Raw genomic sequence first — 114,516 nt, 5'->3', positions numbered from 1 at the left:
TCAGGTCAGACAGCCATTGGTCGATGCTTTCCGACAAGTCGTCGTCAAGCAGCAGATCGCAGGGATCGCTGGGCCGGTCATCGGTCAGGGTATCTAGCAATGTTTTGTCGGTGTCCGGTCCGAGAGACACGTCCACGGAGGTCACTCGCTCATTCAGCCCCAGCATCCGCTTGACCTCCGCAACCGGCTTCTCGAGCAGGTTGGCGATTTCCTCCGGGCTGGGTTCGTGGTCGAGCTTCTGGGTAAGCTCGCGCGCGGCACGCAAGTAAACGTTCAGCTCCTTGACCACGTGGATCGGCAGCCGAATGGTGCGGGTCTGGTTCATGATCGCCCGCTCGATGGTCTGCCGGATCCACCAGGTGGCGTAGGTAGAAAATCGGAAGCCACGCTCGGGGTCGAACTTCTCGACAGCCCGTATCAGCCCCAGGTTGCCCTCTTCGACCAGGTCCAGCAAAGACAGCCCACGGTTGACGTAGCGCCGGGCGATTTTCACCACCAGCCGCAGATTGCTTTCGATCATGCGCTTACGCCCTGCCGGGTCACCCTTCTGAGCCAGACGCGCGAAATGCACCTCTTGCTCGGGAGTCAGCAGGGGAGAAAATCCGATTTCGTTGAGATACAGCTGTGTGGCGTCGAGCGCACGGGTGTAGTCGATGAACTTGTGTTGCTTGAGGGTCGCGGTCTTGGATCGGGTGCCCGTTGAACCGGCGCGGGAGATATCGCTGATTGGATCGGCGTCCGCGGACGGTTCCATGAGTAGAACGGCATCGTCTACGTCAAACTCCGGCACTTCTTTTTTGAGAGCCATTATTGTTTTCCTGTTCTGAGTTCGACAACAGGCTCGGGCGGCACGCACTCCCTGGTAACGCTCAAGCCCCTCCTAGTGCCGGAACAGGTAGTAGCAAATCAGCGCTTTGGCAGGTATTGCAACGGATCTACCGGTTTGCCTTGACGGCGAATCTCAAAATGCAGCTTCACCCGGTCGGTTCCAGTCGATCCCATCTCGGCAATGGTCTGCCCAGCTTTGACTTGTTGACCCTCCTGAACCAGCAGCCTGCGGTTGTGGCCGTAGGCACTTACATAGGTATCGCTGTGCTTGATGATCACAAGTTCGCCGTAACCCCGTAAACCACTGCCGGCGTACACAACAGCCCCATCAGAAGCAGCTAAAACAGGCTGTCCTAATTCCCCAGCGATATCAATGCCTTTATTCAAACTGCCGTTTGAGGAAAAACGACCGATTACAGCGCCGTTCGTAGGCCAAGCCCAACCGCTTGCAGAGCGCGCTACAGGCTTGACCGGCGTAGTCGCAGCGGGAGGCTTGGCCGCCGGTACGCTGGGCCTCGTCAGCGGTGGCGGAATGGGCACAGGCGTAGTCACCACGGATGGCGATGTGCTTGCTGGCGGGACGGGAACAGGAGTCGGACGAGCGGCTACCGTCCGGGATTGAGTATGCCGAGTGAAGCGAATCGTCTGTCCCGGATGGATGACGTGCGGCGGGGGAATATTGTTGACTTGAGCCAGCTCGCGCCAATCCCAACCGAAGCGAAAGGCGATCGACCAAAGGGAGTCACCCCGCTGGACAATATAGTGGCCACTAGTGACACGGTCGCGGCTATTGCGATCGACGACATGCACGCCTCCCGACGGAGGACTGGCGCAGCCAGCAAGTAATGCACCCGCAAGCAGCGCGACAAGCGCACAACGGAAAGGCGGAATGCTCATCCACCGCATGCTGGCTGTGGCCTTCACGGCGCGCTCCTTTTGATCAACAAGGCCGTTCAGACCGTTTGCACCGATGGCTGGCGCCGCCCGGCAAACCATTCGAGTCCAAGGACGAGAACGATACCAGCTACTGCCAGTACTATTGCCAGCGCAAGTTGCGGGTCCTGTCCGGTCAGCTCGCCATAGGCGCCAGGTAGCAGGTTCTGCTCCAGCATCGGGATACGCTCGCCATGGGAGTCAATGCGCCAGGTCAGCGTCTCCTTCCATGGCCAAACCTTGTTCAGCGAACCCAGCATCAGGCCCGTAAGGAAGGCCAGCGTGAGGTCGCGCCAACGGACGAGCATCCAGCTCAGCACACGGGCGAAACTGAGAATGCCCACCAGACAACCTGCCGCAAAAATCGCCATGACAGCTAGATCTAGATCCTTCACCGCGCCGAGTACGACCGGATACAGTCCCAGCAGCACAAGAATGAAGCTACCGGAGATGCCCGGCAGGATCATCGCGCAGATCGCAATGGCGCCGGCGAAAAACAAACTCAAACCACTGCTGCTCCACTGTACCGGAGCGGCCACGGTTATCACGTAGGCGAAGATGATGCCAAGTATCAGTCCGACGATGCGCGACAGATCCCAGCGCTGGATTTCCTTGCCGACAAGATGCACCGAAACCAGTATCAGACCGAAGAAGAACGACCACACCGGGATCGGATGAGCCTCCAGCAAATAGGTGATCAACTTCGCGAGGCTGAACACACTGGTAAGAATGCCGCCGAATAGAACCAGAAGGAAATTCGCATTTGCCGTCGCCCATGCTTCCCGAATGCGGCCACGAAACAACAGCATCGCAGCGCCGGGTATAGCGCCAATCGATCGCAGCAATTCGTCATAGATGCCGGTAATAAAAGCGATGGTACCGCCAGAAACTCCCGGCACCACATCCGCCGCGCCCATCGCGATACCCTTGGCGTACAACAACAACGTGTTTTTCATGCTTCCTTCCGCTGAGATCAAACTACAGGTCCATTGAGCAGCGGCACGAAGCGTACGGTATCCAGCAGATGGCGGGAAAAACCGTCTTCCTCTCGAATGATCAACATCAGTTGCTGAACTTCGCCGACCCCGACCGGAATCACCAGCCGCCCGCCGGGAGCCAGTTGATCGAGCAAGGCTTGTGGCACGTCGGCTGCCGCCGCGGTAACGATGATGCCGTTATAAGGCGCCAATGCAGGCCAACCTTCCCAACCATCACCCCAGCGAAAGACCACATTACGCAACTTGAGTTCGACCAGACGCTCTTTTGCACGATCCTGCAGCGCCTGGATGCGCTCGACCGAGAACACCCGCTCGACCAGTTGTGCCAGCACAGCGGTCTGATAACCGGAACCGGTACCGATTTCCAAGACCTTATCCAGCGGGCCGTCCGCAAGCAGCAGCTCGCTCATGCGCGCGACCATGAACGGCTGCGAGATGGTCTGGTTGTGACCGATTGGCAGCGCGGTGTCTTCGTAAGCGCGATGCGACAGCGCCTCGTCGACGAACAGATGACGCGGCGTGCGTCGAATGACCTCGAGCACGCGAGGATCGGACAGGCCCTCCTCATACAACCGCTGAATCAGGCGATCGCGGGTGCGCTGCGAAGTCATGCCGGTGCCGTGGCGCAGCAGATCATCTTGTCCACGGTGATTCACAGTACGTCCTCCAGCCAGTTATCGAGCCCCTTGAACGCCTCATGGAACGTCCGATCGAGCTGCAAAGGAGTAATCGACACATAGCCCTGCATCACTGCATGAAAATCGGTCCCTGGCCCACCATCTTCAACGTCGCCGGCAACCGAGATCCAGTAGCCGTCCTTGCCGCGCGGGTTGGCCTGCTTAACCGGCGGTTTGGCCCGGCTACGGTGACCAAGGCGGGTCAACTGAATGCCGCGGATATGATCCAGCGGCAGATTGGGTACGTTAATGCTGAGCACAGTACGTGGCGGCAGGTCGAGCTGATCGTGTTTCTCGACCAGCTTGCGAGCGATGTAGGCAGCCGTGGGCAGATTGTCCGAAGCGCGCGAGATCAGCGAAAACGCAAATGCCGGTTTGCCAGTGAAGCGGCCTTCGATTGCTGCAGCGACGGTGCCTGAGTACAGGACGTCGTCCCCCAGATTGGCGCCCAGATTAATACCGGAAACCACCATGTCAGGTGCTTCGTCTAACAGCCCGTTCATGCCCAGGTGAACGCAATCGGTAGGTGTGCCGTTCACACCGATGAAACCGTTCGGCATGGTCGTAGGATGAAGCGGGCGATCCAGCGTCAGCGCGCTGCTGGCGCCGCTCATGTCCTGGATGGGGGCGACTACGCGGCACTCGGCATAATCGGCCAGCGCGTCATAAAGCGCGGCGAGCCCAGGTGCATACACCCCGTCGTCGTTGGCGATCAGAATACGCATCAGATGTCCGTCTGCCCTGCCAGGCTGACCAGCTCGCGCACCACAGCTGTGGCGAAGCATCCGGTCGGCAGGACGAATTCAAGTTGCAGAATGTCAGGCTCGGGATAATGCCACGACAAGCCGCCAATGGGGAGGCGAAGAATGCGCCGTTCATGCTTCATTCCAGCTTCTGCGAGCCACTTGGCGATTGCCGGTTCTGCCCCCGCGACATTCGATTCCAGCGCAGGTATCCCGCCGCCTGCGGGCGACTCACCGACGCCCCACAAGGGGCCGGTGGGGTGCAGATCTAGAATGGTCAGACGCGGGTCGCTGCATTCGGCCTCGCCTGCTGGGAAAAAGCTTCGGCTGTCGGTAAAGGCCAGTAGATCGCCCACCTGCGCCTTATCCCAGGTCCCGCTTGCGACACGCTCGGCCAAGGCCCGATTGAACAAATAGCTGCGCCCCGCCGAGAGCAGCCGCGAGCGCAGGTTACGCTGCACGGGAAGCTCCTGTCGCTCGGCATATTCGCGTGCGCCATGAACGTTGCTGCCTTCGAAGCCGAAGCGTTGCAGGCCGAAATAATTGGGCACGCCGTGCGTCTTGATTCGCTCTAGGCGCGCGTCCAGTTCAGCGTGTTCGGCCTGCAGTTGGGTCAGGCGCAGGGTGAAGCCGTTTGCCGAGTGGGCGCCGCGCTGCAGTTTGCGCTGGTGACGACAGGTCTTGAGAATCTTCAGCGTTTCGTCTTCAGCTCTATCCAAATTGGGATCGGCCTTGCCCGGCAGATGCAAGCTGAACCACTGGCGGGTCAGCGCTTGGCGATCCTTCAGACCGGCGTAGCTGATATTGCGCACCGGGACTCCGGCGGCGCGGGAGATGCGGCGCGCCGCTTCCTCGGTATTGAGGTTGCGCTTCTCGACCCAGAGCCAGAGGTGCTCGCCTTCACCGGACAACGGAATGTCCAGCACTTCATCGACTTGAAAGTCCTCGGCCACGGCCTTGAGCACCGCGCGGCCACATGGCCCGCCGTGCGCCTGCGACCCGAGCAACTGATCTTCGGTCATGCGCGGACCAGCAGAGCGACGGCGTGCACGGCGATACCCTCTTCCCGCCCGACGAAACCCAGCTTCTCGGTAGTGGTGGCCTTGACGTTGACCTGATCCAACTCGACCTGCAGGTCCTCGGCGATCAGGCCGCGCATGGCCTCGATATGCGGCGCCATCTTCGGTGCCTGGGCAATGATGGTGGCGTCGACATTACCGACCTCCCAGCCCTTGCTCTTTACCTGTTCCAGGACATGGCGCAGCAGTACACGGCTGTCGGCGCCCTTGAATTGCGGGTCGGTATCCGGGAAATGCTTGCCGATATCGCCCAGCGCGGCGGCACCGAGCAGCGCATCGCTGAGCGCATGCAGCAGCACGTCACCATCGGAATGCGCCAGCAGACCGAACCTGTGAGGAATCCGTACACCACCGAGGGTGATGAAGTCGCCCTCGCCGAAGCGGTGCACGTCATAGCCGTGGCCAATACGCATAGTCAGAACACCCTTGAAAGATCAGCGGCGGATTCTACAGGAGACGTCATGGCTTGGCTCATCGGCTCCGGCGCCGCATCAACGAGCACGATAGTCACCATCAACCGAAACGATCTCATATCGTGATTCGACGATATATAGTTCGCTCCATCGCGATATACCGAACCAGACGAACACATGCCCGACAATTTCGACGACATCATCAAGGCCCTCGCCCACCCGCTGCGCCGGGACATCCTGCAGTGGCTGAAGGAGCCGCAACGGTACTTTTCCGAGCAGCATCACTCCCTGGAGAACGGCGTCTGCGCCGGACAGATCGACCAGCGGGCCGGTCTTTCGCAATCGACGGTATCGGCCCACTTGGCCACCCTGCAGCGAGCCGGGTTGATTACCAGCCGCAAAGTCGGCCAGTGGCATTTCTTTCAACGCAATGAGCCGGTCATCCAGGACTTTCTGGCCCGCATCGGCCAGGAACTCTGAATCCCTATATAAGGAGCAACACCACCATGCCCACACTTTTCGATCCGATCCGCATTGGCGAGCTGGAACTGGCCAACCGCGTCATCATGGCGCCCCTGACCCGCTGCCGCGCCGAGCCCGGCCGCGTACCGGGCGAGCTGATGGTCGAATACTACGCCCAGCGCGCCGATGCTGGCCTGATCATCAGCGAAGCCACCTCGGTAACGCCCATGGGCGTCGGTTACCCGGACACGCCCGGCATCTGGTCCGCCGAGCAGGTGCAGGGCTGGAAGAAGATCACCGATGCCGTGCATGCCAAGGGTGGCAAGATCGTGCTGCAGCTCTGGCATGTCGGCCGCATCTCCGACCCGCTCTACCTCGACGGCCAGCTGCCGGTCGCCCCTAGCGCCATCAAGCCGGCCGGGCATGTGAGCCTGGTACGGCCGATGAAGGATTACGAGACCCCGCGCGCGCTGGAAACCGAAGAAATAGCAGGCATCGTCGAGGCCTACCGCAAAGGCGCCGAGAATGCCAAGGAGGCGGGCTTCGACGGCGTGGAAATCCACGGCGCCAATGGCTATCTGCTCGACCAGTTCCTGCAGGACAGCACCAACCAGCGTACCGACCAGTACGGCGGCTCGCTGGAAAACCGCGCACGCCTGATGTTGGAAGTCACCGATGCCGCGATCAGCGTTTGGGGTGCCGGCCGCGTCGGCATGCACTTGGCACCGCGCGCAGACTCCCACGATATGGGCGACTCCAACCGCGCCGAGACCTTTGGCTACGTGGCTCGCGAGCTTGGCAAGCGCGGCATCGCATTCATCTGCACGCGTGAAAAAGCCGGCGAAGACAGCCTCGGCCCGCAGTTGAAGCAGATCTTCGGCGGCAACTACATCGCCAATGAGCGTTTCACTGGCGAACAGGCCAACGCCTGGCTGGGCGACGGGAAAGCCGACGCGGTGGCCTTCGGCATTCCTTATATCGCCAACCCGGACCTGGTCAAGCGCCTGCGCCAGGATGCGCCGCTCAACGAGCCCAAGCCTGAGCTGTTCTACGCCCAGGGCGCAGAGGGCTACACCGATTATCCATCGCTCTAGCTCCCAGCGGTGGAAAGGCCCGGCCGGTTATTCCGGTCGGGCCTTTTTTCGTGTTGATCGTTCCCACTCCCGCGGGGGAACGCCCTCCTGTCAGGATCTCAACGCCTCGGCATGATGTCGCAGATGATCATCAATGAAGCTGGCGATGAAGTAGTAGCTGTGGTCGTAGCCCGGCTGTATCCGTAGCGTCAGCGGATGTCCTGCCGCTTTGGCCGCAGCCTCCAGCGCCTCGGGCTTGAGCTGGCTTTCCATGAAGTCGTCGCGGTCGCCCTGATCCACCAGCAGCGGTAGCTTCTCGCCGGCTTCGGCCAACAGCGCGCAGGCATCCCATTCGCACCAGCGCGAGCGGCCCTCGCCCAAATAGCGGGAAAACGCCTTCTCGCCCCAGGGGCAACTGGCGGGATTGGTGATGGGCGCGAAGGCCGAAACCGATTGATAACGTCCCGGATTCTTCAGCGCACAGACCAGCGCACCGTGGCCGCCCATGGAGTGCCCACTGATGCCGCGCCTGTCGGACACCGGAAAATTCGCCTCAATCAGCGCCGGCAGCTCGCCGACCACGTAGTCGTACATGCGGTAGTGCTGCGCCCAGGGCTGCTGGGTGGCGTTCAGATAGAAGCCTGCGCCCAGGCCGAAATCCCAGGCACCGTCCGGGTCGTCCGGCACGTCCGGCCCACGCGGGCTGGTATCGGGTGCGACGATGATCAGCCCCAGCTCGGCAGCCAATTGCTGCGCACCGGCCTTCTGCATGAAGTTCTCGTCGGTGCAGGTCAGGCCCGACAGCCAGTACAGCACCGGCAGCTTCTCGCCCTGTTCCGCCTGCGGCGGCAGGTACACGGCGAACACCATGTCGCAGTTCAGGCTGCTGGAGCGGTGACGGTAGCGTTTGTGCCAGCCGCCGAAGCTTTTCTGGCAGGAAATGTTTTCAAGGGTCATGGCTATGCCTCGCGTAGGGTGGAAAACCGCGAAGCGTTTTCCACCAGTCGAGGTGAATAAACCGTCTGACGACGGCGTTATCCACCCCTACGATCAGAAATGAATGACGGTGCGGATGCTCTTGCCTTCATGCATTAGGTCGAACGCCTGGTTGATCTCATCCAGCCCCATGTTGTGGGTGATGAAGGTATCCAGCGGGATTTCGCCGCTCTGGGACTTTTCGACGTAGCTGGGCAGTTCGGTGCGGCCCTTGACGCCACCGAAGGCGCTGCCGCGCCAGACGCGACCAGTGACCAGCTGGAACGGACGGGTGCTGATCTCCTGCCCCGCACCGGCGACGCCGATGATGATCGACTCGCCCCAGCCCTTGTGCGCGCATTCCAGCGCGGCGCGCATCAGCTGCACGTTGCCGACGCACTCGAAACTGTAGTCCACACCGCCGTCAGTCATCTCGACGATGACTTCCTGAATCGGCCTGTCGTGATCCTTCGGATTGACGAAGTCGGTCGCGCCCAGCTCTTCGGCGATGGGGAACTTGGAGGGGTTGATGTCGATGGCGATGATACGGCTGGCGCCAGCCATCTTCGCGCCGATGATTGCCGCCAGGCCGATGCCACCGAGACCGAAGATGGCCACCGTCGCGCCCGCCTCCACCTTGGCGGTGTTAAGCACCGCACCGATGCCGGTAGTGACGCCGCAGCCCAGCAGGCAGACCTTGTCCAGCGGCGCTTCCTTGGGAATCTTCGCGACCGAGACTTCAGGCAGCACCGTGTACTCGGAAAAGGTCGAGGTGCCCATGTAGTGGTAGATCGGCTGGCCCTGGTAGCTGAAACGGGTGGTGCCGTCCGGCATCAGGCCCTTGCCCTGGGTGGCGCGTACCGAGCTGCAGAGGTTGGTCTTGCCGGAGGTGCAGAACTTGCACTGGCGGCACTCGGCGGTATACAGCGGGATCACGTGGTCACCCACCGCCACCGAAGTCACGCCCTCGCCCACGGCCTCGACGATGCCACCACCTTCGTGGCCGAGAATGCAGGGAAACACACCTTCGGAATCCTCACCGGACAGGGTGTAAGCGTCGGTATGGCAAACGCCGGTGGCAACGATGCGCACCAGTACCTCGCCAGCCTTGGGCGGCTCGACATCTACTTCGACGATCTGCAGAGGCTGGTTGGGGGCGAAGGCGACGGCGGCGCGAGATTTGATGGTCATGAAGGACTCCTCTTGGTGAATGAAGCAAAGTGTAGTTTCATCCTTACGCTGGGTTAATGAGCTAAACGCGAAAACATTGTTGCCGCACAGGGATAATCAAGTTCTTCAAACAGGAGCCCGACATGAACCGCTGGGAAGGTCTCGACGAGTTCGCCGCCGTAGCCGAATGTGGCAGCTTCATGCGCGCCGCCGAGCAGTTGCGAGTGTCTTCTTCGCATGTCAGCCGCCAGGTGGCGCGCCTGGAAGAGCGCTTGCAGGCCCGCCTGCTCTACCGCACCACGCGTCGCGTCTCGCTGACCGAAGCCGGCCACACCTTCCTGGCGCGCTGCCAGCGCTTGATCGAAGAACGCGACGAAGCCTTCCATGCCATTAGCGATCTGCACACGGCGCCCACCGGTCTGTTGCGCATGACCGCAGCCGTGGCATACGGCGAGCGCTTCATCGTGCCGCTGGTGAACGACTTCATGGCGCAGCATCCACAGTTGCGGGTGGAGATAGAACTGTCCAACCGCACTTTGGACATGGTGCAGGAGGGCTTCGATCTGGCCATCCGCCTGGGCCGCCTCGGCGAGTCGCGGCTGGTGGCGACCCGCATCGCGCCACGCGCCATGTACCTGTGCGCCGCACCGGCCTACCTCGAACGCTACGGACGCCCGCACACGCTTTCCGAGCTGGCGCGACACAACTGCCTGGTGGGCACGGGCGATACCTGGATGCTGCAGGTCGACGGCCGCGAACAGCCGTTCAAGCCCAGCGGCAACTGGCGCTGCAACAGCGGTCAGGCGGTGCTGGACGCCGCTCTGCGCGGCTTCGGCCTGTGCCAGTTGCCGGACTATTACGTGCAGGAGCCGCTGCGCCGAGGTGAGCTGGTGTCGCTGCTGGAAGCCAATCAGCCACCCAATACCGCCGTCTGGGCCGTCTACCCGCAGCGCCGCTATCCGCTACCGAAGGTGCGCCTGCTGATCCAGGCATTGAAGGAAGGCCTGGCCAATCGCCCGGAATACCGCAGCGGACGCAACTGAGGTGCTACGGCGCCGCGCGTCTGACTGCCCATTTCGGGAGGAACCCGCCTCCGTAGGCTACGTCGATATTGTGTAGCCGGTGCCCTTTGCGTTTTGCCTGGAGCTGCCCGGCGATTCAATCAGGAGGACATCATGCAGATTCTGGTGAACAGCAATCACAGCGTCAGCGTAACCAGCAACCTCGAGGAACACGTGAAGGCAACCGTGGAGAGCGAACTGGAGCGTTTCGATGATCAGCTGACCCGAGTCGAAGTTCATCTCAACGATGAGAACAGCGGTAAAAGCGGACCTCAGGACAAGCGTTGCCAGATGGAAGCCCGAGTGAAAGGCCATGAGCCGATTTCGGCCACCCACAAGGCGGACTCCATGACGCTCGCAATCGACGGAGCCGCGGAAAAGCTCAACCATGCCCTGGCGCATGCCCTGGACAAACTCAACCATCACTGACCCGTCACTTGCCGAACCAGGCCGTCAATGCCCGAGGGACCGAACCACCCGACTACGAAAGAGGCCATGCATGAACAGATTGCTCGATCGTGAAACCATGTCCCAGCTGCTGGCGAAGCGCGAGGCACCCTGCCTGTCGCTATACCAGCCCACCCACCGTAGCTTTCCCGAGCGCCAGCAAGACCCGATCCGCTTCAAGCATCTAGTGCGACAGCTGGAAGACTCCCTCAAACAGCAAGGCCGAGGCGATCAGGCCAAATCGCTGCTCGAGCCGTTTTATGCGCTGATCGATGATGTCGATTTCTGGAATTCCAACCGCGACGGACTGGCTGTGTTCGGCGCCAAGGACTATTTCGAGGTGTTCCGTCTCCAGCGCAACGTACCGGAGCTGGCGGTCGCCAACGATCGTATGCACCTTAAGCCGCTGCTGCGCATCGCCCAATCCGCCGACCGCTACCAGATCCTCGCGATAACACTGGATTCGGTGCGCCTGTTCGAAGGCAACCGTGACGGTGTCGATGAAGTTCCGCTTGCCGAGGGTGTACCAAAAACCGTGGAAGAGGCGCTTGGGCGCGAACTAACCGAGAAGGGCCAGACCGGATTCGCTCAAGGCTATGGCCGCGCCAGCGAACGCGGAGATGCGATGCAGGTCGAGAGCGGCGGAGCCGGTCGGCAGGACGAGATCGATCGGGATCGCGAGCGCTTCTTCCGTGAGGTGGATCGCGCCATCCTCGAACACCATAGCCGCAAGACCCGGCTACCGTTGATTCTTGCCGCACTCCCCGAGCATCAGTCGCATTTCCGCAAGCACAGTCACAACGATCTACTGCTACCTGAGGGCATCGAGAGCGATGTTTCGCTGCTCAGCCAGAAAGAGCTGCGGGAAAAAAGCTGGATGGTCATGCAGCCGCGTTACATCAAACGCCTCGAAGGCTTTATCAACCAGTACGGCGAATCGCATGGTCAGGGCCTGGCCACCGATCAGCTCGAACAGATCGGCCAGGCGACCCTGGAAGGACGGGTGGCGACGTTGCTGGTCGAAGCTGATCGGCAGATACCAGGGATGGCGGACAAGCAGGAAGGCAAAGCGATGGCGGTCGACGATGAGTCCGCCACCACGCCCGATCTGCTCGACGAGTTGACGATCTGGACGCTGGAGCAAGGCGGCGAAGTGATCTCGGTACCCACCGAGCGTATGCCAACCGCGAGCGGCGCGGCGGCGATATACCGCTACTAGTAAGCCATCTGCCACGAAGTTGCGAAAGAATCGCGTTTCAGGATGCACAGCGCTGCGCAATCACGATTGCCAGCGCTGTTGCAGCCATTGCAGATCTTCCGGACGCGTAATCTTCAAATTATCCGAGCGCCCTTCTACCAGTCGCGGACTGAATCCCGCCCATTCCAGCGCGGACGCTTCATCAGTAACGGCTGCGCCAGCTTCGAGCACATTGGCAAGCGCATCGCGTAACGCCCCGAGGCGAAACATTTGCGGTGTGAAAGCCTGCCATATCACGCTGCGATCGATGGTTTCCACGACCCGTCCGTCGGTACCCGCTCGTTTCAATGTGTCCCGGGCCGGTACGGCGAGTAGCCCACCGACTGGATCGTCGCCCAGTTCGACCAGCAGTTTGTCGAGATCCTGACGCGAGAGATTGGGCCGAGCGGCATCATGCACCAGCACCCAATCGCCGTCTCGTGCGCCCTGCTCGGACAGACGGTGCAACCCAGCCAGTACCGAGTCGGCGCGCTCGGCGCCGCCGTCAGCGCGTTGAATGCGAGGGTCCTTGGCGCAGTCCAGATTCGCCCAGTACGGATCATCGGCGGCCAGGCTGACGACCAACCCAAGCAAACCGGGATGGTCGAGAAAACAGCTGAGTGTATGTTCGATGACGCTCTTGCCGGCCAAGGGCAGGTATTGCTTAGGCCGATCGGCGCGCATGCGGCTGCCGACACCGGCGGCCGGTATCACGGTCCAGAACTCCGGGAACATGGCCGTCTTTACTCCGTGAGCTGGAATAGCGTCTCGCCTTCCTTGACCATCCCAAGCTCCTGTCGAGCACGCTCTTCGACAGTTTCCATACCTTGCTTGAGCTCCATCACCTCAGCCTCGAGGATGCGATTGCGCTCGAGCAGGCGCTGGTTCTCGCCCTGCTGTTCAGCGATCTGCTTGTTCAGTCCACTGACCTGAGCGAGGCTCCCCTCGCCCACCCACAGACGGTACTGAAGACCGCCCAACAACAGGATCAAAACGACGAACAACCAGTAGGGGCTACGCATGGACGGCATGGAACGGCTTCGGTTGGTTTCAGATGACGAGATATAGGCAGCGGTCAGCGACATGGCCTGGCTTTCCTTTGCTGGCGGGCGCATCGCCTCATTTCGGCGACGACCTTATCAGTGCTAAACGTTATCCACAAAAAAGGGCGACTAACGCCGCCCCTTTCTAGCATGCGAAGTATTAGCCGCGAAACTCGGCACGCCCCTTATAGGCCGCTTTTCCGCCGAGCTGCTCTTCGATACGCAGCAGCTGGTTGTACTTGGACACGCGGTCCGAGCGGCACAGCGAGCCAGTCTTGATCTGACCTGCGGCAGTACCAACAGCCAGGTCAGCGATGGTGTGGTCTTCGGTTTCGCCGGAACGGTGCGAGATCACCGCGGTGTAGCCGGCGGCCTTGGCCATCTGGATGGCTTCGAGAGTCTCGGTCAGCGAGCCGATCTGGTTGAACTTGATCAGGATCGAGTTACCGATGCCTTTCTCGATACCTTCTTTGAGGATCTTGGTGTTGGTCACGAACAGATCATCGCCGACCAGCTGAACCTTGCTGCCGATCTTGTCGGTCAGGACCTTCCAGCCGTCCCAGTCGGACTCATCCATGCCGTCTTCGATGGAGATGATCGGATAGCGCTCGGACAGACCAGCCAGGTAGTCGGCGAAACCTGCGGCGTCGAATGCCTTGCCTTCGCCAGCCAGGTCGTACTTGCCGTCCTTGTAGAACTCACTCGATGCGCAGTCTAGCGCCAGGGTCACGTCGGTACCCAGCTTGTAGCCGGCTTTCTCGACGGCTTCGGCGATAGCTGCCAGGGCATCTTCGTTGGACGCCAGGTTCGGCGCGAAGCCACCTTCGTCACCTACGGAAGTGCTCAGGCCGCGGGCTTTCAGCACGGCCTTGAGGTTATGGAAGATTTCAGTACCCATGCGCAGGGCATCGGCAAATGTCTTGGCGCCGACCGGCTGCACCATGAATTCCTGGATGTCGACGTTGTTGTCGGCATGCTCGCCGCCGTTGATGATGTTCATCATCGGCACCGGCATGGAGTACTGGCCCGGCGTGCCGTTGAGGTTGGCGATGTGCGCGTAGAGCGGCAGGTCCTGATCCTGGGCAGCAGCCTTGGCGGCAGCCAGGGACACGGCGAGGATGGCGTTGGCGCCCAGCTTGGCCTTGTTGTCGGTGCCGTCCAGCTCGATCATCGCGCGATCCAGGGCTTTCTGGTCGACAGGGTCCTTGCCCAGCAGCCGATCGCGAATCGGACCATTGATGTTGCCGATAGCCTTCAGCACGCCTTTGCCCATATAACGGCTGTTGTCGCCATCACGCAGTTCCAGCGCTTCGCGCGAACCAGTGGACGCACCGGACGGCGCACAGGCGCTACCGATGATGCCGTTATCGAGGATAACGTCCGCTTCCACGGTGGGATTGCCGCGGGAGTCGAGAACTTCACGCCCTTTGATGTCGACGATCTTTGCCATTTTTATTAACACTCCGTAGATAGCTTCAAGGCTTCAAGCAGTTTCGATTGGCGAAAAATTCTTGATCAGATCATCCAACTGTTTGAGTTGGGTGAGGAAAGGTTCGAGCTTATCGAGGCGCAAGGCGCACGGGCCATCGCACTTGGCATTGTCTGGATCGGGATGCGCTTCGAGGAACAATCCGGCAAGTCCCTGGCTGAGTCCAGCCTTGGCCAGATCGGCAACCTGGGCGCGACGACCGCCGGCAGAATCGGCACGGCCGCCAGGCATCTGCAACGCATGAGTGACATCGAAAATCACCGGATACCGCATCCGCTTCATGATGTCGAAGCCGAGCATGTCGACGACCAGATTGTTGTAGCCGAAGGACGAGCCACGCTCGCAGAGAATCAATTGATCGTTACCGGCTTCCTCGCATTTGGCGAGGATGTGCTTCATTTCCTGTGGTGCGAGAAACTGAGCCTTCTTGATGTTGATCACCGCACCGGTCTTGGCCATGGCGACGACCAGATCGGTCTGCCGCGACAGGAAAGCCGGCAGCTGGATGATGTCGCAGACCTCAGCCACCGGCTGCGCCTGATGGGGTTCGTGTACATCGGTGATCACCGGCACGCCGAAGGTCTTCTTTACCTCTTCGAAGATGCGCATGCCTTCTTCCAGGCCTGGACCACGGAAGGAGTTGATCGAGGAGCGATTGGCCTTGTCGAAGCTTGCCTTGAAGATGTACGGAATACCGAGCTTCTCGGTCACCTTCACATAGGCTTCGCAAATCTGCAGCGCCAGGTCGCGGGACTCCAGCACGTTCATGCCGCCGAACAGCACGAACGGCTTGTCGTTGGCGATCTCGATGTTGCCGACGCGGATGGTCTTCTGACTCATGCCTTGCCCGCCTTGTAATCCAGCGCTGCCTGGACGAATCCGCTGAACAGCGGATGACCGTCACGGGGCGTGGAGGTGAATTCGGGGTGGAACTGGCAGGCCACGAACCAGGGATGGTCTGGCGCCTCGACAACCTCCACCAGCGCACCGTCGCCGGAGCGACCGGTGATCTTCAGGCCAGCCTCCTGCAACTGCGGCAGCAGGTTGTTGTTCACTTCGTAGCGATGGCGGTGACGCTCGACGATGCGCTCCGCGCCATAGCAGGCAAAAACGTTCGAGCCGGCTTCGAGACCGCACTCCTGGGCGCCCAGGCGCATGGTGCCGCCCAGGTCGGAAGCATCGGTGCGAGTTTCCACGGCGCCGGTGGCATCAGCCCACTCAGTGATCAAGCCCACCACCGGGTGGGTGCTGTCCTTGTCGAATTCCGTAGAGTTGGCGTCGGTCCAGCCGAGTACGTCACGGGCGAACTCGATTACCGCCACCTGCATGCCGAGACAGATGCCCAGATAGGGAATCTTGTTCTCGCGAGCGTATTTGACGGTGGCGATCTTGCCTTCCACGCCGCGCAGACCGAAGCCGCCCGGCACCAGAATCGCGTCCATGCCTTCCAGCAGGCCGGTGCCCTGGTTCTCGATGTCCTCGGAGTCGATATAACGCAGATTCACTTTGGTACGGCTCTGGATGCCAGCGTGGCTCATTGCCTCGATCAGAGATTTGTAGGCGTCCAGAAGTTCCATGTACTTGCCGACCATGGCGATGGTCACTTCTTTTTCCGGGTTCAGCTTGGCATCGACCACGCGGTCCCACTCGGAGAGGTCGGCGCCGCCGCACTCTAGGCCGAAGCGCTCGACGACAAAATCATCCAGCCCCTGCGCATGCAGCATGCCGGGAATCTTGTAGATGGTGTCGGCGTCCGGCAGGCTGATCACCGCACGCTCTTCGACGTTGGTGAACAGGGCGATCTTGCGCCGCGAGGACAGGTCGATCGGCACTTCCGAACGGCACACCAGTACATCCGGCTGCAGGCCAATGGAACGCAGCTCCTTCACCGAATGCTGAGTCGGTTTGGTCTTGGTTTCGCCAGCGGTGGCGATATAGGGCACCAGTGTCAGGTGCATCAGCATGGCGCGCTTGGCGCCGACTTCCACACGCAGCTGACGGATCGCCTCGAGGAACGGCTGCGACTCGATGTCGCCCACGGTACCGCCCACTTCCACCAGAGCCACGTCGGCATCGCCGGCGCCCTTGATGACGCGACGCTTGATCTCGTCGGTGATGTGCGGAATGACCTGGATGGTCGCGCCAAGGTAATCACCACGGCGCTCGCGGCGCAGCACGTCCTCATAGACGCGGCCGGTGGTGAAGTTGTTGTTCTGGGTCATACGCGTGCGAATGAAACGCTCGTAATGGCCCAGGTCGAGGTCGGTCTCGGCGCCGTCATGGGTGACGAACACCTCACCGTGCTGGAACGGGCTCATGGTGCCCGGATCGACGTTGATGTAAGGGTCCAGCTTGAGCATCGTGACCTTCAGGCCCCGCGCCTCCAGGATGGCCGCCAAGGATGCCGAGGCGATGCCTTTCCCCAATGAAGAAACAACACCACCCGTGACGAAGATGTAGCGCGTCATGAAAAACCCTAGAAGTCTGCGTTAAGCGGCTGGCGCCGCCGGGGGAAAGCGAAGGTGCCATTGCGCATCGAGCGGCAATAGCTCAACTGCCACGGATTCGAAGAAACCGCAGAAGCTGTATTGAGACGGGAGCGTAGTCTACTGGAAAGACCCCATCAGCTCAAACGCGCATCACACTGGTGGCGTCCAGACGAGTGACACCTGGGCGGTATCGAATTGCGGCAGATTGGCAACGGCAACCAGCTCGCCATCGAGATAGAGCAGCGGCAGGCGTGAGCGGACGAATCCCGGCACCTGGACTTCGTTGAGCAGGCGCTTCAGATCGCGTCTGCCACGTCCGGACAGTGCCATGCTCTCGCCGCCCTGCCGATAACGAATCTCGAACGCGCCCTGCATCGCTCCTTCGAGGCTCACCGCGCCGTTAGCGGGCAATGCCAGCGTGGTGACCCTTCGCTTCCACGGAAACGCACCTTCGACCGCTTCGAGCCAGGGCCCGGAAAGCCACCACAGCCGGTTTCCGGCACGATGAAGCTCGCCGCCCTCCAAACGCCAGCGGGGCGTAGCATCCACAGCGGCATCGCGCAGCGCCTCCCAGCCGGCCCAGTGGTCGGTATCCGGCAACAGCGTGAACTCAGCCAGCCAGTGGCGTAGCGCATTGCGCTGTCTAGCCGAACTCAGTGAGCGCAGTACCGATAAGTCCAGGCTCGGCAGGGGCAGCCATGACCAGCTTTCCGGCGCGCGAGCCGCCAGTAGATCCATCTCGGCGAGCTCATCGAGCAGCGCCTGCGCTTCGGCCAGATGCCCCGCGGTTCGAGCCATACTGGACGGCGCGCGCGGCCAGCGCTGTTTCAGCACCGGCATCACCTGGTGGCGAAGGTAGTTGCGCGAATGCACAAGGCTTGCGTTGGAGGGATCTTCGATCCACTCCAACTGTTGCGTGCGAGCGTAGGATTCCAAATCGGCCCGATCGATCGCGAGTAACGGCCGCACCAGCTTGCCCTGCCCTAGCTCGCGACTCACTCGCATCGCGCCAAGACCGCGCACGCCGGCGCCCCGCAGCATACGAAACAGCAGTGTTTCGGCTTGGTCATCCTGGTGCTGAGCCATGAGCAGCACCTCATCCTCGCCAAGTCTGTCGGCGAAAGCTTTGTAGCGAGCCACTCGGGCGGCGCGCTCGATACTCGCGCCTGCCGCTACCTGCACCGGCACGACTTCAAGCGGAACACCCAAGCCATCGCAGATCTTCGCGCACTGTGCAGGCCAGCCATCGGCCACCGCCTGCAAGCCATGATGAACATGAATGGCACTGAGCGGCGGCAACCGGTGCTGCCGCCGCAGATAGACCAATGCAGTGAGCAGCACGGTCGAATCCAGCCCTCCAGAAAAGGCAACACGCCATGCCGGCGCATTGAGCCACGGTTTCAGAAAGCAAAGAAGATGAGATTCAAGTGCCATGCGCATACGCTCGGAAAGGCGAAACGCCAAGGATGGGCTGAAAACGCGCGAAGCAGCGCCGCCTGACCTGCAAAAAGAAACGGCGGGCCTATGCCCGCCGTTTTTGTCATGCCGTCACGCTCAAGCGATACCGTAGCTCATCAGACGGTCATAGCGACGGGCCAGCAGCGCGTCGGTATCGAGGCCCTTGAGCATTTCAAGCTGCGAAGTCAGCTCGTCACGCAACGATGCGGCCGTAACCGCAGGATTCCGATGCGCGCCACCCAATGGCTCAGGGATGACCTTGTCGACGATGCCCAGATCTTTCAAACGCTCGGCGGTAACGCCCATGGCCTCGGCTGCTTCCGGCGCCTTTTCGGCGGTACGCCAGAGAATCGAGGCACAGCCTTCCGGAGAGATGACCGCATAGGTGGAATACTGAAGCATGTTCAACTGATCGCAGACACCAATGGCCAACGCGCCACCGGAACCGCCTTCACCAATGACAGTCGCGATGATCGGCGTCTTCAAGCGGGACATCACGCGAAGGTTCCAAGCGATCGCCTCGCTCTGATTGCGCTCTTCTGCATCGATGCCCGGATAAGCACCCGGCGTATCGATGAAGGTAAGGATCGGCATCTTGAAACGCTCGGCCATTTCCATCAAACGGCAGGCCTTGCGGTAGCCTTCAGGACGCGGCATGCCGAAGTTGCGGCGCACTTTCTCGCGGACTTCGCGGCCCTTCTGATGCCCGATGATCATCACCGGCTCACCGTTCAGGCGAGCCGTACCGCCAACAATCGCGGCGTCATCGGAGAAATGCCGGTCACCGTGCAGTTCTTCGAACTCGGTGAACAGATGTTTGACGTAATCGAGGGTATAGGGGCGCTGCGGGTGACGAGCCAGACGAGCGATCTGCCAGCTGGTGAGATTGCCGAAAATGCTCTCAGTGAGCGACTCGCTCTTGTCCTGCAGTCTGGCAATCTCATCGCCAATATTCAGCGAGTTGTCGTTACCAACCAGGCGCAATTCTTCGATCTTGGCTTGCAGGTCGGCGATCGGCTGTTCGAAATCGAGAAAATTCGGGTTCATAGTCATCCGTCATGCGTCGACGGCCAGGCGGCCGGGAAGCTGTTCCGTTTTTTGCGCCCTACCTTACGGGACGGACGCATTCAGGTCGAACAAAAAATGTTCGCAATTTTGACCGATTCAGTATCGGATCGTATCGGCGGTCATCCGGACCGGCTACCAGCATTGGCACGCCGATCCGTTACGTCCCGCTATCGGTATTGCAAAAAGACGTTGTCGCGCCCGAACTGGTCACGCAATGCCTGAATCAAGTTGTCTGCCGGGTCGATCCGCCAGCTCTCGCCGAACTGCAACAACGCTCGCGCGTCGCTTCCGGTGTACTCCAATGTGATCGGGCAGGCGCCGCGGTGACGTCCGCAGACATCGGCCAGCCAGCGCACCCGGTCGCCTTTCAGCGCATCGCCAGCGACCTTGACACGCAAGCTCTCAGCCAGCCCGGTACGAGCCTCTTCAAGACTCATGACTCGCTTGGCGCGCAGACGCAAACCGCCGGAGAAGTCGTCGTTACTGACCTCGCCCTCGACTACTACCAGGGCGTCAGTCTGCAGCAGCGCCTGAGCGCTGTTGAAAGCTTCGGCGAACAGCGAGGCCTCGATCCGCCCCGAACGATCATCGAGGGTGATGAAGCCCATCTTGTCGCCCTTCTTGTTCTTCATTACCCGCAGGTTGACGATCAAGCCGGCAATAGTCTGCTCACCACGTGCAGGGCGCAGATCGACGATCCGCTGCCGGGCGAAGCGGCGAACTTCGCCCTCGTATTCATCGATCGGATGGCCGGTCAAATACAACCCAAGCGTATCTTTCTCGCCCTTCAGACGTTCCTTTAATGACAGTTCGCGCGCGTTGCGATGGTTGGCATAAACATCTGCCTCAGGCTCGGCAAACAGACCGCCGAACAGGTCCATGTGGCCACTCTCCGCGCTACGCGCCGTCTGCTCGGCGGCCTGAACAGCTTCCTCCATGGCCGACAAGAGCACCGCACGGTTGCGGTCGATATTGGCTTGATATGCCTTGGGCTCATCTGAGAAATAAGGACCGAGGCGATCCAGCGCGCCACCTCGGATCAGCGCTTCCAGGGTGCGCTTGTTGATTCGCTTAAGGTCGACGCGACTGCAGAAATCGAACAGATCCTTGAACGGACCGCCCTCGTTACGGCATTCGCAAATCGCTTCTACCGGACCTTCGCCGACACCCTTGATCGCACCAAGACCGTAGATGATCCGTCCATCATCGCTGACCGTGAACTTGAACTCAGAGTTGTTCACGTCCGGCGCATCGATGCGCAGCTTCATGCTGCGACATTCCTCGATCAGCGTGACCACCTTATCGGTGTTGTGCATATCCGCCGACAGAACCGCGGCCATGAACGGCGAAGGATGATGCGCCTTGAGCCAGGCGGTTTGGTATGAAACCAGACCGTAAGCAGCCGAGTGCGACTTGTTGAAGCCGTAGCCCGCAAACTTCTCCACCAGATCGAAAATGTTGCCTGCCAGATCGGCGTCAATGCCGTTATTGGCACACCCCTCGATGAAGCCGCCGCGCTGCTTGGCCATCTCCTCGGGTTTCTTCTTACCCATAGCACGGCGCAGCATGTCAGCCTGGCCGAGCGTGTAGCCGCCCATCACCTGAGCGATCTGCATCACCTGTTCCTGGTACAGGATGATGCCGTAGGTGGGCGCCAGCACCGGCTTGAGGCCTTCGTACTGGTAATCCGAGTGCGGGTAAGAAATCTCCGCACGACCGTGCTTACGGTTGATGAAGTCATCGACCATGCCCGACTGCAGCGGCCCCGGACGGAACAGCGCCACCAGAGCGATCAGATCTTCCAGGCAGTCCGGCTTGAGCTTCTTGATCAGCTCCTTCATGCCGCGTGATTCGAGCTGGAACACCGCGGTGGTCTCGGCCTTCTGCAGCAGCGAGAAGGTGGGTTTGTCGTCCAGCGGGATGAAGTCGATGTTCAGCGGCTCCAGACCCTTCTTGGCCTGCTCGCGATTGATCGTCTCCATGGCCCATTTGATGATGGTCAGGGTACGCAAGCCGAGGAAGTCGAACTTGACCAGCCCGGCCTGCTCCACGTCGTCCTTGTCGAACTGGGTGACCAGACTGCCGCCCTCGTCATCGCAGGCGATAGGCGCGAAATCCGTGAGTTTGGTCGGCGCGATAACCACACCGCCCGCGTGCTTGCCGGTACCGCGGGTAATGCCTTCGAGCTTGAGCGCCATGTCCCAGATTTCCCGAGCGTCTTCATCGACGGCAAGGAAATCACGGAGCGGCTCTTCCATCTCGTAGGCTTTTTCCAGCGTCATGCCGACTTCGAAGGGAATCATCTTCGACAGTCGGTCGGCCAGGCCATAGGACTTGCCCTGGACTCGCGCAACGTCTCGCACCACAGCCTTCGCGGCCATGGTGCCAAAGGTGATGATCTGGCTGACCGCGTTGCGGCCGTACTTTTCCGCCACGTAATCAATGACCCGATCGCGGCCGTCCATGCAGAAGTCGACGTCGAAGTCGGGCATGGAAATCCGCTCAGGGTTGAGGAAGCGTTCGAACAGCAGATCGTAGGCCAGTGGGTCGAGGTCGGTAATTTTCTGCACGTAGGCAACCAGCGAACCCGCGCCCGAGCCACGTCCGGGACCCACCGGCACGCCGTTGTTCTTGGCCCACTGGATGAAGTCCATAACGATCAGGAAGTAACCCGGAAAGCCCATCTGGATGATGATGTCGAGTTCGAAATTCAGCCGGTCTACATAGACCTGCTTCTTCGTCTCGTAGTCAGGCGTGTCCTTGGGCAGCAGCACTTCAAGACGTTCTTCGAGCCCTTCGAACGAGACCTTGCGGAAATACTCATCCATGGTCATGCCATCCGGCACGGGGAAGTCCGGCAGGAAATAGGTGCCCAGCTGTACTTCGATGTTGCAGCGCCTGGCGATCTCGACCGTGTTTTCCAACGCCTCGGGCAGATCACTGAACAGTTCCCACATTTCCTCGGGCGTTTTCAGGTACTGCTGATCGGAGTAATTTCGCGGCCGCCGTGAGTCATCCAGGATGCGGCTCTCGCCGATACAGACACGGGTTTCGTGGGCTTCGAAATCTTCCTGTTTGAGAAAACGCACGTCGTTGGTAGCCACCAGCGGAACGTCACAACGCTGAGCCAGAGCGACCGCCGCGTGCAGATGCTCCTCATCATTGACGCGACTGGTGCGCTGCACCTCGAGATAAAAGCGCTGGGGGAAAACCGCTTGCCACTCGGCCAGCAATGTCTCGGCTGCCGCCTCTTCACCGGCGAGCAGGGCATGGCCAATTTCCCCTTCCTTTGCGCCGGAGAGCGCGATCAATCCTTCGGCTGCGGCCTTTACCCAATCACGCTCGATGATGATCTGATCGTTGCGCTGCCCCTCGGTCCAGCCGCGAGATACCAACTCGGTGAGGTTCCGATAACCTTTGCCGTTCATCGCCAGCAACGTCAGCCGACTGAGTGGGCCGTCTTCGTCGCGACCGGCAAGCCAGATATCGGCACCACAGATCGGCTTGATCCCGGCTCCTTGAGCAGCTTTGTAGAACTTGACCAGCGAGCACATGTTGCTCTGGTCGGTGACGGCCACCGCCGGCATGCCCGCGCCAGCAACCGACTTGACCAGCGGTTTGACCCGCACCAAACCATCGACCAGAGAATATTCGGTGTGCAGGCGAAGATGGACGAAGGAGACGGGCATGAAAGAACCTTGAACTGGTGAAACGACAGGCCGCAAATTGTACCGGAAAGCCTGAACGATGTAGGCGACGGGTGATCACCAGTCGCGTAACGCGCCGGCTCAGACCGGTAAGGCAACCATGACGCTGGAAGACTCTGCGAGGGCGGCCTGCTCCAGCAGATTGCGTACCGGTGCAAACGAGCGCCGATGGATGACGGTAGGACCGAGCCGTTGCAGTGCTTCCAGATGATGCGGCGTCGGGTACCCCTTGTGAGCCGACAGGCCGTAGCCCGGATAGCATAGATCCAGCGCACACATCTCCCGGTCACGGCTGACTTTCGCCAGGATCGAAGCGGCTGCGATGGCAGGCACCTGGGCGTCGCCCTGAATCACCGGGGCGCTGGGCACCGCCAGCTGCGGACATCGATTGCCGTCGATGAGGGCCAATCGCGGCGTGACACTCAGCCCCTCGACCGCTCGCTGCATCGCCAGCATGGTAGCGTGCAGGATGTTCAGCTGGTCGATCTCGTGTACCTCGGCGCGGGCGATGCACCAGGCGAGCGCCTTCGCGCATATCTCGTCGAAAAGCGCTTCACGCCTTGCTTCGGTGAGTTTCTTCGAATCATTGAGCCCTTCGATCGGCCGCGCGGGATCGAGAATCACCGCAGCCGTCACGACAGGTCCGCACAGGGGGCCGCGGCCGACCTCGTCGACGCCAGCGACCAGCTCTTCGACGAGGTTGAAATCGAGACCGATCTGCATCAGCTTGCCTCGACCAGTTCGAGTACCGCACTGGCGGCCTGACTCGACGCATCGCATCGCAGCGTCCGATGGATGGCGTCGAAGCCTTCGGTTTGTATATCGCCGTTATCCAGCAGGGGCGACAGCAGTTGCGCCATGGCACCCGGGGTCGCGGCGTCTTGCAGAAGCTCTGGCACCAGCAAGCGCTGAGCAAGAAGATTGGGTAATGACACGTACGGACTTTTCACCATGCGTTTGAGGATGCGAAAGGTCAACGGCGCAACGCTATAGGCCACGACCATCGGGCGCTTGAATAACAAGGCCTCGAGCGTCGCAGTACCAGAGGCGATCAGCACCGCATTGCACGCCGCCAGCGCCTCATGGGACCGCCCATCGAGCAGTGTCAGCGGCAGGTCACGCCCAGCCAGCATTTGTTCCAGCTGTGCACGACGCTCGGGACTGGCGCAGGGAACGACGAAGCGGATACCGGGGCGCATCGAACGCAGCCGGTCAGCGGCGTCGAGGAAAAGCTCGCCAAGACGACCCACTTCGCCACCTCGGCTACCCGGCATCAGCGCAACGATCATTCCTTCCTGCGGGAGGTTCAACGCAGCTCGTGCCGCGGCGCGATCGGGCTCCAGCGGGATGGTATCGGCCAAGGGATGCCCGACGAAACGCACCGCGACCTGATGCGCGTCGTAGAACTTCGCCTCGAACGGAAAAAGGGTAAGCATCAGGTCGCAGGCGTCTCGGATCTTCATCACGCGCTTCTGCCGCCACGCCCATACCGAGGGGCTGACGTAGTGCACAGTCCTGATACCGTTGCGCCGCAGCTTGAGCGCCAGGTCCAAGTTGAAATCCGGTGCGTCTATACCAATGAACACGTCGGGGCGAACTTCGAGCAGCGTTTTCAGCAAACGCTTGCGGCGTGCAAGAAGTTCGGGCAGCCGACCGAGAACCTCCACCAATCCCATCACCGCCAGACGTTCCAGCGGGAAATAGGATTTAAGCCCCTGCGCCTCCATGAGAGGACCGCCCACGCCAATGAATTCGACCTCAGGGTGCTGCGCTCTGAGCGCCTGCATCAGACCCGAACCAAGAATGTCGCCAGAGGCCTCACCGGCCACCAGCGCGACTGTCAGCGGCCTGGACATATCAGCGCGTGATGCCACGTTTCGAGGCTTGCACCGAATCACGGAACAGCGCCACTTCGGGAAACGTCTGCGCATCGGCGGTGAGCGCGGTCAACGCAGCGTCGACCGTCAGCCCTTTGCGGTAGACGACCTTGTAGGCGTTGCGCAGGGCTGTGATGGCCTCGGCGCTGAAACCGCGGCGGCGCATGCCCTCGAAATTCATGCTGCGTGCCTCGGCGGGATTACCGAATACAGTGACGAACGCCGGAACGTCCTTGCCAATGGCGGTGCCCATTCCCGAAAAGCTGTACGCGCCGATATGGCAATACTGATGAACCAGGGTGTATCCCGACAGAATCGCCCAATCACCGACGTGCACATGTCCCGCCAGCGCGGTGTTGTTCACCAGGATGCAATGGTTGGCGATCACGCTGTCATGACCGATGTGCGCGTAAGCCATGATGAGGTTATGGTCGCCGATGGTGGTTTCGCTTCGATCCTGCACGGTACCGCGGTGAATGGTCACGCCTTCGCGGATCACGTTGTGGTCACCGATCACCAGACGCGTCGGCTCGCCTTTGTATTTAAGGTCGGGCGTGTCCTCGCCAATCGAAGAAAACTGAAAAATACGATTATGGCGGCCGATGCGGGTCGGCCCCTTAATGACCACATGCGACGCGATCACCGTCCCCTCGCCTACTTCGACGTCCGGGCCGATGATCGACCATGGCCCGACCTGGACGTCATCAGCCAGCTTGGCCGAAGGATCGACGATAGCGCGAGGGTCGATCAAATTCATATCTTCTGTTCCGCGCAAATGATTTCGGCGGAGCAGACGAGCTTGCCTTCAACACTCGCGCGGCAATCAAACTTCCAGATTCCGCGCTTGGCACTGATGAAAGACGCTTCAAGGCTCAACTGATCGCCCGGCACGACCGGCTGGCGGAAGCGCAGCTTATCCGAGCCGACGAAGTAATACAGCGTACCGTCAGCCGGCTTGGTGCCCATCATCTTGAAACCAAGCAGTCCGGCCGCCTGCGCCATGGCTTCGATAATCAGCACTCCCGGCATGATGGGATGCTGTGGAAAGTGACCATTGAAGAACGGTTCGTTGACGGAGACGTTCTTGTATGCGCGAACACGCTTGGCGTCCGTATCCAGCTCCGTCACCCGATCAACCAACAAAAAGGGATAACGGTGAGGAAGGTATTCGCGAATCTCGTTGATATCCATCATATGAAGAAAATGCCCGTAAGAATTATGGGAGCCAGCACGGCCAGGGTCGTGCACCCGCGGTGAAAGCCTCTAGCAGGGACGATCAGGCGATAGGGTCAGGCATCAGAAGCCGCATCCCCGCGCGGGGTCACGGAAGCCAGGCGTTTTTCCACTTGCTGCAGGCGACGAGCCATATCGTCGAGATGACGAATCCGGGCGGCACTCTTACGCCATTCCGCAGCGGGTTGCATGGCCGTCCCAGAAGAATAACTTCCCGGCTCGGTGATTGACCGGGTGACCATGGTCATGCCGGTAATGAACACGTTGTCGCAAATCTCGATATGCCCGACGAGCCCGACGCCCCCGGCGAGCATACAGTTACGACCGATCTTGGTACTTCCGGAAATCCCGGCACAACCTGCTACGGCAGTGTTTTCGCCGATCTGTACGTTGTGCGCGATCATGATCTGGTTATCCAGCTTTACGCCATTCCCGATGATCGTGTCGGAGAGCGCACCGCGATCGATCGTGGTATTGGCACCAATCTCGACGTCGTCGCCAATGCGTACGCCGCCGAGCTGAGCGATCTTTTCCCAACTGCCCTTTTCGTTGGCGAAACCGAAACCTTCGCCACCGATCACCGCACCCGGCTGAATCACGACCCTCTCACCGATACGGACGTCGTGGCAGAGGGTGACGCGCGAAGCCAGGCGCCCTCCGGCACCCACACAACTGCGAGCACCGATGAACGAGTGAGCACCAATCACCACATCCGCACCGATCCAGGCATCCGCCTCGATTACGACCTGGGCGCCAATGCTGGCGCTGGGGTCGACCTGTGCACTTGGATCAATGATTGCGCTTGGGTGAATGCCGCTGGCAGCCTTCGGCCGTGTCTCGAACAGGTGCGAGACACGTGCATACGCCAGATAGGGATTGTCGATAAGCAGCGCGTTGCCGCTGTAATCCTCGGCGTCCTTCGGCGTAAGCAGTACGGCTCCGGCGCGAGAGTTTTCGAGAAACTTGCGGTACTGGGCGTTGGCCAGAAAGCTCAGCTGTTGCGGACCGGCGTCCTGCAGTGTCGCCAAGCCCGACACCGGTTGTGCCGCATCGCCACGCAGCGTGGCGCCCAGCTGCTCGGCGAGTTCGCCGAGCGTATAGACGACCGTATTCATTAGCGCAGCTGATTCATGCGCTCGATGACTTGGCGAGTGATGTCGTACTGCGGCTTGACATCGACCACCGCACCGCGTTCGAGCACCAAATCGTAGTCACCCTTTTTGATGACTTCTTCTACAGCTTTATCCAGCTTCGGCTTGAGCTGCTTGAGCATGTCGCGATCGGCAGCGGCCTTGGATTCGTTCAGTTCCTTGGAGAGGAACTGGAAATCACGCGCCTTCTGTTTGAATTCCAGCTCGAGGCGCTCACGCTCCGCCTGCTGCATCTTGTCCCCATCCTTGCCTAGACGGTCCTGGATGCGCTTGGCATCGCTTTCCAAACCTTTGAGCTTGTCCAGCTGCGGACCGAACTTTTTTTCTGCATCGACGGAGTAACGCTTGGCAGCGTCCGACTCGAGCAGCGCCATCTGATAGTTCATCACCGCAATCTTCATGTCGGCGAATGCAGGCGTCGCCGCTAGAGCAGCAGCCACAAGGAGCAATTGAGTCAACTTACGCACGGTATATACCACTCTTCAGGAAACACTGGAGCAACGCTCCGGATGATTAAAAGGTTTGGCCCAGCGAGAACTGGAAAACCTGGGTATCTGCATCGTCGGGCTTCACGACTGGCATCGCCAAGCTGAAACTCAAGGGCCCCATCGCGGTGATCCAGGTCAATCCTACGCCGACCGAGCTGGCCACATCGCCGAAATCGATATCGCTGCATTTGGCTGATTCCGACGGGCAATTGGTATCGTAGACGTTACCGACGTCCCAGAACACCGAAGTACGCAGCGAACGCTGATCCTTGACGAAGGGCATCGGGAATAGAACTTCCATGCCCCCTTGAATCAGCACGTTACCACCAAAGGGCAGCTCATCCTGATCGGGATCTCGGATGGTGCCTGGGTTCGAGCCATCACTCGGCGTACTACGCGGCCCAAGACTGCTGTCTTCAAAACCGCGAACCGAGTTGAAACCGCCGGCATAGTAGTGTTCATAGAACGGCAGGCGCGATGTCGAGCCGTAAGCATCGCCATACCCTAGTTGAGTATGCAAACGCATGGTGTAGCTCTCGCTCAACGGCACGAAAAGCTGACCGTTATAGTCGATCTTGTAGAAGGACAGGTCGCTGCCTGGAATGGTGGTTTCCAGCGAGAGACTCTGCGAGTGACCACGCGTCGCCAGTACACCGCGGTTCAGTGTGGATTCGGACCAGCCAACGGACGCCTTGAAGTTGAGGTAGCTGTCACCCTCCTCCTCCATGAAATCGAAAATCTCGTCGACGGTGTAGCGGCCACTGTCGATGGTGTCCTGCTGCGCGGACAGACCAAACGACAACCGCGACGTCTCGCTGATCGGATAACCGATATTGACCCCGCCGCCCAGGCTGTCGACCGAGTAGCTGGACACGTCATAGTCCAGCTCGTCGTAGTCGGTGGTCCGGTAGAAGGCGTTATAGCCAAGGCTGACACCGTCTTCGGTCCAGTAGGGATCGACGAAGCCAAAGTTGTAACGCGTCTGGTATTCGCTGCGGGTCAGGCCGATGCTGACCCGGTTACCGGTACCCAGGAAGTTGTTCTGGCTGATCGAACCACCCAGAATCAGACCAGCATTCTGAGCGAAGCCAATGCTCGCCATGATCGAACCGGAAGGCTGCTCTTCGACGCTGTAATTCACATCGATCTGGTCATCAGTGCCAGGTACCTGCGGGGTCTCGACGTTTACTTCCTTGAAGAATCCCAAGCGCTCCAGGCGGGTCTTGGATTGATCGATCAGGTAGGTCGAGGCCCAGCCGCCTTCCATCTGGCGCATTTCGCGACGCAGTACTTCGTCTTCAGTTTTGGTGTTGCCGCGGAAATTGATGCGATTGACGTAAGCCCGCTTACCTGGATCGACGACGAAAGTAATCGATACGGTGTTGTCTTCATCGTTGGCTTGCGGCACGCCGTTGACGTTGGCGAAGGTATAGCCTTCATTACCCAGTCGTCGCGTGATCAGTTCGGAGGTGGTGGTCATCACCTTACGTGAGAAAACCTGGCCTTCTTTCGCCAGCAGCAGAGACTGTAATTCCTCCTGCGGAACCTTGAGATCACCGCTCAGTTTTACGTCGCTGACCGTGTAGCGATCGCCTTCGGCGATATTTACAGTGACGTAAACGTCTTTCTTGTCAGGCGTGATGGATACCTGGGTGGAGGTGATATCCATGTTGATATAGCCGCGATCCAGATAGTAGGAACGCAGGCGCTCAAGGTCACCGGAGAGCTTTTCCCGAGCGTATTTGTCGTCGTTACGGAAGAACGACAGCCAATTGCTGGTCTTCAACTCGAACAGATCGGTAAGGTCCTCATCGGGGAAGACCGAATTACCAACGACGTTGATGTGCTTGATCGAAGCGACCGAACCTTCGTTGATGTTGATCTTCAGCGCGACGCGATTACGCGGCTGCGGGACGACCTCGGTCTCGATGGTGGCCGAGTAACGGCCCTGTGCAACGTATTGGCGCTGCAACTCGTTGCGTACGCCTTCGAGCGTCGCGCGCTGAAAGATCTCACCCTCGGCGAGGCCCGACTGCTGCAAACCGGAAAGCAAATCTTCGGTTTTGATGGCCTTGTTGCCGTCGATTTCGATACCGGAAATCGATGGTCGCTCGACTACATTGATTACCAGCACATCGCCTTCGCGACCAAGCTGGATATCCTCGAAGAAGCCGGTACGGAACAGCGCGCGGGTTGCGTCTACCAGACGACTGTCATCGGCAGCCTGACCGACGTTCAACGGCAACGCGCCAAAGACACTGCCTGCGGAGACGCGTTGCAGGCCATTGACACGTATATCGGAGATGGTGAAGGACTCGGCGTGAACTTCGGCAATCATCAGTGCGGAAATCACCGCAGGTAGCAGCAGACGTTTCATGAAGTCCTTTCTTTTCAAACCTGATAATTGAACCTGCGCTTTGCGCGGCGACATCAAGGTATATGGCAATTAAAGGCGGCCAAGGTCGTTGACCAACGCAAGCAGCATCACCCCAACAACCAGGCTGATACCGATCTGTACTCCCCAGCCCTGGACCCTGTCCGACAAGGGACGTCCACGGACCCACTCAACCAGATAAAAGAGCAAATGCCCGCCATCCAGGACCGGGATAGGCAATAGATTGAGTACCCCAAGGCTAATACTCAGGTAGGCGAGGAAGTTCAGAAAGTCGCCCACGCCCGACTGTGCAGAAGCGCCCGCCACTTTAGCAATGGTTATCGGGCCGCTCAAGTTTTTTACCGAGAGCTCCCCGAAGAGCATTTTTTTCAAAGAATCGAGCGTCAGAACGCTCATCGTCCAGGTCTGCCGGAGCCCTTCGACCACCGCCTCGAGCGGCCCGTAACTGACGTTTCGCAGCATTTCCGCCGGCCACTCACCGGCTGCGACTCCAGCACCAAGATACCCACGACGGCTACCGTCTTCACCCCGCTCAGCTAACGTTAGAGGCAGCTCCAACCGCTGCCCATCGCGTTCGATTTCGAGTTGAACGGCCTGACCGTACAGCGGCTTGACACGATCGATCACGTCCTGCCATTCGTTAAGCGCCTCACCATCGAGGCTGAGCAGCCGATCGCCGAGACGCACGCCGGCCGCCTGAGCAGGTCCTTGTGGATCGAGCTGAGCGACTACCGGGGTGATTTCCGGACGCCAGGGACGTATACCCAGCGAACCGATCGGGTCCGGTTCCTCGGCGCCTTTCAGCCAATCGTTCAACTCCAACTGCAGTCGCTGCGACTGACTGCTATCACCATCGCGCACAAGCAATTCGAGCGAGCCGCTTTCGCCCAGCCGCCTGATCAGTTGAAGATTTACCTCTGACCAGCCCGAGGTAGATTTGCCGTTGACCTCTACGATTTCATGCCCGGCCATTAGCCCAGCGCGCTCGGCGAGGCTGCCCGCTTCGACAGCACCGACTACCGGTCGAATCTGCTCGGTTCCAAGCATTGCCAGCGCCCAGAAAAACACCAGCGCAAGGAGGAAGTTCGCCAACGGCCCGGCCGAGACGATGGCGAAGCGTTGTTTCACTGACTTGCGGTTGAATGTCTGATTCAGCAATGCGGGCGGGACATCACCTTCACGTTCATCGAGCATCTTCACATAGCCGCCGAGCGGAATCGCCGCTATGACGAACTCGGTACCCTGGCGATCGTGCCAACGCACCAATGGACGACCGAAGCCTACCGAGAAACGCAGAACTTTGACGCCGCAACGACGCGCGACCCAGAAATGTCCGTACTCGTGAAAGGTTACTAGCACACCCAGCGCCACGAGGGTGCCGATGATCATGTACAGCACGCCCATATTTTCCTCTGCCTCGAAAGGCCTGGTTAGCCACCGACTCCGATGGAATCAATTCCGCGCATCGCCACTGCCGGCACGGGTTCAGCCACTAGCAATCGCGATTATGCAACCAGCGCGAAGCCAATGTGCGAGCCTGTGCATCGGCAGCAAGCACATCTGCCAAGCAGCGAGCCGGAACCGATGCTTCCTGGTCGAGTACGGCCTCGATGATACTCGCGATTTCAGTGAAGCGAATGCGACCACTGAGGAAGGCATCCACCGCCACCTCGTTCGCGGCATTGAGCATGGCCGGCGCCGTCCCGCCGTCCTGAGCGGCCTGCCGAGCAATGCGAAGGCATGGGAACCGCTGCAGGTCTGGAGCTTCGAAGTTCAGACTTCCAGTCTGCAACAGGTCCAGCGCCGAAACGCCTGAGTCGATTCGCTCCGGCCAGGCCAGCGCGTGCGCTATCGGAGTGCGCATGTCGGGGTTACCGAGCTGCGCCAGCACAGAGCCGTCAACATAGTCGACCATAGAATGAATGACGCTTTGCGGGTGAATGACCACTTCGACCTGCTCAGGACATGCGTCGAACAGCCAGCACGCCTCGATGAGCTCGAGACCCTTGTTCATCATGCTTGCCGAGTCTACGGAGATCTTACGCCCCATGGACCAGTTCGGATGCGCACATGCCTGCTCGGCGGTCACGGCTGAAAGTTGTTCTAGCGGCAGCTGGCGGAACGGTCCTCCGGACGCGGTTAGCAGTATCCGCCGCACCCCGACGCTGCTGAGCCCTTGCGCATAGTTGCCCGGCAGGCATTGGAAGATAGCGTTGTGTTCGCTGTCGATTGGCAGCAATACGGCCTCGCTGTCCCGAAGCGCCTGCATAAACAGCGCGCCGGACATTACCAGCGCCTCCTTGTTCGCCAACAGCACGCGTTTGCTGGCCTGCACGGCTGCAAGCGTGGGACGCAAGCCAGCCGCACCGACAATAGCGGCCATCACCACATCAACCTCGGGATGCGCCGCAACCTCGCTCAGCCCGCCCTCGCCGACCAGCACGCGAGTCTTTACACCGTCGCTGTCGAGCTGACGCTGCAGCTCGCGCCCTTTGTCGCTGTCAGCCACCACGGCATAACGTGGAAGATGTATGCGGCACAGCTCGCGCAGTTCAGCGACACGGCTGAATGCAGTCAATGCGAACGTCCTGTAGCGCTCCGGATGACGAGAGATGACGTCCAGCGTGCTCAAGCCGATCGAACCGGTCGCCCCCAGCACCGTTACCTGCAAGGGTCGACTCACCAAGCACCCCAGCCAGCAAGCCACAACAAAACGGTAAACACCGGTACCGCCGCGGTCAGACTGTCGATGCGATCCATCACACCACCATGTCCGGGCAGCAGTTGGCTGCTGTCTTTGATGCCGGAGCTACGTTTGAACATGCTTTCGGTCAGATCGCCCACAACGGAGATCACAACCACCAGGGCAGCGCCGAGGAGCGCCAATACCAGCGCCCGTGGCGACCAGCCCTGATACAGGCCGACACCGAGCGTGATCAGCAGGCTCGTGACCAGCCCGCCGATCAAGCCTTCCCAGCTCTTACCCGGGCTAACCTGAGGCGCCAATTTGCGACGACCAAAGGTCTTGCCTGAAAAATAGGCACCGATGTCGGCCGCCCAAACCAGCATCATCACCGCTACGATCAGCCAATTTCCTTGCGGCCATTGCTTGAGCACGACGAGGGCTTGCCAAGCCGGAAGCAAAATCAACAAACCGATCACTAGACTGCCAATGCGCCCTCCCCAGTGGCGCTGGCTGCCTGGATATCCAAGCACCAATGCCGTTGCGATCAGCCACCAGACGACGCTGATCGAGAGTAACCAAGGAGTCAGTGATGGCAACCGGTACAGCGCAACAAGCAGCAGGGCAACGACCAACGCATAGCCGATTCTCGCAAACTGACCGGAAAACCCCGCCAGACGCGCCCATTCCCAGCCACCCAATATCACCACCACACCAATAAACAGCGCGAATGCGAGGCCGTCGAGGAGAAAGAAGCCGATCAGTGCAATTGGCAGCAGGATGGCGGCGGTGATGATGCGTTGTTTCAACATTCTGCACGGACCTCTGTCTCGACCTGATCGCCGGTCTTACCGAAACGCCGTTGCCGCTTGGCGAAATCGGCCAGAGCGGCGCGCATTGCATCGTGTTTGAAATCCGGCCAGAACAGGTCGGAGAAATACAGCTCAGCGTATGCCAGCTGCCACAGCAGAAAATTGCTGATGCGTCGTTCGCCGCCGGTGCGAATGCATAGATCCGGCAGGGGCATATCGCCGGTAGCGAGATAGCTCTGGAAAAGCGCCGGAGTAACCGACTCTGGATCTAGACGACCACTCTGTGCTTCACGAGCCATCCGTTGAGCCGCCTGCAGGATGTCCCACTGACCGCCATAATTGGCTGCGACCTGAAGAACGAAACGGCCGGCACCAGCCGTTATCTCTTCGGCCTCGAGCATTGCGGTCTGCAACTCAGGATGAAAGCGCGAGCGATCACCGATGACTCGCAGGCTGATGCCGTTCTCATTGAGCTTGCGCGCCTCTCGGCGCAGCGCAGTTAGAAACAGCTCCATCAACGCACCAACCTCATCAGCCGGCCGTTGCCAGTTCTCGCTGGAGAAGGCGAATAGCGTCAGCACCTCGACACCCGCCTCAGCACAGACTTCGATGACGGCTCGCACCGCATCGACACCCGCTTTGTGCCCGGCCACGCCCGGCAAGAGACGGCGCTTGGCCCAGCGATTGTTGCCATCCATGATGACTGCGACATGACGGGGTACATTCCGCCCGGCAATCTGCCTGACCTTTTCCATGAAACGACTCTACCTGCGCTCAATCACGTTGCGAACAGTGGGAGGAACTGACGAAGGCAATTCCTGGGGCACATCCCCCTCGCGCTTAGAATCCTGGACGGATCGCGCGCTCCGACGCGAGCAATACGGACGAAGTCCTGTACCGCCCATCAAACGGCCATCAGGTCGCTTTCCTTGCTTTCAAGTGCCTTGTCGATTTCCGCAACATACTTGTCGGTCAGTTTTTGAACGTCGTCCTGAGCCCGCCGATCTTCGTCTTCGCTGATTTCCTTTTCTTTCAGCAAATCCTTGAACTGCGCGATGGCATCGCGACGGATATTACGCACCGCAACACGAGCGTTCTCGGCTTCGGCACGCGCCTGCTTGGTATAACCCTTACGAGTCTCCTCGGTGAGCGCAGGCATCGGAACGCGAATAGTGGTACCGGCAGTAGCGGGATTCAATCCCAGGTCAGAGGTCATGATGGCCTTCTCAACGGCCTGAATCATGCTCTTGTCGAAAACGGTCAGGGCCAAGGTACGGGAATCTTCGGCAACCACGTTTGCAACCTGACGCAACGGGGTATCGCTGCCGTAGTAAGACACCATCACGCTATCGAGGATGCTCGGGTGAGCACGGCCGGTACGGATCTTGGCGAATGCATGCCCCAGAGATTCCAGGGTCTTCGTCATACGCTCCTGGGCGTCTTGCTTGATCTCGTTGATCATTGGTTCTGTTCCTCGATCAGTGTTCCTTCAGCGCCGCCGAGCACGATATTGAGCAGGGCACCGGGCTTGTTCATGTTGAACACTCGCAGCGGCATATTGTGGTCGCGGCATAGGCAGATGGCAGTCAGATCCATGACGCCCAGCTTGCGGTCGAGCACGTCATCATAAGTCAGTTGCTCGAATTTCTCGGCATTCGGATCCTTGAAAGGATCAGCGGTGTAAACGCCGTCAACCTTGGTAGCCTTGAGCACGACATCAGCATGGATCTCGATAGCGCGCAGACAGGCGGCCGAATCAGTGGTGAAGAAAGGATTGCCGGTGCCGGCCGAGAAGATCACCACCTCGCCGCTTTTGAGATGGCGCATCGCCTTGCGACGATCGTAATGATCGGTCACACCGACCATGGAAATCGACGACATGACCAAGGCGGGAATGTTCGAGCGTTCCAGAGCGTCGCGCATGGCCAACGAGTTCATCACCGTTGCCAGCATTCCCATGTGATCGCCGGTTACCCGATCCATACCGGCTGCCGAAAGGGCGGCGCCACGGAACAGGTTGCCGCCGCCGATGACCAGACCCACCTCTACGCCGATGCCTACCAATTGCCCGACTTCCAAGGCCATGCGATCAAGCACCTTGGGATCAATGCCGAAGTCTTCCGAACCCATCAGGGCTTCGCCGCTTAATTTGAGCAGAATGCGTTTATAGCGAGGATTGCGTGCACTCATCTGCTGAGCCATTGGCGTTGTCTCTCCTGCGGCGTTTGTATGACTAAGCTGGCTCTACTGCCAGAAAATATCTGCGCTATGACAGCGCAATGACGGGTTGGTGCCAGCGCTGACTATAGCGCGGCAGAAAACATTTCCACCCTCCAGTCTGACGAAGAGGCCGCGCGCGTGAGCGGGCAGCCTCTTCGAGGACAGCAGAAGCGTCTTATTGCTTAGTGGCAGCTACCTGAGCCGCAACTTCAGCAGCGAAGTCGACTTCAGCACGCTCGATGCCTTCGCCCACTTCGTAACGGACGAAGGAAACGATCTCTGCACCGGCTTTCTTCGCCAGCTCGCCAACCTTGACGTCAGGATCTTTGACAAAGGCCTGCTCGACCAGACTGGCTTCAGCAAGGAACTTGCTGATGCGACCGGCAACCATCTTCTCGACGATTTCGGCGGGCTTGCCCTTGATCTTATCTTCGTTCAGCGCCAGGAAAATTTCCTTTTCCTTCGCAACGGCCTCTTCGGAAACCTGCGACGGATCCAGGAACTGAGGGTTGCTGGCCGCGACGTGCATGGCAATTTCTTTAGCCAACTCGACGTTACCACCCTTCAGGGCTACCAGAACGCCGATGCGATGGCCATGCAGATAGGAACCAACCAGATCAGCTTCAACAGTGGTCAGACGGCGAATATTGACGTTCTCGCCGCACTTGGCAACCAGCGCCTCACGATCAGTTTCCTGAGCGGCAATCAGCGGAGCTGCATCGACCATCTTCTCGGCGAAGGCCTTCTCGACGCTGTTGCTTACGAAATTCTTAAAGTCGTCCTGCAGAGCCAGGAAGTCGGTCTGCGAGTTAACTTCGATAATTACGGCACGCTTGTTGTCATCGGCGACTTTGACCGCAATGGAACCTTCAGCGGCGATGTTGCCCGCCTTCTTGGCGGCCTTGATGGCACCAGCGGCACGCATGTCGTCGATGGCTTTCTCGATGTCGCCGCCGGCAGCGGTGAGTGCCTTTTTGCAATCCATCATGCCTTGGCCAGTGCGCTCGCGCAGTTCTTTAACCAGGGCTGCAGTGATCTCTGCCATGTTCGCAAATCCTCTCGATTCGATTTTCGATCATGCCCTCTAACTCGGGCGATCAATTCGTGATTGGCAAAAAGGGGGCATAGCCCCCTTTCTGTTCAACGGGTATCAGCTATGCGACCGCGTGCTCAGCCTTGAGCGGCCTCGGGGGCGGCTTCTTCGACGAACTCGTCAGCACCACCGGCGCCATTCTGACGGCCACGCAGCACAGCATCTGCCATGGAGCCCAGATACAGTTGCACGGCACGGATGGCATCGTCATTACCAGGAATGATGTAGTCGACGCCTTCCGGGCTGCTGTTGGTATCGACGATACCGATAACCGGAATGCCCAGCTTGTTGGCTTCGGAAATGGCAATGCGCTCGTGATCGACGTCAACGACGAACATCGCGTCCGGCAGACCGCCCATGTCCTTGATACCACCCAGGCTACGATCCAGCTTTTCCAGATCACGGGTACGCATCAGGGCTTCTTTCTTGGTCAGCTTGTCGAAAGTACCGTCCTGGGATTGGGCTTCCAGCTCGCGCAGGCGCTTGATCGACGCACGGATGGTCTTGTAGTTGGTCAGCATGCCGCCCAACCAGCGATGATCGACATACGGCGAGCCACAACGAGCGGCTTCTTCGCGAACGATCTTGCCAGCTGAACGCTTGGTGCCGACGAACAGAATTTTGTTCTTGCCCGCAGCCAGCTTTTCAACGAACTGCAGCGCGTCGTTAAACATCGGCAGGGTTTTTTCGAGGTTGATGATATGGATCTTGTTGCGCGCACCGAAGATGAACTTGTTCATTTTCGGGTTCCAGTAACGGGTCTGGTGGCCGAAGTGCACACCGGCCTTCAGCATGTCGCGCATGGTGACTTGAGTCATGATACTTCCTCGGATAAGTCGGGTTAGGCCTCCACGCGTCCCGATATCCAACTCTTGCGAGCACCCAGGATACCGTGTCGACACGTGTGTGGGGTTAAGCGCAACGGGCCTCCCCGTTGAGCGGCGCGTTTTATAGCACAAAGACAGCCTGGAAGGCTAGACGGAATTCTCGAGCGCCCTGTTCGTTGAGCCCTCTAGCCTCCAGCGCTTTTATCAGCTTCTCATTCATTTGGTTTATCATTTGCGCTTTCGTTTTTCGCAGCGCTCCCCGGCGCCAATGAGGTTTGCATGACTGTCACCATCAAGACGCCCGAAGATATCGAGAAGATGCGCATTGCTGGGCGGCTCGCCGCCGAGGTGCTCGAGATGATCGGCGAGCACGTCAAGCCGGGCGTCACCACCGACGAGCTGGATCGCCTCTGTCACGACCATATCGTCAACGTGCAGCAGGCCGTACCTGCCCCGCTCAACTACAAGGGCTTCCCTAAGTCGATCTGCACTTCGATCAACCACGTGGTCTGTCATGGGATTCCCAACGACAAGCCTTTGAAGGATGGCGACATTCTCAATATCGACATCACGGTCATCAAGGATGGTTACCACGGCGACACCAGCAGGATGTTCATCGTCGGCAAAGCGCCGGAATGGGCCGAGCGCCTGTGCAAGGTGACTCAAGAGTGCCTCTATAAAGGTATCGAGATCGTCCGTCCCGGCACGCGTCTAGGCGATATTGGCGAAGTGATCCAAAAGCACGCCGAGAAAAATGGATTCTCCGTGGTCCGTGAATACTGTGGTCATGGCATCGGCAAGGTTTTTCACGAGGAACCCCAGGTGCTTCACTATGGCCGCGCGGGAACCGGTCTTGAACTTAAGGAAGGCATGACCTTCACGATCGAGCCAATGATCAATCAAGGCCGTTCGGAAACCCGCCTGCTCGGCGATGGTTGGACAGCCATCACCAAGGACCGCAAGCTGTCCGCTCAATGGGAACACACGATCGTGGTCACCGCTGACGGCTATGAAATTTTCACACTGCGCAGCGATGACACCATCGCTCGCACATCGCCATGATTGCTTACCGATTTGATGTTTGACGGAGGGCGGCGGCATGCCTCAGGTTGATCCGGAGTTATTCGACCGCAGCCAGTTCCAAGCAGAACTGGCACTCAAGGCCAGCCCCATCGCCGCCTTCAAAAAAGCCATTCGCAATGCGCGGGAAGTGCTTGATGCACGCTTCCTGGCTGGCCGTGATATCCGCCGTCTGATCGAAGACCGTGCATGGTTCGTGGATCAGATCCTCAGGGCCGCCTGGGGCCGCTTCGACTGGAGCAGCGATGCCGAAATCGCACTGGTTGCCGTTGGGGGCTATGGCCGCGGCGAGCTACACCCCTATTCCGATATCGATTTGCTGATCCTGCTCGAAGACAACAGTCACGAGAAATTTCGTGACTCCATCGAAGGCCTTCTGACCCTGCTCTGGGATATCGGACTCGAGGTCGGCCAGAGCGTGCGCTCGGTCCGGGAGTGCGCCGAAGAGGCACGTGCGGACCTGACGGTTATAACCAATCTCATGGAAAGCCGCACCATCGCCGGCCCTGAGCACCTACGGCAAAACATGCTGAAGGTCACCAGCCCGTCGGAAATGTGGCCGAGCAAGGAATTCTTTCTCGCCAAGCGTAACGAGCAGGCGGCACGCCACTCCAAATACAACAACACCGAATACAACCTGGAGCCGAACGTCAAAGGCTCACCTGGCGGGTTGCGCGATATTCAGACGATCCTGTGGATCGCACGCCGGCAGTTCGGCAGCCTGAACCTGAATGCGATCGTGGACCAGGGGTTCTTGACCGAAGGTGAATTCGCATTGCTGGTTTCCGGCCAGGAGTTCATCTGGCGTGTCCGTTACGGGCTGCACATGCTGGCTGGACGCGCGGAGGATCGCCTGCTATTCGACCATCAGCGCAGCCTCGCCGCCCTCCTCGGCTATAAGGATAGCGACGCCAAGCTGGCGATCGAACGCTTCATGCAAAAGTACTACCGCGTGGTCATGAGCATTTCCGAGCTCAGCGATCTGGTGGGGCAGCACTTTGCGGAAGTTATTCTTTGGGAAGGCGACAGCGGTGATGCCGTACCGCTCAATAGCCGCTTTCTGGTACGCGACGGTTATCTCGAAGTAACTGACGACTCGGTGTTTCAACGCAGGCCCTTCGCGATTCTCGAAATCTTCGTACTACTGGCGCAGCACCCTGAAATTCAAGGTGTTCGGGCCGAAACCATTCGTCTGTTGCGTGACCATCGTCACCTCATCGATGACGATTTCCGCAGCGACATTCGCAACACCAGCCTGTTCGTCGAGCTGTTCAAGTGCAAGGAAGGCATCCACCGCAACCTGCGTCGAATGAACCGCTACGGCATCCTGGGGCGTTATCTGCCCGAGTTCGGCCATATCGTCGGGCAGATGCAACATGACCTGTTCCATATCTATACGGTCGATGCCCACACGCTCAACGTCATCAAATACCTGCGCAAGCTCAGCAAGCCCGGCGTGGCGGAGAAGTACCCGCTGGCCAGCAAGCTGGTCGAGCGCCTGCCCAAGCCTGAACTCATCTACATCGCAGGGCTTTATCACGATATCGCTAAAGGCCGCGGCGGCGACCATTCGGAACTTGGCGCAGTGGACGCCCAGGCATTCTGTGAGCGCCACAAGCTTCCCGCCTGGGATACACGCTTGGTGGTCTGGCTGGTAGAAAACCATCTGGTCATGTCCACCACCGCTCAGCGCAAGGACCTATCAGACCCGCAGGTCATCAATGATTTCGCCCAGCTGGTCGGCGATGAGACCCACCTCGATTACCTGTACGTGTTGACGGTGGCGGACATCAACGCAACCAACCCGACCCTCTGGAATTCCTGGCGCGCCAGTCTGCTGCGCCAGCTATATACCGAAACCAAACGAGCCCTCAAACGTGGCCTGGAAAACCCACTAGGTCGCGAAGAGCAGATTCGCCAGACCCAGCGCGCCGCACTCGACAACCTGGTGCGCAACGGCACCGATCCCGACGACGCAGAACAGCTGTGGTCGCAACTGGGCGACGATTACTTCATGCGCCACAGCTCCACGGATGTCGCCTGGCATACCGAAGCCATCATCGAGCACCCAAGCGACGGCGGTCCGCTGGTTTTAATCAAGGAAACCACTCAGCGCGAGTTCGAAGGCGGCACGCAGATTTTCATTTACGCACCGGATCAACACGACTTCTTCGCGGTGACCGTAGCGGCTATGGATCAATTGAATCTGAACATTCACGACGCCCGCATCATCACTTCAAGCAGCCAGTTCACCCTGGACACCTACATCGTGCTGGATGCCGATGGCACACCTATCGGCAACGATCCGAAGCGCACCGAAGAAATCCGCCAAGGCCTGATCGATGCGCTGCGCAATCCGGACGATTACCTGACGATCATCAAGAAGCGCGTACCTCGCCAGCTGAAACATTTTGCATTTCCGCCGCAGGTCACCATCCATAACGATATGCAACGCCCGCAGACCATTATCGAAGTGATTGCGCCCGACCGCCCCGGCCTGCTGGCACGTATCGGCCAGCTGTTCCAGGACTTCGATCTGTCCGTGCAAAACGCCAAGATCGCCACGCTCGGCGAGCGCGTCGAGGACGTGTTCTTCGTCACCAACGCAGACAATCAGCCACTATCGGATCTGAAACTTTGCGTTCAGCTACAACAGGCGATGATCAAGCAGCTGTCCCAGGAAAATGAGCACCAGCCCTCCCCAAGCAGCATCGTCATCTGACGTGCCGCTTGAGTAAATGAAAGCGCAAGCACGCGGTAAAGAGCGAGGCCCTACGCAGAGGCCGGACTCAATGCATAACGCCTTTAGTCCCAAGGCTTGCCACGGGTTCGCTCGGTGCAGCTCAGCTTCTGCTGCATGGCAGCCTTCGCCAGTATGTGCGCGCTGACCGGAGCGGTGATGAAGAGAAACATGGTGATCAGCAATTCATGCAGGCTCAGGCCGTCGTTCCTGCTGCTGAAGAAAATCATCGAGGCGATGACGATGCCGCCAACGCCGAGCGTCGTAGCCTTGGTCGGCCCATGCAGGCGCGTATAGAAATCGGGTAGACGATACAGGCCTATCGCACCGATCAATGCAAAGATACTTCCGATGATCAGGCAGGCGCTGACCAGCAACTCAATCCAGAACGGCATGCGCTTTCCCTCAATCGATGATGTCGCCATGCAGCAAATGCTTGCCCACCGCGACGGTACTGACGAATCCCATCACCGCAATCAGCAGTGCGGCTTCGAAGAACAGATCGGAAGCCAGCCAGATACCGAACAGCACGATCAGCGCCAGGCCGTTTATGTACAGCGTATCCAGCGCCAGTACCCGATCGGGCATGTCCGGCCCCTTGATCAGGCGAATGACATTGAGCAAAGCCGCCACACCCAACAGGCCCATACAAAGCGGAATTACATAGGCTAGCATTCAAAAATCTCCAGCAGCGGCGCCTCGTAGCTGCTCTTCACATCAGCGACCAGCGTCTCGATATCGGGTGCGTCCAGCGCATGCAGAATCAATACTTTGTGGTCCTTACTAAGGCCGGCTGACACCGTGCCGGGCGTCAGCGAGATAATGCTCGTCAACATTGCCAGCACGAAGTCGTTTTCGATCACCATCGGCACCTCGATGAATGCGGGCCGCAAGTTCTCTCTTGGCCCAAGTACCAGCTTGGCCACATGCATATTGGCGATGACGATGTCATAGAACACTTTCAGCATGAACAGGCACAGCTTGACGGGCTTGCGTACAGGCGGCACCTCAATCAGAAAACCAGAGATCAGCAGCGGAATCGCCCAGCCAAGGAAGAGGCCCAGCAGGATATGGCCCACTCCTAGGGTGTTGTTAAGCAAAAGCCATAGCGCGGTCAGGAACAATGTAAGAGCAGGATTCGGCAACAGGCGGGACTTCTTCATGCACCAGCTCCCTGAATAATCTCCAGATAAGGCCCAAGGTCGAACAGCTGGGCGGCTGTGGCCTGGACGTAGGCCTGGATCGGTTGCGCGGCAATAACCAGCAGCACACTACCCAGCAACAGCCCGAAGGTTGCGAGCATGCGCAGCGAATCGGCTGGCACGGCCACGACTGCCGCCTCGCCCGATCTCCAGAAAACCAGACTTCCAGCGCGGCTCAGCGCTATCACCATACCCAACCCACCAATCAGCACCACCGACCAGAGCAGCGAAGCACCGCTACCGGGAGAGACCGCCTGCAGCAGCATCACCTTGCCCAAAAAACCGGAAAACGGTGGCAATCCCGCGACTGAAATCGCGCCGGCAAAAAACAGCGCACCCAGCATAAGAGGCTGCCTCAATGCTGGCGCCGAAACCAGATCCGACGCCATCTCGCCCCGCTGACGAGCAATCACATCCGCCAGCAAGAACAGACCGCCTGTCACCAATGTGCTGTGCAGCAGGTAATAAAGCGCAGCGCTCAGCCCTTGTTCAGTGCCCAGTGCAACACCTGCCAGTAGGGTGCCCACCGAAACCACCACCAGATAAGACAGGAGTATCTGCAGGTTACGGGCTGCCAGCGCGCCCAGCACGCCGGCTGCGAGCGTGAGCATTGACAATGGCCATAGCCAGTCGAGCACCATGTTATTCAGGATGCCCGCTTCGCTGCCGTAAATGAGCGTGAATACTCGGACAATTGCATAGAGACCGAGCTTGGTCATGATCGCAAACAGGGCCGCAACCGGTGCCGTCGCTGATGCATAAGCACGCGGAAGCCAAAAGTACAGTGGCAAGATTGCACCCTTGAGGCCGAACACCACCAGTAGCAGATAACCCGCCGCCGCGAGAAGCGGTGCATCGGCAGATTCAGCCGCACCGACTCGGATGGCCAGATCGGCCATGTTCAGCGTCCCGGTGAGCCCATAAAGCATGCTGACGCCAACCAGGAACAGTGCTGAGCCCAGCAGATTCAGCACGACATAGTGAATACCGGCCTGTACGCGCTTGGCGCCATTGCCGTGCAACAACAGCGCATAGGATGAAATCAGCAGAATTTCAAAGAACACGAAAAGGTTGAACAGATCACCGGTCAGAAACGCACCGTTGATCCCGGCCAGTTGGAACTGAAACAACGCATGGAAATTCGGCCCGCGCTCATCATCACCGCGCGACGCGTAAAGCACTACAAAACCGGCAAGCACCGCCGTCACCAGCAACATCAGTGCGCTCAGGCGGTCGAGCAGCAATATGATGCCGAACGGCGGCAGCCAATCTCCCAGCTGGTAAACGAACAGAGTGCCAGTGTTTGCCTGTAGCAGAAGCCATAGGGCCAGCGGCACCAGCAGCCAAGTCGCCAGCAAAGACACCAGACGTTTGAAGGGCAACGCCTGCCTGTGGGTCAGCAGCAACAAACTACCGACGAACAGCGGAAGCAAGATCGGGAGGATCAACGCATGATTCATTCGCGCGGCTCCCTGCCATCCACATGGTCGGTGCGCAACTCACCCAGGCCGCGCAGTGACAGCACCACAATGAACGCAGTCATGGCGAAGCCGATGACAATGGCGGTTAGCACCAAAGCCTGCGGAAGCGGATCACCATATTCGGCGCTTCTGCCTATTACGGCCGGCACGCCCGTGGCAAGCCTACCCATGGAGAAAATGAATAGGTTCACTGCGTAAGAAATTAGCGTCAGCCCCATCACCACAGGAAATATTCGCGCGCGAAGCAGCAGGTACACACCGCTTGCCATCATGACTCCCAGCGTTATCGCCAGTACAGCTTCCATCAGAGCACCTCCTTGCACGATTGATCCTGACTGACGTGGCCGATGTTGGACAAAATCAACAAAGTCGCGCCTACCACCGTCAGATACACGCCCAGGTCGAACAGCATGGCCGTAGCCAGCTCGAACTCACCAATCAGCGGAAGATGGAAATGACCGAAAGCCGAGGTCAAGAATGGCCGTCCGAACAACCAACTACCCAGCCCGGTCAGCCCGGCGATCAGGACACCCAGTCCCGCGATGCCGTGGTAGCTGAACGGCTGCCGCTGTTGTGCCCAGATAACACCGTGTGAAATGTATTGCAGGATTAGTGCGACCGCGGTGATCAGGCCGGCAATGAAGCCTCCACCCGGCAGGTTGTGGCCACGCAGGAAGATGAAAACAGAAATCAGCAAGGCCATCGGGAGCAGCGTACGTGACAGCGTATCCAGAACCATCGGATGACTATCGGTACTCCATAAACGTCCACGGTAATCCCGAAGCGGATGAGGCAGATGCAGCCCATAGAGCAACCCATAGATGCCCACCGCAGCGATGGCCAGTACCGCTATCTCGCCAAAGGTATCGAAGCCGCGGAAGTCGACCAGAATGACATTGACCACGTTGGTTCCACCGCCGCCGGAAACGCTGTTCTCTAGGAAGAACGATGCGATGCTGTCGTAAGGACGCGTCAAAACCGCATAAGCGAGCAAGGCGATCATGGTGCCGAAGCTGCCGGCCAGAACCAGATCACGGAAGCTGCGCAGGCTGCTCGACTCTGTGGGCGTGCGGTCAGGCATGAAGAACAGCGCCAGGATCAACAAGATAATGGTCACCACTTCGACCGAAAGCTGTGTCAGCGCCAGGTCGGGTGCCGAGTAGCGGGCAAACGCCAGCGCTACCATCAGGCCGACGACGCTCAGCACCATCAACGCCACCAGACGCCGGCGGTGGAAAAATACCGTCAGCAGCGACGCCAGGCAAAGGACCAGCATCCCAAAAACAGTGATAGCGTCCGGCGGAGTGAGCGCAACCGGACCGCTCAACGCTTTCAATGGCGTCAGGGCGTACACCACCAGCAACAGGGAACTAAATAGAACCAGCATCAGATAGCGTTGCAATGAGCCAGTTTCCAAGCGCTCGGTTAACCAGCGCGCGCTCCCGGCAAGATCGCTGATCACGCGCGTGAAGACCTGCAGCGAATCCACTCGGGGAAGCCCCTCGTACCAGCGGAACGCCCACTTGCGCAGCGAATAAATGAGCAATCCACCCGCTAGCGCGACAAAGCTCATCAGCAACGGCAGGTTGAAACCGTGCCAGATCGACAGACTGTATTCAGGAACCGGGCCATTCAGGCTTCCGGCAACCGCAGCCGCCAGCAGCGGCGCTACGGTGTAGGCCGGCAACATTCCAACCAACAGGCAGAGCAGTACCAGAATCTCCACCGGAATCTTCATGTAGCGAGCCGGTTCGTGTGGAGGATACTTGGGCAGATCGATCGGCTCGCCGTTGAAGAAGACGTCATGTACGAAGCGCAGCGAATAAGCCACCGAAAAAGCACTTGCCAGGGTCGCCAGTGCCGGAATCGTCCAATAGAAGCTGCCCAGCAGGTGCTGGTCGAGGGTTTCGGCGAAAAACATTTCCTTGCTGAGGAATCCATTGAGCAAGGGCACCCCGGCCATGGCCAGCGAGGCGATCATCGCCAGCGCCGCCGTGTGCGGCATGTATTTCAGCATGCCGTTGATGCGCCGCATGTCGCGGGTCCCGGTTTCATGGTCGATGATGCCGGCAGCCATGAACAGCGACGCCTTGAAGGTGGCGTGGTTGATGATGTGGAAGATCGCCGCCACTGCACCCAGCCGCGAATCCAGACCGAACAGCAAAGTGATCAACCCCAGGTGGCTGATGGTCGAGTAGGCAAGCAGGCCCTTGAGGTCGTGCTGGAACAGCGCCATGACCGCGCCGATCAACAGTGTTGCCAGCCCGGTCAAGCTGACCAGATAGAACCACCACTCCGAATCCGAAAGTGCCGGATACAGTCGCGCCAGCAGAAACACCCCGGCCTTGACCATGGTTGCCGAATGCAGAAAGGCCGAAACCGGCGTCGGTGCCGCCATCGCCTGCGGCAGCCAGAAGTGAAACGGAAACTGTGCGGATTTGGTGAAAACCCCAAGCAGCACCAAGATCAGCGTCAGCGGATATAGCGAATGCGCCCGAATCAGGTCGCCCGAAGCCAACACAGTGGTCAGCTCATAGCTACCGACGATATGTCCGATCAGCAGGATGCCCGCCAGCAGCGCCAACCCGCCCCCGCCAGTCACCGCCAACGCCATGCGCGCGCCCTGACGGGCTTCGGTCCGATGATTCCAGAAGCCGATCAGGAGAAACGACGAGAGGCTGGTCAGCTCCCAGAACATCAGCATCAGCAACAGGTTTTCAGCCAGCACCACGCCGAGCATCGCACCCATGAAAAGCAGGAAAAATCCATAAAAGCGCCCCATCGGCTCATGCTTGGATAGGTAATAACGCGCATAAAGGATGACCAGCAGACCAATGCCTAGAATCAGCAACGCAAACAAGAAGCCGAGTCCGTCGAGCCTCAGGCTCAGGTTCAACCCGAGTTCTGGCAGCCAGGGCATCATCTGTACGTCTATTTCGCCACCAAAGACAGCGGCACGCTTGGATAACAGAAGAACCAGAGCCGCCAACGGAGCCAACCCAGCACCGAACGCACAGGCGGATCTACCAAAACGTTCGAGCAGTAGCGGTAGACAAATCCCTAAAAATGGCAGAGCGATTATCAGCGCAAGCGCCATGAGCAAAAACCCCTTAAGCCGCGCATGCGCGCGGCAGTTATGTTCCCTGTCACGGATCTAAGCCCGAAGAGACATGGCGATGTGGGCCGATTATCCATACCGGTCGAAGCAACGTCATGGACTCAAGTATTTCGAAAAACAAAAGGCGCAGCCCAACACCGAGCCAGACGCTGCTCAGCTTGGGCGCTAAAAGCCCACGCAACGCGCATAGCTTCAGGCCGGCATGCTTATAGCAAAATCACGATGCGCGGCGACAGCGATCGTTCAGCCACAGTAGATTTGCCTACTTCAAGGCGCAATACGACTCGTGCCATTGACCGTCATGATGCGTACGCGCTGACCAACACGAAAGACTTGGTTGGGCTCAACTTCCTGCACATAGGCGCGCATGTTCCCATCGTCCTCCCGCACCGTGATTTCAACCCCCTGTGCACGGGTGATGCCCTCCTCCGCCGCGGCACCGAGCATGCCACCGGCCACCGCGCCGATTACCGCTGCAACCGCACTGCCACGGCCACCGCCGACGCCACTGCCGGCAATACCGCCCACCACGGCACCCGCACCGCTACCGATAGGCGTTTTGGTGCCCTCGAGCTTGACTGGACGTAGTGATTCGATAGTTCCGTAACGGACGGTCTGAACCGTTCGTGCTTCGTCGCGGGAATAGGAATCCCCGGTGAGGTTCGATGTACAACCGCCGATGGTCAGCGCTATGGCGGTAAACGAAGCAACAAAGATGGAGTTGCGCATGAAGTACTCTCCTCGAAACGGGTTGGCATTCCCGACCGCATCGCCTGAGTGCCTGCGACGAACAGACACTTGGCAGCGGTCTCGACCTTACTCAGCATTCCTGAACTAAGACCTTACTTTACCCGAGGCGATCCCGCCCCGCATGTAAGCTGCTGTTCAAGCTGTTTCACGAGACGATCCAATGGATTACTTCATCATCACCGTTGTCACGCTCGCCGGACTGGTTTTTCATGCCTGGCTGTTTGTGCGCTTCAGGCGCTGGGCGGACCGGGATCTGACGTTATCCCTGGCGGGAAACGATCCAAAAAAGCGAGAGTGGGCATTGCAGCGCCTCGCAGCAGCGAAGGGTGCTGGTGTGAAAAGGAAGGATTTGCAGATTTGGCTGGAGCGAGAAATGGGGCGCTACGATGCCGAATGACTCATGGTGGAGCCGGTTATACCGGCCTCCGCCATAGTCGCAGTCATGCTCCGAATGTAACAGCGGTCAGGGCGCCAGACGCTCGCGCTGCCAGTTATTGGAGACGCACCGATAGTTAAGACGATCATGCAGACGGCTGGGCCGCCCCTGCCAGAATTCCATCCGCTCCGGCAGCAAACGGTAACCTCCCCAATGAGGGGGACAATGAGGCGCCTGATCGAGAAAACGTTGCTCAGTCTCGGCGAGCAGCCGCTCGAGCTCGGCCCGATCACGAATCACCCGACTTTGCGGTGAAGCCCAGGCCCCCAAGCGGCTCCCCAGCGGCCGCACCTGGTAATAGGCGTCCGACTCGGCAGCACTGACTTTCTCGACCCGCCCCTCGATTCGCACCTGACGTTCCAGGCTAGGCCAGAAGAAGGTCATTGCAGCAAACGGACGAGCCGCCAACTGCTCGGCCTTGGCACTGTCATAGTTGGTGAAGAACGTGAAACCCCGATCATCCAGCGCCTTGAGCAAAAGCACACGGCAATGCGGACGACCTTCGGCATCGACCGTAGCCAGCGTCATGGCGTTCGGCTCGACTGGCAACTGCTCTGTCTGCACCGCGTCAGCGAACCACTGGCGAAAGAGTGCAAAAGGTTCGTCCGGCGCATTCGCTTCGCTGAGCCCTTCGCGCGTGTAGTCGCGCCGCATGTCGGCCAAGGTCTGGGTCATCTCGGAATCCTGGAAACAGTCGAAGCCAAAAGTTTATCGATTTGCTATTGGGTCCCGCTTGATTCAACACAACAAGGCCAAACAAGAACTCGCTTTAGCGGCTTGGTTATTTGGCCTTGGTCACTTCTGCAACCGCAACCTGGGTCTCTTTGGTGGGCGCCTCGCTGTATTGGGCGACCAGCGACAGCAACGTCGGCTGAGGTGCCAGCACCATTTCGACTCGACGATTCAGAGCACGGCCTTCCTCGTTCTCATTGGACGCGCGCGGCATATCCGAGCCCAGCCCTCGAATGCGCAGACGGTCGTGCTTCAAGCCGCTGAGACGAAAGATCGCCGCAACGGCACCGGCACGCTGGCGGCTGATGTCGCGATTGATTTCCAGCGATCCGGTGCTATCAGCATGACCAAGCACGATGACGGCGGTTTTTTCGTCACCTTCGACCAGCTTGGCAACGCGGCTGAGCGGGCCGAGCGTTACAGGCAGCAACATGCCAGGGCGGTCGGGGTTGAACGATGCATCGACCGGCGCAGTGACCACCAGCACACCCTCACGCCGCTCGAGTTCGAAGCGACTGTCTTTCAATGCATCGCGTAGCCGCGGCTCGTAGCCATCCAGCCAGGCATGATCGATAACAGTCTCCGGCACAACGACCGTCTCTTTTGGTTTCTCACTGTTGGAGCTACAGCCACCAATGACCATGCAGAGAATGAGGAAGGCGCTTTTCGGCAAGTTCATGAGCCAGGTTCCGTGAGGTGAGTTGGCGAATACAGGTTGCGTGTGGATCTACACGTAGCTTAAGCAAGGATTTGTCTTAAATTGTGGACGCAGGTCATTGTTATGAAAAGCTCTGGCATGGCGAACAGACGAGCGGTTCAAGCCAAACAAGCGTTCACGGCACGAGCCAGGGTCTGCGCACGTGGGTCCATCAAGACATAGGGACCTAGCGTATTGGTGACATAGCCGAACGCCAAGTCGCGTTGCGGGTCGGCGAAACCGACGCAGCCACCCGCACCCGGATGGCCAAAGGCGCCGGCCCCCGCGCCGAACGTTGCGTTCTCCACATCCGGCTGATCCAGCCAGCAACCCAGGCCGAAACGGGTGCGACTCAGCAGCGTACGGTCTTCACCGATGCAATGCTCGCGGGTCATCTCGGTCAACAACTCATAATCGAGCAGCTCACCTCGCAGCAATCCGTCATAAAAGCCGGCCAGTGCCCGAGCATTGCCGTGTCCGTTAGCGGCGGGCTGAACCATTCGGCGCCACTCCGGCTTGTTGGCACTGTTCATGATCGATGGCGGGTTAGTGAACGCGCGAGCGGTCAGCGACTGCGGATCGCCCGTCAACGCCTTGAGCATGCGCTGAGCAGCCGCATCGCCGAAATTGTTCTTCTGCCTGGTCAAGTAACCGACCCGGTCGAATTCGGCGTCGGCCAGTCCCAGATGAAAATCCAGCTCCAAAGGTCGGACAGTACGCGCGACGATCGCTTCGCCCGGCTCACGGCCGTCGGCGCGGCGGATCAGCTCGCCGAGCAGCCAGCCGTAGGTAATCGCGGCATATCCATGACCATCACCTGGCGTCCACCACGGTGCCTCCGCGGCCAAAGCCTTGATCATCGCCTCCCAGTCGTATAACGCCTCTGGGGGCAGCGACTGTCGGATAGCAGGCAGCCCGGCTTGATGGCTGAGCAGCTGCCGCAAGGTTATTGCCTGCTTGCCGTTGGCAGCGAACTCCGGCCAAACACGTGCGACAGGTTCGTCCAGCTGCAGCTTGCCTTCGCCTACCAGTTGCAGGGCGGCGACCGCAGTAAAGGTCTTGGTGCAGGAAAACAGATTGACCAGGGTGTCGCTTTGCCAGACTTGCTCACCGGCATTGTCGGCTACGCCGGCCCAGAGATCCACGACGGTTTCGCCGCCAACCTTCACACAGACCGCCGCTCCGCGCTGCTGGGTCTGCTCGAACAGATCGCTGAACGCGTCTTTGACGGCCTCGAAACGAAGATCGAAATATCCTTGAACCTGCACGTTCGCGCCCCTTGGTTATTAACTATCCGGCGCATTGTTCCAGCCGCGCCGACGCAAGAAAACAGACTCGACGTCGATTACCGAACCATCAGCCGTTTGAATAAGCCCCCATGCGGCGTACCGGATCGCCGCGAAAGGCGTTAGCTGATTTCTCTTCGAAACGGGGGCAATGCATTGAGGATGGCCTTGCCGTAGCGTTGAGTGACGACCCGACGGTCAAGCAAAGTAATCGTGCCGCGGTCCTCTTCGGTTCGCAGCAATCGGCCACAGGCCTGGACCAGGCGCAATGACGCATCGGGCACGGCAATTTCCATGAAGGGATTGCCGCCCCGCGCCTCGATCCATTCGGCAAGTGCAGCTTCTACCGGATCGTCGGGAACGGCAAACGGGATCTTGGCGATCACCACGTGCTCGCAATAGGCGCCCGGCAGATCGACGCCTTCGGCAAAGCTCGCCAGCCCGAACAGCACACTTTTCTCGCCATCATCTACACGCGCCTTATGCTTGTTCAGCGTTTCCTGCTTGGACAAATTCCCCTGGATCAGTACCCGACGGCGCCAGTCACGGTCCAACCCATCGAATACGTCCTGCATCTGCTTGCGTGACGAGAACAACACCAATGTCCCGCGCGAGGCCTCTACCTGCGACGGCAGGTCACGCACGATCGCGGCCGTATGCGCGGTCGCATCACGAGGATCGGCGTTGAGGTTGGGAACGCGCAGCACGCCGGCATCGGCATGATGAAACGGGCTCGGCACCACCGCAGTCACTGCGCAACGCGGCAGACCGGCACGCATGCGGTATCGATCGAAACTGTTCAGTGCAGTGAGGGTTGCCGAGGTCACCAGCGCGCCGTAGCAGACATTCCACAGATTACGCCGCAGCGTCTCGGCGGCCAGGATCGGGCTGGCGTTGACCTCGATATCGAATAGCGCGCCGCCTTCGGCCAGCGTCAGCCAACGTGCCATTGGCGGGCTGTCTTCCGGGTCGTCGACAGTAAATGCCGTCCATAGCTCCCAGTTGCCTTGAGCGCGGGTCAACAGGCTGCCGAATAACGGGTACCATTCTTCGGCCTGATGACTGGCGATGCCGACACCCGCCTCGCCATCCATCGCTTCCTTCAGCAGCTCGGTCAACCGCGTGAACAGATCGTTAAGCTTGGCGAAGCCCTTTTTCAGCTCGATGCCCAGTTCGATCAGGTGTTCTGGCACCACGCCCCCGACGAAACGGTGTCTCGGCCGTTCGCGCCCTTCCATGTCTTCGCCCGCCTTGAAATCCGCCAATTGCTCGCAGGCGCTGACCATGAATTGCTGCTGACTGCGCAGGTCCCGGGCGATCTCCGGCACCGCCTCGATCAACCGACCCAGATCACCCGGTAGCGGATGCTGGGCGAGCAATTTGGTCAGGTTCTTTTCGATCTGCGCGAGCCAGTCGGCGGTGGAGCGCAGACGGGTAAAGTGTGCGAAATGGCCGATGGCCTTGTCTGGCAGATGATGTCCTTCATCGAAGACATAAAGCGTGTCACGCGGGTCCGGCAGCACCGCACCGCCACCCAGCGCCAAGTCGGCGAGGACCATGTCGTGGTTGGTGACGATGACGTCGACCTTGGTCATGCCTTCCCGCGCCTTGTAGAACGCGCACTGCTGGAAATTGGGGCAGTGACGACCGGTGCACTGGCTGTGGTCGGTGGTCAAGCGCGCCCAGTCCGGATCGGCCAGCTCTTCCGGCCAGCTGTCGCGATCGCCGTCCCAGCGATTGCCGGCCAGCTTCTCGATCATGCTGCCGAATAGCTTCTCGCTGCGCTCATCCACGTCGATGCGAAAGCCTTCTTCCTCGAAGAGCTGAGCGGTAGCGCTCTGCGCCTGGCCTTCCTGAAGCAGGACGTCGAGCTTGGACAAACACAGGTAACGGCCCCGCCCCTTGGCGAGCGCGAAGGAGAAATTCAAACCACTGTTGCGCAGCAGGTCCGGTAGATCCTTGTTTACGATTTGCTCCTGCAACGCGACGGTAGCGGTCGCGATCACCAGACGCTTGCCCGCTGCCTTCGCCGTCGGAATGGTCGCCAGACTGTAGGCAACCGTCTTGCCGGTACCCGTTCCAGCCTCGACCGCGACGACCGCAGGCTCACCGTCCCGGCGACCCTCGTCATCAACCTTGATCGCGCCCAGAACCTTCGCCACTTCGGCGATCATCAGGCGCTGGCCGTAGCGGGGCTTGAGGCCTTTGGCTTCGAGGAATCGCGAGTAGGCGCCCTGGATCTGGGACTTGAGTTCGGTGCTGAGCATGGGCGCGTAAGCTGTATATATTTTCAGTATTTCGGAGAGGTGGCTATGATAGCGCGCGTTTCTTCAATCGCCACCGGAGATTTACCGTGACCGCCTTCGCCCTACCCTATTCGCTCCACGTTCTGGCCGCCATGATCTGGGTCGGCGGTATGTTTTTCGCCTGGATGATAGTGCGCCCTGCCGCTGTCTCCGAACTGCAGGCTCCCGAGCGGTTGAAGTTATGGGCAGAACTATTTCGCCGCTTCTTCAAATGGGTCTGGATTACGGTACTGGTATTGCCGATCAGCGGTATCGGCATGTGGCACATGCGCTTCGACGGGCTGGCGGCGGCGCCCCGCTATGTACACATCATGGCTGGCATTTTTCTGGTGATGCTGGCGCTGTTTCTGCGTATCCAGTTGTTGCAGCTGCCTGAGCTCAAGCGCGCGATCACCGCCCAGAACTGGCCGGAAGGCGGCGCGGCGCTCGGAAGAATCCGCCGGCTGGTAGGTATCAATCTGCTGCTGGGACTGCTGGTCATCGTGCTGGCCAGCGCTCGTCCACTGTTCTGAACCAGACGAATCGACTCGGCGGCATGAAAAAGCCGGGCGCAGTGCCCGGCTTTTTTCATTTCAGCCGCGCCTCAAGGGCGTGCTTCTACTTCCGCTTCTACACGGCGGTTGATGGCCCGCCCTTCGTCGGTCGAGTTGTCAGCGACCGGACGAGACTCCCCATAACCCACCGCGTCGACTCGACTACCATCCAGACCATGCTGATTGACTAGCACGTCGCGCACGGCGTTAGCACGGCGCTCGGACAGACGCTGGTTGTACGCATCGGTACCAACCGAGTCGGTATGCCCCTCGACAACGGTCGAGGTCTGACCGTACTGCTTCATGAAGTCAGCCAGATCCTTGATGTCGGCCATGCTGTCCTGCTTGACTTGCGCACGGTCGAAGTCGAACTTGACGTCTAGCTCGACACGCACGGGCTCGGCCATGGGCTCTGGTTCAGGCTCGGCAACCGGCGTTGGCTCGACGGTCTCGACCACGGCGACTGTTTCCTGTTCGGTACCGTTGGCCCAGCAGTACGCCGCAGCCACACCGCCACCGATCAAGGCACCGTACCCGGCGTAAGTGCTGCTTTCTATCGCACCCAACGCAGCACCGGTGACACCGCCGACCGCCGCACAGCTAGGCCAATCCTGCTTTTGCACCCCTGCACAGCCGGCCAGGAAGGTGGTCATTACAATCACGGGTACTGCTGTCCGTAAGCTACTCATCGGTAAAACCTCCTAGTTTGGAATCGGCCAGAGCGCCATGCGGGATGGCAAAGCGGCTCCAGTTATAACGAGACTAGGACGGCGCACGCCGTCGCGCTAGTCTTTACACCTTGGCAAAACATACGAACCGCAATCTGCAGCGTGCAGTACGTAACTTCGAGGATCCCGGCTTGATCGCATCTGGCTCACTACAATCGCCGCAACAGGCACTGGCTGCACTGCTTGAGCAGTACGCTCCAATGCGGCTCCTGCAGGTTGGCCGTAGCGCCATGCCAGCAGTCGATGCGTTCAGCCGCAGCCATCTGAACAGCCACATCGACCACGCCCCGGCCGCTCCGCTGCCCGACGAACTGGCGAGCCAACGTTATGATCTGGCAATCGTCGCCGATTGCCTCGAACATCTGCCCAAGCACGAAGGTCTGCAACTGCTCGGCGGCATCCGCAATCTCAACGCCAACCGAATCGCGGTTCTGATCGACCTCAATGCATGCGACTGGCAGGCCACCGACTTCTTCGCCCTCGCCCTGCAGATCAGCGCGCACTTCGAACGTGACCGCCAGACCCTGACCCTCTTCACCTACGACCTGCTTGCTTACAAGCAGGTTCCGGATTGGCTGAACGCGAAGTTTTGGGCCAATCCGCAGATGTTCGGTAAATATTGGTGGTGAATCGATGATCAGCGACACACAACATGACGCCAATTGCCCTTGCGGCAGCAGCGACCCGCTCAGCGAGTGCTGCGGGCGATACCACGGCGGCCAGCCGGCGCCAAGTGCGGAACGGCTGATGCGTTCACGCTATAGCGCCTACGTTTTAGGGCTCGTCGATTATCTCAAGGCCACGACGCTGCCCGTGCAGCAGCAGTCGCTAGACGTGCAATCGATGAGAGACTGGAGCGCCACAAGCACCTGGCTCGGGCTGGAAGTGGAAGACAGCCAACTCATTGGTGGGCAACCGGAACACGCGTTGGTGACGTTCACCGCTCGCTGGCACGATCCGGCGGGACAGCATGCGCAGCATGAACGTTCGGCTTTCGTTCAGCACGACGGGAAATGGTACTTCATCGATCCGACCGTCCCACTGAAAGCCGGTCGCAACGATCCCTGCCCTTGCCGCAGCGGCCAGAAATTCAAAAAGTGCTGCGCTGCCTATATATGAAAAAGGCCGGCAAACGCATCGCGCCAGCCGGCCTTCTTTCACGATTTCACTGAGCTTACTTCTCGACGAAAGCACGCTCGATCAGATAATGCCCCGGGTCGCCCATGCGCGGCGAAGCCTTGAGGCCGAAACTGTTCAGCACCTCGCTGGTTTCAGTCAGCATGCTCGGGCTTCCGCAGATCATGGCGCGATCATCTTCGGGATTTATTGGGGGCAGACCAATGTCAGTGAACAACTTGCCGCTGCGCATCAGGTCGGTCAGGCGTCCCTGATTTTCGAACGGCTCGCGCGTCACGGTCGGATAGTAGATCAGCTTTTCTTTCAGCGCTTCGCCGAAGAATTCGTTCTGCGGCAGGTGCTCGGTAATGAATTCCCGATAGGCGACTTCGTTCACGTAGCGCACGCCATGAATCAGCACGACCTTTTCGAAACGCTCATAGGTTTCCGGATCCTGAATCACGCTCATGAAAGGCGCCAAACCGGTACCCGTGCTCAGCAAATAAAGATGCTTGCCTGGCAGCAGGTCGTCCAGGACGAGCGTGCCGGTAGGCTTACGGCTGATCATCAGCGAGTCGCCTTCCTTGAGGTGCTGCAGGCGCGACGTCAGGGGGCCATCCGGAACCTTGATGCTGAAGAACTCTAGATGCTCTTCATAATTCGGGCTGGCGATGCTGTAGGCACGCATCAATGGCCGGCCCTCGACTTCGAGACCGATCATCACGAACTGGCCATTTTCAAAGCGCAGCCCCGGGTTACGGGTGGTTTTGAAACTGAACAGCGTGTCGTTCCAATGATGAACACTGAGGACTCGCTCGACGTTCAGGTTACTCATGTTACGGATTCCCCTTCTAGCTCGCGAAGAGCACGCTTTGATATTTACGAGAGTTTACCGGCATCGTTAATATCCGCTAAGTGAATATTAACGATATATGTTATCGGTTATATAGATATGCATTTTACGCTGCGTCAGCTTCAGGTATTTGTCTCCATCGCCCGCCAGGAAAGCGTTTCCCGCGCGGCGCAGAGCCTCGCGCTGTCCCAATCGGCTACCAGTACTTCGTTGGCCGAACTGGAGCGGCAATCGGGCTGCCAGTTGTTCGACCGTGCCGGCAAGCGCTTGTGGCTCAATTCACTAGGTCATCAACTGCTGCCGCAAGCGGTGAGCCTGCTGGATCAGGCCAAGGCCATCGAGGACCTGCTGGCCGGCAAGACCGGCTTCGGCTCACTCAACGTCGGCGCAACCCTTACGATTGGCAACTATCTCGCCACCTTGCTGATTGGCAGTTTCATGCAGCGTCACCCCGAGTGCCGAGTGAAGCTGCATGTGCAAAATACGGCGCATATTGTCCATCAGGTCGCACAACATGAACTTGACCTGGGTCTGATCGAAGGCGATTGCCAGCACCCCGATATCGAGGTGTTGCCTTGGGTAGAAGATGAGCTTGTTGTCTTCTGCGCACCGCAACATGTCCTGGCGGGACGCACCGAAGTAAGCATGGAAGAGCTTTCGCGTGAGGCGTGGATCCTCCGTGAACAGGGTTCTGGCACTCGGCGGACATTCGACCACGCGATGCGCCATCATCCCGCCAAACTGAATATCCGACTCGAACTGGAACATACCGAAGCGATCAAGCGCGCCGTCGAATCAGGTTTGGGGATCGGCTGCATATCACGGTTGGCACTGCGCGATGCGTTTCGGCGCGGCAGTCTGGTTGCGGTGGAAACACCCGAGCTGGATCTGACTCGGCAGTTTTATTTCATCTGGCATTCGCTGAAATACCAGACTGCCGCGATGCGCGAGTTCATCGAACAATGCCGGGCGCTGACTGCGGGAGTGCAGCGCAGTGACGAGATCGTCCTGCCATCGATCGCCTGATACGTAGATCGTCTCGGTATAGATCCGTTACGGCCTGCCTCTCTTCGGCGAACCGTGACGTAGCCAGCCTTGTATCAGCTGCCCGGAATCGAACCCATCTGTTGCAACAGCAACGCCGCCTGTGTCCGGGTACGAACGCCTAGCTTGCGGAAGATCGCAGTGACATGCGCTTTGATGGTCGCCTCGGACACGCTCAGCTCATAGGCGATTTGCTTGTTCAGCAGGCCGTCACACACCATGGTCAATACCCGGAACTGCTGAGGCGTGAGGCTGGCGAGACCCTCACTGGCCGCCTTGGCCTCGGGGCTAACATGGGCGACGTCCTGAATATTGCTGGGCCACCAGACGTCGCCGTCCAGCACCATTCGCACCGCTTCCTGAATGGTTTCCAGCGAGCTGGATTTAGGAATGAAGCCACTGGCACCGAATTCGCGAGAACGGGCGACTACCGCCGCGTCTTCCTGAGCGGAAATCATCACTACCGGCAGCTGAGGATACTGCCCTCTGAGCAGGACCAGTCCTGAAAAGCCATAAGCGCCCGGCATATTCAGATCCAGCAGGACCAAATCCCAATCTACGGCCCGGGTCAGCTGAGCTTCCAGCTCGGCGATGCTCGCCGCTTCGGACAAATGCACGCCGTCGCCCAGACCAAGCGTCAAGGCTTGCTGGAGCGCACTGCGGAATAGGGGATGATCGTCAGCGATAAGGATTTCGTAAGCAGCCATGGCAGACCTATGATTTTTTTATTGGCGCTTTCACCGGCCTGAGCCGGATGCCGACTTCAGGTCGAAGAACCCGAGGCGTTCCTGATGGACCGCGGTGATGATATCGCGCCACCACTCGAAATTCGATCACCGTTCCGCATTTAATCAAGGCCCCAGCCTAGTGGGCCGATGAATCTATGGCCAATCGCATCGCTTTGATGCACAGTTCGCAGGTTTCCCCAGACGAACTCAAACATGCGTAACCAAGCCCTTCGCGCTGATTTCCTGATGCTCATTACGGCCATGATCTGGGGCAGCGCTTTCGTCGCACAGCGGGTCGGAATGGATAACATCGGCCCCTTCCTTTTTACCGGCCTGCGCTTCGCCCTGGGCGCCATCGTTCTTTTGCCTCTGCTACTGCATCAGGGCCGTGGAGCGGCTCGGCACGAGCCTTTCTTTCAGCGCAGCCTGCTGTTGGGCGGCCTCTGCATGGGGCTTGCGCTAACACTGGGCATCAATCTGCAACAGGTCGGCCTGCTCTTCACCAGCGTGACCAATTCCGGCTTTATCACCGGCCTGTACGTCATCGTCGTACCTCTGCTGGGGCTGATCATCGGCCAGCGAACCGGGGCAGGCACTTGGTTAGGTGCGATTCTGGCAGTGTTCGGCATGGCCCTGCTCAGTATTGGCGAAAACTTCCAGGTCGCCTCAGGCGACTGGATACAGCTGGCCGGCGCTTTCGTCTGGGGCGTACACGTATTACTGGTGAGTTTTTTCGTCGGGCGCCACGACGCCATCCGCCTGGCCTTTCTGCAATTCGCCACCTGCGCGGTGGTCAGCCTGGTGCTGGCGGCGGTCTTCGAGGAAGCCAGTCTGAACAGCATCTGGCTGGCGGCCCCCGCGTTGATCTATGGCGGTCTATTTGCAGTGGGTGTGGGCTACACCTTGCAAGTAGTGGCGCAGAAGCACGCAATTGCCTCGCATGCGGCCATCATTCTGTCGCTCGAAGCGGTATTCGCCGCGATCGCCGGTGCGGTGTTTCTCGATGAAAGCCTCAGTATGCGCGGCTATCTCGGTTGCGCGCTGATGTTCGTCGGCATGCTCGCCGCGCAGCTTTGGCCGCGTAAGCCCCTGTCTATGGCTGTCGATAATGAAACTCCACAGACAGCCAGGCACTGATCGCAGCGACCCGATCAGCGCTCCCCGAACGCCGCCAGTGTTCGATGCGTGGCGTCATCCGGATCGGGCGTACGGTGATGCTTGGCACCCAGATAATGATCGGTGAATGCATCGAGCCAGACATCCAGTGCACAAGCGGCCTGAGCATCACCCGCCAGGCCCAGGCACAAAGCGGCAACTTCGGCAGTGCAAAGGTGTTCGCTACGCGTCGAGCGGCGCAAACGATAGCGTGACACCACTTCGGCCTGCAGACTCAACACGGGCAGGCCATTCAGATAAGGACTCTTGCGAAACATCTTGCGCGCTTCAGTCCAGGTCGCATCGAGCAGGATGAACAGCGGGCGCTTGCCTGAGGCCACTTCCACTTCTGAAACCACCCGCTCGGGCTCGGCATATTCGCCGGGAAATACCACGATCGGCTGGTAGCGGGGATCGGCGAGCAGCGTCAGCAGGGCTGGATCCACCCCGACCCGCTGCCAGGTGAAGGCGTAGGTATCGGCGACGATATCGGCGATCAGCCAGCCGGTATTGCTCGGTTTCAGAGGCTCGATGTCATGCATGATCAGACACATTGCACTGTTCGCCGCCACTTGCGGAAGCCAGTCGCATAGGCAATGGCTACTAGCGACACGACAATGCGGACAGCGCGACGTACGCGATCCACGCGCGACGAAAGGCTTGGCGCTACGGGCCAGGCGCGCTTCGCGCAAACGGGCTACAGCATGTGGCATGAGCGTTTCGATCTGTCTGGGCGGGGCGGCAGTTTAGCAGCCTGGCCGGAAACCATGGCAGCAGCTGAACCGTGCCGGCGGAGACCGGTCGAACGACGGCAGTCACCAGGAGATCACCATGCACCGTCTGACCACTCTATTCACGCTCTGCCTCGCCCTACCCTTCGCTCACGCCGCCACGGCACAGGATCCGGCACTCGGCCCGTTACTCGAGAAAGTTGCGAGCGAAAGCAGCGTCGGAACACCGCGGGCAATCAACTCCGACCTCCTCGACGAAGGGTACAGCGTCGACGGCAATGAGCTGGTCAACCATTTGAGCGTCCAGCCCCGCCATGCCGCGCAGATGCGTGACAATCCCGAGCAGGTCCGCACGCAGCTGGCTGCAAGTGTTTGCAGCAATGATGGCCTACGTCAGCTGATGGATCAGGGCGCGGTGTTGCGCTTCGAATTCAGCGAATTCGAAAACAAGAAGCCGATCACAACCGAAAGGTACCGTGCTAGCGATTGCTGAAAGCCCCTAAATTGCTGAAAGCTCCTTAAAAGGGCAACTGCATGCTGCCCTGCCGCCTGGCAAAAAAATCGTGCTCGCTTGCTTGTTACTGCTATGTCTTTATTCGATGAACAAGGCGGTTCGCAGCACCAAGCAAGCACGCGGCTGATATCGATCTCCGCGATGGGCTACCGTTAACATCAAAGGCACAAAGCATCGCCCAATCTTGGTCTGTTCCAAAGATTACTGGCAAGCTTAAGCACACCGCGCGAACCCCTCGCGCAAGGCGGCCTAGAGCAACGCCGCAGGAATGCAAGGGAGACGTAGTATGCCTTTCGAACCGAACGACGACTTATCACAACATTTCGCGACCAGCGGTGCCGGGCTGTCGAAAAGGGTTGATGACTTGGTAGCCTCGGTTGTACCGGCAGACAGCCCGAACCTCCCCCTTTACCGCGAAATGCTGATCACCGTTATGCGCATGGCGCAAGCGGATCGAAGCCGTTGGGATGCCAAGATAATGCTGCAGACCATGCGCGAAATGGAGCATGCCTTCAGCCGACTCGAACCGTTCAAACGGCGCCGCAAGGTCACGGTGTTCGGCTCGGCACGTACGCCCGTCGAGCATCCGCTGTATGCGCTGGCACGCGAACTGGGTGAAACCCTGGCGCGCTACGACCTGATGGTCATTACTGGAGCCGGCGGTGGCATCATGGCGGCTGCCCATGAGGGCGCCGGTACAGACAACAGCCTCGGGCTGAATATCACCCTACCCTTCGAGCAACGCGCCAACCCCACGGTGGACGGTACTGAGCATTTGCTGTCCTTCCACTTCTTTTTCGTGCGCAAGCTGTTCTTCATCAAGGAAGCCGATGCCTTGGTCCTGTGCCCCGGTGGTTTCGGCACGCTGGACGAAACATTGGAAATACTGACGCTGATACAGACGGGAAAAAGCCCATTGGTCCCTGTCGTTCTGCTGGACGAGCCCGGCGGCTCCTTCTGGAAGGACGCGCTGGACTTCATGCGCCGCCAACTTGAAGGCAATCGCTACATACTGCCTACCGATATGCGCCTGATGCGGCTGGTTGATAACGCCGAAGACGCCGCCGTAGAAATTGACAAGTTCTACAGCAACTTCCATTCGAGCCGCTGGTGGAAAGACCGCTTCGTCATGCGCTTGAACCACCAGCTGACCGGCGCTGCGCTGGACGCTCTGAACACCGAATTCGCAGATCTTTGCCTGAAGGGTTGCTTCGAACAGCAGCCATGTTGCGCGATGGAACTGGATGAGCCGGAGTTGCGACAGTTGCCGCGACTGAGCTTTGTATTCAATGGCCGCGATCACGGTCGCTTACGCGAGCTGACCGACTTCATCAATGAGCGGCAGAACTGGGCAGTTTCGCCTGAGTGAACGACTGAAACACGGATAGGCTGTCTATCCACCACCCAGACCCGGACATATGCTGCGAAAGGAATTAGCCGCGCCTCAACTATCGAGCGATCCGCGCTGCAAAAGCCGGCCTATCATATCCAGAGGGTAACCGCGGTAACTGAGGAATCGGCCCTGTCGAGCGCGTTGCCGCTGATCGCTCGGCAGCTCGCCGGCGAATTTGCGCATCCAGACCTCATGTAACTGCGCGCCCCAATCGAAGCCGCTGTCACGCAACGCCTGCTCGATATCGTCAAGGGCCAACCCTCGCTGGGCCAGCTCCTCACGGATACGCAAGGGGCCGTACCCCGCGTTTGCGCGCATGCGGACGAAGCTTTCCAGATAGCGTGTTTCGCTGAGCAGCCCCTCCGCGCTCAATCGATCCAGCGCCGGCTCGATGAGTTCGGGCAGCGCGCCGCGCGTGCGCAGCTTGCGGCTGAGCTCGATGCGCCCATGTTCGCGACGGGCCAGAAGATCCATGGCTGCCCGCCGCACGGCGGCGGGATTATCGAGCACAACCGGCATATAGATCAGATATCGGCTTCGGCCAGATCTTCAGCCACCGGGTTGGCCTTGGTGTTCGGTGCGACTACCAGCAATTTGTCGCGGATCTGTTGTTCGATCTCGCGGCCAATTTCCGGATTTTCTTCCAGGTATTTAGCGGCGTTGGCCTTACCCTGACCGATCTTATTGCCCTTGTAGGCATACCAGGCACCGGACTTTTCAACCAGGCCCTGCTGCACACCGAGATCAATGACCTCGCCATTGCGGTAGATGCCCTTGCCGTAGAGGATCTGGAACTCGGCCTGGCGGAACGGCGGCGCCACCTTGTTCTTGACGACCTTGACGCGCGTTTCGCTGCCAACCACCTCGTCGCCTTCCTTCACTGCACCGGTACGACGGATATCCAGGCGTACCGAGGCGTAAAACTTCAGCGCGTTACCGCCAGTGGTCGTTTCCGGGCTACCGAACATCACACCGATCTTCATGCGGATCTGGTTGATGAAGATGACCAGGCAGTTAGCATTCTTGATGTTGCCCGTGATCTTGCGCAGCGCCTGAGACATCAGACGCGCCTGCAGACCTACGTGGGTATCGCCCATTTCACCTTCGATTTCCGCCTTGGGTACCAGCGCCGCCACCGAGTCGACGATGATCACGTCGACGGCATTGGAGCGCACCAACATGTCGGTGATTTCCAGCGCCTGCTCGCCGGTGTCCGGCTGAGAGACCAACAAGTCATCGACGTTGACACCGAGCTTGCCGGCGTAATCGGGATCCAATGCATGCTCGGCATCGACGAAGGCGCAGGTAGCACCCGCCTTCTGCGCCTCGGCAATCACCGACAGCGTCATGGTGGTCTTGCCTGAGGACTCGGGACCATAGATCTCGACGATACGGCCTTTCGGCAGACCGCCAATGCCCAGTGCGATATCCAGGCCCAGCGAGCCGGTAGAGATAGAAGGAATAGCCTGGCGATCGTGATCGCCCATACGCATGACCGCACCTTTACCGAACTGCTTTTCGATCTGGCCCAAGGCGGCGGCCAAGGCGCGCTTCTTGTTCTCGTCCATTACAATCCTCACTTGATCAAGAGGGCCAGAGGCCACGACAACTGTATAAGTAGACAGTATTAGAGCATAGGCAAAATAAAGCGCCTAGCCCTAAACCGATTTTTCTCCCGCCGCGAGCCGGATCAATCCGACGAGCGCGGCGTCCACGCTCTGCTCACGTATGGCCTGCCGGTCGCCGTCGAACTGGAAGCGCTTGGCAACGATCTGGTCACCTGCCGCCCAAGCCAGCCACACGGTGCCAACCGGTTTCTCCGGCGAACCACCACCTGGGCCCGCAATACCGCTAACGGCGACGCCGTAATGCGCTCCGCTGGCATGCAGCGCACCACGCACCATCGCTTCTACAACCTCCCGACTGACTGCACCGACCTGGGCGAACAGATCGGCTGGCACGCCTAGCTGACGTGCCTTTTGCACGTTGGAGTAAGTAACGAAACCCGCCTCGAACCAGGCCGAACTGCCAGCGATGCGAGTAATGGCTTCGGCGATGCCGCCGCCGGTACAGGACTCGGCAGTGGTGACCTGTGCACTGGCAAGCTGCAGCGCGCGACCCAGTTCGTCGGCGAGTGCTTCAGTCGGGTTCATCGCGATGTCCTCAGAGCAACGAAAAGACCACAGCCTACCTCAGCCAAAGGCGCCGTACAGCCGGTCTCCTCGTCGGCCAACTGGAATCAGCACGCAGTCCAAAGCTGTTCCGGATAATAAAAACAGCCCCGCCGAAGCGGGGCTGATTATCTTCAAGCGGAAGCTTTTCAGACCGTCGGAATGTCTGGATCGTCCTCGAACAGCTCGACGTCCTCGTCGGTCAGCTCGCCGTTGTCCGGATCCGACATGGGTGCGTCGTCGATGCCAGCGCCTTCCGGGTCACCGGGCAGCTGCGCAGACGAATCGGGATCGTTAGGGTCGCGTTGGTCTTGCATCATCCACCTCCAACGAGGCCGCCTGTGGCCTCCTGTCATTCGAGCGGCACAGCGATGGATCGTGCAGACCGCCAGTCAGGATCAGCCCGACGTCTCCCGTCGGCATTCGCTTCCGACCGCGCGCTAGCCCAGCCTGCTGGCCGTGATAACCTTGCGTCCGCCAAAAGGACGAGCCGCGAACTTCGAACCATTCGGCGCGAATTCAACCCGAACTGCTTGGCCTCAATTCTGCCTCACCGCACACACTCGAACAGCTCTAAGCCATTGATGAAAAAAGATATTCAGGATCTTTCCAAACATACGCCCATGATGCAGCAATATTGGAAGCTCAAGCGCGAGCATCCTGATCAGCTGATGTTCTACCGCATGGGCGACTTCTATGAGCTGTTCTACGAGGATGCCAAGAAGGCTGCCAAACTATTGGATATCACCCTCACCGCGCGTGGCCAGTCGGGCGGTAATGCCATCCCCATGGCCGGGATTCCCTTTCATTCTGCCGAGGGCTATCTCAGCCGCCTGGTGAAGCTCGGCGAGTCGGTGGTGATCTGTGAGCAAATCGGCGATCCGGCCACCAGCAAGGGACCGGTAGAACGCCAGGTGGTGCGCATCATCACCCCTGGCACGGTGAGCGACGAGGCGCTGCTCGATGAACATCGCGACAATCTGCTGGCCGCTGTCGTCGGCGATGAGAGGTTGTTCGGACTCTCGGTGCTGGACATCACCAGTGGTCGCTTCACGGTGCAGGAATTCGGCGGCTGGGAAACCCTGCTGGCCGAAGTGGAGCGGTTGAACCCCGCCGAACTGATGATCCCCGATGACTGGCCCGCAGGCCTGCCGTTGGAAAGACGCCGTGGCGTGCGCCGTCGCGCGCCCTGGGATTTCGACCGCGACAGCGCCTTCAAGGGCCTCTGCCAGCAGTTCGCGACCCAGGACCTGAAAGGCTTCGGCTGCGAAAAGCTGACCCTGGCCATCGGTGCCGCCGGCTGCCTGCTGACCTATGCCAAGGAAACCCAGCGTACCGCCCTGCACCATCTGCGCAGCCTGCGCCATGAGCGTCTCGACGACAGCGTGGTGCTCGACGGTGCCACCCGGCGCAATCTGGAGCTGGATATCAACCTCGGCGGTGGTCGCGACAACACCCTGCAATCGGTGGTCGATCGCTGCCAGACCGCCATGGGCAGCCGTCTTTTGAGCCGCTGGCTGAATCGTCCCTTGCGCGACCACCAGGTATTGGAAGCGCGCCAGGACTCGATCACCTGCCTGCTGGAGCACTACCGCTTCGAGCAGATCCAGCCGCAGCTCAAGGACATCGGAGACCTGGAACGCATCCTTGCCCGCATCGGCCTGCGCAACGCTCGGCCGCGCGACCTGGCAAGGCTGCGCGACGCTCTGGCCGCCCTGCCACAACTACAAGCGGGCATGCAGGAGCTGGTCGCACCACACCTGATCGAACTGGCCGCGAGCATCCGCACCTACCCGAAACTGGCCGAGCTGCTGGCCAAGGCGGTCATCGACAACCCGCCGGCAGTGATCCGCGACGGCGGCGTGCTCAAGACCGGTTACGACGCTGAATTGGACGAGCTGCAATCGCTCTCCGAAAACGCCGGCCAGTACTTGATGGACCTGGAAACCCGTGAGAAGGCACGCACGGGCTTGGCCAACCTCAAGGTCGGCTACAACCGCGTGCACGGCTATTTCATTGAACTACCGAGCAAGCAGGCCGAATCCGCGCCCGCCGATTACATCCGCCGACAGACGCTCAAGGGCGCCGAGCGCTTCATCACGCCGGAACTCAAGGAATTCGAAGACAAGGCGCTATCGGCCAAGAGCCGTGCCCTGACCCGTGAAAAACAGCTCTACGAGGAATTGCTGGAACTGCTGATCGGCCATCTGGCGCCGCTGCAGGACTCCGCCGCCGCGCTGGCCGAACTAGATGTACTGAGCAACCTCGCCGAGCGCGCGCTGACGCTGGACCTGAATCGTCCGCGCTTCGTCGAGCAGCCCTGCCTGCGCATCGAACAGGGTCGCCATCCGGTAGTGGAACAGGTCCTGCAGACGCCCTTCGTCGCCAATGACCTGGGACTCGACGACGACACCCGCATGCTGGTGATCACCGGGCCGAACATGGGTGGTAAATCCACCTACATGCGCCAGACCGCCTTGATCGTGCTGTTGGCACAGATCGGCAGCTTCGTCCCGGCCAAGGCTTGCGAGCTGTCGCTGGTGGACCGCATCTTCACCCGTATCGGCTCTTCCGATGACCTGGCCGGCGGTCGCTCCACTTTCATGGTGGAGATGAGCGAAACCGCCAACATCCTGCATAACGCCAGCGACCGCAGCTTGGTGCTGATGGATGAAGTGGGCCGTGGCACCAGCACCTTCGACGGCCTGTCGCTGGCCTGGGCCGCCGCCGAACACCTGGCCAAGCTGCGTGCGTTCACGCTGTTCGCCACCCACTATTTCGAGCTGACCGTGCTGCCGGAAAGCGAGCCGGTGGTGGCCAACGTGCACCTGTCGGCCACCGAGCACAACGAGCGCATCGTCTTCCTGCACCATGTATTGCCCGGCCCGGCCAGCCAGAGCTACGGCCTGGCGGTGGCACAACTGGCCGGCGTGCCGGGCGAAGTGATCCAGCGCGCCCGCGACCATCTGTCGCGCCTGGAAACCACCAGCCTGTCCCACGAAATGCCGAAAATAGAGCCCGGCCAACCCGCGCCGCCGCTGCAGAACGACCTGTTCGCCAGCCTGCCGCACCCGGTCATCGAGGCGCTGGGCAAGGTCCAGCCCGATGACCTGACCCCGCGTCAGGCGCTGGAGCTGCTATACAAGCTGAAAACGCAAATCTGACGGGCCGCAAAAAGCTGCTAGAATCGCGCGCATTTTTGGACATGAGCGGCATTTGCCTGGTGCCGCTGAGCCTGCCGAACCGGGGGCATCACTGCAACGCCACCCGAAACGCCTGAGGAGATAATAGAAATGACCTTCGTCGTCACCGACAACTGCATCAAGTGCAAGTACACCGATTGCGTAGAAGTCTGTCCGGTGGACTGTTTCTACGAAGGCCCGAACTTCCTGGTCATTCACCCGGACGAGTGCATCGATTGCGCGCTCTGCGAGCCGGAGTGCCCAGCGCAGGCGATTTTCTCCGAAGACGAGGTGCCGGAAGACCAGCAGGAATACATTGAGCTGAACGCCGATCTGGCCGAAGTCTGGCCGAACATCACCGAGAAGAAGGACTCGCTGCCTGACGCCGAAGAATGGGACGGTGTGAAAGACAAGCTGCAGTATCTGGAGCGCTGAGTCGCTACCGATAACAAGGACAAAGGGATGCTTCTGCATCCCTTTTTCGTTCAATCCTTGGCAGTCAACTCAACCGGAAAGCAGCGGGCTTCAGCAGGTCGGCTAGATAACGTTCGGCTCTATTTCCAGCTGCACACCGAAACGCTCGCCAATATCCCTCTGAATGCGCCGAGCAAGCTCCAGAATCTGCCGCCCGGTGGCCTCACCGTAGTTGACGAGAACTAGCGCCTGCAGTTTATGCACGCCAGCATCACCTTCCCGATAACCTTTCCAGCCGGCCCGTTCGATCAGCCAACCAGCCGCAAGCTTGACCTGCCCATCCCCCTGCGCAAACGCGACGAGGTCCGGAAAGCGCTCGCGCAAGGTGTCAGCTGCCGCCTGAAACACCAAGGGGTTCTTGAAGAAGCTGCCGGCGTTGCCCAAGACTCTCGGATCGGGCAGTTTCTCGCTGCGAATCGAACAGATTGCACGGCTTACATCCGTCGGCGTCGGGGACTCGATAGCATGCTGTTGCAACCAATGCCGAAGCGGTCCGTATTCGAGCTTGAGATTCGGTGTGCGCTGCAACGCGAAGCGCACCCGCAGAATGATGTAGCGCTCGAGCTGGCGCTTGAACACGCTGTCGCGATAACCGAATTCGCACGCCTGCAGACTAAACTCAACGAGCTCCCCGGTTTCCCGATCCAATGCCGTCAGCCCCGCGAAGACATCCTTGATCTCGACGCCGTACGCTCCGACATTCTGAATGGGCACGGCGCCGACGGTGCCTGGAATCAGACTGAGATTTTCCAGCCCGCACAGGCCGCACGCCAGACTGTGCAGCACGAAGGGATGCCAGGGTTCTCCGGCCTCCGCCTCGATCACCACCCGCTCTCCGTCATCCTCGATAATCCGAATGCCTCTGCTGGCCATACGCAGCACCAGTGCATCCACATCCCCGGTCAGCACCAAGTTGCTGCCGCCGCCGAGCACCCACGGTCGAACGCCGAGACGCCGAGCCTCTGCGAGGGCTTCGATGACCTCTTGATCGTCATGCGCCTCGGCAAAGCGCGTCGCGCGCGCCTCGACGGCGAAGGTATTGAATGGTTTAAGCGAGCGATTCTGTTCGATGAGAAGACTCACAGACGCCCCCGGATTTCGTCGAGCAGCGCCGCGGATGCTTTCTCCACCAACTCAAGCACCCGCTCGAAGCCCTCGTCGCCACCAAAATACGGATCGGGCACTACGTCCTCGCCCAGCTTGTAGCGGCGCAGAAACAGATCAAGCTCACCGTGTGAATCCGACGGTCGCAGCGCCTGCAATCGCTCCAGGTTGTCATGATCCATGGCCAATATCAGATCGAAGCGCCGGAAGTCGTCCTCTACCACCTGCCGCGCTCTCAGCGCACTGAGGTCGTAGCCTCGCTTGGCGGCGGCCAGGCAAGATCGCTGATCCGGCCCCTTGCCAACATGCCAGTCACCGGTTCCGGCCGAATCGATGCTGATTCGATCATCCAGCTGAGCATCCTGAACACACTTGCGAAACACGGCCTCAGCTGTGGGGGAACGGCAGATATTTCCCATGCAAACGAACAGAACCTTCACCTTCAGGCTCCGAGCAACTTACGGACGCGCTCGAGATCCTCGGCGGTGTCGACCCCTGCCGGAGGCGCCTCGACCGCATCGGCTACGTGAATACGCTGGCCGTGCCAGAGGGCACGCAGCTGCTCAAGACACTCAGTATTCTCCAGCCAGCAGGGGCCCCAAGCTACGAAGTCAGCCAGGAACCCGGCCCGGTAAGCATAGATACCGATATGTCGGCGATATGGAACGCCGGACGGCAAAGCATTCCGGTCCTGTGCAAATTCGTCCCGCGCCCAAGGCAGTGGTGCACGGCTGAACGTCAGCGCCAAGCCATTGATATCGCTGAGCACTTTGACCACGTTCGGATTGAACAGCGCCTGAGAATCACTGATCGGCTCGGCAAGGGTAGCGATTGCCGCTTCGGGATGCGCGGCCAGGTTGAATGCGACCTGATCGATCACCGAAGGGGGAATCAACGGCTCGTCGCCTTGCACATTGACCACTATCGCATCTGCCGCGAGGCCCAGCTTTTCCGCTACTTCGGCAAGGCGATCCGTCCCCGAGTTGTGCTCGACCCGGGTCAGCACGGCGTCCGCACCAAAGTTTTCGCAGGCTTTCAAAATGCGCGGATCATCGGTCGCCACCACCACCCGTTGCGCACCACTCTTGCAAGCCTGTTCCCAGACGTGACGGATCATCGGTTTGCCTGCGATGTCTTGTAGCGGTTTGCCAGGCAAGCGGCTGGACGCGTAACGCGCCGGGATCACAACGGTATAGGCGCTACTCATTTGTCCAGACGCTCATCCACTTCGAGGGTGCGGGCTTCACTCTCCAGCATCACCGGTATCCCGTCTCGCACAGGAAAGGCCATGCCGTCAGCCTTGCAGATCAGTTCGGACTTGTCGTCGGCCAGCTTCAGCGGTCCCTTGCAGAGGGGGCAGGCGAGAATATCGAGCAGTTTGGTATCCATGCGCAGTCCTTGGATCGACCGCACCAGGCAAGTCGAGCGGCTTAGGGGTGTTCGGGCAGCAATCGGTCCAGCTGGGCATCGAACCAGGTTACGAACGCCGCCGAAGGCTCGGCCTGTACCTGCAGATAGCACCAACCCGGCAACGCGAATGCCCGGCATTTGACCGCATCCTTTTCCGTCATCACCAAGGGAAGCTCGGGGCAGAAACTCAGCTGCTCCAGGCTATAACGAGCGTGATCGGCGAAGGGGTGCGGAATCGGTCGCCAGTGTAGCGCCTCGAGCGTGGTGAAGAAACGCTGCGGATTGCCGATTCCGGCGACCGCATGCAGCTGCTGGCCCGGTGGGAAATGATCGAGCGGCCAGCTCTGTCCACTGACCAACTCGACCAAACGTGATGGCTGCAAGGCGAAGGCGAAACCGGCGGAACTGTCGGCCAGCGCTCCATTGAAAAGCACCGCATCGACCGACTCCAGCCGCTCCACAGGCTCACGCAATGGGCCAGCGGGCAGGCAGCGACGGTTGCCGAGCCCGCGGGCGGTATCGATAAGCACCAACTCAAGATCACGTGCAAGCCGGTAGTGCTGTAAACCATCGTCGGAAAGAATCAGGTCGAGTGATTCGAGCTTGAGCAGCTCGCGAATCGCACGGGCGCGATCCGGATCGATCATCACCGGCACGCCTGTCCGTTGCGCGATCAGTAGCGGCTCGTCGCCCGCCTCGGCCGCCGTCTGCTCGGGCATTACCCGCCACGGATGGGCCGGTGGCGTGGCGCCGTAACCCCGACTGACCACGCCGACCTTGAGGCCGCGCTGGCGACAATGCTCGATGAGCCAGAGAATTAGGGGCGTCTTGCCAGTTCCACCAACGGTGATATTGCCCACCACCACCACAGGTACCGGAGCCCGATAACGGTCGGTCGAGCCACTGAGAAATTTCTGTCGTTTGGCGACGACCACCCGCCGATAGAGCGCCTCCAAGGGGGCGAGCAAGGCCAGCGCCGGGTGCCCTTCATACCAGGCTCGCTGTAGACGTTCGGTAAAGGACATCAGGGTTCCGGCTGGGCCTCGACGGTAGTGATGCGCAGCTGTGCAAAGCCCAATTTGCCCGCCGCATCCATGGCCGTGATGACCGCCTGGTGTGGAGTCTTACCGTCGGCGCTGATCACCATCGGCAGATTGGTGTCGCCCTCCGACTCCTTGCTGAGTGCTGCCATGAGCGTGCTCAGGTCATGCTTGATCAAGGTCTTGCCATTGAGTGTGAATTTGCCTTCGACATCGATGACCACTTCCAGCCGCTTTGTCTCGGCTTGCTGTGGTGGCGTACCGGTGGCCGCTTCAGGCAGATCAACCTGGAGTTGAGTTTCACGGGTGAAGGTTGTCGTCACCACGAAGAACAGCAGCAGGATAAACACTACATCGATCAGCGGTGCCAGGCCGATATCGACGTTTTCCCGCGCCTTGCGTCGAAATTTCACGCCTTGCCCTCACCCAGATCGACGTCACGGTCACCCTGTACGACCTCGACCAGCTTGATCGCTTCCTGCTCCATACCGACCACCAGTTCTTCGACGCGGCGTAGCAGGAAACGATGGAAAAACAATGCCGGGATGCCGACCATCAGACCTGCTGCAGTGGTGATCAACGCCTTGGAAATGCCCGCTGCGAGCAACGGTGCGTTGGCCATGCCGGAGCCCATGAAGGCACTGAAAATCTCGATCATCCCAAGCACTGTACCCAGCAACCCGAGCAGTGGCGCGATCCCGGCGATGGTGCCCAGTGCATTGAGGTAACGCTCAAGGTCATGGACGACACGCGCCGCAGCCTCCTCGATGCACTCTTTCATGATCTCCCGGCCATGTTTTGAGTTGGCCAGGCCTGCTGCCAGAATCTCGCCTAGCGGCGAATCGGCGCGCAACTCCTTGAGCTTCTGATTACTGAGCTTCTTGTCCTTGATCCATTTCCACACCTGGCCGAGCAGATGCGGCGGGGTCACGCGAGCAGGCCGTAGCGTCCACAGCCTTTCGGCGACGATACCAGCGGCAGCGATGGAACAGAAAATGATTGGCAGCATTATCCAGCCGCCCGCTTTAACCAGCTCCCACACGAGATGAATCCCCCTCGAAAAAGTGGCGCCACTCTAGCATAGGGTCGATAGGCAGCCGACGGCCTCGGTTCTCATTTTTCCCGCCAGAATCGCCGTTCGGCGCGCAATCCCTGCGCGGATTCGAAACGTCCAAGAAGGATTCGTATGGCACCCTGCTCGGCGGTGTCGTAAAGCTGCGTATTGGATGCTTGCAGACGCTGCACGACGTCCGGGTGTGGATGGCCGAAAGCATTGTGAAGACTGCGCGAGACCAGCGCCCCCTCAGCACTCGCCGCCTCGATGAACGCTGCGGAAGACGAGCTGCGACTACCGTGGTGCGGCACCAGCAGCCATCGCACCTCGAGTGGCATATCGCTCGCTATCAGCGCCTGTTCCGCTGCCGCATCGATGTCCCCGGTGAGTAACAGCCGCTCGCCAGCCGCTTCAACCAACAGTACGCAAGAAGACTGGTTGCTATTTTTGCTTTCTGGCCATTGCCAAAGCGTGAAACTGACCTGATCCCACTCCCAACGATCTCCTGAACGGCACCACTCGGCGCCCAACGTAGCAGGTAGTCGCTCCGGTTCGCCGCTAAGTACCCGTGCTGCCGGTAACAATCGCTGAATTGCCTCGGCGCCTCCCGAATGATCACTATCAGCATGGCTGAGGATCAGCAGATCGAGATCGGCCAGCCCCAACGCCCTTAGCGAAGGAAACACAACACGCTCGCCGATATCGAAGTCCCCGTAACGCGGCCCCGCGTCATATAGCAAGGCATGCTCACGCGTACGCACAAGTACCGCCAGCCCCTGACCGACATCGAATACCCACACTTCCGCTTCGCCCACCGCGGGTTCGTTCGTCGGTGGGAATAGCAACGGCGCGAAGAACACCCACCCCAGCGCCCGGAACGGCACTCCGGAAGGCGACAAGATCAACAGCATGCCCAGCGCAACTAGCAACCAACTCCACAGCGGCAAGGACGTTGACAGCCATGCCGGTTGCCACCCAGCGAGCCATTGCAGCGCATCGAACAGAAACGCCAGCAGTCCGCCAGCCAGCCATAGCAGCAGCTCGCCGACATCCGGTAGCCACAACAGCGAGGTGCCTAATAATGACAAGGGTACGATCAGCGCACTGACCAGCGGCACGGCAAACAGATTGGCGATCGGACCGCTCAGGCTTACCGGCAAGCCCAACGCAAGCAATACTGGTAACAAGCCGAACGCCATACCCCATTGAGCGCGACCCAACGCCCGCCACCAGACCCAGCTGCCGAGCCGACCACGAAAAATCAGGACGAGTAATGTCACCGCCAGGAACGACAGCCAGAACCCCGGTTGCAGGCTTACCAACGGATCCAGTAGCAGGACACCATCGAGCGCGATCAACAGAGGCAGCCAGACACCGAGATGTCGAAAGCGCAAGCGCCACAGAAGCACCAGCGCGACCATCATGCAAGCGCGTTGCACCGGCACTTCGAAGCCCGCCAACCAGCCGTATCCAAGCGCACCTACCAAAGCGAAGCCACACGCCCAAGGTAGCCAGGCGACCCGTGGTGGCCAGATACCCCAGCGCGCCATCAGCGCGACCAGGCCATAAAGCAGACCGGCCAGCATCCCTACATGCTGTCCCGAGATCACCATCAAATGCACGGTTCCGGTGTCTTGAAGTATCCGCCAGTCGGACGTAGACAAACCACTGTCGTCACCAACCACCAGCGCTGCGATTGCGCCCGAGCGCCCCTGCGCATCGACTGCCAACAAGCGTTGGCGCAGCCGATCGCGCCACGACTGGTTTCCTTGCGCGAGCGACACGCGCTCGCCGGCCTTGATCGTGCCGCTGGCACCGATCCGCTGCGCCAAAAGCCAGGCCTCGTAATCGAACGAGTTCGGATTGACCAGACCACGCGGTCGTTTCAGTTTGGCTGCGAGCCGCCAGCGCTCGCCAGCCTGCAATGTCGGCCCACCGTACCAGGCTAACCGCACCCGCGAAGGCAGCCCGGCATGGCGCGACGAAATATCCACCAGTTCGAACCGCACCACGCCATCACTGATGTCCGGCAGTCCGGTAACGCGTCCTTCCATCCAGAAGGTGCGCCCGTCGAGGTCTACCGGCAAGCGATCATCCAGCGCCCAATGAGCACTCAGGCAGGCCCAGCCAAACCCAAAGCAGAAAAAAGCGCCCGGCCAAACGCGCAACGGCAGCAATGCCAGGCCTGTTATGAATATGAGGGGCAGCGCCCACATTGGTGGTAACTGCGGTAGAAAGCGCAGCAGTAGGAGGCCTGCCGCCAGCGCCAGCATCGCTGCACGCATTACATCTCCCGGATTCCCTTCCAAAACAATAAACGCGACCCGAATAATCGGGTGGTCTACTACGAAGCTCGACATCCTGTCGGCCGGTGCAGTGTATACCTAATGTCACAAACTCTAGCAGTGCCGGGTCTCGTTTCAGGCATAATCGCCGTGCTTACGCCTGCCAGAGAAACGCCATGCCGCGTCGCTTTTTCAAACGCTACATGCCGCACCCGGATCGCATAAAAGAGGACAAGTCCCTGCGCTTTCTTGGCGCGCTGATTCACGATCCCAACCTGCTGCACCTCAACCGGCATTCCGTTTCCAGGGCGATGGCTATCGGCCTGTTCTGGGCCATGATCCCCATGCCCATGCAGATGCTCGTCGCCGCAGTTTGCGCAGTGCCCGCCAGAGCCAACCTGCCAATTGCCATAGGCCTGGTATGGCTGACCAATCCTCTGACCATGCCGCCGATTTTCTATTGCAACTACAAGATTGGTGCCTGGCTTATGGATACTCCGGCCTCGCCAATGCCGGTGGAATTGAGCCTCGCCTGGGTGCGCCAGATGCTCAATAGCCATTGGCAACCGCTTTATCTAGGCTCCTTCGTCGTCGCTATAGTGCTATCGGTATTGGGCTACGTTGCCACCCAGGCATATTGGCGCTGGTGGGTTGGCCGCAGCTGGCGCAAACGCCAGCAGAATCGCCGCTGACCTTTACCCATTTCCTACGGCTGGCAGGCCGTTGAATACACGAGCATGGCGAGCCAAGGCGCACCGACATTGAATTGATTACAGCCACAGACGGGCTCGACGGTTGAGCGCAACGCTCAACGGATCAATGTCTTTTACCGCCGTAGTGATTGATCGGCCCGCAACAGGGCCGGTTCGATACGGCATTGCCAACGTGCAGCACTACTCGTAGCGCAGTGCTTCGGCGGGCTGTGTCTGTGCAGCGCGCCAGGCGGGATAGAGCGTTGCAAGAAAACTCAGCACAAGTGCCGCAAGCGTCACCAAGACGACGTCTTCGAACCGCAATTCGGACGGCAACGTGCTGATGAAATACACATCGGAGCTAAAGATATGCTGTCCCGATACCTTTTCCAGCCAGGCCACTAGAGCGCTGACGTTCAACGCGCCAAGGATTCCTAGAACAGTACCTATTAGTGTACCGGTCAGGCCGATGATGCTGCCCTGCACCATGAAGATCGCCATGATCTGACGGGGCGTTGCGCCCAGGGTACGCAGAATCGCGATGTCGGCACGCTTATCGGCGACTACCATGATCAAGGTCGCGATGATATTGAACGCGGCAACCGCCACGATCAGCAGAAGCAGCAGGCCGATCATGGTTTTTTCCATCTTCATCGCACTGAACAGACTGCCCTGGGTCAGCGACCAATCCTCGCCGCGATAGTCCCCATCGAGCCTGGCAATGATCTCAGCCGTCGTTTCAGGCGCACGGTACAGATCCGCCAGCCTGACCCTCACGCCTTCGACTTGATCAGGCTGCCAACGGAGCATCCGCGCCGCATCGGCCCGATGAATCATGGCCAGACTGCCGTCCAGCTCGGCACCGACCTTGAACACTCCTACCACATTCAGGCGCTGCATGCGCGGCGTGACACCTCCGGGCGTATCGCTGAGCTCCGGCACGATCAGCGTGAGCTTGTCGCCCAGTTTCAGGCCGAATCGACGCGCGGTCATCAAACCGAGAATGACCCCGGACTCGCCCGGCTTGAGGTCGTCGAGCCTGCCAGCCATCATTTTCGAGCCGAGGATCGATACCTCCCCTTCCGTCTGCGGATCGATACCCTTGATCTCGATAGGCTGCATGGCCCCTTTGAAGGAAAGCATGCCTTCGAGCTGTGTAATCGGCGCGGCGCCGAGCACTTCAGGATGCGCCATTACCTGGTCAGCCAACGCTTGCCAATCATCCACTGGCTGTCCGTCGCCTGCGATAACGGCATGCGGGACCATTCCGAGAATGCGATTGCTCATCTCGCGCTGAAAACCGTTCATGACCGAAAGCACCATGATCATCGCCAGCACACCCAGCGAGAGGCCGATCATGGACGTCAGGGAGATGAACGAGATGAAGTGGTTACGACGCTTGGCCCGCGTGTAACGACTGCCAATGAAGATGCTGAGCGGCCTGAACATCAATCAGCCACCAGCCGACCGTCTTCCAGACGCAGTATGTGATCCATCTGCCCCGCCAGTTGCGGGTCGTGGGTCACGACAAGAAAGGCTGTGCGCAACGAGCTGCTCAGCTCCAGCATCAGGTCCTGAATACCCTGCGCAGTATGGTGATCCAGGTTGCCAGTGGGCTCGTCGAGTAGCACCAATGCCGGGCGATTGGCCAAGGCACGAGCGATCGCCACACGCTGGCGTTCGCCTCCCGACAGCTCCGAAGGCTTGTGAGCCAACCGGTGGCCAAGCCCGACCCGTTGCAACAGTTCGGTGGCCCGCGTGCGCGCTTCGGGTATCGGCACCCTGCCGATCAGCAGCGGCATGCATACATTCTCCAGCGCAGTGAACTCCGGTAACAGATGGTGGAACTGATAAACGAAGCCCAGCGCGCGGTTACGCAGCAACCCGCGATCCTTTTCGCTCAATGCCGAGAGTTCTTCGCCGGCCAGCCAGACGCTGCCTTCGCTAGGCGTGTCGAGGCCTCCGAGCAGGTTCAGTAATGTACTCTTGCCCGACCCGGAACTGCCGACGATAGCGACCCGTTCTCCCGGAAAAAGCTCCAGCTGCAATCCGGACAGCACGCTGACCGACTCCGGGCCTTCCTCGTAGCGCTTGCCCAGGTTGCGGCAACTCAGTACCGCGCGGTCGTTCGAAGACCTTTCGTTCATAACCAGCTCACTCATAACGTAACGCCTCGGCCGGTTGGGTACGGGCCGCTCGCCAAGCCGGGTACAGGGTGGCGAAAAAGCTCAGGACGAGCGCCGCGATACAGACCTGCACCACGTCGGCAGCCATCAGCCGAGACGGCAGGTAATCGATGAAATACACCTCGGCACTGAGAAACTTGTGCCCGATCAAGCGCTCCAGCGCTGCGATCCAACTGCTGACATTGAGCGCGGCGAAGATGCCGAGCAAGGCACCTACCAAGGTACCGACAACGCCGATTACCGTGCCTTGAACCATGAAGATCGCCATGATCTGACGGGGCGTCGCGCCGAGCGTACGCAGGATGGCGATGTCGCCACGCTTGTCCGTCACGACCATGACCAGCGTGGAAATGATATTGAAGGCGGCTACCGCGACGATGAGCAACAACAAGAGGCCGATCATGGCCTTTTCCATGCGTATCGCCTGATAGAGATTGCCGTGCGTGCGGGTCCAATCGCGGGAATAGAAGTCGTCGCCCAATTGGCCGGCCAGCTCCCAGGCGATACGCGGAGCCTGGAACAGATCGGCGAAACGCAGGCGCAGCCCTTGAACCTGATCCGGCTTCCATCGATGCAGCCGTGCGAGATCGGAAATATTGGCCATCGCCACGTAGCCATCGATCTCACCCGCCCCGACATGAAAGATGCCGCGCACGGTAAAACGCTTCATGCGCGGGAAAACGCCAGCCGGAGTGACCGACACTTCCGGCGCGACGAAGGTGACCTTGTCGCCGACGCCGACGCCGAGCTTGGCCGCAGCCCTGTCGCCGATGACGATGCCGAACTCGCCTGGCTGCAAACTATCCAGCGACCCTTGACGGAAGAACTGACCGATGATGGATACATCCGGCTCGAGTGCCGGGTCCACCGCATTGATGAGAATCTTGGTGACCTGGCCACGATTGGTCAGCAGACCCTGCATCTGGATGAACGGCGCTACCGCCTCGACTTGCGGATGCTGCTCGAGTCGCTGACCCAGCGTTTGCCAGTCGTCGATCGGCGTCGCGCTTTCGACCGTGGCGTGCGGAACCATGCCCAGCACACGGGTGCGCATCTCATGGTCGAAACCATTCATCACCGACAGCACGACGATCATGACCAGCACACCCAGCGCGAGCCCGATCATGGAGGTGAAGGATATGAAGGAGACGAAGAGGCTGCGACGTCTGGCGCGTGTGTAACGCGCCCCGATATATACGGACAGCGGTCTGAACATAAATCGATGGGTTCGCTTTCGCTGGCGGAAATAACAAGCTGAATGACGTTGCCAGGCGGCCTGATACACTCAAACCATCACTGCAGCCCAGGGAACGACATGCCCATAGAAGATACTGAAGATCGCCGCGAATACTACCGTATCGAGGACGTGATCGCACTGGAAATCCTGTCGCTGGAACACCCAGCAACAGTCAAGGACAGCGGCGCAAACCAGCTGTTCGACCTGCTTGGCGAGCTGCACCAACTCGACTTCGAAGCGCAACATCTCCTACGTCAGATAGCCGAGGGCAACCGCACACTGGCCAACTATCTGAAGGTACAAAACAAACGCATCGACCTGATCGGCCAGGCACTGGCGCAAGACTTGGTGAAAAATCTCGCCCCAGCGCGCACGGTCGTGCTGTCGGAAGGCGGCATCAGCTTCGTAAACGATCAGCCTCTCGAAGAGGGTTCGGCCTGGATGCTCAAGCTGGTGCTGATGCCGCAGGGCCTGGGTATGTTGCTCACCGCACGCATCGCCAGCTGCCAGGCACTCGACGAGAATCGGTTTGCAATCGGTACGTCCTTCGAAGCGCTGACTGATGCACAACGGCAACTGCTCGCTCGACATATCCTTCAGAAACAGGCGACTGAACGACGCCTGGCCCGTGAGAGCCTGCAAGGAACTTGAAATGCCTCGGTTAGTGATCCCTTTCCTGACAATCGCACTCTGCATCCCGGCACATGCCGACATCATCCGTATTCCCGTTGGCCATCAGGGCTCTGCCGAGCTAGCCATGCCCATTCGGGGCGACTCCAAGAATCTGGTACTGGACCGCTTCGGTCTCGCCGACGAGGAACACCCTGCCGTGGGCCAGCCGCCCATCACGCGCTGGGATTACCGTGAATTTTCCGTCTACTTCGAGGGCAATCGGGTCATCAACAGCGTCCAGCATCATCAACGCATCACGCCGCTACAGCGAGGCATACAACCGTGACTCTGATCTACGGACATCGAGGCGCTAAGGGCGAAGCCCCGGAAAATACCTTGGTCAGTTTCCAGCAGTGCCTCGACCATGGCGTGCGTCGCTGCGAACTGGATCTGCATCTGTCCAAAGACGGCGAACTGATGGTCATCCATGACCCGACGCTCAAGCGCACCACCGGGCAGCGCGGCAAGGTCGTGGAGCACGACGCCGAAGAACTGACTCATTACGATGCACGCCAGGGTGGGCCTGGCTGGAAACACCCCTGCCCTATTCCGCGCCTGTCGGAGCTGTTCGAGAAATGCGCGTTCGACCACTGGCAGCTGGAAGTCAAAAGCGCCTCCAGAGTCCGTGCCGCACGCTCGGTGCTGGCGATCCGCGAGCTGGCCGAACGTCACGGCCTGCTTGATCGAATCACGGTCACGTCCGGATCGCGGGAAGTGTTGCGGGCGCTGAAGCGACTGACGCCGGAAATCTCTTGCGGTCTGGTGGCCGAATACGCCTGGCTCGACCCGCTGAAAGTGGCCAAGCAATACGACTGCGATCTGCTGGCACTGAAATGGACGCTATGCACACCCGAGCGGATCGCGAAAGCTCGCCAGCAAGGCGTGCACGTATCGGTCTGGACGGTGAACGAACCGGCGCTGATGCGCCGGCTCGCCGATTTTGGTGTGGACAGCCTGATTACCGACTTTCCCGGTTTGGCGGTTGAAACACTGGCCAAGCGATAAGCTGGTGTGCTTGGCGCAGAAAAACCGTCAAGCGCTCTTCCTGCTTTTACTTCCACCGTCCACCTTCCAGCTGCTTCTACCTGATCAAAAACTCTCCCGATTTGGCCAGCGCCAATTTCGGGTAACCTCTCCGACCGGCTCAGGCCACCGGTCGGAGCCGCTCAAAAAAGCCGGTTTAGTCCGTCAAATGCAGCGACGCGATAGGCTTCGGCCATGGTCGGGTAATTGAACGTGGTGTTGATGAAGTACTTGATCGTATTCGCCTCACCCGGCTGATTCATGATCGCCTGGCCGATGTGGACGATTTCCGAAGCCTGATAGCCAAAGCAATGCACGCCAAGCACCGCCAGCGTCTCGCGATGGAAGAGTATTTTCAGCATACCGACCGGTTCGGCTGAGATCTGCGCCCGCGCCATTCCTTTGAAGAACGCTTTGCCCACTTCGTAGGGGACCTTCGCCTCGGTGAGTTCACGCTCGTTCTTACCGATCGAACTGATCTCCGGAATGGTGTAGATGCCGGTCGGCACGTCATCAACGAAGCGCCAGCTGTCGTTCTCGACGATGCTGCCAGCGGCCGAACGCCCCTGGTCATACGCAGCACTGGCCAGCGAGGGCCAGCCGATCACGTCTCCAGCCGCGTAGATGTTGCCCACGTCGGTACGGTAATGCTCGTCTACTTTTATCTGCCCGCGGCTGTTGACCTTCAGACCAATGTTTTCCAACGCAAGCTTGTCGGTGTTACCGGTCCGCCCATTGCACCAAAGGAAGGCATCTGCCTTGATCTTCTTACCTGACTTGAGGTGCAGGATGACACCATTGTCAACACCCTCAACGCGCTCGTACTCCTCGTTATGGCGGATCAGCACGTTGTTGTTGCGCAGGTGATAGCTGAGCGCATCGGAGATTTCATCGTCGAGGAAGCTCAGCAACTGATCGCGATTGTCGATCAGGTCGACCAGCACACCCAGTCCACTGAAAATCGACGCATACTCGGATCCGATCACGCCGGCGCCATAAATAATCAGCCGGCGCGGTGTATGGCTCAGGGTCAGAATGGTGTCGCTGTCGTAGACGCGCGGGTGCGAGAAGTCGACGTCGGAGGGACGATAAGGGCGCGAACCGGTGGCGATGATGAACTGGCCGGCCACCAGCTTTTCCACCATGCCGTTGGCACTGACGACTTCCACCGTTTGCTCATCAGCGAAACTCGCGGTGCCGAAGAAGATGTCGATGCGGTTACGTGCGTAATAGCCGGTGCGCGAAGTCACCTGCTTGGCGATTACGCTCTCAGCACTCTTCAGTACATCGGGGAACGAAAACCAGCGCGGCTCGCCAATCTGGCGAAACAACGGATTGGTGTTGTATTGCATGATCTGCCGCACCGAATGGCGCAGCGCTTTGGAAGGGATGGTACCCAGATGGGTAGAGTTGCCACCGACGTGCGGTCTGCTATCGATTACGGCTACCTTGCGCCCCGCTTTGACCGCGTTCATCGCCGCGCCTTCGCCGGCTGGCCCCGAGCCCAATACCACTACATCGTAATTGTAGACAGCCATATTCCCCCCTGAACACGCAGCAGGAACCCTGCTGCTTTAACGAATTGGTCGACCAGCAAGATCGCTTGCGCATCGGTGCCTTGAGTCATGCGCCGAGAATCCGTGCGGCATCGACGCGAAACCCAGCACCTTGGAGTCCGATGGCTGAAGCCGGCAGTCCGATCAACGCCCACTGTCAGCGTCTGGTCGCGTCGTATGCGAGATCCGCTTCTGCACCCTGGCTCGTCTCCTTGTTGACCTCCTCGCATTTCTCGCGGCTTCCGCCGCAGATCGAGCACTCCTTCTCGATGCCAAGGTTGGCGATACCGCCACAGGAACCAGCAATGGGCTTGCGCCCCATGATCACACCGATGGACATGCCGAACACGACCAACAACATGACGAGAAAAACAATTAACCAAGTCATTGCTCTACTCCCGCACCGAACAGTTCATCGAACGCCTCGGTACTTCTGCTTACGAATTTCCGCCCTTCGCGAATGACGAAGAGCGCTGCGATTTTACGCTCTGCCGCATACGCTAACCCCCGGTCGGGACCCAACACCATGAGCACAGTAGACAAGCCATCGGCCCGCAATGTCGAGGGATCGACAACCGTTACAGCTGCCAGGTGATGATCGATAGGGAAACCGGTCTGCGGATCGAGCGTGTGGGAATAACGTTTGCCGTCACGCTCGAAATAGTTGCGATAGTCGCCGGAGGTGGAAACGGCATAGCCATCCAGCTCGATGATCCGTTGAGCGACGCGCTCATCATCATGCGGCGCTTCGATAGCGATGCGCCAAGGCGCACCGTCCGGCTTACGGCCTCGAGCCTTGAGCTCACCAGTGATTTCTACCAGATAGCTGCTAACGCCAGATGCCTCGAGCGTTCCCGCCACCTGATCCACCGCGTAGCCTGCGGCGATGCTGTTGAAATCGACCTGCACGGCCCTGATCTTGCAAAGTTGCTCGCCTTCGACCCGCAGATGCTGCTGGCCGACATCCTGTCGAACCCTGGCGATCTCTTCCGCCGACGGAACCCGCTCGCCTCGTCCCTGAGGACCAAAGCCCCAGAGGTTGAGCAGCGGCTCGATGGTGAGATCTAGAGCACCGTCGCTTTCCTCCGAAAGCCGCTGTCCTGCCATGACCAACTCGCGCACGCCGCTCGGCATGGCCATGCATTCACCGGCAGGCAAGGCATTGAAAACTTCGATATCCGAATCAGAGCGATAGGTCGACAGTTGCTTGTCGATCTCCGCCAGTATCGACTCGGTGTCACGCTGTAGCTGTGCCTTGTTGGCGGCCTGGTCGCCCGCCACGTACTTCACCGAATAGGTGCTGCCCATGGTCGGGCCGCCGAAGCTTTCCACTTTGTCCTGAAAAAGACAGCCCGTCAGGGCTGCCGCCAAGGCGGCAACGATGACGGGCTGCAATAACGCGTGGGTCATGCTAGCCGCCGAAGTCGTCGAGCAGGATATTCTCCGGTTCCACGCCCATGTCGGTAAGCATCTTAATGACCGAGGCATTCATCATCGGTGGGCCGCACATGTAGAACTCGCAATCTTCCGGCGCCGGATGATCCTTCAGATAGTTCTCAAACAGCACGTTGTGAATGAAGCCGGTCGGGCCTTCCCAGTTATCTTCAGGCTGAGGATCGGATAGAGCCAAGTGCCACTCGAAGTTTTCATTCTCGGCCTGCAGCTGATCGTACTCCTCGACGTAGAACGCTTCGCGCATGGAGCGTGCGCCATACCAGAAGGTCATCTTGCGCTTGGACTTCAAACGCTTGAGCTGATCGAAGATGTGCGAACGCATCGGTGCCATACCGGCGCCGCCGCCGATGAAGACCATTTCGGCATCGGTATCCTTGGCGAAAAACTCACCGAAGGGCCCGTAAACGGTGACCTTGTCACCCGGCTTGAGATTGAATACCCACGACGACATCTGCCCCGGTGGCAAGTGATCCTTACCCGGAGGCGGCGAAGCGATGCGGATATTGAATTTCACAAGGCCGACTTCTTCGGGATAGTTGGCCATGGAATAAGCGCGAATCACCGTTTCCTCAACCTTGGAAACGTATTTCCACTGGTTGAACTTGTCCCAGTCGCCGCGATACTCCTCTTGAATATCGAAATCCTTGTAGGCCACCGTGTGCGGTGGGCACTCCAGCTGCACGTAACCGCCGGCACGAAAGTCAACGTTCTCGCCTTCGGGCAGCTTAAGGGTCAACTCCTTGATGAACGTGGCTACGTTGGGGTTGGACTCCACCGTGCATTCCCACTTCTTCACGCCGAAGACTTCTTCCGGCACCTCGATCTTCATGTCTGCCTTGACCGGAGTCTGGCAGGACAGACGCCAGCCCTCCCCTGCCTCGCGACGGGTAAAGTGCGACTCTTCGGTGGGCAGCATCTCGCCACCACCGCTCTCGACGATGCACTTGCACTGCGCGCAGGTGCCGCCACCACCACAGGCGGACGAGAGGAAGATATTGTTCGACGCAAGGGTCTGCAACAGCTTGCCGCCGGCGGGCACGGTAATGGTGCGTTCGCCGTTGATCTCGATGTTGATATCGCCGCTGGAAACCAGCTTGGCGCGCGCCGCCAGGATGATCACCACCAGCGCAAGCACGATGGCGGTGAACATACCGATGGCGAGGAAAATTTCGTAACTCATCTGTTCATCCCGTCCTTAGAGCTGTACGCCAGAGAATGACATGAAGCCCAGCGACATCAGGCCGATGGTGATGAAGGTGATGCCCAGACCCTGCAGACCATCCGGTACATCACTGTACTTCAGCTTCTCGCGGATGCCCGCCAGCAAAGCGATGGCCAACGCCCAGGACAAGCCCGAACCAACGCCATAGACAGTACTTTCCGCCAGGTTGTAATCACGCTCGACCATGAACAAGGTGCCGCCCATGATGGCGCAGTTCACGGTGATCAGTGGCAGGAACACACCCAGCGCGTTATAGAGGCTGGGCACGTACTTATCGAGGGTCATCTCGAGAATCTGAACGATGGCCGCGATCACGCCGATGTAGCTGAGCAGGCCGAGGAAGCTCAGGTCCACTTCAGGCAAACCGGCCCACGACAGCGCACCCGCCTTGAGCAGATAGGTGTAGATCAGGTTGTTGGCCGGCACGGTGATGGCTTGGACCACGATAACCGCAATACCCAAGCCAATCGCCGTTTCCACCTTCTTCGAGATCGCGATGAAGGTACACATGCCGAGGAAGAACGCCAGGGCCATGTTCTCGATGAACACGGCACGGACGAACAGGCTGATGTAATGCTCCATTAGTAAGCCTCCTTGTTAGAGACTTGCGGCGCCATCTTGAAGGACGGCTTCTCGACCTGCTCCCTCTTCCAGGCACGGATGCCCCAAATGAATAGACCGATCAGGAAGAACGCCGAAGGAGGAAGCAGCATCATACCGTTTGGTAGATACCAGCCACCGTCGTTGACCACAGGGAAGATGGTATAGCCCATCAACTTGCCCGCACCGAACAGCTCGCGAATGATGCCAAGCGCGATCAGCATCGCGCTGTAGCCCAGACCGTTACCCAATCCGTCGAAGAACGACAACATCGGCGGGTTCTGCATGGCGAACGCCTCGGCACGTCCCATCACGATGCAGTTGGTGATGATCAGACCGACAAAGACCGACAACTGCTTTGATAGCGAGAATGCATAAGCCTTGAGCACCTGATCAACCAGGATCACCAGCGAGGCAATAATCACCATTTGCACGATCATGCGGATCGAGCTCGGGATCTGGCTTCGGATCATCGAGATGAACAGGTTGGAGAACGCAACCACAAGCGTCAGCGCGACAGACATCACTAACGCAGTATTGAGGTTGGAAGTAACCGCCAGCGCCGAGCAGATTCCGAGAATCTGCAGGCCGATGGGGTTGTTGTTGAAAATCGGATCGAACAGGACTTGCTTGATTGTAGGTTGCGACATACTCATGCCTCCCCTGCGCGCAGATTAGCGATAAAGGTGCCGAAGCCATTCTCGCCTAGCCAGAAGTGCAGCAGGTTGTTTACACCGTTGCTGGTCAGCGTTGCACCTGCCAGGCCATCGACTTGGTGATTCGCCTTCGGGCTCTGCGGATCCACGCTGCCCTTGACGATTTGCACAGCAAGGTTGCCGTTGTCATCGAACAGCTCCTTGCCGGGCCACTGACCGCGCCATATCGGATTATCGACCTCACCACCCAGGCCGGGAGTTTCGCCATGCTGGTAGAAACCAAAGCCGGCAATGGTGTCTAGATCGCCTTCGACGGCCATAAAGCCGTAGAGAGTTGACCACAGGCCGTAGCCACGAACAGGCAGAATCAGCGTATCGATCTCGCCCGCACTCTCCCCTTCAACGATATAAACGGTGCTGTAACGCTCGCGGCGCTTGATCGAGGCGATGTCCTCGTCGCTCGGTAGCGCTTCGGACAAAGCTGGATCCTTGGCAGCAACCAGCGGATCGAAAGTCGTGGCATCGAATTCATCGCTGAACTTGCCAGTTTCCAGATCGACCAGGCGGGCAACGATACGCTCGTTGAACAGCTGCTTGATCTGGTTGCCGGACATTCCAGCCTCACCCAGGCCGGCGATGGCCAGAATGCTGCGCTGTTTGTCCAGCAAGCGATTTTCCAGCTGCGTCGGGCGCAGTGCCACAGCGGCGCCCGCAACGAAAATGGAGCACACCAGGCAGACCAACAGGGCTACCGTCAGCGTACGAACGGTTGATTCTTTCTGACTAGACATTACGTGCCAGCCTCCGCTTGATATTGGCCTGAATGACAAAATGGTCAATCAGCGGTGCACACAGGTTGGCGAACAGAATCGCCAGCATCATGCCTTCCGGGAAGGCAGGGTTGACCACGCGGATCAGCACGACCATCACACCAATGAGGATGCCGAATACCCACTTTCCGGTATTGGTCATGGAGGCCGAAACCGGATCGGTCGCCATGAAAATCAGACCGAAGGCGAAACCGCCCACCACCATATGCCAGTACCAAGGCATGCCGAACAGCGGATTGGTGTCGGAACCGATCAGGTTGAACAGGTAGCTCAGCACAATCATGCCAATCATCACGCCGGAAACGATGCGCCAAGAGGCAATCTTGGTCAGCAGCAGCACCGCGCCGCCGATGAAGATCGCCAACGTGCTGGTTTCTCCGACCGAGCCATGCACGGTGCCGATGAATGCATCCATCCAAGTGATGCCGTTGCCGATGATATTCTCGATACCGCCGACGAAGCCGAGGCTGAGTGCGGTCGCACCAGAGAAACCATCCACGGATGTCCACACCGCGTCACCGGACATCTGCGCCGGATAGGCGAAGAATAGGAAAGCACGAGCGGTCAAAGCCGGGTTAAGGAAGTTCTTGCCGGTGCCGCCGAAGATTTCCTTGCCGATCACTACGCCGAAGCTGATGCCCAGCGCCACCTGCCACAGCGGGATGCTCGGCGGCAGAATCAATGCGAACAGCACCGAAGTGACGAAGAAGCCTTCGTTGACCTCATGTTTGCGAATGGATGCGAACAGCACTTCCCAGAAACCGCCGACGATGAAGGTCACCGCGTAGATCGGCAGGAAGTAGGCCGCCCCTTGGATGAAGTTATCCCACAAGCTGGTCGGATCGAAGCCGGCCAGAGCGCCGATCAGCGCGAAGCGCCAGCCTTCCTGCGCAGCCAGCAGATCGGGGCTCTGCGCGAAGATCAGGTTGGCCTGATAACCCACGTTCCACATGCCGAAGAACATCGCCGGGAAGGTGCACATCCAGACGGTGATCATCATCCGCTTGAGGTCGATGCCGTCGCGCACGTGCGCAGTGGTCTTGGTGACGCTGCCCGGACGATAGAGGAAGGTATCGGCGGCTTCGTACAGTGCGTACCACTTCTCGTACTTGCCGCCCTTTTCAAAATGATGCTCGATCTTGTCGAGGAATGCGCGAATGCCCATGCCTTACCCCTCCTTCTCGATGCGGGTCAGATTGTCCCGCAGGATCGGGCCGTATTCGTATTTGCCGGCGCAGACATAGCTGCACAGCGCCAGATCCTCTTCGTCGAGTTCCAGGCAGCCAAGCTTCTGCGCCACTTCGGTGTCGCCTACGATCAGCGAGCGCAACAATTGAGTCGGCAGGATATCGAGCGGCATCACTTCCTCGTAGTTGCCAACCGGCACCATCGCGCGCGGGCTGCCGTTGGTGGAAGTAGAGAACGCGAATTTTTTTCCGGCGTTGAGCTTGGAAATGAAGATATTGAGCACCGAGTGCTTGGTTCGTCCCAGACGCATGTAATGCAGCATCTCGCGCTCCTTGCCCTCGCGCAGGCAGGAAACCTGCTGATGGTAGCGACCGAGATAGGCGAAGGCGCCATGGGCGGTACGACCGCCAAGCAACGAACCGGAAACGACGCGATTGGCTCCCAGCTGCAGTTCGCCTGCAGTCAGTTCATCGAGGTTGGCGCCCAGACGCGTGCGCACCAGGCGCGGTTGTTCAACTACAGGACCGGCAAGCGATACCACTCGCTCGACCGACAGGCGACCGCTCGTAAATAGCGCACCTATGGCGATGACATCTTGATAGCCGATGGTCCAGACGCTTTTACTGGCGCTGACGGGATCAAGAAAGTGGATATGCGTACCAGCGAGACCCGCAGGATGCGGACCGGCAAAACTCTCGGTCTGGACCTTGGCGAGCTGCTCGCCTGGCAGCGAGGCGCCATCCGTCTTGCAAAGAAACAGCTTGCCCAGATTGCCGAGAACCTTGAGGCCAGCTTCGAAATCAGCCGCACGTTCAGCAATTATGATCGCTGGATCGGCTGCCAACGGATGGGTGTCGATTGCCGTGACGAAAATGGAATTGGGCACGGCATCGATCGCCGGCACTTTACTGTACGGACGCGTGCGCAGGGCAGCCCAGAGGCCCGACTGCTGGAGATTCTCACGAACCTGCGCATCGCTGAGCCCTTCGAGTTCGGCTGCACCGTACTGGCTGAACGTCACTTCGTCCGTTCCCTCCAAGTCGATGACCACCGACTGAAGGACACGCTTCTCACCACGATGAACTGCACTGACAACGCCGGCGCCAGGCGCCGTGAAAACGACTCCAGGCGTCTTTTTGTCCGAGAACAGAACCTGCCCCAACTTGACCCGATCACCCACCTGAACGTCCATGGTCGGTTTCATGCCCGGGTAGTCAAATCCCAAAACCGCGACGCTTCGAACGGGCCTTGCAGCCTCGATACGCTGCGCCGGCGCACCTGCAATGGGCAAATCGAGCCCACGTTTTATATTGATCATCGGTTCGCTAACCACTGATTGAAGGCTTTTTTACGAGCCTGCGACCTAGCTCAAAGTCGAATTGCACGACACGCACTGATGATTTATCAGCGCGACGCCATGCCGCAGGTCCCAAGTAGAAATCCGCCCGATTATAGAGGTCGCGGACCAAGACTGGCCACCCAAGAGCTTTCAATTTTTTGACTGCGGACAAGCGCGTCTTGTAACCAACTATTGACGCGAGCCGCTACATGGCTTGATACGGCGGAAATCTGTTTACGGTCAAAATGAAAAACGGGAGCCGAAGCTCCCGTTCATTATCTGCGCAGACTCAGCGCGGGAAGGCTGGCGGATTGACTCCTGCCATATCTTCCATGACGCGCACTACCTGGCAGCTGTAGCCGAATTCATTGTCATACCAGACATACAGCACGACGCGGTTGTCGCTACAGATGGTTGCCTCGGCATCTACAACGCCGGCATGGCGCGAGCCGACGAAATCCGTGGAAACCACTTCTTGTGAATTGACGAAGTCGATCTGCTTCTGCAAATCCGAATGCATGGCCATCTGGCGCAAGTATTCGTTGATCTCGTCGCGGTTGGTGGCCTTTTCCAGATTCAGATTCAGGATCGCCATAGAGACGTTCGGCGTCGGAACGCGGATAGCATTGCCAGTCAGCTTGCCCTTCAGCACCGGAAGCGCCTTGGCCGCCGCAGTTGCAGCGCCGGTCTCCGTGATGACCATGTTCAGCGCGGCACTACGACCACGACGACTGCCTTTATGGAAATTGTCGATCAGATTCTGGTCGTTGGTGTAAGAGTGCACGGTCTCGACGTGACCGTTGACGATACCGTACTGGTCGTTGACCGCCTTGAGCACCGGCACGATGGCGTTGGTGGTGCAGGACGCGGCGGAGACGATCTTGTCGTCATCGGTGATCTCGCCATGGTTGATGCCATGCACGATGTTCTTCAGCTCGCCCTTGCCCGGTGCAGTCAGCACTACGCGGGCAACGCCTGGGCACTGGAGGTGCTGGCCCAGGCCCGCAGCGTCACGCCAGACACCCGTGTTGTCCACCAGCAAGGCATTTTCGATACCGTACTGCGTGTAATCGACCTCTTTCGGGTCCTTGGCATAGATCACCTGGATCAGGTTGCCGTTAGCGGTGATGGTGTTGTTCTCGGCATCAATATGAATGGTGCCATCGAACGGACCATGCACCGAATCGCGGCGCAGCAGGCTGGCGCGCTTGACCAGGTCGTTCTCGGCACCCTTGCGCACGACGATGGCGCGCAGGCGCAGGCCGTCGCCAGCGCCGGTCTTTTCGATCAGGATGCGCGCCAGTAGGCGGCCGATACGGCCAAAGCCATACAGGACGACGTCGGTGCCTTTATGCAGACCCGAGGTGTTGCGCTTGCCGGCAACTTCGGCCAGCTCATCACGCACGAACTGGTCGAGGCTACGGCCGTTGCCTTCGGCCTTGAACTTGCCCACCAGTTTGCCCAGGTCCACCGAGGCGGCGCCCAGGTCCATGCTGCTCATGGTCGTGAGGATCTGATGGGTTTCGTTGACACAGAGTTCGGCTTCGTCAGCCTGGCGGTGACGAGCGAAACGATGCGCTTTGAGCAATGCGATGACCGAACGGTTGATCAACCCGCGGCCATAGATGGAAGTCACCACGTTATTGTTACGATACAGCTGACCAATCAGCGGAATCATCGCTTCGGCGAGGGCTTCTCGATCAATCCATTCACCAAGACACTGGTCGGGCTTCTGAGTCACGGGCAGTTCCTTCCAACATGTAGGGGCTGAGAAAAAGGGCTACATTATGCCGGCGCACCCTAGCGCCGGCAATCTGTGCAGCGGAAACACTGACAGCGTCCCGCTCGGATAGTTACAATCCGGGCGGTCCATTTTTCGACCGGAGTCACGTCCACTCGTGTCCGTATTGCGCCTTCCGCCCATGCCTGCCGCCAGCGGCAAGCAAACCTGGGGCAACCTTCCCGGAGCCGCGCTAAGCCTGGCCATCGCCGAATCCGCCAGCCGCGCAGAATGCTTCACCCTTCTTCTCACCGCCGACAGCCAGAGCGCCGAGCGCCTCAAGGAAGAACTGGCATTCTTCGCGCCGAGCTTGCCGGTCTTGCATTTTCCCGACTGGGAAACGCTGCCCTACGATGTGTTCTCGCCGCACCAGGACATCATCTCCCAGCGCATCGCGGCGCTCTATCAGCTGCCTGAACTGACCCACGGCGTACTGGTAGTTCCGATCACCACCGCGCTACACCGCCTCGCACCCAAGCGCTTCCTGCTGGGTTCCAGCCTTGTGCTGGATGTCGGCCAGAAGCTCGACGTCGAACAGATGCGCTCGCGGCTGGAAGCGGCGGGCTACCGCTGCGTGGATACGGTGTACGAGCATGGCGAATTCGCCGTGCGCGGCGCGCTGATCGACCTCTACCCCATGGGTAGCGCACTGCCCTATCGCATCGACCTGTTCGACGACGAGATCGAAACGCTGCGGACCTTCGACCCGGAAAACCAACGCTCCATCGAAAAGGTGGATTCGGTGCGCCTGCTGCCGGCCCGCGAGTTTCCAGTGAAAAAGGAAGCGGTCACCGGTTTCCGCGCGCGCTTCCGTGAACGCTTCGACGTGGATTTCCGGCGCTGCCCGGTCTACCAGGACCTGTCCACCGGCATCACCCCGGCGGGCATCGAGTACTACCTGCCGCTGTTCTTCGACGAAACCTCGACGCTGTTCGATTACCTGCCCGAGGACACCCAAGTGTTTTCTCTGCCTGGCATCGAGCAGGCCGCCGAGAACTTCTGGAAGGACGTACGCAACCGCTACGAAGACCGCCGCGTCGATCCCGAACGGCCTCTGCTGCCACCTGCCGAGTTGTTCATGCCGGTAGAGGATTGCTTCGCCCGTTTGAAGCTATGGCCACGCGTGGTGGCCAGCCAGGAAGACGTGGAAACCGGAATCGGCCGCGAACGCTTCCCGGCCAGTCCGCTGCCGGAGCTGGCCATTGAAGCCAAGGCCAGCGAGCCGCTGGGGGCGCTGCGGCGCTTTCTCGATGAATTCCTTGGCCGTGTACTGTTCACCGCCGAATCCGCTGGGCGCCGCGAGGTGCTGCTGGAACTGCTGGCCCGGCTGAAACTGCGCCCGCAGGAAGTTGAGGGCTGGCCGGCATTCCTTAAGAGCAAGGAACGCCTGGCGATCAGCATCGCGCCGCTGGACGAGGGCCTGCTGCTGCAACAGCCGCAACTGGCACTGATCGCCGAAAGCCCGCTGTTCGGCCAGCGCATCATGCAGCGCCGCCGTCGCGAGAAGACTCGCGATGCCGGCGAGAACGTCATCAAGAATCTCACCGAGCTGCACGAAGGCGCGCCGGTGGTGCATATCGACCACGGCGTGGGCCGCTACCAGGGCCTGATCACCCTGGAGATCGAAGGCCAGTCGGCCGAGTTCCTCCAGCTGCAGTACGCCGAGGAAGCCAAGCTCTACGTGCCCGTCGCCAGCCTGCACCTGATCGCCCGTTATACCGGCAGCGACGACGCCCTGGCACCGCTGCATCGGCTGGGTTCGGAAACCTGGCAGAAGGCCAAGCGCAAGGCCGCCGAGCAGGTCCGCGACGTCGCCGCCGAGCTGCTCGACATCTACGCCCGCCGCGCCGCCCGCGAAGGTTATGCCTTCCAGGACCCGCAGCTGGACTACGACACCTTCAGCGCCGGCTTCCCCTTCGAGGAAACCCCGGACCAGCAGGCCGCCATCGAAGCCGTGCGCAGCGACATGCTTGCGCCCAAGCCCATGGACCGGCTGATCTGCGGCGACGTCGGCTTCGGCAAGACCGAAGTGGCCATGCGCGCCGCATTCATTGCCGTCCACAGTGGCCGCCAGGTCGCCGTACTGGTGCCCACTACATTGCTCGCCCAGCAGCACTACAACAGTTTCCGCGACCGCTTCGCCGACTGGCCGGTGAAGGTCGAGGTAATGAGCCGCTTCAAATCCGCCAAGGAAATCCAGGGCGCAGTGGACCAGCTCGCCGAAGGCAAGGTGGACATCCTCATCGGCACCCACAAGCTGCTGCAGGACGACGTCAAGTTCACCAACCTGGGCCTGGTGATCATCGACGAGGAACACCGTTTCGGCGTGCGCCAGAAGGAACAGCTGAAGGCGCTGCGCAGCGAGGTGGACATCCTCACCCTCACCGCCACGCCGATCCCGCGCACGCTGAACATGGCCGTCGCCGGCATGCGCGACCTGTCGATCATCGCCACGCCGCCGGCGCGCCGGTTGTCGGTGCGCACCTTCGTCATGGAGGCCAACAACCCGACCATCAAGGAAGCCCTGCTGCGCGAGCTGCTGCGCGGTGGTCAGGTCTACTACCTGCACAACGACGTGAAGACCATCGAGAAGTGCGCCGCCGACCTCGCCGAACTGGTGCCCGAGGCGCGCATCGGTATCGGCCACGGGCAGATGCGCGAGCGCGAGTTGGAACAGGTGATGGGCGACTTCTACCACAAGCGCTTCAACGTGCTGGTGGCCTCGACCATCATCGAGACCGGCATCGACGTGCCCAGTGCCAACACCATCATCATCGAGCGCGCCGACAAGTTCGGCCTGGCCCAGCTGCACCAGCTGCGTGGCCGCGTCGGCCGCAGTCACCACCAGGCCTACGCCTATCTGCTCACCCCGCCGCGCAAGCAGATGACGCCAGACGCGGAAAAGCGCCTGGAAGCCATCGCCAACTCCCAGGATCTGGGTGCCGGTTTCGTGCTGGCCACCCACGACCTGGAAATCCGCGGCGCCGGCGAGCTGCTCGGCGACGGCCAGAGCGGGCAGATCCAGGCGGTGGGTTTCACCCTCTATATGGAAATGCTCGAACGCGCGGTCAAGGCCATCCAGAAGGGCGAACAGCCGAACCTGGACCAGCCACTGGGCGGCGGTCCGGAGATCAACCTGCGCATCCCGTCGCTGATCCCCGAGGACTACCTGCCGGACGTGCATGCGCGCCTGATCCTCTACAAGCGCATCGCCAACGCCGCCGACGAGGACGGCCTGAACGAGCTGCAGGTGGAGATGATCGATCGCTTCGGCCTGCTGCCGGACCCGGCCAAGCACCTGATCCGCCTGACGCTGCTCAAGCTGCAGGCCGAAAAGCTCGGCATCACCAAGATCGACGCTGGGCCCCAGGGCGGACGCATCGAATTCGCCGCCGATACACCGGTCGATCCGATGGCGCTGATCAAACTGATCCAGACGCAGCCCAAGCGCTACAAGTTCGAAGGCGCGACGGTGTTCAAATTCCAGGTGCCCATGGAACGACCGGAAGAACGTTTCAATACGCTGGAAGCCCTGCTCGAACGTCTGACACCGGCGGCTGGTCAGTGAGACCATTCGCCGTTGTGCCGACTATCCCTCCTTGCACCTGAGCCATGTCCGAGACTTTTTTCGATCACCTTCCCGAACCCTGGACGACCTATTTCTCACCACTGGCCTTGAGCCGTGGTGAGCAATACGCCGCCGAAGGACGGGTGCGGATCATCGAGCAGTCGGCGCAGCGGGTCGCGGCGAGTTGCCAGGGCTCGGGGAGTAATAGCTACCGGCAAACCCTGACCCTCGGCCCGCGCGGCGAGCTGCACTGCCTCTGCACCTGTCCGGTGGGCTGGGCCTGCAAACACGCGGCGGCCGTGCTGTATGAGCTGGAGCGACAACAGCAACAGCCACGATCCACCGCTCCAGTGAGCGATTCCCAAGACGGTTTGCACGGCGCGCTGCAAGCCTGGCTTTCACACCTGCCTCAGGCCCTCAGCGAGGTACCGACGGCGCCAGCGCAGCACTGCCTGCACTATCTGCTCGAACCAGATCTCACCGTCACCGTATATAAAGTGCGGCAACTCAAGGATGGCAGCTTCAGCACTCCTCAGCTCTATTTCGCAATGCGCGAGGCGAGCTTCCGGCAACCACGCTTCATGCTGCCGATCGATTTGCGCATCGCCGCCCTGCTGAACCTGTGCGCAGGCGGCAGCAACACGTTCCAGCTGGAAGGCCCGAATGGCGGCGAGGCGCTGCGGCTCGTGCTTGAAAGCGGGCGCGCCTTCTTGAGTTTCGACCGGCCCGCCTTGCAACCTGGCCTCTGCCGCGAGGCACAGCTGCAATGGCGCACCAATCGCAACGGAACCCTATACGCCAGCCTCGTTCCGGAGGATGTCGAATTGATCGAAGCCATCGACCCTCTCTACTACCTGGACGAGGCGAAGAACGAGTTGGGTGTGATCGCTCACGGCCTCGGCGATGCGCTGGCCCGGCATCTGCTCAAGCTGCCCGAAGTGCCTGCCGCGCAGGCCACATTATTCAGCCTCTCGCTGAACGATATCGCCCCCAAGCTACCCGCACCGAGCAAACCGCAGGAAAAACGTATCGACGACCTGTCGCCCCGACCACGCCTGGCGCTGGGTAGCCATCAGTTCATGAACTACCACCCCGGCAGCGGGCGCATGGTCAATGAACAGCAGCACCGCGCCGGCCTCAGCTTCGTCTATGACCGCACGGCGGCCCATGGAAAGAGCAAGGCTGACGAACGCATACGCCAGGTCGGTGACCAGGGCATCCTCAGCATTGCCCGCCAGCCCAAAGCCGAACAGGCACTGCGCCAGCGCCTGCAGCAATTCGGCCTGCGCCCCGCCCTGCGCCAGAGTCAGGCATTGCCCAAGGACTCGGCAGAGATGTACGAGCTGCCCAACGAGGCCGCCTGGCTGCAGTTCGTTCAGCAGCACCTGTCGCAGCTGCGCGACGAAGGTTGGGAGATCGTCATCCAGCCGGGCTTCGCCTACGACCTGGCGCGGGTCGAGCAATGGTACGCCGAGGTCGATGAATCGCCGGAACACAGCTGGTTCGAGCTGGAACTGGGCATCGTCGTCGAAGGCGAACGCATCAGCCTGCTGCCGGTGCTGTTGGATGTGATCCGCAAGACGCCGGCGCTGCTGGCCCCGGAACAACTGGCCCAGCGTCGCGATGATGAGATGCTGCGCATCACCCTCGCGCGCCGCGACGACGGTCATCCACTTCAAGTGTTGCTGCCCTTCGGTCGGCTCAAACCGATTCTCGCGACCCTCGGCGATCTGTATCTGCAACAGCCCTTGGCCATGAGCGACAGCCTGCGCTTGGAACAGGCCGACGCCGCGCGTCTGGCCCAGCTCGACGCGCTCCCGCTGGAGTGGCACGGCGGCGAACGCCTACGCGATTTCGCCCAACGCCTGCGCGACTACCGTCAGCGCCCTTGCCCGCCGCCCGCAGGACTGAACGCCGAGCTGCGGCCCTATCAGCTGCAGGGATTGTGCTGGATGCAGACGCTGCGCGAATTGGAGGTAGGCGGCATTCTTGGCGACGACATGGGTCTGGGCAAAACCCTGCAGACCCTGGCCCATCTGCTTATGGAAAAACAAGCCGGCCGCCTCGACCGCCCCGCCCTTGTGGTGATGCCCACCAGCCTGATTCCAAACTGGCAGGACGAGGCGGCGCGCTTTACTCCCGATCTTCGGGTGCTCACCCTGCACGGCCCGACCCGGCAAAAACACTTCGACGAGCTGGCCGAATACGACCTGCTATTGACCACCTATGCCTTGCTGCCGCGCGATATCGAGCACCTGGCCGAACAGCCGCTGCATGTGCTGGTCTTGGACGAGGCGCAGAGCATCAAGAACGCCGGCAGCAAAGCCGCCCAGGCCGCTGGCCAGCTGCAGGCGCGACAACGCCTATGCCTGAGCGGCACCCCACTGGAAAACAACCTCAGCGAGCTTTGGTCGCTGTTCCACTTCCTCATGCCCGGCTGGCTGGGCAACGCCAAGGAATTCAACCGCACCTATCGCACACCCATCGAGAAACACGGCGACCCCGTGCGGCTGCAACACCTGATCGGCCGCATCCGCCCCTTCCTGCTGCGCCGGCACAAGGAAGAGGTGGCGCACGAGCTGCCGCCCAAGACCGAGATATTGCATTGGGTAGAGCTGACCCCGGCGCAACGCGACCTCTACGAGACGGTGCGGCTGGCCATGGATCGCAAGGTACGCGACGAGATCGACCGCAAGGGGCTGGCGCGCAGCCAGATCATCGTTCTCGACGCCCTGCTCAAGCTACGCCAGGTCTGCTGCGACCTGCGCCTGGTCAAGGGTGAAACGGCGCGCGCGATTCGCGGCGGCAGCTCAGGCAAGCTGGACAGTCTGATGGAGATGATCCAGGAACTGCTCGCAGAAGGCCGCCGCGTGCTGCTGTTTTCGCAGTTCACATCGATGCTGGCGCTGATCGAGGAAAGCTTGCAGCAGCGCGGCATCGATTACGTGCAGATCACCGGCGACACCCGCGACCGTCGCACCCCGGTGCAGCGCTTCCAGAGCGGCGAGGTGCCGGTGTTCCTGATCAGTCTCAAGGCCGGCGGCACCGGGCTCAACCTCACCGCCGCCGATACCGTGATCCATTACGATCCCTGGTGGAACCCGGCCGTCGAAAACCAGGCCACCGACCGCGCCTACCGCATCGGCCAGGACAAGCCCGTGTTCGTCTACAAACTCATCGCCCGCGGCACGGTGGAGGAAAAGATCCAGCAACTGCAGGCCCGCAAGGCCGAGCTGGCGGCCGGCGTACTGCAAGGCAGCGGCGAAGCCGACTGGACGCTACAGGAGAGCGATATCGAGGCGCTGCTGGCACCGTTGGAAAGGTGAAAGCAGAAAGCCAAGCCGTTGGACTGCGACTTCCGATGAGCACCGACCTCAGAGCCGTCTCCGTCTCCGTCACCGGAGACGGCTGCGTGGATGCAGGAGATCGGCCATTGCGAGAAGGCAGTACACATCAATATTCCCTACACACCCAAGCTGGATGACGACCTGCTTTTAGTCCAAGCTTTCCACCACTAACTGTAAACCGCCATCGAACCAGACAAGGACATGCCGATGAGCCTCTATGAAATCGCGTTTTCCGGCCAGTTGCTCCCTGGCGCACGGCTCGAGCAGGTCGAAGCCAACCTGAGCAAGTTGTTCCAGGCCGACGCCCAGCGCATCGCGCAGTTGTTCTCCGGGCGGCGCATGGTCATCAAGCAGAACCTGGATTTCGCCGCCGTGGAGAAGTATCGCCAGGCTTTGGAGCGCGCCGGCGCGCAGGTCGAAGTCAGGCCGATGCCGGTCGCCGTCGAGGAAATCGAACTGGCACCGCCGCCTGCCGAGGAGCCGCCCGCACCGCAGGCATCCACGACCGCGCCTAAGCCGCTGAAGGTCGCACCTCGCGATGAATACATGGCTGCTTTCGTCGATGTCGAGGCCCCGGATTTCGGTATCGCGCCGGTCGGCGTCGATCTGCAGGATGCCCGCCCTACAACCCCTCCGCCGACACTGAATCTATCGCAGTTCAGCCTGGCCCCGGTGGGCAGTGACATGAGCGAACGCCGCCGCGCCAGCGATGCCCCCGTTCCAGATACCTCGCATCTGAAGTTGGTGGAGTAACGCGCCACATCGGACGGGCTGCGCTACGTTTCAGCCCACCAGGTAGTTGGCTGGGAGAATTGGTGGGCTGACGCGGAACGCCGCCCGGCCCACCCTACTCCACCAGCCAGCCGAACTCCCGCCGCTCCGGCAGGCTCCAAGACTACAAGCCCTCACAGTGCCTGTACTCATGGACCTAGTCGTCGCCCGCCCCGAAGGCCTCTACTGCCCTCCCGGTGATTTCTACATCGATCCCTGGCGTCCCGTTGAACGCGCCGTCATCACCCACGCCCACGGCGATCATGCGCGCTGGGGCATGGGTCACTACCTGGCTTCCAGCGACAGCGAAGGCATCCTGCGCTCGCGTATCGCCGCCGACATGCCACTGCAGACGCTGGGCTACGGCGAAACCATCAACCATCACGGCGTAACGCTCAGCTTCCATCCCGCCGGCCATGTGCTCGGCTCGGCACAGATTCGCCTGGAATACCGCGGCGAAGTTTGGGTCGCCTCGGGCGACTACAAGGTAGAACCGGACGGCACCTGCGCGCCCTTCGAGCCGGTGCGCTGTCATACCTTCATCACCGAATCCACCTTCGGCCTGCCCATCTATCGCTGGCCCGCGCAAACCGAAGTGTTTCGCGGCATCAACGACTGGTGGCGCGCCAATGCCGCCGCTGGGCGCGCCAGCGTGTTGTTCTGTTACGCCTTCGGCAAGGCGCAACGGATTCTCCATGGCCTCGATGAAAGTATCGGCAGCGTGGTGGTGCATGGCGCGGTCGAGCCACTGAACCGGGTCTATCGCGACGCCGGGGTGTATCTGCCGCCAACGCTGTACGCCGGCGACCTGAAGAAAGGCGATCCACGCCTGAGACAGGCAATCATCTTGGCCCCGCCTTCGGCCGGCGGTAGCACCTGGATGCGCCGCTTCGGCGACTATGCCGACGCCTTCGCCAGCGGCTGGATGATGCTGCGCGGCACCCGTCGGCGTCGTGGCGTCGACCGTGGCTTCGTGCTCTCCGACCATGCCGACTGGCCCGGTCTGCTATGGGCCATCGAACAGACCGGCGCGGAGCGAGTCATGGTGACCCACGGCTCGGTGCCAGTACTGGTGCGCTACCTGCGCGAGATGCGCGGCCTCGACGCCCAAGCCTTCGAGACCGAATACGGCGAAGAGGACGACGCAGCCACACAGGAGGCCGAATGATCCGGCGCTCAACCTCGCGGAATTGTAAGAGCGAGTTTGCTCACGAACAGGCTGCGCCGGGACATGACGGTGGTACGAAATGAAAGCATTCGCCACCCTGTACAGCCGCCTCGACGCGACCACATCCAGCAACGCCAAGCTTGCTGCAATGCGCGACTACTTCCGCGAAGCAGATCCCGCCGACGCCGCCTGGGCGGTCTACTTCCTGTCCGGGGGCCGACCTCGCCAGCTGGTGCCGACCCGCGTGCTGCGCGATACGGCCATGCAAGCGTCCGGTTTACCGGATTGGTTGTTCGAGGAAAGCTACCAAGCCGTCGGTGACATGGCCGAGACCATCTCGCTGCTGATGCCCGAAGCCGAGCACAGTTCGAACGAAGGCTTGGCGGTGTGGATGCAGGACAAGCTGTTGCCGCTGCGGGGCCTGCCGCCCGAGATATTGGCCGAGCGTTTGCCGGCGCTCTGGTCACAACTTGATCGGATCAGCCTGATGGTGTGCATCAAGCTGATCACTGGGGCTTTTCGCGTCGGGGTATCGAAGCTGCTGGTCACGCGAGCACTTGTCGCGCTGGCCGATCTCGACCCGAAACGCGTGGCGCAGCGCCTGGTCGGTTACACCGATCTGTCACACCGTCCTAGCGCCGAAGGCTACCTGGCGCTGATCGCCGACGAATCGGAACACGAACATGCCCAGCGCGGCGGCCAGCCTTACCCGTTCTTTCTTGCACACCCGCTGCAAGCGCCGACGGAAGACTTCGACACGCTGCTGGGCGCGCCGGAGAATTGGTTCGTTGAATGGAAGTGGGATGGCATCCGCGCCCAGCTGGTCAAGCGCGACGGGCAGATCTGGATCTGGTCGCGCGGTGAGGAACTGGTCAGCGAGCGCTTTCCCGAGCTGTGCGAGCTGGCCGGCTGTCTACCGGACGGAACGGTGATCGATGGCGAGATCCTGGTCTGGAAACATCCGCCCGAGCATCCAACCACTGCGCTACCGGGCCTTGATGCCGCAGCGCCCACGCCTGAAGGATTCGGCGTACAACCCTTCGCCCTGCTGCAGCAGCGCATTGGTCGCAAGAACCTCACCGCCAAGGTGCTGCAGGATGCGCCCGTTTCCATCCTCGCCTATGACCTGCTGGAATGGCAGGGCGAGGATTGGCGGCAACGACCGCACCGCGAGCGCCGGCGGCAGCTCGAAGCGGTGGTCGCACAATGCCCTAACCCACGGCTGATGCTGTCGTCACTGGTCACGGGCGCCGACTGGCAGGACCTGGCCCGCCAGCGCGAGGCCTCCCGCGCCCTAGGCGTCGAGGGCATGATGATCAAGGCCCGCGCCGCGCAATATGGCGTCGGTCGCACAAAAGATGTGGGCCTCTGGTGGAAATGGAAGATCGACCCCTACTCGGTCGATGCAGTGTTGATCTATGCCCAGCGCGGCCACGGCCGCCGCGCCAGCCTCTATACCGATTTCACCTTCGCCGTGTGGGACGGCGAGCCGGGTGATCCCGAACGCAAGCTGGTGCCCTTCGCCAAGGCCTATTCCGGCCTGACCGACGAGGAGATGCGCAAGGTGGACGCCATCGTGCGCAAGACCACCGTGGAGAAGTTCGGCCCGGTACGCAGCGTGACACCGACGCTGGTGTTCGAGCTGGGCTTCGAAGGCATCGCCGCCAGCAGCCGACACAAAAGCGGCATCGCCGTGCGCTTCCCAAGGATGCTGCGCTGGCGTCATGACAAACCAGTGGATGAGGCGGATACGCTGGAGACGCTCAAGGAATTGTTGGGATGACCGTTCTAGCCTGCCCCCACGGCCGAACAAGTTCGGCCCTACAAGCACAACCGCAGTCTCACTCCCGTCGTTGTAGGGCCGAATTTATTCGGCCGCACCACAATCGGGCGCAATAAAGAAATTGCACGCTTCAAGCACCAAACCGGTGCAAGCATTGGTTTCCAAAGCATCGAGCCCTAGCTATGAGCAAGGCGTAACGGTCTGGCGCTCTACCAAGGCACGACTATTGCTGAGTGACGGTTCAACTATCGATGAACCATTCGGCAATGACTGCGCTGACTTCCCTGTTTACTCCTCACTGGCACGCCGAACTGGAACTCGGCTATGCACGTATCGGCGAGACGACGCGCCCGGTGTACCGACGCCACAGCGGTCCGCTGCGGGTGCAGAAGCATCTGTATGCCGAAGGCACTGAAGTCTGCCAGCACATCATCGTGCACCCACCAGGCGGGATTGCCGGCGGTGATCGCTTGGACATCAGCGCCACGGTCGGCGCCGACGCCTGGGCACAGCTGACCAGTCCCGGTGCAGCCAAGTGGTATCGCGCCGCCGCCCCGGCGTTCCAGCAATTGGCACTGCATGTCGAAGCCGGCGCCACGCTCGAATGGCTGCCGCAGGAGACCATCGTCTACTCCGCTGCGCAGGCCGAGTTGTCTACGGCTATCGAACTGGAAGGTGACGCCAGGCTGTTCTACTGGGACATGGTCGCTCTGGGCCGCCCCGCTGCGAGCGAACGTTTCGACGCTGGGCATTTTCAGGCGCAACTGGATATCCGTCGTGACGGCGAACTGCTCTGGCACGAATGCCAGCGCGTTATCGGCGGTGACGGTTTGCTGGATTCGCCAATCGGTTTCGATGGCCAACCGGTGTTCGCCACCCTGATCGCCACGGGAGAAATCGACGCGGGTTTGATGGAGCGCTGCCGCGAACTACCGAACCGGGTTCGCGGCGACCTGACACAACTGCCGGGGCTGATCGTCGGCCGCTGCCTGGCCCGCGAAGCGCTGCACGCCCGTGCCTGGCTGATCGAGCTGTGGCGCCTGCTGCGCCCGGAGCTGCTGGGGCGTGAGGTCGTACCGCCGAGAATCTGGAGCACGTAGCGATTCCCGCCGAAAACCGGTGGATGTGAACGAAGACATCCACCCTACGAATGGAGCACCAATGGACCTCACCCCTAGAGAGAAAGACAAGCTGCTGATCTTCACCGCTGGCCTGGTCGCGGAGCGCCGCCTGGCACGCGGCGTGAAGCTCAACTACCCGGAGGCAATGGCCTACATTTCTGCGGCATTGCTCGAAGGCGCCCGTGATGGCCGGACGGTCGCCGAGCTGATGCATTACGGCACCACTCTGCTCAGCCGCGAGCAAGTGATGGAAGGCGTGCCGGAAATGATTCCGGAAATCCAGGTAGAAGCGACGTTCCCTGACGGCACCAAGCTGGTCACGGTCCATCAACCGATCGCCTGACAGCAGCCATAAATCTAACACTGCAAACCAGAGCGATTCCCAGCGGCTTTCGCTTCCGACTTCTGTCCAAACGTACCGCTAAATTACGGAGTGATTGTCATGATCCCTGGCGAATACCGAATTCAGAACGGCGACATTGAGCTCAATGCCGGCCGCCACACCCTGACCCTGAGCGTGGCCAACAGCGGCGACCGCCCCATCCAGATCGGCTCGCACTATCACTTCTTCGAAGCCAACGACGCCCTCACTTTCGACCGCGCCGCCGCGCGAGGAATGCGCTTGCACATCCCCGCAGGTACGGCAGTACGCTTCGAGCCCGGCCAGAGCCGCGAGGTAGAGCTGGTCGATCTGGCCGGTGATCGCCGAGTGTTCGGTTTTGCCGGGCGGGTGATGGGGGCGCTCTAGAGCGCAGCCGCAAGCTGCAAGAGAGCAGTCCGGCTTTCATTTTTACTTGAGGCTTGCAGCTTGACGCTTGCAGCCTGAATCCGAGGAACGAGGATGAAAATCTCCCGCCAAGCCTACGCCGACATGTTCGGCCCCACCATTGGCGACAAGGTGCGCCTGGCCGATACCGAGCTGTGGATCGAAGTGGAAAAGGACTTCACCGTCTACGGCGATGAGGTGAAATTCGGCGGTGGCAAGGTCATCCGCGACGGCATGGGCCAGAGCCAGCTGTGCGCTGCCGACGTGGTCGATACGGTGATCACCAATGCGCTGATCGTCGATCACTGGGGCATCGTCAAGGCCGACGTCGGCCTCAAGGACGGGCGTATCGCCGCCATCGGCAAGGCTGGAAACCCGGATATTCAGCCCGGCGTGACCATCGCTATCGGCGGAGCCACCGAAGTCATCGCTGGTGAAGGCATGATCCTCACCGCGGGCGGCATCGACAGTCATATCCACTTCATCTGCCCGCAGCAGATCGAAGAAGCCCTCATGAGCGGCACCACTACCATGATCGGCGGCGGCACGGGCCCGGCCACCGGCACTTACGCCACCACCGTGACACCCGGCCCATGGCACATGGCGCGCATGCTCCAGGCCGCCGAGGCCTTCCCGATGAATATTGGCTTCACCGGCAAGGGCAATGTCTCGCTGCCCGAGCCGCTGATCGAACAGATCCAGGCTGGCGCCATCGGCCTCAAGCTGCATGAAGACTGGGGGACCACGCCGGCGGCCATCGACAATTGCCTGAGCGTGGCCGACCAGTACGACATTCAGGTAGCGATCCATACCGACACGCTGAATGAATCCGGCTTCGTCGAGACAACGCTCGGCGCGTTCAAGGGCCGCACCATTCACACCTACCACACCGAAGGCGCGGGTGGCGGTCATGCACCAGACATCATCAAGGCTTGCGGTTTCCCCAACGTGCTGCCCAGCTCGACCAACCCGACCCGGCCGTTTACCCGCAATACCATCGACGAGCATCTGGACATGCTCATGGTCTGCCATCACCTGGACCCGAGCATCGCTGAGGACGTGGCGTTCGCCGAGTCACGCATCCGCCGCGAGACCATCGCCGCCGAAGACATCCTCCACGACCTCGGCGCCTTCTCGATGATCAGCTCCGACAGCCAGGCCATGGGCCGCGTCGGCGAAGTCATCACCCGCACCTGGCAAACCGCCGACAAGATGAAGAAACAGCGCGGCGCCTTACCGGGCGACGGGCCGGACAATGACAACTTTCGTGTCAGGCGCTACATCGCCAAATACACCATCAACCCGGCAATCACCCACGGCATCAGCCACGAAGTCGGCTCCATCGAAGCTGGCAAATGGGCCGACCTGGTGCTCTGGCGGCCGGCATTCTTCGGCGTCAAACCGACCCTCATCCTCAAGGGCGGCGTCATCGCTGCCAGCCTGATGGGCGATGCCAACGCCTCGATCCCGACCCCGCAGCCGGTTCACTACCGGCCCATGTTCGGCAGCTACGGCGGCTCACTACACGCATCGAGCTTCACCTTCATCAGCCAGGCCGCAGCCGAGGCCGGCGTGCCCGAGCAGCTCGGGCTGAAGAAAAAAATCGGCGTGGTGAAGGGGTGCCGGGCGGTGCAGAAGAAGGATCTGATCCATAACGATTACACGCCACAGATCGACGTCGACCCGCAGAACTACCAAGTGAAGGCAGACGGCCAGCTGCTTTGGTGCGAGCCCGCGGAGGTATTGCCGATGGCGCAGCGGTATTTCCTGTTCTGACCCAACGTGCAGCACCACGGCGGAAACATTTCCGCCCACCGCTCATGGCGACATTCGACATATGCGCTAGACGCGGCACACCGTAGGGCGGGTTTTTAACCCGCCATTGGCGCTCAGCTCAGCTCATCTCAACGCCACGCCACGCCACGCCACGCCACGCCGAGAGAATCCCACTTCAACACCACCAGGGCATCGCGCGGTTTTCTTGCGAGCTATCGGTGCATTACAAGAGGCGATTCGCGACCGACCGCCCCAGTTCTTCATTTGTCGCTTGTATACAAAGCGCGTAGCGAAACGTGCCGGACGGTCTAAGCTCCTATCATCAAGCAAGAGCCAATCGGTCGACATTGCTCGATACTCGCGGGCTGAGCCGTACGCGGAACAAGAACTGCATACACCTATGCCACCTTGTCTTGCATACAGAGCGCACGCCATGAACCACGACGATTTCAATATCAAGCGGATCGATACCAGCCTGCACAACGCCGACCTTGCGCCCTTGCCCCCCGGGCAGCGCAAATGGGGCTGGTTCGAAATATTCAACGTCTGGTCCAACGACATTCAAAGCCTGTTCGGCTATACCCTCGCCGCTACCCTGTTCATCAGCTATGGCCTGAACGGCTGGGCGGTGCTTGCGGGAATCGTACTGGCGGGGTTCATCGTCATGGGGCTGGTGCAGTTGACCGGCAAACCCAGCGTCAAGTACGGCATCCCATTCCCGGTCATGGCACGCGCCAGCATGGGCGTACGCGGGGCAAATTTCCCAGCCGTGGTGCGCGGCATCGTGGCGATCTTCTGGTACGGCGTGCAGACCTACTTCGCCTCAACCGCCGTGGCGCTGCTGATTCGCACACTAGCGGGCCCCGGCTCGGAGGCAACGCTGCTGGGCCTGACCTCAATCGACTGGATGGCCTATGTGATCGTCTGCGTATTCCAGGTGGCGTTGTTCGTGCGCGGCGTGGATTGGGTCACACGATTTCTCAACTGGGCTGGCCCGCTGGTCTATCTCGTGATGATCGCCATGATGGTCGCCATCTGCTTCAAGGCCGGGCCGGGTCTCGTCGGCGCGCTTGGCAGCATTTTCAGCGGCACCGGCAGCTATACCGGCGGCCCCATAGCCGCATTTGCTGCGGTGGTCGGAACCATGGTGGCCTACTTCGCGGCCGTGGTGATCAATTACGGGGACTTTGCCCGCTTCGTAAAAAACGAGCGGCAGATGCGCATCGGCAATTTCCTGGGGCTTCCGGTGAGCCTTGCAATCTTCTCCATGATCGCTTTGGTGATTACTGCCGGCACCGTGGTGGTATTCGGCGAGACGCTGACCAACCCGACCGATATCGTCGCGCGGATCGACAACGTCGGCCTGACCCTGATTGCGGCGCTGACCTTCTTCGTCGCCACGGTGGGCATCAATCTGGTCGCCAACTTCATCCCGCCAGCCTACGACATCGCCAACCTCGCGCCCGCCCGCATCAGTGCCCGCACCGGCGGTTTCATCACCGCGGTCATCGCCTTCTTCATCGGCGCACTCTGGGTATCGTTCATCAGCGCCGTTGGTATCGCCGCATTCGTCGACACGCTGGGCGCCGTGCTGGCGCCGCTGTACGGCATCCTCGTCGCTGACTACTACCTGATCCGCCGTCAGCAGTTGAACGTGCAGGAACTGTTCTCGGCCGAACCGGGTTCGACCTACTACTTCAGCGCAGGCTGGAATCGAAAGGCGATCATCGCATTCGGCATCAGCTCGCTGTTTTCGGTCGCATCGGTATGGACGCCCGGACTGGAAAGCCTGTCGGGCTTTGCATGGTTGCTCGGCGCGCTATTTGGAGGATTTGTGCATTACCTGCTGATGCGTAAACACCCAGTGGCTTCAGGTGTAGCACCCGCTGTGATGCCGTAAAGGGAGCGGATCCGAACGGACCGATCACAAAAATCGGTTCGTTCGGTTGCATCCCCCCGACAGCCGATTCGCTAAGCGCGCCTCCGCACGGATCGGTCACATCTTCGCGATCGGCATTAATCACTATGCAATCGCAAGTGATGGTCCTTACTGCCGCAACGGCAGCGCACCAATGTGATGCGCGAAGCTCTTCAGCGCACCACGACGACACCAGATCAAGCTCCATTTTCAGGCACACCGGCCACCGCAGCCCGCACGACACGTCTATTAGGAAGGTTGGCAAGGGCCTTGCTCTGCTTGGTCATCACACAAGCGGAACTGCACCATGCTGGTCATCCATCGACGCACCACCACGCAGGCCAACGGCAACGCCGAGCTGGAACTCACCTACGAGGCTCGCAGCAAATCGCGGCTGCGCTGCTTTACCACCGATGGCGAGGACGTTGGGCTGTTTCTGGAGCGCGGCCAGCCGCCACTGCATGACGGTGAATGCCTGCAGGCCCAGGACGGCCGCATCGTCATCGTGCGTGCCCGCGCCGAACAGCTGCTCCACGTAACCTGCGCCAGCAGCTTCGAACTGACCCGGGCTGCCTACCACCTGGGCAATCGCCATGTAGCCCTTCAAGTCGGAGATGGCTGGCTGCGCTTGCTCGACGACTACGTGCTCAAGGACATGCTGCTGCAACTGGGCGCCAGCGTCGAACCCATCGAAGCGCCCTTCCAGCCGGAACACGGCGCCTACGGCGGCGGCCACCATCATTCCCACGCTGGCGAAGCCGAATTCAGTTACGCGCCGCGGCTGCACCAGTTCGGCGCGCGCAGGTGAATCCGGCTGCGTTCGCGCTGCTGCGGTTGGCCAGCCCCCAGCTGCCGATCGGCGGCTACAGCTATTCGCAGGGCCTGGAAATGGCAGTGGAGCAAGGATTGGTACAGGACGAGGCCAGTGCCCGATGCTGGCTCGGCGACCAGATGCAGCTCAATCTGGCGCGCTTCGAAATGCCGCTGCTGCTAGCCCATTGCGAGGCAGCCGCCGCCGAAGACTGGTGCGAACTGGAGCGCCTGGCCGCACGTCATCGCGCCAGCCGCGAAACCCGGGAGCTGCGCTTGGAAAGCCGGCAAATGGGCTACTCGCTCAAGCAACTGCTGAGCAACCTGCCGGAACTGGACGAACCTGCCCGCGTCCTGTTTGCACGCATCGACGAACCCGGCCTTGCCCTGGGCTGGGCGCTGGCCGCACGTGCCTGGGGCATATCGCCCGAAGATGCGCTCAGCGCCTGGCTCTGGGGCTGGCTGGAAAACCAATTGGCGGTGTTGATGAAAACCCTGCCGCTGGGCCAACAGGCTGCCCAACGGCTGACTTCCGAGTTGCTGCCAGCGCTAGAGCAGGCCCAGCTCGCCGCGCGCGAGATCGATCCCAAGCACTGGGGCAGCGCCCCCTTCGGCCTGGCGCTGGCGAGCATGGCCCATGAGCGCCAGTACAGCCGTCTGTTTCGCTCATGAGCGCTACAGCATCGGCACGCAGTCATCCCATTACCGCAACAGAGGAAATCACCATGAACACCCAACCCTTGCGGGTCGGCATCGGCGGCCCGGTCGGCTCCGGCAAGACCGCGCTGACCCTCGCCCTGTGCTTGGCCCTGCGCGAGCGCTACAACTTGGCCGTGGTCACCAACGACATCTATACCCAGGAAGACGCCCAGTTTCTGGTGCGCAACGAAGCCCTCGCGCCGGAACGCATCATCGGCGTGGAAACCGGCGGCTGCCCGCACACGGCGATCCGCGAGGATGCTTCGATCAACCTCGAGGCCGTCGAGCAGCTCAACCGGCGCTTTCCGGGGCTGGATCTGATCATCGTGGAATCCGGCGGCGACAACCTGTCGGCCACCTTCAGCCCCGAACTGTCGGACCTGACGATTTATGTGATCGACGTGTCGGCCGGCGACAAGCTGCCGCGCAAGGGCGGGCCAGGCATCTGCAAGTCCGACCTGCTGGTGATCAACAAGATCGACCTGGCGCCGATGGTCGGCGCCTCGCTGGAGGTCATGGACCGCGACACGCGCAAGATGCGCGGCGACAAGCCCTTCGTCTTTAGCAACCAGAAGGTTGGCCAGGGTCTGGACGAGATCATCGCCTTCATCGAACGACAGGGCATGCTTGCCAGCGTCTGACCGGACACATCCCCGCAGGAGCGCCGAGTCCCTGCTCGCGTACTGCCCTAAGGCCACGCGGAAAACACCCCTGAGCAAGCGGGCTCATCGGCAAACCGCATCAGACCTCGACGATTCGAGACCGCCATACACAACCAGAGGTAATCGCATGAACCTGCACAGAACATTCTTCTTCGCTTCCGCCTTACTGCTCAGCCCAGCACTGGCCTTCGCCCATCCGGGGCATGACCATGCCGGCGTGATGTCCGGCATCGCCCACCCGATTTTGGGTCTCGATCATCTGCTGGCAATGCTTGCCGTCGGCCTGTGGGCTTCGCAGCAACAAGGCACTGCGCGGCTGGCACTGCCGCTGACCTTCGTCGCCACCATGCTGATCGGCGGCCTGCTCGGCTTCGCCGGCGTCCAGTGGCCATTCATGGAAACCGGTATCGCAGGCTCGGTCCTGGCACTCGGCCTGCTGGTTGCTCTGGCGGTGCGCCCACCGCTGTCGCTCGCGGCAGGCCTGACCGCACTGTTCGCGCTCAGCCACGGGATGGCCCATGGCCTGGAACTACCGGAACTGGCCAGCCCCTGGGGGTATGCAGCCGGTTTCATCGCCGCCACGGCTGCGTTGCATGCGGTCGGTTACGTGCTGGCGCGCAGCCTGCCGCAAGCCGCTGCCCCACTCATCCGGGTCGCTGGCGCCGCCTCGGCACTGGCTGGCGCCTGGCTGCTGGTCAGCTGAGCAAAGAGCAAACCAGCCTCTGGCCTTCGCACCACGAGCGTGCAAAGCACCGCTTCATCACATCCCCGCCGCCCCTTTTTCGCACCACACCGCCGCGCCGCACAATTGCGGCGCATGGTGAAAACGGCGGCAAAGCCCCGCCCCAGGCGGCTCCCGCAAAGCTGGCACGGATGCTGCGATAGCGCTCCACGTCCCCAAGGACCCACCCATAGTTGCGCATGGACAGCCAAGGAGCCGCCCACCATGAAACGCCGTCCCCTACTGAAGTCCACCCTTGCCGCCAGTGCCCTGATGCTCAGCGGCCTGTTCCCGTTCACCCTGCAGGCCGCCGAGACCATCAAGGTCGGCATCCTGCATTCGCTGTCCGGCACCATGGCCATTTCGGAAACATCCCTGAAAGACATGGCACTGATGACCATCGACGAGATCAACGCCAAGGGCGGCGTGCTCGGCAAGCAGCTCGAGCCGGTTGTGGTCGACCCCGCATCCAACTGGCCGCTGTTCGCAGAGAAGGGCCGTCAGTTGCTGACCCAAGACAAGGTCGCGGTGACCTTCGGCTGCTGGACCTCTGTGTCGCGCAAATCCGTGCTGCCGGTCTATGAAGAACTCGACGGTCTGCTGTTCTACCCCGTTCAGTACGAAGGCGAAGAGCTCTCGCCTAACGTTTTCTACACCGGCGCCGCGCCAAACCAGCAAGCCATTCCGGCGGTCGAGTATCTGATGAGCGAGGACGGCGGCAGCGCCGAACGTTTCTTCCTGCTGGGCACCGACTACGTCTACCCGCGGACCACCAACAAGATTCTGCGCGCCTTCCTGATCAGCAAGGGCGTGCCGGAATCGAGCATCGAAGAGGTTTACACACCCTTCGGCCACAGCGATTACCAGACCATCGTCGCCAACATCAAGAAGTTCTCCGCAGGCGGCAAGACCGCCGTGGTATCGACCATCAACGGCGACTCCAACGTGCCCTTCTACAAGGAACTGGCCAACCAGGGCCTGGAAGCCACCGACGTTCCGGTCGTAGCCTTCTCGGTCGGCGAAGAAGAACTGCGCGGCATCGACACCAAGCCGCTGGTCGGTCACCTGGCCGCCTGGAACTACTTCCAGTCGGTGGAGAATCCGGTCAACGAGCAGTTCGTCAGCAAGTGGAAGGCCTACGCCAAGGAAAAAGGCCTGCCGGGCGCAGACAAGGCCGTGACCAACGACCCGATGGAAGCCACCTACGTGGGCATTCATATGTGGGCGCAGGCGGTCGAGAAAGCCGGCACCACCGACGTCGGCAAGGTGCGCGACGCGCTAGCCGGCCAGACCTTCGAAGCACCGAGCGGCTACACCCTGACCATGGACGAGAAGAACCATCACCTGCACAAGCCGGTGATGATCGGCGAAGTCCAAGATGATGGGCAGTTCTCGGTGGTCTGGGAGACCGAAAGCCCGCTCCGCGCTCAGCCGTGGAGCCCGTACATCCCCGGTAACGACAAGAAGCCGGACTACGCGGTGAAGTCGAACTGATTGGCGCCCATACGGCTTTTGTAGGGTGGGCCGGGCGGCGCTCCGCTTCAGCCCACCAGCAGATGTCGCACAGTCCGTAGGGTGGGCTTCAGCCCACCAGTAACGTCATCGGTGGGCTGAAGCCCACCCTACGACACTGCAGCTCATTCACCTACGACAGCCGCCAGCTCCGTCAAGAGAGCACGTAGCGCCCCTGGGAAATGCATAGATGAACACTGCCCTGTATCGAATTACTCTACTGCTCCTGCTGGCCCTGCCCTGGGCAGCGCACGCCGGAGACGCAGCCGATTACGCCAAGGCCAGCCCGGCCAAACAGGCCAAGCTGCTGAAAAGCTGGGCCGTCGCGCCCATACCCGAGCGTTTGGAGCTAATCGAAGCCCTGCGCGCCAGCCGCGTGGTGATCGACAAGAACAAGACGCCTTTTATCGAGGAGAATGGTGACTACCGCGCCCTCGAAGGCGACGCCGCGCCAGTCGGCACGCCGAAGAAGCTGCGCCTGAACAACCGTTTGCGCGGCTTGCTCAACACCGCACTCGCCAGCCACAAGCTGTTTTCCGACGATCCCTCGCAACGCCTCAGCGCTGCCAAGCGCCTACAGCGCAGCGGCCAGCCGGAACAGCTGCCGCTCCTGCAACAGCGCCTCGAAGCCGAAGACGACCCGGCCGTGCGCGAAGCCCTCACCCTGACCCTGGCCAATCTGCAGCTGAGCGCTACAGACCCCGCCGTACGCCTGGCTGCCGTCCGCCTGCTTGGCGAAACAGGCGCGCCGCTGGCCCGGGTTCGCCTGGAAAACCTACTGGCCGATGAAGCCGAAACCAACCCCGGCGTGCGCAAGGCCGCCGAGACCAGTCTGGCGCAGGTCAAACGCAAGCTGCTGATCGGCGAACTGCTCGGCCAGGCCTTCAGCGGTTTGTCGCTGGGTTCGATTCTCTTGCTTGCTGCGCTGGGCCTCGCCATCACCTTTGGCCTGCTCGGCGTGATCAACATGGCCCACGGCGAGATGCTGATGCTCGGTGCCTACTCCACTTACATGGTGCAGGTACTGATGGCCCGACTCACGCCGGAAGCATTGGCGTTTTATCCGCTGGTGGCGCTGCCGGTGGCCTTCTTCGTCACCGCCGCGGTCGGCATGGCGCTGGAGCGCACCGTGATCCGTCACCTCTATGGCCGTCCGCTGGAAACCCTGCTCGCAACCTGGGGTATCAGCCTGATCCTGATTCAGCTGGTGCGCGTGCTGTTCGGCGCGCAGAACGTGGAGGTCGCCAATCCCGGCTGGCTGTCTGGCGGGCTCCAAGTGCTGCCGAATCTGGTGCTGCCCTACAACCGCATGGTGATCATCGCCTTCGCGCTGTTCGTGGTGCTGCTGACCTGGCTGTTGCTGAACAAGACCCGCCTCGGCCTGAACGTGCGCGCCGTGACGCAGAATCGCAACATGGCCGCCTGCTGCGGCGTGCCCACCGGGCGCATCGACATGATGGCCTTCGGGCTGGGCTCCGGCATCGCCGGGCTCGGCGGCGTGGCGCTGAGCCAGATCGGCAACGTCGGCCCGGACCTGGGTCAGGGCTACATCATCGACTCCTTCCTTGTCGTGGTTCTCGGCGGCGTGGGTCAACTCGCCGGCAGCATCTTTGCCGCCTTTGGGCTGGGTATCGCCAACAAGATTCTCGAACCGCAGATCGGCGCCGTGCTCGGCAAGATCCTGATCCTCGCGCTGATCATCCTGTTCATCCAGAAGCGCCCGCAGGGGTTGTTTGCGCTGAAAGGGAGGGTGATCGATTGAGCCAGCTCTCGCTGAAGCGCGGGCGAATGAATTCGCCCCTACAGATCGACACCACAAAGGTGTCCGTATCCCCTGCCCGAGGCGCACATCCATGAACCAGCCCCTTACCCTGACGGCCGCGCAGAAAGCCGGCCCGAAACTCACCGCCGTCGCCCTCGGTGTGGTGCTCGCCATCCTGCTGGCAATGCCGCTGCTGCACCTGCTACCCGCGGACAATGCCTTCC

108 protein-coding genes and 2 pseudogenes (2 of these 110 only partly in view) are annotated in these 114,516 nt (G+C 60.2%); 38 read left to right on the top strand and 72 right to left on the bottom strand.

Annotated features, from left to right (window positions below; all coding sequences use genetic code 11):
- The 7 genes from rpoS to ispF all read right to left on the bottom strand — a co-directional run.
- A protein-coding gene (gene rpoS, locus E0D86_RS01835) for an RNA polymerase sigma factor RpoS (RefSeq protein ID WP_131648273.1) crosses the window boundary here: on the bottom strand, positions 1-808 show its 5' portion. It extends 191 nt beyond the left edge of the window; the window shows 808 of its 999 coding nt (coding positions 1-808); the start codon lies at positions 806-808; the stop codon falls past the left edge of the window.
- Positions 809-906: 98 nt separating this feature from the next.
- Positions 907-1,725: a peptidoglycan DD-metalloendopeptidase family protein gene (locus E0D86_RS01830; protein ID WP_131648952.1), complete on the bottom strand. Its 819-nt coding sequence runs from the start codon at positions 1,723-1,725 to the stop codon at positions 907-909.
- A gap of 56 nt (positions 1,726-1,781) precedes the next feature.
- Positions 1,782-2,717, bottom strand: a complete 936-nt coding sequence (locus E0D86_RS01825; protein ID WP_131648272.1) for a DUF368 domain-containing protein — start codon at positions 2,715-2,717, stop codon at positions 1,782-1,784.
- A 17-nt stretch (positions 2,718-2,734) separates the two neighbouring features.
- Positions 2,735-3,370: a protein-L-isoaspartate(D-aspartate) O-methyltransferase gene (locus E0D86_RS01820; RefSeq protein ID WP_029404859.1), complete on the bottom strand. Its 636-nt coding sequence runs from the start codon at positions 3,368-3,370 to the stop codon at positions 2,735-2,737.
- Positions 3,371-3,411: 41 nt separating this feature from the next.
- The gene (gene surE / locus E0D86_RS01815) at positions 3,412-4,161 is read right to left on the bottom strand and encodes a 5'/3'-nucleotidase SurE (protein WP_131648271.1); all 750 of its coding nucleotides are present in this window, start codon (positions 4,159-4,161) and stop codon (positions 3,412-3,414) included.
- Positions 4,161-5,201, bottom strand: coding sequence for a tRNA pseudouridine(13) synthase TruD (truD, locus tag E0D86_RS01810; RefSeq protein WP_131648270.1), 1,041 nt, complete (start codon positions 5,199-5,201; stop codon positions 4,161-4,163). Before truD ends, surE begins: the two co-directional genes overlap by 1 nt.
- A complete protein-coding gene (ispF, locus tag E0D86_RS01805; protein WP_131648269.1) occupies positions 5,198-5,671 on the bottom strand; it encodes a 2-C-methyl-D-erythritol 2,4-cyclodiphosphate synthase in 474 nt (157 codons plus the stop codon). Before ispF ends, truD begins: the two co-directional genes overlap by 4 nt.
- A gap of 177 nt (positions 5,672-5,848) precedes the next feature.
- On the opposite strand from ispF, the gene E0D86_RS01800 reads away from it, so the two are divergent.
- Both E0D86_RS01800 and E0D86_RS01795 read left to right on the top strand, forming a co-directional pair.
- Positions 5,849-6,151, top strand: coding sequence for a helix-turn-helix transcriptional regulator (locus E0D86_RS01800; RefSeq protein ID WP_131648268.1), 303 nt, complete (start codon positions 5,849-5,851; stop codon positions 6,149-6,151).
- Positions 6,152-6,177: 26 nt separating this feature from the next.
- A complete protein-coding gene (locus tag E0D86_RS01795) occupies positions 6,178-7,227 on the top strand; it encodes an alkene reductase (RefSeq protein WP_131648267.1) in 1,050 nt (349 codons plus the stop codon).
- A gap of 90 nt (positions 7,228-7,317) precedes the next feature.
- On the opposite strand, the gene fghA is transcribed toward E0D86_RS01795, so the two are convergent.
- Both fghA and E0D86_RS01785 read right to left on the bottom strand, forming a co-directional pair.
- A complete protein-coding gene (gene fghA / locus E0D86_RS01790) occupies positions 7,318-8,163 on the bottom strand; it encodes an S-formylglutathione hydrolase (protein ID WP_131648266.1) in 846 nt (281 codons plus the stop codon).
- Between the two features lie 93 nt (positions 8,164-8,256).
- Positions 8,257-9,372: an S-(hydroxymethyl)glutathione dehydrogenase/class III alcohol dehydrogenase gene (locus E0D86_RS01785; RefSeq protein ID WP_131648265.1), complete on the bottom strand. Its 1,116-nt coding sequence runs from the start codon at positions 9,370-9,372 to the stop codon at positions 8,257-8,259.
- 122 nt (positions 9,373-9,494) lie between these two features.
- Between E0D86_RS01785 and E0D86_RS01780 the strand changes: the two genes are divergently transcribed.
- From E0D86_RS01780 to E0D86_RS01770, 3 genes and pseudogenes are all read left to right on the top strand, one after another.
- On the top strand, positions 9,495-10,394 hold the full coding sequence (locus tag E0D86_RS01780; protein ID WP_131648264.1) for a LysR family transcriptional regulator: 900 nt from the start codon (positions 9,495-9,497) through the stop codon (positions 10,392-10,394).
- 132 nt (positions 10,395-10,526) lie between these two features.
- A pseudogene (hpf, locus tag E0D86_RS01775) lies at positions 10,527-10,829 on the top strand (ribosome hibernation-promoting factor, HPF/YfiA family); the annotation flags it as partial.
- An 82-nt stretch (positions 10,830-10,911) separates the two neighbouring features.
- A complete protein-coding gene (locus tag E0D86_RS01770) occupies positions 10,912-12,078 on the top strand; it encodes a hypothetical protein (RefSeq protein ID WP_131648262.1) in 1,167 nt (388 codons plus the stop codon).
- A gap of 60 nt (positions 12,079-12,138) precedes the next feature.
- Here the strand turns inward: E0D86_RS01770 and ispD are convergent, their stop codons facing one another.
- From ispD to rpsB, 23 genes are all read right to left on the bottom strand, one after another.
- Positions 12,139-12,831, bottom strand: a complete 693-nt coding sequence (gene ispD / locus E0D86_RS01765) for a 2-C-methyl-D-erythritol 4-phosphate cytidylyltransferase (RefSeq protein ID WP_131648261.1) — start codon at positions 12,829-12,831, stop codon at positions 12,139-12,141.
- Between the two features lie 8 nt (positions 12,832-12,839).
- Positions 12,840-13,118: a cell division protein FtsB gene (gene ftsB, locus E0D86_RS01760; RefSeq protein WP_131648951.1), complete on the bottom strand. Its 279-nt coding sequence runs from the start codon at positions 13,116-13,118 to the stop codon at positions 12,840-12,842.
- 181 nt (positions 13,119-13,299) lie between these two features.
- The gene (eno, locus tag E0D86_RS01755; RefSeq protein WP_131648260.1) at positions 13,300-14,589 is read right to left on the bottom strand and encodes a phosphopyruvate hydratase; all 1,290 of its coding nucleotides are present in this window, start codon (positions 14,587-14,589) and stop codon (positions 13,300-13,302) included.
- Positions 14,590-14,622: 33 nt separating this feature from the next.
- The gene (gene kdsA, locus E0D86_RS01750; protein ID WP_131648259.1) at positions 14,623-15,468 is read right to left on the bottom strand and encodes a 3-deoxy-8-phosphooctulonate synthase; all 846 of its coding nucleotides are present in this window, start codon (positions 15,466-15,468) and stop codon (positions 14,623-14,625) included.
- On the bottom strand, positions 15,465-17,096 hold the full coding sequence (locus E0D86_RS01745; RefSeq protein ID WP_131648258.1) for a CTP synthase: 1,632 nt from the start codon (positions 17,094-17,096) through the stop codon (positions 15,465-15,467). Before E0D86_RS01745 ends, kdsA begins: the two co-directional genes overlap by 4 nt.
- Before the next feature lie 171 nt (positions 17,097-17,267).
- Entirely contained in the window at positions 17,268-18,551 is a 1,284-nt protein-coding gene (tilS, locus tag E0D86_RS01740) for a tRNA lysidine(34) synthetase TilS (RefSeq protein ID WP_131648257.1), read from the bottom strand.
- A gap of 120 nt (positions 18,552-18,671) precedes the next feature.
- Positions 18,672-19,622: an acetyl-CoA carboxylase carboxyltransferase subunit alpha gene (locus E0D86_RS01735; RefSeq protein WP_131648950.1), complete on the bottom strand. Its 951-nt coding sequence runs from the start codon at positions 19,620-19,622 to the stop codon at positions 18,672-18,674.
- Between the two features lie 188 nt (positions 19,623-19,810).
- Positions 19,811-23,332 carry a DNA polymerase III subunit alpha gene (gene dnaE, locus E0D86_RS01730; protein WP_131648256.1) on the bottom strand — a complete coding sequence of 1,174 codons (3,522 nt, stop codon included), beginning with the start codon at positions 23,330-23,332 and terminating at the stop codon, positions 19,811-19,813.
- Positions 23,333-23,431: 99 nt separating this feature from the next.
- Positions 23,432-24,073 carry a ribonuclease HII gene (gene rnhB, locus E0D86_RS01725; RefSeq protein WP_131648255.1) on the bottom strand — a complete coding sequence of 214 codons (642 nt, stop codon included), beginning with the start codon at positions 24,071-24,073 and terminating at the stop codon, positions 23,432-23,434.
- Entirely contained in the window at positions 24,073-25,206 is a 1,134-nt protein-coding gene (gene lpxB, locus E0D86_RS01720) for a lipid-A-disaccharide synthase (RefSeq protein WP_131648254.1), read from the bottom strand. The genes rnhB and lpxB overlap by 1 nt, the downstream gene beginning before the upstream one ends.
- Before the next feature lies 1 nt (position 25,207).
- Positions 25,208-25,984 (bottom strand): acyl-ACP--UDP-N-acetylglucosamine O-acyltransferase, encoded by a 777-nt coding sequence (gene lpxA, locus E0D86_RS01715; RefSeq protein WP_131648253.1) that lies wholly within the window; start codon positions 25,982-25,984, stop codon positions 25,208-25,210.
- Positions 25,981-26,421 carry a 3-hydroxyacyl-ACP dehydratase FabZ gene (gene fabZ / locus E0D86_RS01710; protein ID WP_131648252.1) on the bottom strand — a complete coding sequence of 147 codons (441 nt, stop codon included), beginning with the start codon at positions 26,419-26,421 and terminating at the stop codon, positions 25,981-25,983. Before fabZ ends, lpxA begins: the two co-directional genes overlap by 4 nt.
- A 95-nt stretch (positions 26,422-26,516) precedes the next feature.
- Positions 26,517-27,575: a UDP-3-O-(3-hydroxymyristoyl)glucosamine N-acyltransferase gene (lpxD, locus tag E0D86_RS01705; protein WP_131648251.1), complete on the bottom strand. Its 1,059-nt coding sequence runs from the start codon at positions 27,573-27,575 to the stop codon at positions 26,517-26,519.
- Complete coding sequence (locus E0D86_RS01700) at positions 27,575-28,078, bottom strand: OmpH family outer membrane protein (protein WP_131648250.1); 504 nt, start codon at positions 28,076-28,078, stop codon at positions 27,575-27,577. Before E0D86_RS01700 ends, lpxD begins: the two co-directional genes overlap by 1 nt.
- 46 nt (positions 28,079-28,124) lie before the next feature.
- Complete coding sequence (bamA, locus tag E0D86_RS01695) at positions 28,125-30,476, bottom strand: outer membrane protein assembly factor BamA (protein WP_131648249.1); 2,352 nt, start codon at positions 30,474-30,476, stop codon at positions 28,125-28,127.
- A 69-nt stretch (positions 30,477-30,545) separates the two neighbouring features.
- Positions 30,546-31,898 carry an RIP metalloprotease RseP gene (gene rseP, locus E0D86_RS01690; protein ID WP_131648248.1) on the bottom strand — a complete coding sequence of 451 codons (1,353 nt, stop codon included), beginning with the start codon at positions 31,896-31,898 and terminating at the stop codon, positions 30,546-30,548.
- Between the two features lie 88 nt (positions 31,899-31,986).
- Entirely contained in the window at positions 31,987-33,177 is a 1,191-nt protein-coding gene (ispC, locus tag E0D86_RS01685) for a 1-deoxy-D-xylulose-5-phosphate reductoisomerase (RefSeq protein ID WP_131648247.1), read from the bottom strand.
- The gene (locus E0D86_RS01680; RefSeq protein WP_131648246.1) at positions 33,174-33,989 is read right to left on the bottom strand and encodes a phosphatidate cytidylyltransferase; all 816 of its coding nucleotides are present in this window, start codon (positions 33,987-33,989) and stop codon (positions 33,174-33,176) included. The genes ispC and E0D86_RS01680 overlap by 4 nt, the downstream gene beginning before the upstream one ends.
- Positions 33,983-34,744: a polyprenyl diphosphate synthase gene (gene uppS / locus E0D86_RS01675; protein ID WP_131648245.1), complete on the bottom strand. Its 762-nt coding sequence runs from the start codon at positions 34,742-34,744 to the stop codon at positions 33,983-33,985. The genes E0D86_RS01680 and uppS overlap by 7 nt, the downstream gene beginning before the upstream one ends.
- A gap of 149 nt (positions 34,745-34,893) precedes the next feature.
- On the bottom strand, positions 34,894-35,451 hold the full coding sequence (gene frr, locus E0D86_RS01670; protein ID WP_131648244.1) for a ribosome recycling factor: 558 nt from the start codon (positions 35,449-35,451) through the stop codon (positions 34,894-34,896).
- Positions 35,448-36,191 (bottom strand): UMP kinase, encoded by a 744-nt coding sequence (pyrH, locus tag E0D86_RS01665; RefSeq protein ID WP_131648243.1) that lies wholly within the window; start codon positions 36,189-36,191, stop codon positions 35,448-35,450. The genes frr and pyrH overlap by 4 nt, the downstream gene beginning before the upstream one ends.
- 193 nt (positions 36,192-36,384) lie before the next feature.
- Positions 36,385-37,254, bottom strand: a complete 870-nt coding sequence (tsf, locus tag E0D86_RS01660; RefSeq protein ID WP_131648242.1) for a translation elongation factor Ts — start codon at positions 37,252-37,254, stop codon at positions 36,385-36,387.
- Between the two features lie 125 nt (positions 37,255-37,379).
- Entirely contained in the window at positions 37,380-38,120 is a 741-nt protein-coding gene (gene rpsB / locus E0D86_RS01655) for a 30S ribosomal protein S2 (protein ID WP_131648241.1), read from the bottom strand.
- Positions 38,121-38,408: 288 nt separating this feature from the next.
- On the opposite strand from rpsB, the gene map reads away from it, so the two are divergent.
- Together map and E0D86_RS01645 are read left to right on the top strand one after the other, a co-directional pair.
- A complete protein-coding gene (gene map, locus E0D86_RS01650) occupies positions 38,409-39,191 on the top strand; it encodes a type I methionyl aminopeptidase (RefSeq protein ID WP_131648240.1) in 783 nt (260 codons plus the stop codon).
- A gap of 37 nt (positions 39,192-39,228) precedes the next feature.
- Complete coding sequence (locus tag E0D86_RS01645; RefSeq protein ID WP_131648239.1) at positions 39,229-41,931, top strand: [protein-PII] uridylyltransferase; 2,703 nt, start codon at positions 39,229-39,231, stop codon at positions 41,929-41,931.
- Positions 41,932-42,014: 83 nt separating this feature from the next.
- Here E0D86_RS01645 and E0D86_RS01640 read toward each other — a convergent pair whose 3' ends face one another.
- The 7 genes from E0D86_RS01640 to E0D86_RS01610 form a co-directional block, all read right to left on the bottom strand.
- The gene (locus E0D86_RS01640) at positions 42,015-42,344 is read right to left on the bottom strand and encodes a Na+/H+ antiporter subunit G (RefSeq protein WP_131648238.1); all 330 of its coding nucleotides are present in this window, start codon (positions 42,342-42,344) and stop codon (positions 42,015-42,017) included.
- Between the two features lie 10 nt (positions 42,345-42,354).
- Complete coding sequence (locus tag E0D86_RS01635; protein WP_131648237.1) at positions 42,355-42,624, bottom strand: K+/H+ antiporter subunit F; 270 nt, start codon at positions 42,622-42,624, stop codon at positions 42,355-42,357.
- Positions 42,618-43,112 (bottom strand): Na+/H+ antiporter subunit E, encoded by a 495-nt coding sequence (locus tag E0D86_RS01630; protein WP_131648236.1) that lies wholly within the window; start codon positions 43,110-43,112, stop codon positions 42,618-42,620. The genes E0D86_RS01635 and E0D86_RS01630 overlap by 7 nt, the downstream gene beginning before the upstream one ends.
- Positions 43,109-44,611, bottom strand: a complete 1,503-nt coding sequence (locus E0D86_RS01625; protein ID WP_131648235.1) for a monovalent cation/H+ antiporter subunit D — start codon at positions 44,609-44,611, stop codon at positions 43,109-43,111. Before E0D86_RS01625 ends, E0D86_RS01630 begins: the two co-directional genes overlap by 4 nt.
- Complete coding sequence (locus E0D86_RS01620; protein WP_131648234.1) at positions 44,608-44,937, bottom strand: Na+/H+ antiporter subunit C; 330 nt, start codon at positions 44,935-44,937, stop codon at positions 44,608-44,610. Before E0D86_RS01620 ends, E0D86_RS01625 begins: the two co-directional genes overlap by 4 nt.
- Complete coding sequence (locus E0D86_RS01615; protein WP_131648233.1) at positions 44,937-47,729, bottom strand: monovalent cation/H+ antiporter subunit A; 2,793 nt, start codon at positions 47,727-47,729, stop codon at positions 44,937-44,939. The genes E0D86_RS01620 and E0D86_RS01615 overlap by 1 nt, the downstream gene beginning before the upstream one ends.
- Positions 47,730-48,017: 288 nt before the next feature.
- Entirely contained in the window at positions 48,018-48,479 is a 462-nt protein-coding gene (locus E0D86_RS01610; protein WP_131648232.1) for a glycine zipper domain-containing protein, read from the bottom strand.
- Between the two features lie 181 nt (positions 48,480-48,660).
- On the opposite strand from E0D86_RS01610, the gene E0D86_RS01605 reads away from it, so the two are divergent.
- Entirely contained in the window at positions 48,661-48,897 is a 237-nt protein-coding gene (locus E0D86_RS01605) for a hypothetical protein (protein ID WP_131648231.1), read from the top strand.
- 66 nt (positions 48,898-48,963) lie between these two features.
- On the opposite strand, the gene pdxH is transcribed toward E0D86_RS01605, so the two are convergent.
- The 4 genes from pdxH to dinG form a co-directional block, all read right to left on the bottom strand.
- On the bottom strand, positions 48,964-49,611 hold the full coding sequence (pdxH, locus tag E0D86_RS01600) for a pyridoxamine 5'-phosphate oxidase (RefSeq protein WP_131648230.1): 648 nt from the start codon (positions 49,609-49,611) through the stop codon (positions 48,964-48,966).
- 106 nt (positions 49,612-49,717) lie between these two features.
- A complete protein-coding gene (locus E0D86_RS01595) occupies positions 49,718-50,347 on the bottom strand; it encodes an OmpA family protein (RefSeq protein WP_131648229.1) in 630 nt (209 codons plus the stop codon).
- A 137-nt stretch (positions 50,348-50,484) separates the two neighbouring features.
- Entirely contained in the window at positions 50,485-51,633 is a 1,149-nt protein-coding gene (locus E0D86_RS01590; RefSeq protein WP_131648228.1) for a serine hydrolase domain-containing protein, read from the bottom strand.
- A gap of 140 nt (positions 51,634-51,773) precedes the next feature.
- Complete coding sequence (dinG, locus tag E0D86_RS01585) at positions 51,774-53,918, bottom strand: ATP-dependent DNA helicase DinG (protein ID WP_131648227.1); 2,145 nt, start codon at positions 53,916-53,918, stop codon at positions 51,774-51,776.
- An 86-nt stretch (positions 53,919-54,004) separates the two neighbouring features.
- Between dinG and E0D86_RS01580 the strand changes: the two genes are divergently transcribed.
- Positions 54,005-54,469 (top strand): CopD family protein, encoded by a 465-nt coding sequence (locus E0D86_RS01580; protein WP_131648226.1) that lies wholly within the window; start codon positions 54,005-54,007, stop codon positions 54,467-54,469.
- Between the two features lie 71 nt (positions 54,470-54,540).
- Here the strand turns inward: E0D86_RS01580 and E0D86_RS21530 are convergent.
- Positions 54,541-54,897 (bottom strand): annotated as a pseudogene (locus E0D86_RS21530) (OmpA family protein); the annotation flags it as partial.
- A 452-nt stretch (positions 54,898-55,349) separates the two neighbouring features.
- Between E0D86_RS21530 and E0D86_RS01570 the strand changes: the two are divergent.
- Both E0D86_RS01570 and E0D86_RS01565 read left to right on the top strand, forming a co-directional pair.
- Entirely contained in the window at positions 55,350-55,847 is a 498-nt protein-coding gene (locus E0D86_RS01570) for a DUF6231 family protein (protein ID WP_131648224.1), read from the top strand.
- 4 nt (positions 55,848-55,851) lie between these two features.
- Positions 55,852-56,337 carry a YchJ family protein gene (locus E0D86_RS01565; protein ID WP_131648223.1) on the top strand — a complete coding sequence of 162 codons (486 nt, stop codon included), beginning with the start codon at positions 55,852-55,854 and terminating at the stop codon, positions 56,335-56,337.
- 55 nt (positions 56,338-56,392) lie between these two features.
- Here the strand turns inward: E0D86_RS01565 and fpr are convergent, their stop codons facing one another.
- Positions 56,393-57,169, bottom strand: a complete 777-nt coding sequence (fpr, locus tag E0D86_RS01560) for a ferredoxin-NADP reductase (protein WP_131648222.1) — start codon at positions 57,167-57,169, stop codon at positions 56,393-56,395.
- A gap of 117 nt (positions 57,170-57,286) precedes the next feature.
- Between fpr and E0D86_RS01555 the strand changes: the two genes are divergently transcribed.
- Positions 57,287-58,213 (top strand): LysR family transcriptional regulator, encoded by a 927-nt coding sequence (locus E0D86_RS01555; protein WP_131648221.1) that lies wholly within the window; start codon positions 57,287-57,289, stop codon positions 58,211-58,213.
- 74 nt (positions 58,214-58,287) lie between these two features.
- On the opposite strand, the gene erdR is transcribed toward E0D86_RS01555, so the two are convergent.
- On the bottom strand, positions 58,288-58,938 hold the full coding sequence (gene erdR / locus E0D86_RS01550; protein ID WP_131648220.1) for a response regulator transcription factor ErdR: 651 nt from the start codon (positions 58,936-58,938) through the stop codon (positions 58,288-58,290).
- Between the two features lie 234 nt (positions 58,939-59,172).
- On the opposite strand from erdR, the gene E0D86_RS01545 reads away from it, so the two are divergent.
- Positions 59,173-60,096: a DMT family transporter gene (locus E0D86_RS01545; protein ID WP_131648219.1), complete on the top strand. Its 924-nt coding sequence runs from the start codon at positions 59,173-59,175 to the stop codon at positions 60,094-60,096.
- Positions 60,097-60,110: 14 nt separating this feature from the next.
- Here the strand turns inward: E0D86_RS01545 and E0D86_RS01540 are convergent, their stop codons facing one another.
- Positions 60,111-60,827, bottom strand: a complete 717-nt coding sequence (locus tag E0D86_RS01540; protein ID WP_131648218.1) for a tRNA-uridine aminocarboxypropyltransferase — start codon at positions 60,825-60,827, stop codon at positions 60,111-60,113.
- Between the two features lie 118 nt (positions 60,828-60,945).
- Here E0D86_RS01540 and E0D86_RS01535 point away from each other — a divergent pair, with 118 nt between their 5' ends.
- A complete protein-coding gene (locus E0D86_RS01535) occupies positions 60,946-61,338 on the top strand; it encodes a PA3611 family quorum-sensing-regulated virulence factor (protein ID WP_131648217.1) in 393 nt (130 codons plus the stop codon).
- Between the two features lie 307 nt (positions 61,339-61,645).
- Entirely contained in the window at positions 61,646-62,728 is a 1,083-nt protein-coding gene (locus E0D86_RS01530) for an LOG family protein (protein WP_131648216.1), read from the top strand.
- A gap of 75 nt (positions 62,729-62,803) precedes the next feature.
- Here the strand turns inward: E0D86_RS01530 and recX are convergent, their stop codons facing one another.
- From recX to E0D86_RS21320, 4 genes are all read right to left on the bottom strand, one after another.
- Entirely contained in the window at positions 62,804-63,271 is a 468-nt protein-coding gene (gene recX, locus E0D86_RS01525) for a recombination regulator RecX (protein ID WP_131648215.1), read from the bottom strand.
- 5 nt (positions 63,272-63,276) lie between these two features.
- A complete protein-coding gene (recA, locus tag E0D86_RS01520; protein ID WP_131648214.1) occupies positions 63,277-64,320 on the bottom strand; it encodes a recombinase RecA in 1,044 nt (347 codons plus the stop codon).
- Between the two features lie 90 nt (positions 64,321-64,410).
- Positions 64,411-64,905, bottom strand: a complete 495-nt coding sequence (locus E0D86_RS01515) for a CinA family protein (protein ID WP_131648213.1) — start codon at positions 64,903-64,905, stop codon at positions 64,411-64,413.
- A gap of 167 nt (positions 64,906-65,072) precedes the next feature.
- Positions 65,073-65,240, bottom strand: a complete 168-nt coding sequence (locus E0D86_RS21320) for a hypothetical protein (protein ID WP_165914191.1) — start codon at positions 65,238-65,240, stop codon at positions 65,073-65,075.
- A 279-nt stretch (positions 65,241-65,519) separates the two neighbouring features.
- On the opposite strand from E0D86_RS21320, the gene mutS reads away from it, so the two are divergent.
- Both mutS and fdxA read left to right on the top strand, forming a co-directional pair.
- Entirely contained in the window at positions 65,520-68,087 is a 2,568-nt protein-coding gene (gene mutS, locus E0D86_RS01510) for a DNA mismatch repair protein MutS (protein ID WP_165914205.1), read from the top strand.
- Between the two features lie 129 nt (positions 68,088-68,216).
- Positions 68,217-68,540, top strand: a complete 324-nt coding sequence (gene fdxA, locus E0D86_RS01505; RefSeq protein ID WP_014851990.1) for a ferredoxin FdxA — start codon at positions 68,217-68,219, stop codon at positions 68,538-68,540.
- Between the two features lie 102 nt (positions 68,541-68,642).
- Here fdxA and murB read toward each other — a convergent pair whose 3' ends face one another.
- The 8 genes from murB to E0D86_RS01465 form a co-directional block, all read right to left on the bottom strand.
- Entirely contained in the window at positions 68,643-69,662 is a 1,020-nt protein-coding gene (gene murB / locus E0D86_RS01500) for a UDP-N-acetylmuramate dehydrogenase (protein ID WP_131648211.1), read from the bottom strand.
- Positions 69,659-70,123, bottom strand: a complete 465-nt coding sequence (locus E0D86_RS01495; RefSeq protein WP_131648210.1) for a low molecular weight protein-tyrosine-phosphatase — start codon at positions 70,121-70,123, stop codon at positions 69,659-69,661. Before E0D86_RS01495 ends, murB begins: the two co-directional genes overlap by 4 nt.
- A 2-nt stretch (positions 70,124-70,125) precedes the next feature.
- Complete coding sequence (gene kdsB / locus E0D86_RS01490) at positions 70,126-70,890, bottom strand: 3-deoxy-manno-octulosonate cytidylyltransferase (RefSeq protein ID WP_131648209.1); 765 nt, start codon at positions 70,888-70,890, stop codon at positions 70,126-70,128.
- Positions 70,887-71,072: a Trm112 family protein gene (locus E0D86_RS01485; protein WP_131648208.1), complete on the bottom strand. Its 186-nt coding sequence runs from the start codon at positions 71,070-71,072 to the stop codon at positions 70,887-70,889. The genes kdsB and E0D86_RS01485 overlap by 4 nt, the downstream gene beginning before the upstream one ends.
- Positions 71,073-71,113: 41 nt before the next feature.
- Positions 71,114-72,118, bottom strand: coding sequence for a tetraacyldisaccharide 4'-kinase (lpxK, locus tag E0D86_RS01480; protein ID WP_131648207.1), 1,005 nt, complete (start codon positions 72,116-72,118; stop codon positions 71,114-71,116).
- The gene (locus tag E0D86_RS01475) at positions 72,118-72,546 is read right to left on the bottom strand and encodes a biopolymer transporter ExbD (RefSeq protein WP_131648206.1); all 429 of its coding nucleotides are present in this window, start codon (positions 72,544-72,546) and stop codon (positions 72,118-72,120) included. The genes lpxK and E0D86_RS01475 overlap by 1 nt, the downstream gene beginning before the upstream one ends.
- The gene (locus E0D86_RS01470; RefSeq protein ID WP_131648205.1) at positions 72,543-73,175 is read right to left on the bottom strand and encodes a MotA/TolQ/ExbB proton channel family protein; all 633 of its coding nucleotides are present in this window, start codon (positions 73,173-73,175) and stop codon (positions 72,543-72,545) included. The genes E0D86_RS01475 and E0D86_RS01470 overlap by 4 nt, the downstream gene beginning before the upstream one ends.
- 71 nt (positions 73,176-73,246) lie before the next feature.
- Positions 73,247-75,472 carry a DNA internalization-related competence protein ComEC/Rec2 gene (locus tag E0D86_RS01465; protein ID WP_177493020.1) on the bottom strand — a complete coding sequence of 742 codons (2,226 nt, stop codon included), beginning with the start codon at positions 75,470-75,472 and terminating at the stop codon, positions 73,247-73,249.
- A gap of 176 nt (positions 75,473-75,648) precedes the next feature.
- Between E0D86_RS01465 and E0D86_RS01460 the strand changes: the two genes are divergently transcribed.
- On the top strand, positions 75,649-76,164 hold the full coding sequence (locus E0D86_RS01460) for a DUF2062 domain-containing protein (RefSeq protein ID WP_131648204.1): 516 nt from the start codon (positions 75,649-75,651) through the stop codon (positions 76,162-76,164).
- A gap of 201 nt (positions 76,165-76,365) precedes the next feature.
- On the opposite strand, the gene E0D86_RS01455 is transcribed toward E0D86_RS01460, so the two are convergent.
- Genes E0D86_RS01455 through E0D86_RS01445 form a run of 3 tightly spaced genes read right to left on the bottom strand, consistent with a single transcriptional unit; the run spans position 76,366 to position 79,566 of the window.
- Positions 76,366-77,613 (bottom strand): lipoprotein-releasing ABC transporter permease subunit, encoded by a 1,248-nt coding sequence (locus E0D86_RS01455; RefSeq protein WP_131648203.1) that lies wholly within the window; start codon positions 77,611-77,613, stop codon positions 76,366-76,368.
- The gene (gene lolD, locus E0D86_RS01450; RefSeq protein ID WP_131648948.1) at positions 77,613-78,311 is read right to left on the bottom strand and encodes a lipoprotein-releasing ABC transporter ATP-binding protein LolD; all 699 of its coding nucleotides are present in this window, start codon (positions 78,309-78,311) and stop codon (positions 77,613-77,615) included. Before lolD ends, E0D86_RS01455 begins: the two co-directional genes overlap by 1 nt.
- 7 nt (positions 78,312-78,318) lie before the next feature.
- On the bottom strand, positions 78,319-79,566 hold the full coding sequence (locus E0D86_RS01445) for a lipoprotein-releasing ABC transporter permease subunit (RefSeq protein ID WP_131648202.1): 1,248 nt from the start codon (positions 79,564-79,566) through the stop codon (positions 78,319-78,321).
- 99 nt (positions 79,567-79,665) lie between these two features.
- Between E0D86_RS01445 and E0D86_RS01440 the strand changes: the two genes are divergently transcribed.
- The 3 genes from E0D86_RS01440 to E0D86_RS01430 are packed head-to-tail and all read left to right on the top strand — an operon-like array spanning position 79,666 to position 81,264.
- Positions 79,666-80,238, top strand: a complete 573-nt coding sequence (locus E0D86_RS01440) for a PilZ domain-containing protein (RefSeq protein ID WP_131648201.1) — start codon at positions 79,666-79,668, stop codon at positions 80,236-80,238.
- Between the two features lies 1 nt (position 80,239).
- Positions 80,240-80,545: a phosphodiesterase gene (locus tag E0D86_RS01435; protein WP_131648200.1), complete on the top strand. Its 306-nt coding sequence runs from the start codon at positions 80,240-80,242 to the stop codon at positions 80,543-80,545.
- Complete coding sequence (locus tag E0D86_RS01430) at positions 80,542-81,264, top strand: glycerophosphodiester phosphodiesterase family protein (RefSeq protein ID WP_131648199.1); 723 nt, start codon at positions 80,542-80,544, stop codon at positions 81,262-81,264. The genes E0D86_RS01435 and E0D86_RS01430 overlap by 4 nt, the downstream gene beginning before the upstream one ends.
- 161 nt (positions 81,265-81,425) lie before the next feature.
- On the opposite strand, the gene sthA is transcribed toward E0D86_RS01430, so the two are convergent.
- The 10 genes from sthA to E0D86_RS01380 form a co-directional block, all read right to left on the bottom strand.
- Positions 81,426-82,820 (bottom strand): Si-specific NAD(P)(+) transhydrogenase, encoded by a 1,395-nt coding sequence (gene sthA, locus E0D86_RS01425; RefSeq protein ID WP_131648198.1) that lies wholly within the window; start codon positions 82,818-82,820, stop codon positions 81,426-81,428.
- A gap of 175 nt (positions 82,821-82,995) precedes the next feature.
- Positions 82,996-83,226, bottom strand: coding sequence for a (Na+)-NQR maturation NqrM (gene nqrM / locus E0D86_RS01420; protein WP_131648197.1), 231 nt, complete (start codon positions 83,224-83,226; stop codon positions 82,996-82,998).
- The gene (locus E0D86_RS01415; RefSeq protein ID WP_131648196.1) at positions 83,223-84,248 is read right to left on the bottom strand and encodes an FAD:protein FMN transferase; all 1,026 of its coding nucleotides are present in this window, start codon (positions 84,246-84,248) and stop codon (positions 83,223-83,225) included. Before E0D86_RS01415 ends, nqrM begins: the two co-directional genes overlap by 4 nt.
- A gap of 1 nt (position 84,249) precedes the next feature.
- Positions 84,250-85,473, bottom strand: a complete 1,224-nt coding sequence (gene nqrF, locus E0D86_RS01410) for an NADH:ubiquinone reductase (Na(+)-transporting) subunit F (RefSeq protein WP_131648195.1) — start codon at positions 85,471-85,473, stop codon at positions 84,250-84,252.
- Positions 85,474-85,488: 15 nt separating this feature from the next.
- Positions 85,489-86,097, bottom strand: coding sequence for an NADH:ubiquinone reductase (Na(+)-transporting) subunit E (gene nqrE / locus E0D86_RS01405; protein WP_131648194.1), 609 nt, complete (start codon positions 86,095-86,097; stop codon positions 85,489-85,491).
- Complete coding sequence (locus E0D86_RS01400; protein ID WP_177493019.1) at positions 86,097-86,771, bottom strand: NADH:ubiquinone reductase (Na(+)-transporting) subunit D; 675 nt, start codon at positions 86,769-86,771, stop codon at positions 86,097-86,099. Before E0D86_RS01400 ends, nqrE begins: the two co-directional genes overlap by 1 nt.
- Positions 86,768-87,562 (bottom strand): Na(+)-translocating NADH-quinone reductase subunit C, encoded by a 795-nt coding sequence (locus E0D86_RS01395; protein WP_131648192.1) that lies wholly within the window; start codon positions 87,560-87,562, stop codon positions 86,768-86,770. The genes E0D86_RS01400 and E0D86_RS01395 overlap by 4 nt, the downstream gene beginning before the upstream one ends.
- Positions 87,555-88,766, bottom strand: coding sequence for an NADH:ubiquinone reductase (Na(+)-transporting) subunit B (locus E0D86_RS01390; RefSeq protein ID WP_131648191.1), 1,212 nt, complete (start codon positions 88,764-88,766; stop codon positions 87,555-87,557). The genes E0D86_RS01395 and E0D86_RS01390 overlap by 8 nt, the downstream gene beginning before the upstream one ends.
- A 3-nt stretch (positions 88,767-88,769) precedes the next feature.
- Positions 88,770-90,107: a Na(+)-translocating NADH-quinone reductase subunit A gene (locus E0D86_RS01385; RefSeq protein WP_131648190.1), complete on the bottom strand. Its 1,338-nt coding sequence runs from the start codon at positions 90,105-90,107 to the stop codon at positions 88,770-88,772.
- A 310-nt stretch (positions 90,108-90,417) separates the two neighbouring features.
- Complete coding sequence (locus E0D86_RS01380; RefSeq protein ID WP_131648189.1) at positions 90,418-91,869, bottom strand: glyceraldehyde-3-phosphate dehydrogenase; 1,452 nt, start codon at positions 91,867-91,869, stop codon at positions 90,418-90,420.
- A 157-nt stretch (positions 91,870-92,026) separates the two neighbouring features.
- Between E0D86_RS01380 and mfd the strand changes: the two genes are divergently transcribed.
- From mfd to urtC, 17 genes are all read left to right on the top strand, one after another.
- Positions 92,027-95,476, top strand: coding sequence for a transcription-repair coupling factor (gene mfd, locus E0D86_RS01375; RefSeq protein WP_131648188.1), 3,450 nt, complete (start codon positions 92,027-92,029; stop codon positions 95,474-95,476).
- Positions 95,477-95,520: 44 nt separating this feature from the next.
- On the top strand, positions 95,521-98,802 hold the full coding sequence (locus E0D86_RS01370; RefSeq protein ID WP_131648187.1) for a DEAD/DEAH box helicase: 3,282 nt from the start codon (positions 95,521-95,523) through the stop codon (positions 98,800-98,802).
- A 228-nt stretch (positions 98,803-99,030) separates the two neighbouring features.
- Positions 99,031-99,576 (top strand): hypothetical protein, encoded by a 546-nt coding sequence (locus E0D86_RS01365; protein WP_131648186.1) that lies wholly within the window; start codon positions 99,031-99,033, stop codon positions 99,574-99,576.
- A 169-nt stretch (positions 99,577-99,745) separates the two neighbouring features.
- On the top strand, positions 99,746-100,762 hold the full coding sequence (locus tag E0D86_RS01360; protein WP_131648185.1) for a ligase-associated DNA damage response exonuclease: 1,017 nt from the start codon (positions 99,746-99,748) through the stop codon (positions 100,760-100,762).
- A gap of 79 nt (positions 100,763-100,841) precedes the next feature.
- Positions 100,842-102,545 carry an ATP-dependent DNA ligase gene (locus E0D86_RS01355; RefSeq protein WP_131648184.1) on the top strand — a complete coding sequence of 568 codons (1,704 nt, stop codon included), beginning with the start codon at positions 100,842-100,844 and terminating at the stop codon, positions 102,543-102,545.
- A gap of 266 nt (positions 102,546-102,811) precedes the next feature.
- Positions 102,812-103,645 carry an urease accessory protein UreD gene (locus E0D86_RS01350; RefSeq protein WP_131648183.1) on the top strand — a complete coding sequence of 278 codons (834 nt, stop codon included), beginning with the start codon at positions 102,812-102,814 and terminating at the stop codon, positions 103,643-103,645.
- Between the two features lie 61 nt (positions 103,646-103,706).
- A complete protein-coding gene (gene ureA / locus E0D86_RS01345; RefSeq protein ID WP_131648182.1) occupies positions 103,707-104,009 on the top strand; it encodes an urease subunit gamma in 303 nt (100 codons plus the stop codon).
- Between the two features lie 99 nt (positions 104,010-104,108).
- Entirely contained in the window at positions 104,109-104,414 is a 306-nt protein-coding gene (locus tag E0D86_RS01340) for an urease subunit beta (RefSeq protein ID WP_131648181.1), read from the top strand.
- Positions 104,415-104,507: 93 nt separating this feature from the next.
- A complete protein-coding gene (ureC, locus tag E0D86_RS01335; RefSeq protein ID WP_131648180.1) occupies positions 104,508-106,208 on the top strand; it encodes an urease subunit alpha in 1,701 nt (566 codons plus the stop codon).
- Between the two features lie 433 nt (positions 106,209-106,641).
- On the top strand, positions 106,642-108,108 hold the full coding sequence (locus E0D86_RS01330; protein ID WP_131648179.1) for an NCS1 family nucleobase:cation symporter-1: 1,467 nt from the start codon (positions 106,642-106,644) through the stop codon (positions 108,106-108,108).
- 325 nt (positions 108,109-108,433) lie between these two features.
- Positions 108,434-108,934: an urease accessory protein UreE gene (gene ureE / locus E0D86_RS01325; protein ID WP_131648178.1), complete on the top strand. Its 501-nt coding sequence runs from the start codon at positions 108,434-108,436 to the stop codon at positions 108,932-108,934.
- The gene (locus E0D86_RS01320; protein ID WP_131648177.1) at positions 108,931-109,608 is read left to right on the top strand and encodes an urease accessory protein UreF; all 678 of its coding nucleotides are present in this window, start codon (positions 108,931-108,933) and stop codon (positions 109,606-109,608) included. The genes ureE and E0D86_RS01320 overlap by 4 nt, the downstream gene beginning before the upstream one ends.
- 53 nt (positions 109,609-109,661) lie before the next feature.
- Positions 109,662-110,276: an urease accessory protein UreG gene (gene ureG / locus E0D86_RS01315; protein WP_131648176.1), complete on the top strand. Its 615-nt coding sequence runs from the start codon at positions 109,662-109,664 to the stop codon at positions 110,274-110,276.
- A gap of 148 nt (positions 110,277-110,424) precedes the next feature.
- Positions 110,425-111,000, top strand: coding sequence for a HupE/UreJ family protein (locus tag E0D86_RS01310; RefSeq protein ID WP_131648175.1), 576 nt, complete (start codon positions 110,425-110,427; stop codon positions 110,998-111,000).
- A 243-nt stretch (positions 111,001-111,243) separates the two neighbouring features.
- Complete coding sequence (gene urtA, locus E0D86_RS01305) at positions 111,244-112,512, top strand: urea ABC transporter substrate-binding protein (RefSeq protein ID WP_131648174.1); 1,269 nt, start codon at positions 111,244-111,246, stop codon at positions 112,510-112,512.
- Positions 112,513-112,720: 208 nt separating this feature from the next.
- Positions 112,721-114,292, top strand: coding sequence for an urea ABC transporter permease subunit UrtB (urtB, locus tag E0D86_RS01300; protein ID WP_131648173.1), 1,572 nt, complete (start codon positions 112,721-112,723; stop codon positions 114,290-114,292).
- Between the two features lie 91 nt (positions 114,293-114,383).
- Positions 114,384-114,516 carry the beginning of an urea ABC transporter permease subunit UrtC gene (urtC, locus tag E0D86_RS01295; protein ID WP_131648172.1) on the top strand. Its footprint extends 947 nt past the window's final position, so the window shows 133 of its 1,080 coding nt (coding positions 1-133); it begins with the start codon at positions 114,384-114,386; its stop codon lies beyond the right edge, outside the window.

Origin of the sequence: Pseudomonas sp. IC_126 (assembly GCF_004331835.1) — a bacterium.
In the GTDB taxonomy this organism is placed as follows: Bacteria; Pseudomonadota; Gammaproteobacteria; order Pseudomonadales; family Pseudomonadaceae; genus Stutzerimonas.
The sequence above is the reverse complement of the archived record's forward strand: the minus strand, read 5'-3'. Positions and strand labels throughout refer to the sequence as shown.

Bases quoted from the DNA above. Each gene is read 5' to 3' on its own strand.
- E0D86_RS01625 (WP_131648235.1), bottom strand. From the start codon at position 44,611: ATGAATCATGCGTTGATCCTCCCGATCTTGCTTCCGCTGTTCGTCGGT.
- E0D86_RS01770 (WP_131648262.1), top strand. From the start codon at position 10,912: ATGAACAGATTGCTCGATCGTGAAACCATGTCCCAGCTGCTGGCGAAG.
- ureG (WP_131648176.1), top strand. From the start codon at position 109,662: ATGAACACCCAACCCTTGCGGGTCGGCATCGGCGGCCCGGTCGGCTCC.
- E0D86_RS21320 (WP_165914191.1), bottom strand. From the start codon at position 65,240: ATGCAAGACCAACGCGACCCTAACGATCCCGATTCGTCTGCGCAGCTG.
- E0D86_RS01830 (WP_131648952.1), bottom strand. From the start codon at position 1,725: ATGAGCATTCCGCCTTTCCGTTGTGCGCTTGTCGCGCTGCTTGCGGGT.
- truD (WP_131648270.1), bottom strand. From the start codon at position 5,201: ATGACCGAAGATCAGTTGCTCGGGTCGCAGGCGCACGGCGGGCCATGT.
- E0D86_RS01365 (WP_131648186.1), top strand. From the start codon at position 99,031: ATGAGCCTCTATGAAATCGCGTTTTCCGGCCAGTTGCTCCCTGGCGCA.
- E0D86_RS01435 (WP_131648200.1), top strand. From the start codon at position 80,240: ATGCCTCGGTTAGTGATCCCTTTCCTGACAATCGCACTCTGCATCCCG.
- fghA (WP_131648266.1), bottom strand. From the start codon at position 8,163: ATGACCCTTGAAAACATTTCCTGCCAGAAAAGCTTCGGCGGCTGGCAC.
- E0D86_RS01780 (WP_131648264.1), top strand. From the start codon at position 9,495: ATGAACCGCTGGGAAGGTCTCGACGAGTTCGCCGCCGTAGCCGAATGT.
- E0D86_RS01785 (WP_131648265.1), bottom strand. From the start codon at position 9,372: ATGACCATCAAATCTCGCGCCGCCGTCGCCTTCGCCCCCAACCAGCCT.
- E0D86_RS01605 (WP_131648231.1), top strand. From the start codon at position 48,661: ATGGATTACTTCATCATCACCGTTGTCACGCTCGCCGGACTGGTTTTT.
- E0D86_RS01310 (WP_131648175.1), top strand. From the start codon at position 110,425: ATGAACCTGCACAGAACATTCTTCTTCGCTTCCGCCTTACTGCTCAGC.
- E0D86_RS01370 (WP_131648187.1), top strand. From the start codon at position 95,521: ATGTCCGAGACTTTTTTCGATCACCTTCCCGAACCCTGGACGACCTAT.
- lpxK (WP_131648207.1), bottom strand. From the start codon at position 72,118: ATGTCCTTTACCGAACGTCTACAGCGAGCCTGGTATGAAGGGCACCCG.
- frr (WP_131648244.1), bottom strand. From the start codon at position 35,451: ATGATCAACGAGATCAAGCAAGACGCCCAGGAGCGTATGACGAAGACC.
- E0D86_RS01455 (WP_131648203.1), bottom strand. From the start codon at position 77,613: ATGTTCAGGCCGCTCAGCATCTTCATTGGCAGTCGTTACACGCGGGCC.
- E0D86_RS01800 (WP_131648268.1), top strand. From the start codon at position 5,849: ATGCCCGACAATTTCGACGACATCATCAAGGCCCTCGCCCACCCGCTG.
- E0D86_RS01745 (WP_131648258.1), bottom strand. From the start codon at position 17,096: ATGACGCGCTACATCTTCGTCACGGGTGGTGTTGTTTCTTCATTGGGG.
- E0D86_RS01530 (WP_131648216.1), top strand. From the start codon at position 61,646: ATGCCTTTCGAACCGAACGACGACTTATCACAACATTTCGCGACCAGC.
- E0D86_RS01820 (WP_029404859.1), bottom strand. From the start codon at position 3,370: ATGACTTCGCAGCGCACCCGCGATCGCCTGATTCAGCGGTTGTATGAG.
- lpxD (WP_131648251.1), bottom strand. From the start codon at position 27,575: ATGAATACGGTCGTCTATACGCTCGGCGAACTCGCCGAGCAGCTGGGC.
- dinG (WP_131648227.1), bottom strand. From the start codon at position 53,918: ATGCTCAGCACCGAACTCAAGTCCCAGATCCAGGGCGCCTACTCGCGA.
- nqrE (WP_131648194.1), bottom strand. From the start codon at position 86,097: ATGGAGCATTACATCAGCCTGTTCGTCCGTGCCGTGTTCATCGAGAAC.
- ispF (WP_131648269.1), bottom strand. From the start codon at position 5,671: ATGCGTATTGGCCACGGCTATGACGTGCACCGCTTCGGCGAGGGCGAC.
- E0D86_RS01400 (WP_177493019.1), bottom strand. From the start codon at position 86,771: ATGAGTATGTCGCAACCTACAATCAAGCAAGTCCTGTTCGATCCGATT.
- E0D86_RS01390 (WP_131648191.1), bottom strand. From the start codon at position 88,766: ATGGGCATTCGCGCATTCCTCGACAAGATCGAGCATCATTTTGAAAAG.
- E0D86_RS01415 (WP_131648196.1), bottom strand. From the start codon at position 84,248: ATGACCCACGCGTTATTGCAGCCCGTCATCGTTGCCGCCTTGGCGGCA.
- bamA (WP_131648249.1), bottom strand. From the start codon at position 30,476: ATGAAACGTCTGCTGCTACCTGCGGTGATTTCCGCACTGATGATTGCC.
- E0D86_RS01555 (WP_131648221.1), top strand. From the start codon at position 57,287: ATGCATTTTACGCTGCGTCAGCTTCAGGTATTTGTCTCCATCGCCCGC.
- E0D86_RS01615 (WP_131648233.1), bottom strand. From the start codon at position 47,729: ATGGCGCTTGCGCTGATAATCGCTCTGCCATTTTTAGGGATTTGTCTA.
- dnaE (WP_131648256.1), bottom strand. From the start codon at position 23,332: ATGCCCGTCTCCTTCGTCCATCTTCGCCTGCACACCGAATATTCTCTG.
- E0D86_RS01395 (WP_131648192.1), bottom strand. From the start codon at position 87,562: ATGTCTAGTCAGAAAGAATCAACCGTTCGTACGCTGACGGTAGCCCTG.
- E0D86_RS01640 (WP_131648238.1), bottom strand. From the start codon at position 42,344: ATGCCGTTCTGGATTGAGTTGCTGGTCAGCGCCTGCCTGATCATCGGA.
- E0D86_RS01795 (WP_131648267.1), top strand. From the start codon at position 6,178: ATGCCCACACTTTTCGATCCGATCCGCATTGGCGAGCTGGAACTGGCC.
- ftsB (WP_131648951.1), bottom strand. From the start codon at position 13,118: ATGCGTAGCCCCTACTGGTTGTTCGTCGTTTTGATCCTGTTGTTGGGC.
- E0D86_RS01440 (WP_131648201.1), top strand. From the start codon at position 79,666: ATGCCCATAGAAGATACTGAAGATCGCCGCGAATACTACCGTATCGAG.
- nqrF (WP_131648195.1), bottom strand. From the start codon at position 85,473: ATGAGTTACGAAATTTTCCTCGCCATCGGTATGTTCACCGCCATCGTG.
- uppS (WP_131648245.1), bottom strand. From the start codon at position 34,744: ATGGAAAAGGTCAGGCAGATTGCCGGGCGGAATGTACCCCGTCATGTC.
- rpsB (WP_131648241.1), bottom strand. From the start codon at position 38,120: ATGACTCAAGTCACCATGCGCGACATGCTGAAGGCCGGTGTGCACTTC.
- pyrH (WP_131648243.1), bottom strand. From the start codon at position 36,191: ATGGCTCAGCAGATGAGTGCACGCAATCCTCGCTATAAACGCATTCTG.
- ispD (WP_131648261.1), bottom strand. From the start codon at position 12,831: ATGTTCCCGGAGTTCTGGACCGTGATACCGGCCGCCGGTGTCGGCAGC.
- E0D86_RS01540 (WP_131648218.1), bottom strand. From the start codon at position 60,827: ATGCCACATGCTGTAGCCCGTTTGCGCGAAGCGCGCCTGGCCCGTAGC.
- E0D86_RS01735 (WP_131648950.1), bottom strand. From the start codon at position 19,622: ATGAACCCGAATTTTCTCGATTTCGAACAGCCGATCGCCGACCTGCAA.
- recX (WP_131648215.1), bottom strand. From the start codon at position 63,271: ATGCCGGTTGTGCTCGATAATCCCGCCGCCGTGCGGCGGGCAGCCATG.
- urtB (WP_131648173.1), top strand. From the start codon at position 112,721: ATGAACACTGCCCTGTATCGAATTACTCTACTGCTCCTGCTGGCCCTG.
- fabZ (WP_131648252.1), bottom strand. From the start codon at position 26,421: ATGATGGATATCAACGAGATTCGCGAATACCTTCCTCACCGTTATCCC.
- E0D86_RS01515 (WP_131648213.1), bottom strand. From the start codon at position 64,905: ATGAACCCGACTGAAGCACTCGCCGACGAACTGGGTCGCGCGCTGCAG.
- lolD (WP_131648948.1), bottom strand. From the start codon at position 78,311: ATGAACGAAAGGTCTTCGAACGACCGCGCGGTACTGAGTTGCCGCAAC.
- eno (WP_131648260.1), bottom strand. From the start codon at position 14,589: ATGGCAAAGATCGTCGACATCAAAGGGCGTGAAGTTCTCGACTCCCGC.
- recA (WP_131648214.1), bottom strand. From the start codon at position 64,320: ATGGACGAGAACAAGAAGCGCGCCTTGGCCGCCGCCTTGGGCCAGATC.
- E0D86_RS01360 (WP_131648185.1), top strand. From the start codon at position 99,746: ATGGACCTAGTCGTCGCCCGCCCCGAAGGCCTCTACTGCCCTCCCGGT.
- pdxH (WP_131648230.1), bottom strand. From the start codon at position 49,611: ATGACCCAGACCTTGGCCGACATGCGGCGCGACTACACGCGCGAAGGG.
- E0D86_RS01330 (WP_131648179.1), top strand. From the start codon at position 106,642: ATGAACCACGACGATTTCAATATCAAGCGGATCGATACCAGCCTGCAC.
- E0D86_RS01620 (WP_131648234.1), bottom strand. From the start codon at position 44,937: ATGGAAGCTGTACTGGCGATAACGCTGGGAGTCATGATGGCAAGCGGT.
- surE (WP_131648271.1), bottom strand. From the start codon at position 4,161: ATGCGTATTCTGATCGCCAACGACGACGGGGTGTATGCACCTGGGCTC.
- E0D86_RS01635 (WP_131648237.1), bottom strand. From the start codon at position 42,624: ATGCTAGCCTATGTAATTCCGCTTTGTATGGGCCTGTTGGGTGTGGCG.
- urtA (WP_131648174.1), top strand. From the start codon at position 111,244: ATGAAACGCCGTCCCCTACTGAAGTCCACCCTTGCCGCCAGTGCCCTG.
- E0D86_RS01460 (WP_131648204.1), top strand. From the start codon at position 75,649: ATGCCGCGTCGCTTTTTCAAACGCTACATGCCGCACCCGGATCGCATA.
- E0D86_RS01680 (WP_131648246.1), bottom strand. From the start codon at position 33,989: ATGTTGAAACAACGCATCATCACCGCCGCCATCCTGCTGCCAATTGCA.
- E0D86_RS01545 (WP_131648219.1), top strand. From the start codon at position 59,173: ATGCGTAACCAAGCCCTTCGCGCTGATTTCCTGATGCTCATTACGGCC.
- lpxB (WP_131648254.1), bottom strand. From the start codon at position 25,206: ATGTCCAGGCCGCTGACAGTCGCGCTGGTGGCCGGTGAGGCCTCTGGC.
- ureC (WP_131648180.1), top strand. From the start codon at position 104,508: ATGAAAATCTCCCGCCAAGCCTACGCCGACATGTTCGGCCCCACCATT.
- map (WP_131648240.1), top strand. From the start codon at position 38,409: ATGACTGTCACCATCAAGACGCCCGAAGATATCGAGAAGATGCGCATT.
- E0D86_RS01355 (WP_131648184.1), top strand. From the start codon at position 100,842: ATGAAAGCATTCGCCACCCTGTACAGCCGCCTCGACGCGACCACATCC.
- E0D86_RS01565 (WP_131648223.1), top strand. From the start codon at position 55,852: ATGATCAGCGACACACAACATGACGCCAATTGCCCTTGCGGCAGCAGC.
- E0D86_RS01465 (WP_177493020.1), bottom strand. From the start codon at position 75,472: ATGCGTGCAGCGATGCTGGCGCTGGCGGCAGGCCTCCTACTGCTGCGC.
- fdxA (WP_014851990.1), top strand. From the start codon at position 68,217: ATGACCTTCGTCGTCACCGACAACTGCATCAAGTGCAAGTACACCGAT.
- kdsA (WP_131648259.1), bottom strand. From the start codon at position 15,468: ATGAGTCAGAAGACCATCCGCGTCGGCAACATCGAGATCGCCAACGAC.
- fpr (WP_131648222.1), bottom strand. From the start codon at position 57,169: ATGAGTAACCTGAACGTCGAGCGAGTCCTCAGTGTTCATCATTGGAAC.
- E0D86_RS01630 (WP_131648236.1), bottom strand. From the start codon at position 43,112: ATGAAGAAGTCCCGCCTGTTGCCGAATCCTGCTCTTACATTGTTCCTG.
- E0D86_RS01645 (WP_131648239.1), top strand. From the start codon at position 39,229: ATGCCTCAGGTTGATCCGGAGTTATTCGACCGCAGCCAGTTCCAAGCA.
- tilS (WP_131648257.1), bottom strand. From the start codon at position 18,551: ATGGCACTTGAATCTCATCTTCTTTGCTTTCTGAAACCGTGGCTCAAT.
- lpxA (WP_131648253.1), bottom strand. From the start codon at position 25,984: ATGAATTTGATCGACCCTCGCGCTATCGTCGATCCTTCGGCCAAGCTG.
- ureA (WP_131648182.1), top strand. From the start codon at position 103,707: ATGGACCTCACCCCTAGAGAGAAAGACAAGCTGCTGATCTTCACCGCT.
- E0D86_RS01535 (WP_131648217.1), top strand. From the start codon at position 60,946: ATGCACCGTCTGACCACTCTATTCACGCTCTGCCTCGCCCTACCCTTC.
- rseP (WP_131648248.1), bottom strand. From the start codon at position 31,898: ATGGGCGTGCTGTACATGATCATCGGCACCCTCGTGGCGCTGGGTGTG.
- E0D86_RS01825 (WP_131648272.1), bottom strand. From the start codon at position 2,717: ATGAAAAACACGTTGTTGTTGTACGCCAAGGGTATCGCGATGGGCGCG.
- E0D86_RS01485 (WP_131648208.1), bottom strand. From the start codon at position 71,072: ATGGATACCAAACTGCTCGATATTCTCGCCTGCCCCCTCTGCAAGGGA.
- erdR (WP_131648220.1), bottom strand. From the start codon at position 58,938: ATGGCTGCTTACGAAATCCTTATCGCTGACGATCATCCCCTATTCCGC.
- E0D86_RS01350 (WP_131648183.1), top strand. From the start codon at position 102,812: ATGACTGCGCTGACTTCCCTGTTTACTCCTCACTGGCACGCCGAACTG.
- E0D86_RS01385 (WP_131648190.1), bottom strand. From the start codon at position 90,107: ATGATCAATATAAAACGTGGGCTCGATTTGCCCATTGCAGGTGCGCCG.
- E0D86_RS01340 (WP_131648181.1), top strand. From the start codon at position 104,109: ATGATCCCTGGCGAATACCGAATTCAGAACGGCGACATTGAGCTCAAT.
- tsf (WP_131648242.1), bottom strand. From the start codon at position 37,254: ATGGCAGAGATCACTGCAGCCCTGGTTAAAGAACTGCGCGAGCGCACT.
- E0D86_RS01445 (WP_131648202.1), bottom strand. From the start codon at position 79,566: ATGTTCAGACCGCTGTCCGTATATATCGGGGCGCGTTACACACGCGCC.
- E0D86_RS01610 (WP_131648232.1), bottom strand. From the start codon at position 48,479: ATGCGCAACTCCATCTTTGTTGCTTCGTTTACCGCCATAGCGCTGACC.
- nqrM (WP_131648197.1), bottom strand. From the start codon at position 83,226: ATGACTTGGTTAATTGTTTTTCTCGTCATGTTGTTGGTCGTGTTCGGC.
- ureE (WP_131648178.1), top strand. From the start codon at position 108,434: ATGCTGGTCATCCATCGACGCACCACCACGCAGGCCAACGGCAACGCC.
- rnhB (WP_131648255.1), bottom strand. From the start codon at position 24,073: ATGCAGATCGGTCTCGATTTCAACCTCGTCGAAGAGCTGGTCGCTGGC.
- kdsB (WP_131648209.1), bottom strand. From the start codon at position 70,890: ATGAGTAGCGCCTATACCGTTGTGATCCCGGCGCGTTACGCGTCCAGC.
- E0D86_RS01595 (WP_131648229.1), bottom strand. From the start codon at position 50,347: ATGAACTTGCCGAAAAGCGCCTTCCTCATTCTCTGCATGGTCATTGGT.
- sthA (WP_131648198.1), bottom strand. From the start codon at position 82,820: ATGGCTGTCTACAATTACGATGTAGTGGTATTGGGCTCGGGGCCAGCC.